The following is a 115343-nucleotide window of genomic DNA, read 5'->3' on the forward strand; positions in this document are numbered from 1 at the left end:
AAACTTTTCTAACTGCATAAGTGCATCTAAGTCATTCACCTAAAGGCTTGTTGCTCCAGAGTGCAAGGGCTGCTGTTACCCATAAGGAACATAAAAAGAGCTGATCGTATTACGGTCAGCTCTCAATCATAAATCTTTTGTTATTTAACTACTTCAAAAGTAAAGTCTTGATGCTCATGCAAATTCTCATCATCTTTGACATGAATGTTAATTGTATATGCTCCGGCTTCATCAAACGTATGTGCACCTGTGTATTCCCCTGCCTTCGTTTCAGATGCGTCAATCCACTTTCTTTCGTCTTCATTTTCCGTGTTCCATATTTCATAGCGAACAGTAGCATTCTCGAAGGGTACTTCATTCATTTGTAAATGGACAACAAAATCCACTTCCTCGGCAAGCTTAACTTCATTTAGCTCCATTAAATGGATGACAAAACCTTCTGCATGATGATTGTGATCATGTTCAGAAACATTGTTTGATTCTGCTTGTCCATCACCTACAGTAATGGACTTCTTCGGCATCGTGTGCAAATCTCGTGCTGTTGTATGGGCATAGATTTCATAAACACCATCTTCTTCAAATGTTACTTTTGCTGTATATGTACCGTCCTCATGATTGGTTGACTCCAACATTGTACTGTCGTCTTCATTTCCTGTTAACCAATGTTCAAATACGACTTCATCAGCGTCGGTAACCATTTCATTACCATATGTAACAGTAGCTTTTAATTCAACTGTTTCTCCAACTTCTGCCTGCTCTGGCAATTCAAATTCAACATCTAATGATAGTAGTTCTCCGTCACCTTCATCCACTTGATTATTTGATCCACAAGCTATTAATGTAAAAATACAAACAAGCCAAAAGCCTACTTTTAAATACTTTGGAATCATTAATTATCCAGCCCCATTTTTATTAGTTTTATAAAAATTCAACTTCTAACAACAATCTACCAAGGTTTAACTGCAGCGTCAACAAACAAAACTGTGAACAAATTAAGAATACACGACACCATTCCCGCAAATAAGACACCACCCAATGCCCGAGTACCTCTATCACGTCCGAAAACCACCCGCCACTAATTGACCATGTTCCATGGTTATAATATAATTAGACTGTTAATCAGAAAGAGGTGTACGTGAATGTTAGATCGTTTACAAACATTAGAAGATCGTTATAATAAATTGAATGAGATGCTAAGTGATCCGGATATTATTAGTGATACAAATAAGTTGCGTGAGTATTCCAAGGAACAATCAGGTCTAGAAGATGTTGTTCAAGCTTATCGTGAATATAAAGATGTGACGTCCCAACTCCAAGATGCCAAGGTAATGCTTGATGATAAATTGGATGAAGAAATGTATGAAATGGTAAAAATGGAAATTGATGAGCTAAGTGAATCAAAAGCAGATTTAGAGGGTAAAATGAAAATCCTCCTCCTGCCAAAAGATCCAAACGATGATAAAAACGTATTTATGGAAATTCGAGGTGCAGCAGGCGGGGATGAAGCTGCGTTATTTGCTGGAGATTTATATCGGATGTATTCTCGTTATGCAGAGAGCCAAGGCTGGAAAATTGAAGTAATGGAAGCGAGCTCTACTGGTGTCGGTGGTTATAAAGAAATAATCTTTATGATAAATGGGAACGATGTTTATTCCAAGCTGAAATATGAAAATGGAGCACATCGGGTGCAGCGTGTACCAGAGACGGAATCTGGAGGTCGAATTCATACATCTACCGCGACTGTTGCTGTACTTCCAGAGGCTGAAGAAGTAGAGGTTGAGATTCATGAAAAAGATATTCGTGTTGATACATTTGCATCCAGTGGACCTGGTGGACAAAGTGTAAACACAACAATGTCTGCTGTTCGATTGACGCATGAGCCGACAGGTATTGTTGTTTCCATTCAAGATGAAAAATCGCAAATTAAGAATAAAGAAAAAGCGATGAAAGTGCTTCGCGCCCGTGTTTATGATAAGTTCCAACAAGAAGCACAAGCAGAATATGATGAAAACAGAAAATCCGCAGTTGGAACGGGAGATCGTTCTGAGCGTATTCGTACGTACAATTTCCCGCAAAACCGTGTAACAGACCACCGTATCGGTTTGACGATCCAAAAACTTGATCAAATCATGCAAGGAAAGTTAGACGAATTCATCGATGCACTTGTAATGGAAGAACAAACTAAAAAACTAGAACAAATTGGTGAATAAGATGACACACGAACAAAAACAATTCGAAGTCCTGCGCTGGGCTTCTCTTTTTTTAGAAAAACATCACCGTGAATCTAGAGTTGCAGAGATACTTTTACAATATTATTTAGGAGTAGATCGGCAGCAATTTTACATGCTGATGCGAGATCCTGTTCCAATTGAAATTGTGGATAAATTCAAAGCAGCTGTTGAAAAACATGCAAAAACTGGTATCCCTGTCCAGCATTTAATAGGCCATGAAATATTCTATGGCAGAGAATTTATCGTGAATGAACATGTACTAATTCCAAGACCAGAGACAGAAGAGCTCGTTCAGCATATTATTCAATCTACTGACACATCGGGGGGAGACCCACTGACGATTATTGATATTGGTACAGGAAGTGGCATTATCGCAATTACACTAGCATTAGAAATACCGAATTCGATTGTGTACGCTACAGATATTTCAAAAAACGCGTTAGAAGTTGCTGAACAAAATGCCAAGCAGCTAGGAGCAGATGTTCATTTTCTGCAAGGGGATTTTTTACAGCCTGCAATTGAAAAAGACATCCAGGTAGACATCTTAGTGTCCAATCCACCGTATATTGCAAAATCAGAAGCTCCTGAGCTATCGGATACAGTGAAAAATTTTGACCCGGAACTAGCGCTGTTTGCTGATGCCGATGGACTAGCCGCTTATCAAACAATAATTGCTCAGGCACCACAGGCTACAAAAAGACCAGCACAATTAGCGTTTGAAATTGGGCATGAACAAAGTGAAGCAGTTTATGCACTTATTCAAGAAACCTTTTCAGAAAGCACCATTAATACAATTCAGGATATTAATGGCAAGAATCGGATTGTCTCAGCAAAGATAAAATAAATATAAGAATTTGCTAGAATACTAGTTTAAAATCATTTTGACCTGTCCATACTGGCAATTAAGGAGTTGGAGAGGAGAATTACGAAATGAAAAAGCTAGTATTTTTTGTACTTATATGTTTTGTATTATATTTTTCGTTGCCATTAAATGGAGTAAGCAAGGAACTAAAGAATGAAGAAGATTATCAAGTAATTCCAGATGAAGCAATTCGTTTGCGAATACTTGCAAATAGTGATAATGAGCAAGACCAAGCGCTAAAACTTGAAGTCCGCGACCGTGTTAATGAAGTGGTCACAGAATGGGTACAGCACATTACGGATATCGATGAAGCGCGTGCATTAATTGAATCTCGTATTCCAGAATTGGAACAAATAGTCAAAAGCACAATTGATGAACAAGGAACAGAGAATGATTACAGTGTCGAATATGGAAAAAATATAACATTTCCAGCGAAGCTTTACGGTTCCTTTTTATATCCAGCTGGTGAATACGAAGCAATTTTAATAACGTTAGGAGAAGGAAACGGCTCAAACTGGTGGTGTGTATTATTCCCGCCTCTCTGCTTTCTCGACTTTTCAGGAGGCACAACGGTAGCGGAGGCAGCAGACGCAGATACCGTAGTAGAGGAAGAGGTTGAAGAAGAAGAAACGGAAATTAAATTTTTCTTATTTGAATGGTTTGGCTGGTCATAGTCTCTCTAGTAAATGCATAGAATGGAAGAAAAGATAAATCATAATTCTATTAAAAATTTATTTGTAGAGGTGAGACTATTGAAACTCATTCTTGCGAGAAACGTGTCCTATGAACAATTGGAAGCATTTTTTAACAAGAATCCAGATGTGAATAAAAATAGGGTATTTGAAAATGGTTATGTGGTTGAATTGAATAATGCAATTGAAGGATGTTTTATTCTAGACCAAGTAGAAGAAGGCATTTACTGGCTGAAGCAGCTGTATATTACGCAATCAGAAGCTGGAAAGCTCCCGTTTTTATTGGAGGCCATCTTAGTACTTGCAAAGGATCGTAATGCAAAAAGTGTTTATGTTCATAGCCATCAGCCTGTAGTAGACTTGCTGTTAGAGGCCCTGCAGTTTTATCCACAAACTCAAAGTCTATCAGAGGAAAAATATCCTGTAAAAGGTGGAAGTTGGTGGGCATATAATGTTTCTTAATGATTATACACATTATCCACAGTCTCTTGTGAATAATGTGTTGGGAAATTGTTTATAAGTATGTGTATTTGTGGGTAACATTCATTTGGATGTGCATAAGTGTCACTTCCAAATTTACGTTATCCACATTTTGCGTTATGTGCCTCAATCCTCTAGAATAGAATTAAGAAATGAGGTAGCAAAATGATAGAAACAAAACGCTGGAATATACAAAATGATGAAAGCTATAATAAGCAGTCTATTGCTGAAGCTGCTACACTAATAAAAGAAGGTAATACCGTTGCGTTTCCTACAGAAACAGTTTATGGATTAGGGGCTGATGCAACCAATGAAGCAGCTGTTGCGGAAATTTTCAAGGCGAAAGGACGTCCGCAAGATAATCCATTAATTGCACATGTCGCAACTGTGGAACAATTGAGACGACTTGTGGATAACTTACCGACTTACGCTGAAAAACTAATCGATGCATTTACTCCTGGTCCACTTACATTTGTTCTTCCGAGTAATGGAGCATGTGCGGAAAATGTTACTGCGGGGTTATCCACAGTCGGAGTTCGGATACCTGATCACCCAGTAGCACAGCAGCTTTTACAGTTAGCTGACATACCAGTGGCAGCACCAAGTGCCAATCTCTCTGGTAAGCCAAGTCCGACAAACGCTGAACATGTGTGGGAAGATCTTCAAGGGAAAATTGCTGGGTTAATAGATGGTGGACCAACCGGTGTGGGTTTGGAATCGACAGTAATTGATTGCACACAGGATATTCCCATTATTTTACGTCCTGGCGGAGTGACGAAACAGCAGCTTGAAGCGGTTGTGGGGACTGTTATGATCGATCCTGGTCTTGCAAATGAAAAGGAAAAGCCGAAATCGCCAGGGATGAAATACAAGCATTATTCACCAGAGGTACCTTTATTGCTTGTAGCTGGTACGGCAGCACGAATGCAAGCAACGATTGATGAGCAGCAAATAAAAGGGAATCGGGTTGGAGTATTAGCTAGTGAGCAAATAGCAAGGCAACTGCACCGCGTAGAAATTCGCAACCTGGGAGCAAATTTACATGAGATTGCATCTAACTTGTATGATGGTCTGCGAGCTTTTAAACAAGGGGATGCAGATGTTATTATTTGTGAGGCATTTTCCGAAGAAGGAATCGGCCAAGCGGTTATGAATCGCCTGAAGAAAGCAGCTAGTGAAATCATACGTTAGATGTAGTCTAAAGCTCGTTGGTGACCATAGTTCTAACCTAATAAACCTTCATATAGAACAGGAATTTTAGTGAAAGACATTCATATCTTCTGTTGGACATGCATATAGTTAACAAGCATGTCCAAGGGGGATTTGTGAATGTTTTTTTCTGGTGAAATCGCATCATTACTCGTTGTTTCCATTGCGCTTGGTATGGATGCATTTTCGATTAGCCTGGGGATAGGTCTCGTAAAATTACGTTTAAAACGAATCGCTCTTGTTAGCATGACCATCGGTGTTTTCCATATCATCATGCCGTTTTTCGGAATAATGCTTGGAAAAGTGATTTCAGAACAAATTGGAAATTTAACAACTCTAGCAAGTGGTGCTTTATTGTTTGGTATAGGTGCGCAAATGTTTTTCTCCGCATTTAGCCATGAGGTGCAGAAGAGAATGCGTCCAATTGGGCTAAGTCTGCTTTTAATCGCATTTACGGTTAGTTTAGATAGCTTTACTGTAGGACTGGGTCTTGGGTTATCAGGTGTTCATGTAATTCTAACTTTAATCCTATTTGGCATTAGTAGTGCTTTTCTTGCGTGTCTCGGAATGCTGCTTGGCAGAAAAGTACAGAGCTATCTTGGTGTATACAGCGAACTACTTGGTGGCAGTATCTTATGTTGTTTTGGATTATATATGTTATTTAGCTAATAGAAGATTCCGGCTGGGTGCTGGAGTCTTTTTTTGACAAACAATCTTACTTGGATAAGTACAACTAAGCCATTCACTCAGGAAGCTTGTGCTCTAAAGTTAATAGTTAAGGGCTCTTAAGTAGGGTAAGAACGCTTTGGTAAGAATCCTTTTAACGAATACCCAGTATTCTAATGAAGAGCTTTAATTCGAAAGGAAAAGTAAATTATTTTATCTAACAAGTTAATTGGAAATATGGTATATTTGTCGTAGAGTTCCAAGATGGAGGGCGTTTCATGAATATATTATTTGTCTGTACTGGAAATACGTGCAGAAGTCCAATGGCGGAAGCTTTATTAAAGGAAAAAATGCCCGAAGCAAGCACGCAATCCGCTGGGGTTTTTGCGAGCAACAATCTACATGCCAATGGGTTTGCGATTCAATCCTTGCAAGAACGTGGAATCCAGTGCGAACACAAATCACAACCAGTGACGAAAGAATTACTTGCTTGGGCGGACGTTGTGTTAACAATGACTACCGGGCACAAACAATCATTGATTATTGACTTTCCCGATTATCAGAATAATTTTTATACGCTAAAAGAATATGTATCAGAAGCCGATAAACAAGTATGGCAGGAATTGCAAAAGGCGTATGCAGATCTAGAAGTAAAACGTGCCCTATTTATCCAACAAAATAAGGGTGAAATGGACAGAATAGAGCTTCAGCAACAACTTCAGGAGTATCTAAGGCATGAATTGGCAATGATTCGGGGGCTTGAAGCGAATTTGATCACGTATGATATTTCTGACCCATTTGGTGGAAGCTTGGAAATTTATCGGGAGACGTTGAAAGAACTAGAAAAATATATTGACCTGCTGATTAAAAAAATACAGTAGTAGTCGGAGGAGAACGGCATGGAGAAAAGCTATAAGTTTAGTTTGCGTTTGAAACTCGTAATCTTTACGACCATATTGGCCATTATAACATATACATTTAGTGCGCTATTCATTTATGTATTATATGATTATGTACAAGCCTATTGGTCTATTACAATCGAGTGGTATACGATTATTATTTTGCTGCTTGGAGTTATTTGGTCTGGTATTCTGGCATTCTTTGCAGCGCGAGTAATTACAAAGCCGATGGAAAGTTTAGAGAAGGTTGCGTCCGAAGCGGCGAAAGGAAACTTAAATCAAGAAGTACATATTCCGAAGTCACATGATGAAATTCGTGATCTTTCCATAGCTGTCGATACTATGCTAAATAACCTAAACGCAATGGTACATAACATTGATAAGCATTTTGAAAGTACGAATGAGACTGTTATTCAGATGAAAGAAGCATCTCATTCAGCGGCACAGCATTCCGCTGCTATAGGTACTTCGGTCTATGAAATTTCCAAAGGTGCGGAAAATTCCTCAGAAGCAATCCAGAATACGGCAGAGGCTGTAGAAGTTGCTACTGAGCTAGCCAAAAAAGTGCAGGAAAAAGCAGAGCAATCGAAAGTTAAATCAAGTGCAATGCTTGAGACACTCAATGAAAGTAAAATTGTCGTGAACCAGCTCGTAAAAGGTATTCAAAAATTAGCACAAGATCAAGAACTTTCTTTAAAAGACGTTGATCACTTAAAGCAAAATGCGATACAAGTTGAATCGATTATCACAATGGTTGGTGAAATCGCAGAACAAACGAATCTGTTAGCATTGAATGCATCCATTGAAGCAGCACGTGCCGGGGAGCATGGAAGGGGATTTGCTGTTGTTGCCGAGGAAATCCGCAAGTTAGCTGATCAAAGTGCTCAAGCAGTACAGCGCATTTCTAGTTTGATAGAAGCGATTCAAGAAGATGTGAATTTAGTTGTAAGAAAAATAAACGATAATGTTATGTACGCAAAAAAAGAAGCAGAAAATGGAGAAGGCACGAACAGAACAATTGAGCAAATGTCTGGTTCGGTAAATGATGTGGCATCGGAAATTGATATGATTACAAGTCTTGTCGATAAGCAATTAGAATCGATTCAGGATACGGTAAGGCAGTCACAAGAGGTTGCTGCGATCGCTGAGGAAACATCTGCAGGAACAGAGGAAGTGAATGCCGCTATTCAGGAGCAAGTTTCCACGATGGAACAAGTAGACCAGCTAGCTCAAAAGATGGAAGAGCAAGCTCAAAGTTTAAACAAGCAAATTAACCAATTTAAGGTTTTCTAACATCTATTCGCTTAACAATGGTCATACGGTACTATTCTTTGTACAATTAGAATTAGGTGTACATTTTTAGGACGTAAACTTGGGTCCTTTGATGCTTGACATAAATCAATGGAAGGTGAAGAATAAATGGCATATGAAAATATACAGCAAGATATGACCTCAATTGTTATGCAATGGATGAAAACGGGTTATTTGCGACGTGATGAATTATTTGTAGTTGGATGCTCTACAAGTGAAGTTGCCGGTAAGCATATTGGAACATCTGGAAGCGAACAGATTGCAGCAGTTATTTTTAAAGCGTTACAAGTATTACAGCAACAAACTGGCATTCATCTTGTATTTCAATGCTGTGAGCATTTGAATCGAGCACTTGTAGTTGAAAGAGAAGCTGCCACTGCCTATCAGTTGGAAGAAGTTTCCGTTATCCCAATTCCTGCAGCTGGTGGATCGATGGCTTCATATGCATATAAGCATATGGAAGATCCAGTTGTGGTTGAAACAGTACACGCGCATGCGGGAATAGATATTGGAGAAACGATGATTGGGATGCATTTAAAGCATGTAGCTGTTCCACTTCGATTTAACGAGAAATTCATTGGGAATGCGCGTATTACTGCCGCAAGAACTCGTCCAAAACTAATTGGTGGTCACCGAGCAAATTATGAGAATATAAGATTGAATGATAGCTGCAAATAAGTTATTAATGGGAGAATCTATCTCCTTATAATATAGTTTAAAAGGAGGATAAAAAGGACCAAGAAGTTCAAGCCAACGAGCTTCCACAGAATGTGGTGACTTCGACGTTCGACACAGGACGTGTCGGTAGTTAGTTGAAGGTCCCCTGCTCTCAACGTGTCATTTTTACCGGACTTTTTGAACAACTTTTATATAGCTTTAAAATATTCTTATACATAGGAGGCTTTACTTATGGAACATGTTAAACAAGCAGATGTAGAAATATATGAAGCAATTCAAGCGGAGAAAAAGCGTCAGCAGGATAAGATCGAACTGATCGCATCTGAAAACTTCGTGTCTGAAGCTGTAATGGAAGCAATGGGCTCTGTGTTAACGAATAAATATGCGGAAGGGTATCCAAATAAACGATATTATGGTGGTTGTGAGTATGTTGACGTTGCAGAAGATTTAGCTCGTGACCGTGCAAAAGAGCTTTTCGGTGCGGATCATGTTAATGTTCAGCCTCATTCTGGTGCACAGGCGAATATGGGTGTGTATTTCTCTATTTTAGAGCCTGGTGATACAGTACTTGGAATGAATTTGAATCATGGTGGACATTTGACACATGGAAGTCCTGTAAACTTCAGTGGAAAGCTTTACAATTTCGTTGACTATGGTGTCGATAAAGAAACCGAAAAAATAGATTATGATGCTGTTTTAGCAAAAGCAAAAGAAGTAAAGCCGAAGTTAATTGTAGCTGGTGCAAGTGCATATTCACGTCATATTGATTTTGCGAAATTCCGTGAAATCGCTGACGAGGTAGATGCTTATCTAATGGTGGATATGGCACATATTGCGGGCCTTGTAGCTGCTGGACTTCATCAAAATCCTGTTCCATATGCTGACTTTGTTACGACTACAACACATAAAACATTACGTGGACCGCGTGGTGGAATGATTTTATGTAAAGAAGAATATGCGAAGCAAATCGATAAATCTATCTTCCCGGGTATCCAAGGTGGACCATTGATGCATATTATCGCAGCAAAAGCGGTATCCTTTAAGGAAGCATTATCCGATGAATTTAAAGAATATGCGAATAACATTATTAACAATGCAAAAGTTCTTGGTGAAGCATTGACTGAAGAAGGAATTCGCATCGTTTCAGGCGGAACAGATAATCATTTGCTCTTATTGGATGTAACACCACTTAACCTGACTGGGAAAGTTGCTGAAAAGGCTCTAGATGATATTGGCATTACAACAAATAAAAATACAATTCCATTTGATACGGAGAGTCCATTTGTAACAAGTGGAGTCCGTATTGGTACCGCTGCTGTCACATCGAGAGGTTTTGGTGAAGAAGAGATGAAAGAAATTGCTGCCATTATTTCATTGACATTAAAAAATTATGAAGATGAAGCAGTATTAGAAGAGGCTGCAAAACGAGTGGCTGCTTTAACAGAGAAATTTCCATTATATACACAATATGCATAAGTAGTAGACGAGGATATTCCGGTTTTCGGAGTATCCTTTGTTACGTTTTTATAACAAGAATAAAACTAAACTTGAAAGCTCGCTTGTTTTTCAGTACAATTTTAGGGATATAACTAATTCTGAAGGAGTGATCTACAATGGGAAATGTTTTTGTATTTGATCATCCGTTAATTCAACATAAATTAACGTACATAAGAGATAAGAACACAGGAACAAAAGAATTCCGCGAACTTGTTGATGAAGTTGCGATGCTAATGGCTTTTGAAATTACAAGAGACCTGCCGTTACAAGAAGTAGAAGTGGAGACACCCGTAACTATTGCCAAATCGAAAACATTGGCAGGAAAGAAAATAGGACTTGTTCCAATTCTTCGTGCTGGAATCGGGATGGTTGATGGCGTACGTAAGCTTATTCCGGCAGCAAAAGTTGGACATGTTGGTCTATACCGTGATCCAGAAACATTAAAGCCTGTTGAATACTATATTAAATTACCTTCGGATATTAATGAGCGTGAGCTGATTGTAATTGACCCGATGCTGGCAACTGGTGGGTCAGCAAATGATGCCATCCATTCATTGAAGAAGCGTGGTGCAAAAAACATTCGTCTCATGTGTATAATTGCTGCACCAGAGGGCGTTGAGGTTATTAAGAGAGATCACCCAGACGTTGACATTTATTTAGCGGCTATGGATGAGAAATTGGACGACCATGGCTACATTGTCCCTGGACTTGGAGATGCTGGTGACCGTTTATTCGGTACAAAATAAGTACTGCTACAGTGTAATAAATAGACAACAAACGGAGAATGCAACTTTAACTTGCACTCTCCGTTTTTGAATTAATTTTCTAGCAGTTTTACCATATTCGCCATTTCAATAGCGGAAATAGCTGATTCAGCACCTTTATTTCCTGCCTTTGTCCCAGCACGTTCAATTGCCTGTTCAATTGATTCAGTTGTCAGGACGCCAAATATAATTGGCTTGCTCGTTTGAAACGATACATTCGCAACACCTTTCGCTACTTCATTACACACATAATCAAAATGTGGAGTAGAGCCGCGAATTACCGTTCCTAACGTGATAATGGCATCATATTTATTAAGAGCTGCCATTTTCTGAGCAATTAAGGGAATCTCAAACGCACCTGGGACCCATGCAATATCAATGTTATCTTCAGCAACACCATGTCTTTTCAGAGCATCACGTGCACCATCCAATAATTTAGACGTAATAAATTCGTTAAATCGGGCAACTACAATCCCGATTTTTAAATCTGTACCAACTACATTTCCTTCATATGTTTTTCCCATTTTTTCTGTCTCCTTTATGAATGAATAATCATTGTATTATTTGTTTTACGATAGGTAATTAAATCTGCTATTGAGATGACTTTTAAGTCAAATTTCCCAGCCATAATTTCAAGGTCTGCTAGTCGTGCCATTGTACCGTCATCTTTAATGATTTCACAGATGACACCTGATGGGAAGGCACCACTTAGAAGTGCTAAATCAACAGCTGCTTCTGTATGACCAGGGCGACTTAACACGCCGCCTTCCTTTGCGATAAGCGGAAACATATGACCTGGCTGTTTGAAATCACGAATATGTGCGTGAGGATCTGTTAAAGCCAGAATGGTGTTCGCTCTTTCTGCTGCACTAATTCCAGTAGTAGTATCTTTGTGGTCAACAGATACTGTAAAAGCAGTACCATATGGATCCGTATTCTGATTGACCATCGGTGATAGTCCGATATTCTCCACATGCTCTGCTGGAAGAGAAACACATACGAGACCTTTCCCATGTGTAATCATAAAATTAATCAATTCAGGTGTCGCTTTTTCAGATAAAGCAACAAGGTCACCTTCATTTTCCCGATCTTCGTCATCAACAACAATAATTGGTTTTCCAAGTTTCAAATCAGCAATTGCCTCTTCAATAGTATGCATTATGAATATTCCTCCTATATGAATCCGTTTTGTTCAAGAAAATCTTGGTTGATTTCTTCACCGTGCTTCTTATATTGATTATCGAGCATATTTCGTACATACTTCGCTAGCATGTCACACTCGATATTCACGATATCCCCTTTGCCTTTTTCGCCAAGAATTGTTTCGGAGGCGGTGTGGGGAATAAGGGAAATAGTGAATCGATTCTGATTTACTTGGAAAAGCGTCAAACTGATTCCATCAACTGTAATGGAACCTTTATGCATTAAAAATGGAATAAGAGATTCAGATATTTCGATGTCGTAATAAATAGCATTTTCTTTTCGGTACACCTGGACAATTTGACCTGTACCATCAACATGGCCAGATACAAAGTGCCCGCCAAACCTTCCATTTGCTGCCATTGCTCGTTCTAGATTTACCTCAGAACCAGTTTTTAAAGCTTGTAAAGAGGTGGATTTTATCGTTTCTGGCATAGCATCCACTTGGAAGCTATTGGAACTATAATTTGTCACTGTAAGGCAAATGCCATTAACAGCAATACTGTCACCAATAGAAACGTCCTTAATTACCTTGCTGGATCCTATAGTCATTTGGACAGCCTGATTGGAAATCTTCAGCATTTTCTTTACAACACCTTTTTCCTCGATTAAACCTGTAAACATATAACTCACTTCCTTTCATAAAGAGATCGCATCCTTTGTAAACAGCAAAAGGGGCAGCGCTCGGTCAGCGATGTATGGAGGCTAGCAAGTTTCGCCAGTCCTTTGCCGCTGGAGCTGCAGGAAATGAAAAAAGCCCCTGAGTTTCCTCAGAGGCTTGTGATTAGAATTTTAATAGTAAGCGATGGAAAAAATAATGTAATACAACGAAATCGCATCCTGTTAATTGTACAAAAAGTATACAAATAACAGCACTCGCCTAAAGCATTACAAATAGCGTGCCTACCTAAAATTCCTTCTCCCATCCAGACTTTAACTGTCGGTTCTGGTTTTGCACCAGATCCACCGCTTGGTTTATAGGTTAAAGGTAGTTCAAAAATTTCCGGTAAAAATGACATTTTGAGAACAGGGGGCCTTCAACTAACTACCAACACGTCCTGTGTCGAACGTTGAAGTCATCACATGTTGTGCAAGCCCGTTCCTCACGTATTAATTGCATACGTGAGGGTACGGGGGCTACGCCGCCTGGAAATTCTCGGTCCTTTTTACCCTCTTTTTTGATCAACTATCTTATAACAACCGCACGGGTCACGGACTTAGAAGCTATGCTTCATCACCGTCGGTTGGGAATTTCACCCGACCCCGAAGGAATATGCGTATTGAATTTTGATGGAAAACTTCCCTAGCTGCATAAGTACAACCAAGGTATTCATCCAAAGGCATGGTGAATTCCAAGTTTTCTAAAAAATAGTATACCATTAGTTCTTCTGAAAAAGCAAGGTAGAAAAATCCGGCGTAATCGAAACGAATGTATAAGAACGTAATTTATTTCAAAAGCTATTGTTAAAAAAAGGGAGTGGGCGCCTATGAGAATTTTTAGCACCTTTTTATTGCTTCTACTTCTATTTATTCCATACCCTCAAGAACTTCATGCGGAAAAAGAAATGGAATCGATCATCATCGAAGTAGAAGGGGATCCAGAGATACATAAAGAGTATTTGGAAATATATCATCCATTTATCGAGGTTATTGCAGTTTATCACCAATTGTTTAATGGCATTGCAATCCAAGGAGCTCCTGCAAATCTGCAGAAGATAGAATCGCTGCCTTTTGTTCAACGTATTCACTCGGTACAGCAATATAAAGCACTTCCTTGGGATGGAAATCGTGAAAAGGGTAATGGGGTAATCCCATCTGATCTAAATAAGACTTCATTTACCGGTAAAGGTGTAAAGGTTGGGGTTATAGATACTGGGATTGACCACAGCCACCCAGATTTGCAAAAAAATTATAGTGGGGGATATGACCTTGTTGACCTTGATGAAGACCCAATGGAGACAATTCCAGAACAAGGTATACCAACATCACACGGTACTCATGTTGCAGGGATTATTGCGGCCGACGGAGAATTGAAAGGAGTCGCTCCAGATGCAGAAATTTACGCATATCGAGCACTTGGTCCTGGGGGGGCAGGAACATCTGTGCAAGTAATAGCTGCAATGGAGAAGGCGATTGAAGATGGGGTAGATATTATCAATTTATCGCTTGGGAATAACGTTAATGTTCCTGACTTTCCAACGAGTGTAGCAGTTAACAGAGCTACAGAACTAGGTGTAGCGGTAGTTATAGCAAATGGTAATAGCGGCCCACAAGATTGGACTGTAGGATCACCAGCAACTGCAGACAAAGCTTTATCAGTCGGTGCATCAACTGCACCAACAGAAACCCCTCTACTCTATGAACCGATGGCCGATCGTACAATCCCGCTTACTGAAATGGTAGGTTCTTCTCCGTGGAATTTGACAAAAGACTATCCAATTGCTGATATGGCAGAAGAGAATGGAAAGTTGAATGGGCGAATCGCATTTATAAAACGTGGAGAAACACCGTTCTATGAAATGGCAAAACGTGCTGAAGAAAAAGGGGCAGTAGCGGTTGTAATCTATAATAAAGAGAAAGGAATGTTTCGAGGTTCTGTTCAAAATAAAGAAGATCCAATAAATATACCAGTCGTATCGATAGCCATGGAAGATGGTGTATGGCTGAAAGAGCAGAATGAAGGGGAAAGTATTTATTTGGAAACTGCATACGAACATGAAGAACGAACAATAGCTCCATTTAGCTCAAGAGGACCAGTTACAGTTAATTGGAATATCAAGCCAGACGTAGTTGCACCAGGGACGAATATTATGAGCACTGTTCCAGGAGGTTATGAGCCACTTGATGGCACTAGTATGGCTGCACCGCATGTTACTGGTGCTATTGCATTAATCAAAGAGGCGCACCCAGATTGGTCGACCCAGCAAATCTTCGGAGCACTTAAAACAACCGCGCATGTAATCGGTGAAGGTAATGTTTTAGCTCCCACGATTCAAGGAACGGGAGAAATCCAACCGGAAAAAGCAATTGAATCGACAACAATCATTCACAATCCACAACTCAACTTTGGACAAATAAATGGGTATAGAGAAACAAGTGAATTTTCATTAACAATTGAGAACATGGCAGATGTTGCACAGACATTTACCTTTGATTATCCAAAGCAACAGAATGGTGTTAATTGGAAGCTGCCAATGTCATTTAGGATCGAAGCCAATCAGAAAAAGACAATCCCAATTGAACTTAGTATAACAGCAGCTCGAATGGATCAAGGTGTACATCAAGGCTGGATCACACTGAGATCTCAAGATAACCAATACAACTTACCATATATTTTTGTGAACCAAGCTGCGAATCAACCCAAAACAGCAGGATTTGAGTTTGCGATGAAAACTCTCTCTGAAGAAGCATATGAATATCGGATATATCTAACAGAACCTGCGAGACGGGTAGAAGTTGACCTATACGATCCTGAAAGTCTTGTATTCAAGAGACGACTATTAGAAATGGAAAATGTAAAAACAGGAGAACATCAAGGTGAAATAAGTAAAAAAGATGCTGGTGATACAGGTTATTATTTAGCGGTAGTAACGGTATTTCTCAAGGACGGAACATATGAAAGCAGTCCATCTATTGTATATATAGAATAATTCATTGTTCACAAGAGACAAAAAAACTCAAATAAATCAAGTGAGTTCACAAAGATGTCACATTACACGACCCAACTTTCATTTATAATGAAAGTTGGGTCACTTAATTGTAAATTTATAGATAAGAAAATGTCACATATTGTTTCAACGACAGTATTTTATCGATGGTTTAAAAATTGCAATTTATCTTAGTGTCCTAATTGACAATGGTGGTCAAGCTGTTGTAAACTTGCTAACTGTGGGGGAAGGTGTATTTTTATATAAACTGCAACTATCTTGTTAGCTGATACGACGATTTTTAGTATCATTCGACATGAAAAATGGCAGACTTAATTTCCCTTAAAGCAACTTCTGTTACATAAGCATTTCCGTGTTTTTGGCTGTGAAACAGGACCAATATTTTAAAATAATGACTGAAAATAACAACCGTTTAATAGTAAACAATTATGTTTGGAAGCGGATGCACGTGTTTTTTCAGCCTTTATTTTGTAATGAGAACATCCACAATATCGTTTGATTGTTTAGGAGAGTAGAGTACATGATGTCTGAATATGATTTGATGGTAACGAGGCAGCGTAAATGGATGCTCTTTCTTCTTGCAATTATCGTAATTGGTGCAGGGTTCTCATCGTATCCTCGAATTTTTAACGGTTTATTGTTAGGAAGCGCTGTAAGCTTCTACAATTTATGGTTACTGCAGCATAAAACAAAAGCACTGGGAAAAGCGGTTATTGAAACTGGAAAGGTACGCGGAGGATTGGGAACATTCTCAAGGCTTGCTGCAACAATGCTTTCCGTTTTGATCGCACTTCGATTTAATGAAACCTTTCATATTATTGCCCTAGTTTTTGGTCTTGTATCTTCATACATCATAATAGGAATTGATGTTGCTTTTCGATTCATTTTTCAAAGAAAACATATTAAGTAAACTAGTTTAACAGGCATAGTATGAACGGATTTATAAGTATGTAGTGTAAAGGGGGGAGAATTTTGGATCATACAGCTCCAATAGTTAATGACGTCTTTGGGATTTCCTGGCTCGACTTTAACATGTCCAATGTCCTCATGATTGCAGTTGTATCGCTAATTGTGTTTGTTTTCTGTGTGTGGGCAAGTCGCAAACTGCAGATGAAGCCAACCGGGATGCAAAACTTTATGGAATGGGTAGTTGAATTTGTAAAAGGAATTATTAGTGACACAATGGACTGGAAAACAGGGAAGGTGTTTCTTCCATTAGGATTAACGCTGATTTTTTACATCCTTGTTAGTAACCTAGTAGGTGTAGCGACTGTCGGAGTGGTCGGTCATGACTTATGGTGGAAATCACCAACCGCAGATGCAACATTAACATTAACACTATCCGCTATGGTTATCGTATTAACCCATTTCTATGGCATTAAAACACAAGGAACAAAAGCATATTTCAAAGGGTATGTCAGCCCAGTACCTTTTATGCTGCCATTTAAGATTATAGAGGAATTTACTAACACATTAACATTAGGTCTTCGTCTATTTGGTAACATTTATGCAGGGGAAGTATTATTAACCTTACTTGTAGGTATGGCAATGTCAGGCTTCTTAGGAGCATTAGGAGCAGCAATACCAATGCTGGCATGGATGGGCTTTAGTGTGTTTATAGGTGCAATTCAATCTTATGTATTTGTTATGTTAACAATGGTGTATATGTCTCACAAAGTGAGCAGTGACCATTAAATAAAAAATAATATTAGGTTTAAATAAAAGGAGGAAATTTTCAATGGAAGCATTAGCAGCAGCAATCGCAATCGGCCTGGCAGCATTAGGTGCAGGTCTTGGTAACGGAATGATCGTTAGTAAAACAGTAGAGGGAATCGCACGTCAACCAGAACTTAGAGGTGCATTGCAAGGTACGATGTTTATCGGGGTAGCACTTGTTGAGGCGATTCCAATCATCGCAGCAGTTATCGCATTTATGGCTATCTTCATGTAATTGTATTTGTATTTTATTTAAAACATAATGGCGAAGTTCGTTACCATAGAATCTTCGCCATTCCTTTATGTAACTTTCAGGTGATATGAAAATAAAATGAATCACTATAGGTAAATAGATGTGAAGTCACATTGAAAGGAGTGAAATCAGTGCATTCATACATTGACTTTATGACAATTGGAGCTAGTGTTGGAGGACTAAGAGTAGGAGACATGTTTGTCCAATTATTCTTCTTCCTTGTGTTGCTAGCATTACTAAAAAAATTCGCTTGGGGACCCCTCATGAACAAAATGCAAGAGCGTGAGGAGTATGTAGCTGGAGAAATTGAAGCAGCAGAAAAAAGTCGTCTTGAGGCTGAAAAAGCTTCAAAGGATGCTGCGGCACAGCTAAACCAAGTAAGAGAAGAAGCTCAAAAATTGATTGAGGACGCAAAGGCAGCTGGAGCAAAGCAAGAACAGGATATTGTTGAAGCTGCACGTAAAGAGGCAGACCGCTTAATCCTAGCAGCTCAAGCTGATATTCAAAATGAGAAGGAAAAAGCATTACAAGCACTTCAAGATAAAGTTGCGCACCTTTCCGTACTTATTGCAAGTAAAGTGATTGAAAAGGAAATAAGTGCACAAGATCAAGAGAAATTGATCAATGATTACATTAAAGAGGTAGGAGAAGAGCGATGAGTGAAGTTGTTGTAGCTAAACGTTATGCAGACGCTCTTTACCAACTCGGACTTGAAAAGAATACACTGGATCAACTCGTGAAGGAATTCAGAGTCGTTCAAGAAGTATTTAACAAAAATAAACAATTGGAAACTTTCTTAATGCATCCCAAAATTGATAATGTGGAAAAGAAACAACTGATTACGAAAGTGTTTCAAGGTATACAAGCAGATATTATCAATACAATCAAACTGCTTGTTGAACGCCGACGCATTAAAGCTCTTTCCAACATTATCGTAAGTTTCATTCAATTAGTGAATGATGCTAAGGGTATCGCGGATGCAACGGTTTATTCTGTACGTGAATTAACAGATGTTGAAAAAACTGAGTTGCAGCAAACATTCGCAAAACGAATCGGTAAAACTGCAATCAATTTGAAAAACATTGTAGATCCTTCCATTATTGGTGGAATTAAAATTCGCGTTGGAAACACAATCTATGATGGAACAATTAGTGGAAAATTAGATCGTATTTTAAAACGCATTGTTTCTACTAATTAATGTGAACAGGCAACGTACAGACCAAAGTTAAGCATACATACTTGACATGGTCTTCTAACATGGAATTGAATTTTATACATGCTTATTATGAACAAAGATGATAGGGGTGAAATGGTATGAGCATAAATGCTGAAGAAATCAGTACACTAATTAAACAGCAAATTGAAAATTTCGATACAGATATCGAAGTTAGTGACGTTGGAACAGTTATTGAAATCGGGGACGGGATTGCACGTGCACACGGACTTGATAACGCAATGGCTGGAGAGTTGCTTGAATTCTCAAACGGTGTTATGGGACTAGCGCAGAACTTAGAAGAAAGCAACGTTGGTATCGTTATTCTAGGGCCTTACACAGGGATTAAAGAAGGCGATGAAGTTCGTCGAACAGGACGTATCATGCAAGTACCAGTTGGAGAAGAATTATTGGGACGTGTTGTAAACCCACTAGGACAGCCAATTGATGGGAAAGGTACACTTGAAACTTCTAAAACCCGTCCAATTGAAGCGCAGGCTCCAGGAGTAATGGATCGTAAATCAGTTGATGAGCCATTGCAAACGGGAATCAAAGCGATTGATGCATTGGTGCCAATCGGTCGTGGACAACGTGAGCTTATCATTGGTGACCGTCAGACAGGAAAAACAACAGTAGCCGTTGATACCATTTTGAACCAAAGCGACCAAGATATGATTTGTATTTATGTTGCAATTGGACAAAAGGAATCGACTGTTCGAAATACTGTAGAAACGTTCCGTAAGTACGGCGCATTAGATTACACAATCGTTGTAACAGCAGGAGCTTCTGATCCTGCACCATTATTATACCTTGCTCCATATGCAGGTGTAGCAATGGGTGAGGAATTTATGTACAACGGGAAACACGTACTTGTTGTATATGATGACTTGTCAAAACAAGCAGTAGCATACCGTGAGCTTTCCTTGCTGCTTCGTCGTCCTCCGGGTCGTGAAGCATTCCCAGGGGATGTATTCTACTTGCATTCACGTTTACTAGAGCGTGCTGCTAAATTAAGTGATGCACGTGGTGGCGGTTCTTTAACTGCATTACCATTCGTTGAGACGCAGGCAGGCGACATCGCTGCATACATTCCAACGAACGTAATTTCAATTACAGATGGACAAATTTTCTTGCAATCTGACTTGTTCTTCTCGGGTGTAAGACCAGCAATTAACGCCGGTTTATCTGTATCCCGTGTTGGTGGATCAGCACAAATTAAAGCAATGAAGAAAGTTGCTGGTACATTACGTCTTGATCTTGCGTCATTCCGTGAGCTAGAAGCCTTCTCACAATTTGGATCAGATCTGGATAAATCAACACAGGCTAAATTAAATCGTGGACAAAGAACGGTAGAAGTTCTGAAGCAAGGTTTGCATAAGCCAATGGTTGTTGAGAAACAAGTAATGATTCTTTATGCACTAACAAGAGGATTCTTAGATGATATTTCAGTAGAAGATGTACTTCGTTTCGAGAGTGAAATGAATGTATGGCTTGAAAGCAATCGCAATGAATTATTGACTACCATCCGTGAAACAGGTAACTTGCCAGATGATAGCGATATGAAATCTGCTATTGAAGCATTCAAGAAAACATTCTTACCAACGACAAATTAAGTAAACGAAGGTACAAACACCTGAAAAAGTGTTTCCCTTTGTCAATAGATTTCGAAAAGAGAATAATGGACCGGAAAGAGTTGACATGACACAGCCTTTTCCGGCTCAACCTCTGTCAGGAAAGTGTGGTGAAAAAGCTTGGCATCACTTAGAGATTTAAAAGCTCGAATAGATTCAACAAAGAAAACAAAGAAAATTACTGGTGCAATGCAAATGGTATCCGCTTCAAAAATGAGTAAAGCAGAGCAGAATGCAAAAGGGTTCGTTCCTTACGCAGATAAACTACAGGAAGTTGTAGCTAGTATCGCTAATAGCAATACAGATGTATCTCATCCGATGTTGATTAAACGTGAAGTGAAAAAAACAGCCTATTTAGTTATAACCTCTGACCGTGGATTGGTTGGTGCTTATAACAGTAATATACTGCGAAACTTGGTTCAAACAATTGAAAAGCGTCATGAAAGTAAAGACGAATATACAGTCATTGCTGTAGGGCGCAAAGGATACGACTTCTGTAAGAAACGTGATCTGCCCATGTCAAATAGTATTCTTGGAATGGCAGACCACCCTACATTCGCAGACATTAAAGAATTAGCTTCTGAGACAGTGCAAATGTATAGTGACGGAGAAATTGATGAACTTAACATTATTTACAATCATTATGTTAGTGCAATCTCTCAAAAGGTAACTGCAAAAAAATTGCTGCCAATCGAGAATTTGGACGCACACTCTGCCATTAACAATGATTATGAATATGATCCGGATCAAGAACAAATTCTGGAAGTTCTTTTACCACAGTATGCCGAAAGCTTAATATTCGGTGCTTTATTGGATGGAAAAGCAAGTGAACATGCGGCAAGTATGACTGCAATGAGAAGTGCAACAGATAATGCTGGTGACCTTATTGATGACTTATCATTGACATATAACCGTGCACGTCAAGCGGCGATTACACAGGAAATCACAGAAATCAGTGGTGGAGTAGCAGCGCTTGAATAAGCTTCTTTAACAGGCTTTAAGTAAGTTAGGAGGGAAAGCGATGAGTAAAGGACACGTTACACAAGTAATGGGACCGGTCGTTGACGTTAGATTTGAAGACGGCACACTCCCAGAAATATATAACGCTTTAGTTGTCCAAGATGAAAATACAGATCTTACATTAGAAGTAGCTCTTCATTTAGGAGATAACAGTGTTCGCACAATTGCAATGTCATCAACTGACGGTGTTAAACGTGGCGCAACAGTAGAAAACCTTGGAAGACCTATTTCCGTTCCAGTAGGAGATGTAACATTAGGACGTGTATTTAATGTTTTAGGTGAAAAAATTGACTTGGATGAACCGTTAGCAGACGGATTACGCTTAGACCCAATTCACCGTGAAGCACCTAAGTTTGAAAACCTGTCTACAGAAACTGAAATTCTAGAAACAGGTATCAAAGTAGTAGACTTATTAGCTCCATATATTAAAGGTGGAAAAATTGGTCTATTTGGTGGTGCCGGTGTAGGTAAAACCGTTTTAATCCAGGAATTAATTAATAACATTGCTCAAGAACATGGTGGTATTTCTGTATTCGCAGGAGTTGGAGAGCGTACTCGTGAAGGAAATGACCTCTACTATGAAATGAAAGACTCTGGTGTTATTGCTAAAACAGCGATGGTATTCGGACAAATGAACGAACCACCTGGTGCACGTATGCGTGTAGCATTAACAGGTCTTACAATGGCTGAATACTTCCGTGATGAGCAAGGACAAGATGTATTGCTATTCATTGATAACATCTTCCGTTTCACACAGGCAGGATCTGAGGTTTCAGCATTACTTGGACGTATGCCATCTGCTGTTGGTTACCAACCAACACTAGCAACGGAAATGGGACAATTGCAAGAACGTATTACATCAACAGATAAAGGTTCCGTAACATCGATTCAGGCGATCTATGTACCTGCCGATGACTACACGGATCCGGCTCCGGCAACAACGTTTGCACACTTGGATGCAACGACAAACCTAGACCGTGGTCTATCTGAACAAGGTATTTACCCTGCTGTGGATCCTTTAGCATCTACTTCACGTGCACTAGATCCAGAGATTGTTGGGGAAGAGCATTATCGCGTAGCAACAGAAGTACAACAAACACTACAGCGTTATCGTGAGCTGCAGGATATTATTGCGATTCTAGGTATGGATGAGCTTGGCGATGAAGATAAATTAGTCGTTTCAAGAGCACGTCGTATCCAATTCTTCCTTTCTCAAAACTTCCACGTTGCAGAACAATTTACAGGACAAAAAGGTTCTTATGTGCCTGTTAAAGAAACTGTAGCTGGATTCAGTGAGATCTTAGAAGGTAAGTATGATCACCTACCAGAGGATGCATTCCGTCTTGTGGGACGTATTGAAGAAGTACTTGAAAAAGCAAAAGGCATGGAATAATAGATAATAGGTAGGAGAATACTGTAGAAATGATATTTCTGAAGAAACTCTGATGAATTATCATAGCTTTCTTCTACCAAGTCTTAGGAGGGGTTACATTGAAAACACTGGAAGTGAGTGTTGTTACTCCTAGTGGTCCGGTTTTAGAGGGTAGTTTTGATATGGTTGTCTGTAAGGCAGAAACTGGAGAAATAGGTATCTTACCTGGACACATACCTCTTGTAGCTCCATTACAAATCAGCGCTGTTCGTCTCAAGACAGGATCAGAGACGAAACATTTAGCGGTAAATGGTGGATTTATGGAGGTCCAACCAGATAAAGTGACGATTCTTGCTCAATCTGCTGAAAAAGCTGCAGAAATTGATGTACAACGCGCAAAGGAAGCGAAAGAACGTGCGGAACGTCGTCTTCAAGCAAAAGCCGATAATATCGATAAAATACGGGCTGAATTAGCACTCAAACGCGCAACCAATCGCCTAAATGTAGGCAGTTAAATGTATGAGAATCTCTTATAACGAAATGTTGTAAGAGATTTTTTACGTGTGAACGATTCCAAAGAAACACGATATCCAATCCTCTATTTTACAGCGCAGATAAGTAAACAGGTCACGCTGTTCTTACTAATGCCCGATACAAAATCCATTCTATTATTTCCATTCACTCCTGTCGATATTTCCCGGGAAATGGCGGGATAAAGCATCGGAATAACTGAATTATCTCCAAAAAATGATATAGTAATTGAGCGTATAAAAGCATTGACATTTCTTTTTAATCATGGCAATGTAACAATTAGCAACTAAACAAAGGTGGTCAATATGTTTTCAATTGGACAAATGGCTTTATTTAGTATCATTTCACATCTGCTCTTCATTTATATTTCATGGCGAATCATTCTAGCAATGAATTTTGAACCAATAATTAAGAAGGGAAGAACAACGGAAGGAAGAATCTTTCTACTGTTCCTTGCAATTGTAATTGGAACTGGAGTAAGTCAATTTCTCCTTGATATTTTAAGATGGTCTAGCGATCTAATCTATCTTTTCTAATGCGTTTATATCTCTTTCAAGATTGTGTATGAAGTTCGTTGCATGATAATCTTTTTATAAGGGTATTAATCCATTATCAGATGTGTGCAAACTAAGATATTTGGTCAAAAACTTGTCGTTATTTGTAAGGTATGCGATGTAGTCTCTCTGTCTAAACTAATGCTATTCGTTTAATACAGGGGGATTTTATTATGAGAAAACTATCAATTTTATTAGTGCTATTTTTATTAATCACTGCTAAACCAGTAGTCCACGGGATGGAATCTGACGAAATGATTGATTTAGCAAACTTTACAATAAGCAATGGGATTCCAATTGAAAGCTGGCAGGTTACAATGAAAGAGAGTGTAACAGCAGAACAAGCAGAACGGCAATTAGATAAAATGAAAAATGGTAGTTTTGTCACTAGAAGCGAAGATGGAAATGCTATAAAATATTTGCTTAGGGAAGACGCTAAACACAATGCTTTGCAAGTATCCTATACAATTGTTATTCCCAAGGACACTACGATTAAATCAGAAATCATTGTAATAATAGAAGGCACGAAATGGAACGAGGAAATTGAGGGAAATTACCTTTCCAAAAAGCGTGAGATAGTGGAGAAATATTTAACAGAAACGTCAAAAACATTTGCTTGTCTGACTACAGATTTTAGTGGTATAATGGAGTCTGATGTTCTTGTAGAGGAAATCATAAGTTATTTTGATTTACGACATATTAAGACACAATTCGACACAGTAAAAAATTCAACACATAAAAAAATTGTATACGGGTATACAGACTTATGGAAAGAAAATTTCATCATTGATGATGCCCCGTTGAACTTACAATTAGCTATAGCAACGAACGAAAAAGAAGAACTGAAATATACGATAGGAACACCTATCCTAATACATGAATATTAATATAGTGAAATTGGATCTGAAGGAGATTTATAAACATGGAGAAAATCATCGTAAGAGGTGGACAGAAACTGAGTGGCGCTGTTCGCGTTGAAGGTGCTAAAAATGCAGTACTTCCTGTGATAGCAGCAAGTCTAATTGCTAGTGAAGGAAAAAGCGTTATTAAAGAAGTCCCCGTTTTAGCTGACGTATATACAATTAATGAAGTTTTAAGAAATATGAATGCCGATGTTGATTTTGATGCTGAGAGCAACACGGTATATGTGGATGCTTCAAAGCGTTTGGAAACAGAAGCACCATTTGAATATGTACGAAAAATGCGTGCTTCTGTACTTGTTTTGGGACCATTATTGGCCCGTTATGGACACGCGAAAGTTGCAATGCCAGGTGGATGTGCGATTGGTTCAAGACCAATTGATTTACATTTAAAGGGCTTTGAAGCTATGGGGGCCGAGATTCATGTTGGTAATGGCTTTGTAGAAGCAAAAGTAGACGGCCGTCTTCAAGGTGCAAAGATTTATTTAGATATGCCAAGTGTTGGAGCAACTGAGAACATTATGATGGCAGCTGCCCTCGCAGAAGGCAAAACAGTCCTTGAAAACTGTGCAAAAGAGCCAGAAATTGTAGATTTGGCAAATTACTTGAATAAAATGGGTGCACGAATTGTTGGTGCTGGTACGGAAACAATTCGTATTCATGGTGTGGAAAAGCTATGTGGAGTAGAACATTCCATTATTCCTGATCGTATTGAAGCAGGTACATTCATGGTTGCAGCTGCAATTACTGGTGGAAATGTTTTAATCGAAAATGCAGAAAGTGAACATTTACGTTCCGTTATTTCCAAATTGGAAGAAATGAATGTAAAAGTTATGGAAGAAGATGAAGGGATTCGCGTTATTGGATCTGATGATTTAAAAGCTACAGATATTAAAACATTGCCACATCCAGGGTTCCCAACAGACATGCAGTCACAAATGATGGCATTGATGCTTCGTGCAAAAGGCACAAGTGTCATTACGGAGACCGTTTTTGAAAACCGTTTTATGCATGTAGAAGAATTTAGACGGATGAATGCAAATATGAAGATTGAAGGACGCAGCGTAATTATTGAAGGATTGTCTGATCTTCAAGGTGCAGAGGTAGCTGCAACAGATCTTCGTGCAGCAGCAGCTCTAATTTTAGCTGGTTTAGTTGGAAATGGCCATACACGTGTAACAGAGCTAAAACATTTGGATAGAGGCTATGTAGATATCGTTGGAAAATTGGCAGCATTAGGTGCAGATATAGAGCGTATTGATGAAACTAAAGAATCTGTACAACCTGTACTTGATTTATCAAATGCAAAAATAGCAGCTGAATTTTAAGCGATACGTGTAATAATATTTATATATGTATGAAGTTTGTCTAATGACTAATAAGCAATTTTATAGTAATTTAAGGGAAAACAGGTGTAATCGAATGATACGCCTGTTTTTTTGCGTGCGCAGTAGAACGATAACTGAAATATTCATTCTCGGGTATATATAAAAGTTATAGAACGGAAAATTCAAACTTCTCTTTTTGTTAACGGTGTGTTAAAATTGAGAAAAAACAAATAATAAAATTCATAGCAAGGAGAAGAAGATATGAAATTATACCTATCTGTTGACATGGAAGGGATTACAGGTATACCTGATTATACTTTCCTAACTCCAAGCGAGCATAATTACGAACGTTCACGAAAAATAATGACCAAAGAAGTAAATAAAGTTGTTGAGACGGCGTTTACATATGGTTGTAAAGAAGTGCTGGTCAATGATAGTCATTCAAAAATGAACAATATACTTATTGATGAGCTTCATCCCGAAGCATCGCTAATTACGGGTGATGCAAAGCCTTTTTCAATGGTACAAGGTTTAGATGATACATATGATGGAGCAATGTTTATAGGCTATCATGCTCGCGCTAGTCAGTTTGGTGTGTTATCCCATTCCATGATTCATGCTGTACGGAATATTTTCATCAATGATCATGCAATTGGAGAAATGGGGCTCAATGCCTATGTTGCTGGCTATTACGGTATCCCGCTTTTATTTGTATCTGGTGATGATCAAGCAGTAAAGGAGGCGAAGGAGCTTAACCCCAATGTAACCACTGTCGCAGTTAAAGAAACCATTTCAAGATCCGCTGTCAAAAGCATGACACCAAAAAAAGCAGAGGCACTTTTAAAAGTAAAGGTAAATGAGGCACTAAAGAACCGTAACCAAGTAAAAGCCCTAGTCCCACCAGAGAAGCCATTACTTCGTATTGAATTTAATAACTACGGACAGGCTGAATGGGCAAATTTAATGCCCAAAACATGGATTGAACCCGGTACAACAATTGTAGGTTTCAAAGCAGATGATATTCTGGAAGCCTATCAAGCAATGCTGGTCATGATTGAGCTCGCTTTACAGTCAAAGTTTTCATAAAATGTAAGCGCTGTATTTTGTTCGGTTAACTAAGAAACGATAATTGAATAGATGATGCAACATGAAAAAAGAATCATACGGGGGTGCTAGGTCGTGCTGAAATACATATTAAAACGATTCCTAATAATGCTCGTAACTTTGTGGGTAATTATTACATTAACCTTTATTTTAATGGTCAGTATACCAGGCTCACCATTTAATAGTGATCAATCATCAAATGAAACAATTCGGGCTAATTTAGAAGCACATTATAATTTAGATGAGCCTTATCCCATTCAATATTTGCTTTACTTAAAGTCGATTGTGACGTTTGATTTTGGGCCATCCATAAAACAGCCAAATCAATCGGTTAATGATTTATTGGCTAGAGGGTTTCCAATCTCATTTGAGCTTGGAATTTTAACCATTATTGTTGCTGTTATATCTGGCATTATTTTAGGAATCCTTGCTGCTTTACGACATAATGGTGTGATTGATTATTTAGCGATGGGGATTGCCGTTCTCGGTATATCCATACCAAACTTTATTTTAGCAACGTTACTTATTCAACAGATAGCTGTAACTTGGGAATTGTTACCTACTGCAACTTGGTCAAGCCCAGCGCATATGATTCTGCCAATTACTGCACTTGCAACGGGGCCGATGGCAATTATTGCTAGACTTACCCGTTCGACAATGTTGGAAGTGTTAACTCAGGATTACATAAAAATGGCAAAGGCAAAAGGATTGTCTCCTTGGAAAATCGTATTTAAACACGCACTTCGTAATGCGTTAATGCCGGTTGTAACAATCATGGGAACTCTGCTGGCAGGAATTTTAACTGGAACCTTTGTTATTGAACAGATTTTTGCCATACCAGGGATGGGTAAGTATTTCGTTGAAAGTATTAACCAACGTGATTATCCCGTAATTATGGGGACAACTGTATTTTATAGTGCATTTTTAATCATTATGCTGTTCCTTGTGGATATCGCTTATGGAATATTAGATCCACGCATTAAGTTCCATCGAAAGGGAGGGGAGTAATATGAAGTCTGTGAATGAAGTAAAGTCAGCACACTCTCCTTCTCAAGTCCCGGATGAATGGTTTAAGTGGAAAGAAAAAGATGAAGGTGCCGCGGAGGTTGTTGCTAGACCATCGCTATCCTACTGGAAGGATGCATGGAGACGACTACTGAAGAATAAACTTGCAATGTTGGGACTTTTATTTTTAATATTGCTGGCAGTAATGGCTATATTTGGCCCAATACTATCACCTTATGAGGTCAATCAACAAGATCTGCCAAACCAGTATCAGCCACCTTCTGCAGAGCACTGGTTTGGGACGGATAATGCTGGAAGAGACGTTTTTACTAGAACATGGTATGGTGCACGAATCTCCTTGTTCGTTGGATTAATGGCTGCCCTCATCGATGTCACCATTGGCATTATTTGGGGAGGTATTTCTGGCTATAAAGGCGGACGTACAGATAATGTCATGATGCGCATCATTGAAATTTTATATGGATTACCGTATTTATTAGTCGTCATATTACTACTCGTCGTATTAGGCCCGAGTCTCTCGACAATTATTATTGCACTTACGGTAACCGGATGGGTTGGGATGGCCCGAATTGTGCGAGGGCAGGTTCTGCAAATCAAGAATTATGAATTTGTTCTCGCTTCCAAATCATTCGGTACGAAGTCTTCAAGAATCATTCGGAAAAATTTATTACCAAATACGATGGGGCCGATTATCGTACAGATGACATTAACAGTCCCTTCAGCGATCTTTGCGGAAGCATTTTTAAGTTTTATTGGACTTGGGATTCAGTCTCCATTTGCAAGCTGGGGGGTAATGGCAAACGACTCATTAGGAGCAATTTTATCTGGTAACTGGTGGACATTGTTCTTCCCGGCATTTTTTATATCCTTTACGATGTTTGCCTTTAATGTACTAGGGGATGGATTGCAGGATGCACTTGATCCGAAATTAAGAAAGTAGGGGACACCATGGGAAAAATTTTAGAAGTTAATAACCTCCACGTGACGTTTACTACTTATGGTGGAACCGTAAAAGCCGTCCGCGGAGTTGATTTTCATTTGAATAAAGGAGAAACACTGGCAATTGTAGGTGAGTCAGGCTGTGGGAAAAGTGTTACATCTAATGCAATCATGCGCTTGATCCCAAACCCGCCGGGGAAAATTACAGATGGTTCAATTAAATTTAAAGGAAAGAATCTTGTTAAATACTCGGAAAAACAAATGCGTTCTATTCGCGGTGTGGATATTTCTATGATATTTCAAGATCCTATGACCGCACTTAATCCAACCTTAACCATTGGCACACAGCTAATGGAAGGAGTGATTGCGCATCACGGAGTATCGAGTAACGAAGCAAAGAGGAAAGCTATTGAGATGATGGATCTTGTAGGTATCTCGAATCCAGAAGAACGCCTAAAGCAGTATCCGCATCAATTTAGCGGTGGAATGCGACAGCGAATTGTAATTGCAATTGCGTTAATTTGCGAGCCGGATCTTCTCATTGCAGATGAACCAACTACCGCACTTGATGTAACAATCCAAGCACAAATTCTTGAGCTTTTTGAAAAAATTCAAATTGCAACAGGTGTATCGATTATTTTAATAACACATGATCTTGGTGTTGTCGCAAAGATTGCAGATCGAATCGCAGTAATGTATGCCGGTAAGATCATTGAAACGGGAACGAAGCGGGAAATTTTCTACAAGCCACAGCATCCTTATACACGAGGTTTATTGAATTCTGTTCCACGTCTTGACTTAAAAGGAGAAAAGCTTACTCCAATCGATGGAACACCACCAGATTTATTCTCACCTCCTGCAGGGTGTCCATTCACTGCCAGGTGTCCATTTGCGATGGAGGTGTGTGATAAAGTTTATCCCGCGAGTAAGGAGCTATCAGAATCACATCATGTAAACTGCTGGCTACAGGATGAACGGGCTAAACAGCTATTAACTGCAGTAAGGCTCTAACTCGCAAGTGCTTCGGAAGACTCGATAGGGCTTTAGCGTTGTGGAGCTGGAAGGGGCTGTTATGGATGAAACGAAAGTCCATGCAGTCCAAATCACTATTATAAAAAGGGGGAAAAGGCATGAAGAGGTTACTATTATTTTTGCTTGCATTGACAACAGTTGTCGTCTTTGCAGCATGTACTGCAAACGAAGATGCAGGACAAGAACCAGAAGAGAGTGATACAGGAGAAACAGAAACAGATTCAAATGATGCTGAGGCAGTAGAAGAGAATCCGGGTGAGAAAATTCTTCGTTTGAATAATGGCGTAGAGCCTTCATCATTAGATCCGTCTATAGGCTTTGATGCAGTTTCATGGGATCCATTAAACAACCTGATGGAAGGCTTAACAAGGCTGAACGAGGAATCTGTAGCGGCAGAAGGTGTTGCAGAATCATGGGATATTTCTGAGGACGGGCTAACGTATACGTTCCATCTAAGAGAGGATGCGAACTGGTCGAATGGTGACCCAGTTGTAGCCGAAGACTTTGTATATGCGTGGAAGTATATGCTTGATCCGGAGAATGCTTCATCTGCAGCATTTCTTGGTTACTTTATTAAAGGTGGAGAAGCATTTAACACAGGTGAGGGTAGTGCAGACGATGTTGCTGTAACTGCAGCCGATGAAAAGACATTAGAAGTTGTACTTGAAGCACCGACTGGGTTCTTCCTTGACCTATTAACAAACCCAGCGTTTTTCCCGATCAATCATCGGGTCGCTGAAGAAAACCCAAGCTGGCATGCAGAAGCAGATACATTTGTAGCGAATGGTCCGTTCATGCTGGAGTCATGGACACACGGTACAGAAATGGTATTTGCTAAAAACCCAGAATATTGGGATGCAGAAGCAGTAAAATTAGATAAGGTTCATTTTGCAATGGTCAATGATACAAATACGCAATATCAAATGTTTGAAACGGGTGAATTGGATACTGCGACCATTCCACCAGAGCTATCGGATCAATTAATTGATGGGGACAATGTATATATTGGAAACTATGGGGGTCTAGAATTCTTCCGTTTTAATATTACTGAAGAGCCATTCCAAAACAAGAAAATTAGGCAAGCAATTGCCTATGCGATCAACAGACAGGATATTGCTGACTATGTTGTGAAAACTGGTGTTGATCCTGCATATGGATTTGTTTCACCAGGATTCACTACACCTTCTGGTGGGGACTTCCGTGAAGAAAATGGTGATCTTGTAACATTTGACCCAGATTTAGCAACACAGTTATTAGAGGAAGGTATGGCAGAGGAGGGCTATGAAGAGCTCCCGCCAATTGTATTATCGTATAACACAACTGATTTGAATAAAGCAGTAGCAGAAACCGTTCAAGGTATGCTTAGCGATAATCTTGGTATTGATGTGACATTAGAAAACCAAGAGTGGAACGTATTTGCCGAAGCACAGCAAAACCTGGAGCTGCAATTCTCACGTAGTTCCTTTATCAATGATTACAGTGACCCGGTTAACTTCCTGGAAAGCTTTATTACGGACTCCTATATGAACCGAACAGGTTGGTCTAATGCCGAATATGATGAATTGATTGCGAATGGTAAATCAGAAACAGATGAAGAAAAACGCTACGAATACCTATATGAGGCAGAAAGACTGCTTGCCGAGGAAATGATTGCAGTGCCGCTTCGTTATTACAATACGGTTGTATTACAAGCGGACGGGGTAGAAGGAATCCTTCGTCATCCAGTAGGATACTTTGATTTGAAATATGCAGATAAAAATTAAGGAACAATAGCGTAAGCGATCGGCTAGCGGCGTACGGAGGTGAGATAATTCTCACTGCAGCTTTAGCGCTGAATCTAGATGCGGGGAAGGTGACTCACTTACATTGTATGTGGGTCTCTCCCATTTTCATATAAGTATATAGTATGTTTCGTTTCAAATAGTACGTATACATAATGAAAGGTGGGATTCAATGATTCATCCAATACGGCTCCAAAAGGGCGATACAATTGGTGTTACTGCACCTGCAGGACCTCCAGATCAGGAAAAGTTACAACGAGCAATTGCATTTTTTAACGAGATGGGTCTTCGTGTAAAGCTAGGAAGAAATATTAAGCAAACACGAGGGTTTTTAGCTGGAACAGATGAAGAACGACTTAGCGATTTGCACGACATGATTATAGATACGGAAGTAAAGGCAATTATTTTTGCGCGCGGTGGCTACGGAACTGGTAGGCTAGCAGATTGCATTGATTATGAATTGATTAGGCAAAACCCCAAAATAATCTGGGGGTATAGCGATATTACGTATTTACATACAGCGATTTATCAACAAACAGGGCTCATCACTTTTCATGGTCCAATGCTTGCATCGGATATTGGAAAAAGCGATTTTGATCAATTTTCAGCACAGCTGTTCAGGCAATTATTTACCCCAACACAATTAGATTATTCAGAGGTTATTTCGCCGCTTAAGGTTTATGCAGCCGGAGAAACGGTTGGGCAGATGGTCGGAGGAAATCTGTCTTTACTCGTCAGTACACTTGGTACCCCGTATGAAGTGGAGACAACAGGCAAGCTTTTGCTATTAGAGGATATTGGCGAAGAGCCTTATCGTATTGATGGGATGCTGAATCAATTAAGGCTAGCTGGCAAGCTTTGTGGTGCGCATGGTATAGTGCTCGGAGATTTTTCGGAGGTGAATTCGAAGGTTAACCCGTCCCTGACACTGGATGAAGTATTTACAGATTATTTTTCAGATTTTCATGGACCTGTAATGAGTGGATTTAAGATTGGACACTGTTTCCCTCATTTTTCTGTACCACTAGGAGTATGGGCTAAACTTTCAACAATCGAAAAACGGTTACGAATCGAACCAGGAGTGAAATAAGCTTCGATTAACAGAACGAAGTGGAGGCGAGCGAATTGCAAATAAAATCAATCGAAACATACCGAGGAGCAATTCCATTACATACACCTTTTAAAACGGCGTTACGCACCGTAACAGTCGCTGAGACGATTATTGTGAAAGTAACTTGTGCAGATGGGATTGTCGGTTGGGGAGAAGCACCACCAACACATGTTATCACAGGTGAGAGTCTAGCAAGTATTGATTATGCGATACATTCTATTTTTAAACCATTACTCATCGACAACCCCCTTCAAATGCGAGAAATAATTTTTCGGAAAATAGAAAACAGTGTGTTACGTAATACGAGTGCAAAGGCCGCAATGGATATGGCACTTTATGACTGTATCGCAAAGCAGGCAAATCTTCCACTCTATCAATTTATTGGAGGCGTTCAAGAATCGATTGAAACAGACTATACGGTGAGCGTGAACACGCCAGAGGAAATGGCTCGGGATGCAAAAAAATATAGTCAAAATGGATTTTCCATTTTAAAAATTAAAGTAGGCAAAGATCAAATTGCAACAGATATTAAGCGAATTCAAACGATTCGAAATGAAATTGGTTCAGGCATCCAAATTCGTCTAGATGCAAACCAAGGCTGGCAAGCAAAAGAAGCTGTTCGAGCAATTAGACACATGGAGGAACTCGGGCTAGGAATTGACTTAATTGAACAGCCAGTTATCGCACGTGATTTAGAAGGATTGAAATATGTGACGGAAAATACAGATACGTTAATTATGGCGGATGAAAGTGTATTCTCAGTGGATGACGCAAAACGTGTTCTCGAAATGGGGGCAGCAGATTTAATCAATATTAAATTGATGAAGTCGGGGGGAATCCATCAAGCCATCAAAATTGCTACACTTGCTGAGGCTTATGGAGTAGAATGCATGGTCGGAAGCATGATTGAAACAAAAGTTGGTATTACAGCAGCAGCACATTTCGCGGCAAGCCATCCTAACGTAACACGCTATGACTTAGATGCTCCTCTAATGTTAGTAAGTGACATTGCAATTGGAGGAATCAGCTATAAAAATAACCAAATCATATTGGGAAATGCAATAGGTCTTGGGATCCAAGCGATTGATGAAAAATTTCTTGTAGAAAACGTGTAATATCGCGTGCAGATAAACATCCACTATGGTGATAGCTATTATAAATGGAAGAAACGTGACCTCGTCTCGTGACAGAGAGAACGAAGCATGAGAAAAGGGCCGAGCAACCACGCAGGGAATACCCACCCACAATTGTTCGCTTGTGCCATTCTCAAAAAGAAAGGAGTTTACTTATGGTTAATCAAACGTTTGAACAATTTTCTGATGAAATGTGGGTTATTGCTGTTCAAGTAGCTACTGTCTGGACAGAACCGCAATCTGCGAGAGCTGTCGATGAGACAGGTATATCAAACCCTACAGATATCGACGAATGGATCAATCAACTGTCCTATGAGGATAGCCTTGCGCTTTGTAATGAAGACCGTGTGCAAACGCAGGCTTTATACGGAGAGCCTGTACAAATTACAGCAGTTAAAGAAGAGTGGGCTCATGTGGTTATCCCCTCACAGCCGTCACATAAAGATGAACGTGGCTACCCAGGCTGGATACCATTTAGGCAATTGAAAAAAGTATCAAAAAATGAGTGGCTTACTGAGCATATGGCAGCTGTAAAACAAGATAAAGCTTGGCTTGAATCAGACGCTGGAACAAAAGTAATGAAGCTTAGCTATATGACAATGCTGCCTGTTAAATCAATGGATAATGTACGAACAAAAGTGATAACGCCACACGGGATTTTAGTTTTGCCAACAGGAGCACTACATATTTTTCCATCAGACAATGGAATCGCTAAAGGAAATGGTGATGATATTGTTAAAGCGGTCGAACCGTTCCAAACACTTGATTATTTCTGGGGAGGGATGAGTTCCTTCGGCTATGATTGCTCAGGTCTGGCATATACCGCTTATAAGGCGAATGGCTATCAAATAGCGCGTGATGCCGGAGATCAGGCAAATGCGGGTGTACCAGTTAAATATAATCAATTACAGGCTGGTGACTTACTGTTTTTTGCTTATGAAGAAGGAAAGGGAAGACTGCATCATGTCGGTATCTATTATGGACATGGTAAAATGCTGCACTCTCCACAAACAGGCAAAGGAATTGAAATCATTACCCTGGCTGGAACAAAATATGAAAAAGAACTATGTGCGGCAAGACGTTACTGGAAGGAGAGCAATTAACATGAAAGAAAAAATATTGGAAGTCAAAAACCTTAAAAAATATTTTGACATGGGTAAAGGTACAATGCTGCAGGCTGTAAATGATGTGAGCTTTCATGTAAATAAAGGAGAAACCTTTGGCTTAGTTGGGGAATCTGGCTGCGGAAAATCGACAATTGGCCGTACAATCCTTGGGCTATATAATAAAACAGCTGGAGACGTTATTTTTGATAATGAGAATGTCCATGCATTATCTGAAAAAGAGCGATTTCAATTTTACCGGAGAATGCAGATGATTTTTCAGGATCCTTATGCATCTTTAAATCCAAGGTCGACGGTAAGGGAAGTGATCTCAGAGCCAATGGAGGTTCATGGACTATACAAAAACAAAAAAGCGCAATTGGAGCGAGTGTACCAGCTATTAGAAGAGGTTGGTTTGAATCGGGATCATGCCAACCGCTATCCACATGAATTTAGTGGGGGACAACGTCAACGAATCGGAATTGCACGTGCCTTGGCACTGAACCCGGATTTTATTATTGCAGATGAACCGATTTCCGCTTTAGATGTATCTGTTCAAGCACAAGTAGTCAATTTGTTAAAGGAGCTTCAGCTGGAAAAGGGGCTTACCTTTTTATTTATTGCTCATGACCTGTCGATGGTAAAGCAGTTTTCAGACCGCATTGGAGTTATGTATTTAGGAAATATGGTAGAGCTGACAGAAAGCAATCAGCTCTATGAAAAACCGCTCCATCCATATACACAAGCATTGCTGTCAGCTATTCCAATTCCAGACCCTGATATTGAAGAGAAACGGGAACGCATCATTTTAGAAGGCGAGCTACCGAGCCCGACCAATCCACCAAGTGGGTGTGTCTTCAGAACGCGCTGTCCAGCGGCAATGGAAGTATGCTCACAAGTGAAACCAGTATGGCAGGAGATAGAACAGGAGCACTTCGTAGCCTGTCATTTGTATGATGAGACAATCGATCATAAAAAATCCATTAAAGTTAAACCCGAAACGTTACCTGTTCATTAATCCATTCATAGCTTTCTCCAGCATTATAAAATTAAAGGTCTATTTTAGCTTTGCAGTGTATAGATTTATTAGTAGAGGCTGCTCAGAAAAAGGGGAATTACTTTATTTTCCTTTTAGAACAAGCACTAGTAGAGCAACTAGAATAGAACTCTACTTTAATAATTGCAAAGGGGGAGAGCTGTGAACAAAAGAAAACACACATATTATTCCAATTCTGTAACAAAATCCTTGAAAAAAAAGAAATCGTCCTTGGAAAAGCAAATAATGAAAAAACAGCAACGGAAATTGGAGTATACGAAAACACAACCAGCACCACTCAAAAAAATTATTCCTTTAAAAAATCGAAAAACACGGTATTTCGATAATCGGAACCAATCGACATGGAAGATCCCTACTGCGATTGTATTATCCGGGCTATTGTTATTCATACTTGTTATCCCTGCGGTTATCGTAGCGATGTTTGGTGACGGAAAGCAGGAATCTATTGCGACACAGGAGAAAGAAACAGAAGCAACGGTGGAATTAGATCAATCACCAATTTCTGTAGCAGTAATGCGACAGGCGAAAGATACAGTGGAGGATCTGCCACTGGAAGATTATGTAGCTGGAGTTGTTGCTTCAGAGATGCCAGCTACATTTGAATTAGAGGCATTAAAAGCACAGGCTCTCGCTGCCCGAACATTTACAGTTAATCATCTATTACATGGTAATGCAGAAGGTAACTATGACGTAACCGATACGGTGAATCATCAAGTTTTTAAAAATGAGCAAGAGCTGAAGCAATTATGGGGTAAAAAATACGCTGATAATATGAACAAAATAAAACGAGCGGTTCAGGAAACAGAGGGCCAGATTTTAACTTATAATGATGCACCAATCAATGCAGCCTTTTTTTCTACGAGCAATGGGTATACAGAAAACTCTGAGGAATATTGGGAAAATGAGGTTTCCTACTTAAGAAGCGTTGAGAGTCCGTGGGACCTTGATTCACCAGAATACCTTGGTCGAGAAACATATACAATTGCACAAGTGGAAGAAGCACTTGCAATTGACCTTCCAGAGGGGGCTCCTTTATATATCGAAATGGAACGAACGGAAAGTGGGCGGGTCAGTAACATTGTAATTGAAGATAATAAGTTTACAGGCAGGGAAGTTAGAGAAGGACTTGACCTTAAATCGAGTGACTTTACGGTAACGCAAAACAACGGTCATCTTATTTTTACAACAGAAGGCTTTGGTCATGGTGTTGGAATGAGCCAATACGGTGCAGATGGAATGGCTAAAGAAGGCAAGACCTATGAAGAAATCGTCCAACATTATTATCAGGATGTTGATATTAGTACAATAAATGAAACAGCACCAACCCTCGTCTCGAAATAGACGAGGGTTTTTATTGTGAGGTAAATGAAATGTTTGATTCTGTATCTAAAATTCTATGAGCGTTCACCTTGATCAGTTGAACATATACTGGGGTTCAGATATCCATACCCATGATGAGTTACCGAATGAGCATGCATTTACACTTTTGGGTAACTCATCCTTCTTATGAGTTACCGAATGAGCATGCATTTACATTATTGGGTCACTCATCCTTCTTATGAGTTACCGAATGAGCATGCATTTACACTTTTGGGTCACTCATCCCTCCTATGAGTTACCGAATGAGCATGCATTTACACTTTTGGGTAACTCATCCTTCTTATGAGTTACCGAATGAGCATGCATTTACACTTTTGGGTCGCTCATCCTTCTTATGAGTTACCGAATGAGCATGCATTTACACTTTTGGGTCGCTCATCCTTCTTATGAGTTACCGAATGAGCATGCATTTACACTTTTGGGTCGCTCATCCTTCTTATGAGTTACCGAATGAGCATGCATTTACACTTTTGGGTCGCTCATCCTTCTTATGAGTTACCGAATGAGCATGCATTTACACTTTTGGGTCGCTCATCCTTCTTATGAGTTACCGAATGAGCATGCATTTACACTTTTGGGTAACTCATCCTTCTTATGAGTTACCGAATGAGCATGCATTTACATTATTGGGTAACTCATCCTTCTTATGAGTTACCGAATGAGCATGCATTTACACTTTTGGGTAACTCATCCCTCTTATGAGTTACCGAATGATCATACTCCCTCTTTCACCGGTCTCGCATAACCTCTGTACCGAACTCACATTTACCCGAGTAATTTCTTACCTTTCCTCAATTCTAAAAAAAAATCCATAAAATCTATAAATTTTTTTGGGAGTGATGTATATATTCTTACTTTTCTGCTCACAATGGTTGCTGAGGTGATAAATTATGAGTGAAGAATTTAAAGGCGGTCCAAAAAATAAATGGAGTCGCATTTATCGCAAGAAGTGGTTTTTCCCAGCTTTATACTTGACGATTGCAGCTGTTTTATTGTCGGTGGTTGTGTGGTATCAAAATTTAGATAATCAAATCACAGATACGACAGAAACCGAGAACCTAGGTGAGGAATACAGCCCAATCCCAAATGAGGAGGGTGCAGAGCCGGTAATTGAGCAGCAGGAACTGATTCAAATGCCATTAGAAAACTCAGATCAAGCAGAAATCGTAACTAAATTTTTTGATTACAGCGCAGAACAAGAAGATCGAGAGAATGCTCTGGTGCTCTACAATAACAGGTTCTATCAAAGTACGGGAGTTGATATCACATCAGCTGATGCAGAAACATTTGATGTTGTAGCAGCTTTATCTGGTACTGTTGAGGAAGTAAAAGAGGATCCACTCTTAGGGAACGTTGTTATTCTATTACATGGCGAGGATGTAAAAACGTATTATGCCAGTTTAGAAGAGGTTAGTGTTTCTGCTGGTGCAGAAGTAAAACAAGGTGAAAAACTTGGTACTGCTGGTAAAAATATTTTTGGTAAAGATAACGGAACGCACGTCCACTTTGAAATCAGAAAAGATGGAAAAGAAGTGAATCCAGAAAGCTTTTTCAATCAGCCTGTAAGCAGCCTTGAAAGTATTACAGAGGAAGCTAAAGAAGACGCTGCAGTAAATGAAGAAGATGCTACAGTAGAAGAAGATTCTACTGTGAATGAAGAAGAGCAAGCAGATGAATCGGATCAAGTAACAGATACGGATGGGGAAGTAGAAGAGAATCCTGAAGATACTCCAAGTGATGAAGCTGATGACTCTGAAGAAGGAACAGATGAACAATTAGAAACTGAAAATGAATAAGACGAAAATACTCCGGAAAAACGTTTCTGGAGTATTTTTTTCTTTAAAGATGAAAAATCGATTATTTAAAAGCTGTATATTTATGCGTAAATTGTCGAACGATATTATATTTTCAATACAATAAATTGTGATAAAATATTATTGTTTTTAGAAATAATTTTTTTGGGCAAAAAACTAATAAACGTTTTCCTGTTTTAGGAAAAGGAGGAATAAGGTTGGTTATTGCAAAGTTTATGACTCCGTATTCGGAGCTTACAATAACAGAAATGATGAATATATTAAACTTGGAAAAGGATGCAGCGTCAGCAAAAGAATCGATGAAAAATATTTGTTTGCATTCAAAATCACAGAATATCCAAAAAAAAGGCATGGAATATTTGTATATATACGGATTTATACAAGAGCTTGAATTATTAATCCAAAAAAACCTAGAGTCGGACAACCCGTCAAATCGACTATGGGGTGGGATTTATCGTATTATGGTTGATCAGCGTTGCTTTAAGATTAGTCCGATAGAAACGCTGGATCAATTGGCGTACTTTAGGGGTCGCTATTCTACCAAAGAGCCGGAGTTATTATTTTTAATTGAATTGATTCAAGAAAAAGCATACCAGCATCTCAATCAATTTGATAAAATCGGGAATTTAATGGTTACACATCAACAATACTTTTCAGAAATTGAGGAAAGGCTGCTAGTAGTCTTTTTTAAAATAAGATTATACAAAATCAATGTAGTGTACCATATTATGCGAAATGAATTAATCATGGCTAGGAAATACGCCTATCGTGCATTAAATATGCTTGATAGTCCACAACTTCACGCACATGTACATACGTATTTAGGATTATCCTATACGCATGACGCGTATGAAAGTGGAATATATCATTTGGATCAAGCACTAAAAATTTCCGAGGATAATAATTTATATTATATGATTAATATACTCGAAAATTATAATATTCCGTTTCTATCTGCACATTACAAGATGGTAGAGAACATTCGTACAGCAGATAAAGGAGAACAAGCCCATATCGAATTAGCAAAAGGCAACAATGAAAAAGCAATCGATATTTTAAGTGAAATACCAAGCAAAACACCGTTTCAGCTTTATTATTTAGGAAAAGCAAAGCGGGATAAAGGATTATTGATGAAATCCTACAATCATTTTATCGGAAAACGTAGTGATTATTTTTTCAGTAAGCTACCGTTAGATGCGATGAAAAAATTATAGTGCAGTATACTAGTGGCATGATACTTTGTTCTTTTGAGCGAGGTATCTTTTTTGTTCATAGTCATAGCAGTTGCAGTTATCACTTCGCTTCTAAGTAATTGCAGTTTATAGGGAATAACCTCAAATTTATTCGAGTGGATACCATTCTATATGCCTCATAAGAGCATAACAGCAAAATTTTTTCGAAAATACATCTTGTCCCTTTCATTTATCCTAATAATTTTAATCATAAAGCATGAACTCCGCTAATAAGATGTTACAAACCATGCAAACGAACTGTCTGAGGTGAGAGCTTGTGTGATTTAGAAATCTTCCTTTTACTACACGCTCCTCATGGAATATTATCTGATAACCGTTGTTTATTCATAAAATTGTTGGTACATACTCCATATTCTACTTAGTGTTATCTTTTCATTAATATCGATATCTCGTTGTAACGCCATGTCTCAGTACCTACACCTCGGAAGTAATCAACTTAGGGAGGCGAACGGTGTGCATGATTACATCAAAGAGAGAACGATCAGGATAGGAAGGCATGTCGTGGAGACAAGAAAAACAGTCCGAACGATTGCAAAGGAATTTGGTGTTTCCAAAAGCACAGTTCATAAAGATTTAACAGAACGATTGCCGGAGATAAATCCAGAGCTGGCAAATCAAGTAAAGGAAATTCTAGAATATCATAAAGCAATTCGACATTTACGGGGGGGAGAAGCGACAAGACAAAAGTATAAAATTGATGGGAAAAAAGTGCCAGAGGAAAAACCAGCCGGTTGAATGAGCGTAGGAAATTTGATGCACTTTTGTAAAACACGACATCAATAAATTTGTTTTAACTAGTATACGCCCGGATAATCCATCCGGGATCTTCTATTATTTGCTCTCTATTTACACCTCCTATCCCTTCTCTAAACAGTGGAAAAATCAACCATGACATGCACTTACAGCTTTTTCTGCATCCTTCTACAAACTTGCCTATTTTTATACACAAAAAAATTTCACAAAGAGCAGTTAATTGTTGAAATTTGTGGTAAAATATTATACTAGTAGCATTGTGTCAAAATGACCATGCAAGATAGTAACGCTAGGAGGATCTAGATTCATGTTTTCTAGAGATATTGGAATCGACCTTGGAACTGCCAATGTTTTGATTCATGTAAAAGGAAAAGGAATTGTATTAAATGAACCATCTGTTGTAGCAATGGACCGAAATACTGGAAAAGTATTAGAAGTTGGTGAAGAAGCACGACGTATGGTTGGACGTACACCAGGAAATATTGAAGCCACTCGTCCATTGAAAGATGGAGTTATTGCTGACTTTGATGTAACAGAAGCTATGTTAAAGCATTTTATAAATAAAATTAATGTGAAAGGATTGCTTTCGAAGCCAAGAATGCTTATTTGCTGCCCAACGAACATTACAAAAGTGGAGCAAAAGGCGATTAAGGAAGCGGCTGAGAAGTCTGGCGGGAAAAAAGTCTATTTGGAAGAAGAGCCGAAAGTAGCAGCGATTGGCGCTGGAATGGAAATCTTTCAACCGAGCGGTAATATGGTTGTAGACATTGGTGGTGGAACGACAGATGTAGCTGTTCTTTCCATGGGTGGAATTGTAACATCGGAATCCATCAAAATGGCCGGTGATAAGTTTGATATTGATATTCTTCAGTACATTAAAAAGAAATATAAGCTTTTAATTGGTGAACGTACGGCAGAGGATATTAAGATTAATGTTGCTACCGTCTTTAAAGGGTCACGTGATGAAGAAATGGAAATCAGGGGCCGTGATATGGTGACTGGATTACCACGTACGATTACAGTAGGTTCAGCAGAAATCCAGGAGGCACTAAGTGAGTCTGTATCCCTTATTGTACAAGCAGCGAAAACGGTGCTTGAACGTACTCCTCCTGAATTATCTGCAGATATTATTGATCGTGGAGTTATTCTAACCGGTGGTGGAGCATTATTACATGGTATCGATCAGCTCTTAGCGGAAGAATTGAAGGTCCCTGTATTTATTGCTGAAGACCCGATGGATTGTGTTGCCAAAGGAACGGGAATCATGCTTGAGAATATCGATAAAATAGAACGCAGCAAAATTGGTTAATTTGATATAAAGAGAAGGATTATTATCTCTTAGTACATATCTTACACGTGCGAGTTCAAAATGGAACTAGAAATTTGGTATGTCATTTTTACCGGACTTTTTGAACACCCTCTTGTAATTTACTCATATGGAAAAGCAGTGCCCTGTGGAGGAGGAATGAAACATGTTACGAGGCTTTTATACAGCAGCAAGTGGAATGATATCACAGCAAAGGCAACAGGAAGCTTTAGCGAATAATATTGCAAATGCGAATACACCAGGTTATAAAGCAGATCAGACAACCTTACGTGCCTTTCCTGAGTTATTGCTAAAGGAAATGGGATCGCAGGAACGTCTTTCTACGACACAGGGAGGATTGCAATTTCCTATTCAGAAACCGATTGGTTCAATTAACACTGGTGTTTATGTACAAGAAACAATCCCCAATTTTGTCCAAGGTGATATTAGAGAGACTGGTATAGCTACCGACATCGCGCTTGTAGATGGAACGATGCCCGATGATACGGGTTCCTTGTTTTTTACGGTGCAAAACGAGGCTGGAGAAGTTCGCTATACGCGCAATGGAAATTTTACCGTTGATGGCGAGGGTTTACTTGTAACGAATCAAGGATACTACGTACTTGACAATGCTGGTAATCCAATTGAAACGAATGGAATGGAATTTGAGGTTTCATCAGAAGGCGTCTTACAAACACCTGAGCAAGCAGTACAGCTTGGTATTTCATACACCGCAGATGTCAACGGAATGGCGAAGGAAGGAAATGATCTTTTCACTGGTGATGCAGAACAGATTCCAGAAGGAGCAACTTTTTCAATTCATCAAGGTTTTCTTGAGCAATCAAATGTAGATACACTGCAAACCATGACAGATATGATGAATGCTTACCGGATGTTCGAAACGAATCAGCGTGTACTAAGAGCTTATGATGAAAGTATGGGAAAAGCAGTTTCCGAAATCGGTCGAATTGGGTAGGGGTTAAGGAGGTATTAACATGTCTCAAATAATGAATCAAGCAGCTGTAACGATGAACCAGCTGCAGCAAAAACTAGATATTATCGGTAATAATATGGCAAATAGTCAAACAACAGGTTACAAAAGTCGCCAAGCTGAATTTTCTTCACTGCTTTTTAATCAAATCAATAATTTATCTGCAGCAGCCAATGCTGAAGGTCGTCTAACTCCAGATGGTATACGGATTGGTTCTGGAGCTAAAATTGGTACAGTGAGTAACAATTTAGCGCTGGGTTCCATTTTAGAAACAGGAAGAGCTCTTGATGCTGCATTAAAACGAGAAAACTACTTGTTTGAAATCCAAATGGATCAGAATGGTCAGAATGAGACTTATTATACCCGAGATGGTTCTTTCTTTCTCAGCCCGGTAAACAACAATCAGGCAGTCATGTTAACGACCGGTGACGGTCATCCAGTAATTGGTCAAGATGGTCCTATTGTTCTTGCAGAAGGATTTGATTCCATTGCAATTCGGGAGAACGGTCAAATTGTAGTAACAAGAGGCGGGCAAAATGCCGTTGAAGCACAGTTAGCAGTTGTAGAAGCGGTTCGACCAAGTGTACTCGAAGCAGTAGGCGAGAACATGTTTCGTCTTCCTGATCTTGATAATCTCGGATTTGAGATGGATGAAATAATCGTGGAAACAGGTGCAAATGAAGATATGATACAAGGTGGCGCACTCGAGCAGTCAAATGTGGATTTATCGAAGCAAATTACCGATTTGATGACGACACAGCGTTCCTACCAATTTAATGCTAGAACTATTTCAATGGGTGACCAGATGATGGGACTCGTTAATCAGCTAAGATCCTAAAATAAGATTAACCCTTTTACCACGCATTAAAGGGCTGTAATACCCAAATGAGAAAAATAAGATTTGAATGTGGGGAACAGCTCATAAATTTCTGATTCTGTTCAACTAACAATCAGTGGAGAAAGAAAGGAACCTCCCACTGATTGAAGTTTCACTTTATTAGGTGATCATACCTGATTATGTTACACTTTAAATAAGAAAAAGCGTTTAGATATGTAGGGGAATAAGGAGCAACAAACTATGTCAACAAATCAATCTGAAAAAACGTCTAGAAGAGCTCTGAAAGAAGAAAACCATGCAACCAAGAAGACGAAAGCACCGAAAGAGTCTCCTAAGGCTAGTTCAGCTTCAGATAAACAGTCTAGAAAACAGCAAAAGCTAAAACAAAAGGCAGAAAGATTGGAGAATAGAAGACCGCGTCGTCGTATTTTTCCAATTTGGCTACGGATTATCATTGTTTTAATTCTTGCTGCTGCTGCATTAGTTGCTGGATTGATGATTGGCTATGGAATTATTGGTGATGGTGTTCCCACGGATGCACTAAAAAAAGAAACGTGGCAGCATATCATTGATATCGTTACAAAGGCAGAATAATTAACTAGTACCTATATATGTAAGAACAAAGGCTATCGCATAAAGGTTTGCGGTAGCCTTTGTTTCATGTTAGGTGATTTTCCTACCTGTCACAAGTCTAAAAATTAAAAGAATCAACGCTATAACGAGCAGTATATGAACAAGTCCGCCTGCTATTTCAAATGAAAATCCAAGTAACCAAAAGATGATAAGCAAGCCAATAATAGTCCAAAGCACAGCTTATTCTCCTTTCTGAAAGTGATTATTTAAGAATTCTTATATATTCTAAGTACCTTTTATCGCTTTGTTTCAAACATATCAACTGTTATAATGAAATAATATAAAGCCTATAAGTGATGAAGGAGCAAGATAGCATGTTGAACATAGAACAAATTAAAGAAATTATCCCGCATCGATATCCGTTTTTATTGGTTGATAAAGTAACTGAAATGGAAGAAGGGAAACGCGTTGTTGGTCTTAAAAATGTGAGTATTAATGAGCCATTTTTTCAAGGTCATTTCCCGGATTACCCGGTCATGCCAGGGGTTTTAATTGTCGAGGCGCTAGCACAGGTTGGTGCAATTGCAGTATTAAACATTGAAGGAAACAAAGGCAAGATTGGCTTCCTTGCAGGAGTTGATAAATGCCGATTTAAACGCCAAGTAAAACCAGGTGATCAGTTAAAACTGGACGTAGAAATTCTACGAATGAAAGGCCCAGTTGGTAAAGGAAAAGGCATCGCCACCGTGGATGGCGAGCTGGCTTGTGAAGCAGAAATTACCTTTGCAATTAAATAAAGAGAGCACCCTTTTCATTTGTTTGAAAAAAAATATAACAGTAAAACCATAACTGATTCGTCTGCACCATGAAAATGGGATTTTTATCAATAATTTCATCATTAATTCGTATGTCTTCTTTAAAAATGGTTAAGCTAATGGCGATAGTGAACATCTCAAAGGAGGAATTAATGATGAAAAGCAAATTGCTTATCAGATTAGGTGCACCTGTTTTAGCATTATCCTTAGTCACAGCATGTGGCATGGGGAATGACGATCAGGATCCTGTTAATGAAGAAGCTCCACTAAATGAAGAGGGAGATATGAATGAAATGGATCCTGCACAAGAAGAAAACACTGATCAACAGGATGGCATGATGGAAGATGGTAATCAGAATGAAGCACCGAATGACAATTTACGTGATGAGGATAGATAAAGAAAGAATCTTGAGCTAGGTTCTGAGAAAAGCCAATTTTGCTTACCCCTTTTATGAATTTTGTGATAATTGGGTAGCTGAATTACAAAACAACCTCGTTACTTAAGCAATTAAAAAGCAGAACTAACCACAAAGGAGTTCTGCTTTTTTAGTTTATTTCAATTGAAGCTGATGACCAGTTTAGGCTTATTGAGCAAATTGTTCGATTCTATTTCTGAGAAACAGCGTGTAATAAATTTAAATCCTGGTCGTTCACTTTAAAGCTTTACATCAATCTGGTTTCCTAATGTTGGATGTGGAGGAGTGGAATCCTGTAACATTTCCATAAGCTGTAAACCTTGCTGTTCAGCAACATTCTTAATGTTATCCATAATTGCTAAGCTTGCATCTGTACGAACTTGATGATTATTCATTGCCATAGACATAGCTGCGATATCCATTTAAAATCCCTCGCTTTAACGTATAAAATAAAGTGTTCGCTACAGCGAGTATATCATACATGTTCTACAGTTGTTCAGCATTGGCGAATTTTTTATTTTTCTTTATTATCTTCTTTCTTTTCATTCCCTTGCGCTTCTTTCATATCATTCGATTGCAATTGCGAGCCTTTTTCTGTTTCACGATCATCAAGTTGTATTTTTTGTTTCTTTTTGTTGTTGGTCATTTATTTGCCTCCTTCTTTCACTTTATACTTAACAATACCCTTTCAATTAAGATTAAAAACAAAAACAGAGGACGCAAGTAATTTTAATTATGGTGAAAGCGTTTCGTTTTTAGTGAAATCTTTTGATATTTCTAGTAAAATAGCCTTAGTCCATACTATATAGTTATATTATGGTAAATAAGTTAAAAATAGGCGGTGGAAGGATGGAAAGGCTATATATTATATCTTCTGACACAAAAGCAATTATGCGTACTGCATCTTCATATTACCGATCGAAAGTATTAGAAGGCAACGAAGATAAGTTTTCCATTAAAAGTCCAGAGCAGATCATTGACAATAGTTGTCTTCTTTATGGTGCCGATTTAAAAGGGAGAAAACAAGCAGTAAGGAAAATCCTGTCCACAACCTCCAAATTACCAGTCCCCATTTCTCCAACACGAGGCGTATTTATGTTTCCAACATCATCGACTAAAAATAAAGATTGTGTCTGGATAGCTTTCCATCAGGTTAAATTTTATGAACAACGGGCTGATAGGACCTATATTGGATTTTTTGATGATACAGGAATTTATGTAAATGCCTCAGAAAATTCAATTGATGCACAGTATAAACGAACGAGTCAAGTTATCGTACATTACAATAGGCGAATTTTGTTTGGTTTTGGAAGTGACATGTATTAACGAGAAATGTACCATGGCTGCTTATAGAATGAGTAAAGCTAGAAGCGATAAAAAGTGAAACGTTTGCTGTGTTAAAACGTATATAAAAATGAAGTTATTTATAATCGGCACACGATTAGATTCTGATGCACAGCGATGATGTGTCAATTTTATAAAAACGGGAAATATAGTAAGAGCTTTTTATATTATAAACTGATTGTATGATAAGGAGGTGGTAATCCATATGTCGATATCACGTATTTTTAAATGGATTACTGGAATATTTGAAGCACTATTAGGAATTCCTATACTTGGAGGATTGTACATTCTTTCAAATGCATGGACACCACTATTTGTCATGCTGATTCTCCATATTATTACATTAATCCTTGCGAAAAAGGATAATGGATCTGGATTTGGTAGCGTATTTGGAATTATCACATCAATCTTCGGCTGGATTCCGATTGTTGGAATGATTATGCATATCATTACAGCTTTAGTCCTTATTCTTTCGGCATCAAGACCGGAGGGTAGACAATACGTTTAATTTCAGAAAAGAATCTTCAGGGCTTTTGAGTATGAGCGATAGTTTGGGGATATAGAGTTAATAGCGAGCTTGATAGAGCAATTAAATTGAAATATAAAAAATACTGCTATTGCGATAGCAGTATTTTTTATACTTAGTTAAATAGACCACCAATGAAAGCCGTCTTTTGCAAGTAACTCATCTGCTGCTTCAGGCCCCATGGAACCTGAGCGGTAGTTAGGGAAATCAGCAGTCTTGTTTGACCATTCATTAATAATCGTGTCAACGAACTTCCAAGATAGTGCAACCTCATCCCAATGTGTAAAGTTTGTCGCATCACCAATCATGCAATCATAAAGCAGCTTTTCGTAAGCTTCTGGTGTGTTAATTCCTGGAACTGGATTATGATTATAGGCAAGTTGAATTGGCTCTGCAAGGGAACCGGATCCTGATTTCTTCGCATTTAAACAAAGCGTAATCCCTTCGTTAGGCTGAATATTAATAATCAGCAGGTTAGGGTGTCTATCTTTGTCCTTTTTATAATATAAATTCATTGGGATGTCGTTGAATTCAATTACAATTTTCGTTGACTTTTCCGCTAAACGTTTACCAGTACGAATATAGAATGGTACACCAGCCCAACGGTAGTTATCAATGAGCAGCTTTCCAGCTACAAAAGTCTCTGTATTGGAATTTTCCAGCTCATCAGCCTCATCAACATATGCTGGAACTGTCTCCCCACCGATTTTTCCAACGCCATATTGTCCACGTACAAAGAAATTGTCTATTTCTTTTGGATTGATTGGACGAAGTGCACGAAGTACTTTTATTTTTTCAGACCGAATTTCATCCGTTGTTAGCTTAATTGGAGGCTCCATTGCTAGTAAAGCAACCATTTGCAGCATATGATTCTGGACCATATCTCTAGTAGCTCCAGAAGTGTCATAGTAGCGTGCTCTTTCTTCTACGCCTAATGTCTCACTTGAGGTAACTTGGACGTTTGAAATAAAGCGGTTGTTCCATAAATGTTCAAAAATTCCATTAGCAAAACGGATAACTTCAATATTTTGAACCATTTCTTTACCTAAATAGTGGTCAATCCGATAAATCTGATCTTCATCGAAAGCTGCGCGTAACTGCTTATTTAACTTTCTGGCAGATTTTATATCTATTCCAAATGGTTTTTCAATCACAAGTCGTGACCAACCAGCAGAATCCTTTAATCCGTATTCTTGTAATTTATTAGCAATTGTTCCAAAGAACTCTGGTGCCATTGCTAGATAAAAGATACGGTTCTCCTCTGTTTCATATGCACCTTCTAATTCCTTTATTAATGCATTTAATCCACTGTAGGAAGAATCATCAGTCACATCGAATGATTGATAATAGAAGTGGGATACAAATTCCTCAAGATCTTCCTTTGGAGAAACTGCCTCTTTAATGGAATTCGATACATTTTCGCGTAAAACTTCATCTGTCCAAGGCCGGCGGGCCAATCCAACAACAGCGAAATTTTCACTAATTTTGCCACTCTGATAAAGGCGATATATCGAAGGGAACAATTTTCGTTTCGCTAGATCACCTGTTGCTCCAAATATTACGATAACCGATTTTGGCTGCAATTCATTACTCATGTTTTCGTTCCCTCGCTTTTACTATATATATACATCTATTTTATAGGAAATAAAATATTAATCAAATAATGGATACTTAAATCGAGAACTTCTTAAATGCCATACACTGCTATTATTTGAATAGCATCCGAGATTTATTTACTAACTGATTGATAACGCCTGAAAACATCAGACCAATTGCTATTCCTCCCGAAAGCAGCATGACCTGAGCAGAAAGCTGAACACCTGTATAATAATCATTTTCCACAAAGTTGCGCATCGCATTATAGGCGATACCACCGGGAACGAGCGGGATAACCCCAGATACGGTAAAGATAATAATCGGCTTTTTAAAAATCTTAGCACATGTATGGCTTAAAACAGCAACAAGCATTGCGGCAAAAGTCGTAGCTGGTACGGCATCCATTCCTGCCTCAACCAAAACATAATAAAGAATCCAGCCAAACATACCGACTAGCCCGCATTGGACGAGCGCATTCCGTGGAGCATTAAACAATATCCCAAAACCGGCAGAGGCTATAAAGCTTGTAATAAGCTGCTGCATAATAATCATGTTTCAACCTCCAAAATGAATACTCTGTTTTAAACAAATGCAATAATAAGTGCAACACCTGCGCCGATAGCAAATGCTGTCAGTAAAGCCTCCACACCTTTAGAAAGGCCAGAAACAAGATGGCCAGCCATCAAGTCACGGATTGCATTCGTTATATGTAAACCTGGCACAAGCGGCATGACGGCACCGATAATGGTCTTATCTAGAGCATTCCCGAAGCCGCAGTATAGAAATAATAGGGCAGATAAGCCAATTAAAAAAGCACCGAAAAATTCAGCAAGGAAACGAATTTCTATTACTCGCTCAAACCCAAGCATTCCTGCAAAGCCGAATGCCCCAGCTATACTGCTAGGAATAAAATCATTCCAAGTACCGCCGAACATAATGGCGAAGCATCCACTCACAAGTGCTGCAGCAAGGATTTGTGCCCAGGCAGGGAATGTTAATTTTGCCTGATCAATTTTTTCCAGCTGTTCATATGCTTCCTTAATATCTAATTCTCCTGCTGTAATCTTTCGTGAAATATTATTTACCTCTGCAATTTTATGTAAATCAGTAGACCGATTCGTCACACGAAGGAAATTAGAAGTTCCTGCTATATCTAATGAAAAGCTAATACCAGTTGGTGTTGCATAGCTCTGTGGATTTTTAACACCAAAGGCAGTGGAAATACGGTCCATAGTATCCTCGACACGATATGTTTCGGCTCCGCTGACTAACATGATTTTTCCTGCTAATATGCACACTTTTTCAATGGTAATTTGTTCAAACATAAAACCACCTGCCTCAAAAGCAATCGATTTGTTTATATTATAAAGTTTTGCCTGTGGGAATGAAAGAAAAAAAGCTCCTCGTGTTAGGAGCTTAAGCAACATTTATAAACATCAGAACTAAAGCAATGATTGGAACCGCATTGATAAGTGCAATAGCAATTATAGAAAACTGGTTCACTGCTTGTCTTCGATCTTCTTCAACATCTACTTTTCGCTGCAGGAAAATAAAGAACATCGCAAATGCCATCAAGATAATAATAATGAATGCTGGAACATAAAGGTCTTCAATAGATAATGGTACTGCATGAATGATGGCATAAATAATCATAATAAGAGGAACACTCTCGCTGATAGCAGCTCCAATGAAAAAATTTGTCTGCGCCTTAGCTACTTGCTCTGGATCTGCTTTAATCTTATCCAGGTTAATTTTGAAGACAATTAAGATACCGATGACAGCAATAATCGCAGCAGCAGTAAACAAATACGGACTCAAAATTAGAACACCACCTTTAATTGTAACCTTTTAATCAGAGTATTTTGAAATACCCAATAATAGTAGCACAAATTGCAATGTATGTCACCGAGAAGTGCACCAATTGTCGGATTAACGAGAAATCTGCTTGCAAATCTCATTATAATTTGCTAATTGCTACCAACTTTCGATATAATTTAAAGCAATTAAAGGTATTTAAAGGGGAAAAATTCACGTACTACATCAAGAACTGGCAACAAAGAACAGTAGGAGAATTCTATGTTTAATTATATTGATTTATTAATTGCATTTCTTATCGCATTCACTGCAGCTTTATTACTTACATATCCAGTAAAAATGTTTGCAATTAAAATCGGTGCGATGGATAAACCGAACAGCCGTAAAATACACATCAATGAAACGCCTAGGCTAGGTGGTTTGGCGATATTTATTGGTGCTCTTTTGGGGACACTTTATTTACAGCCATATCACCAGCACTTACCTGAAATTCTAATTGGTTCCATTATTATTCTTATTACAGGTGCGCTCGATGACCGGTTCACGATTAAGCCCATTTTAAAATTGACAGGGCAATTGGCTGCGGCATTCCTTTTAGTGTCTTCCGGGCTAATTATCGAACGAATTACAATCCCGATATTTGGAGTTGTCGAGTTCGGATTTTTAAGTGTGCTTATTACAATACTATGGGTTGTAGGTATTGCAAATGCGATAAATCTGATTGATGGCTTGGATGGTTTAGCTACAGGTGTTACAACAATTGCCATGACAAGTATATTTGTAATGGCATTAATTGATACACAGATAATCGTTGCATTTTTAAGTATCGCATTAATAGGGGCCAACTTAGGATTTCTATATCATAATTTTTATCCAGCGAAAATTTATATGGGTGACACCGGTTCGAATTTTCTTGGATATATGATTGCGGTTCTTTCAATGCTTGGATTGTTTAAAAATGTTACATTTTTCAGTTTTATAATTCCAGTTATCATATTGGCAGTGCCAATTTTTGATACATTGGTAGCGATTGTACGGCGAGCTTATAACAAAGAAAGTATTATGGCTGCGGATAACAAACATCTTCATTATCAGCTTATTCAAGCCGGATACAGTCACCGGAAGGCAGTCATCATTATTTATATTTTCAGTGCGTTATTTGGGGTAATGGGAATCTTGTTTTCCAATGCCAGTCCAACCTTATCCCTTATTATATCGCTCTTCGTTATTTTACTGCTCTATATTTTTGCCGAGCTTGCAGGAATTGTTATGGGTGGGAAACGTCCGATCGTTAGCATTTTAAGGAAAATTTTACGGAAAATAGAACGGTCACAATAAAGAGGCTTCCTAATTAGGAAGCCTCTTTATATGTGGTGTTTCTAGTCAAAGCATTGATTTTCTTTTTCTTCTGTGCTGCACATAGATTGCTACAAAGCCAATGATAATTAATATCGCTCCAATTACAAGATAATTGTAAGTCGTTGTAGCAGTACTTGGAAGTTGTTTACCATCACCTGAGTCGCCCTTTGCATAACCGATATTCTTAGTCGTTCCTCCGTTAGACTTGTTTCCGGTGTTTTTACCGACATCTGAACGATTGTCGTCAATTGGGTCTTTATCTTTTGGTTCTTCCTTATCGTCATCTTTATCCACTGGATTCGGATCTACAGGGTCTTTGCCTTTATCATCGTCTGTATCTTCAAAAACAGCAAATTGACTAAAGTGATCTACACCAACGGATACCTTGCCATCTTGGTATACAGAACCAGGAATTATTTCCCATTGCCTTGTGTCCTCATTCAAGAAGTATACATTTAATTTATCGACGTTATTAACTTTGTCTGGATTAATCTTGAATAGAAGCGCTATTGGTTCCTTAAATGTATTGATTGCATCTTCGTTTGCTTCGATTGTTAGGTCATATACAGGACTAACTGCTTTTTCAACATCATCCTGTTTTTCAAGATTAAATGAAATATCTTTCTCATCCGGTAAATTTACCAATGGACTCTGCATTTCAATATGATGGTTCTGAATAATCAATGTTGCTTCTTTTGCTTTCAAAGCAGCAATTTGTTCTTTTGTTATTTCGATGCGTACGGATTCCGTTTTGCCTAGGTCAATAACAAGTGTACCACCATCCGCTAATTGATCGATAGCTTCATTAGAAATAGTAGCTATTCCATCCGCGATTTGAGGAGCTGCGACAACAGTCTCTTCTTTAGGTTCAGGATCTGTAATATTCTCCACCTGGATGGTCTTGACAGCTTCAATATCATTACGGTTCTTTGCATAAACGGTGTATGTTCCATTTTCACTAACTTCAAAAGCTTTCGTATTAAGGTCAATTGCATGGCCGTTCTTGGCAAAATCCTCCGTTGTCTTTTCACCGGCATGCCATTTTAATGCCGTTATATCTGACTCGCTATCTGTTGCAACTGAAATTGTAACAGGACCTTCCGTTGGTTCTGTAGTAGAAGGTGAAAGCGTAATTGTAAATTCCTCATCAACAGGTTCTGTAATATTTTTCACCGTAATCGTTTGAACAGCTTCGGCTCCGTTACTATTTTTCACATAAACGGTGTATGTCCCGTTTTTCGTAATATCAAATGCTTTTTTGGTTAAATCAATCGCATTTCCTGATTTTGTGAAATCTTCAATAGAACGTTCACCCTCAAGCCATTTCAATACTGCTAAATCTGCTGCACTGTCTGTATCAATCGAAATCGTAACTGGCCCTTCTGTTAACGCAGTTGTTGAAGGCTTTAATGAAATCGTAATGACTTCATCACCAGGCTGTATTATATTTTCGATTACAATGGTTTGTACAGTTTCTAATTCATCACTATTTTTTGCATATACTGTGTACGTCCCATTTTCTGCAATATCGAAAGTCTTCGTGTTCAGGTCAATTGCGTTTCCAGCTTCCGCAAAGTTTTCTTCTGTAAGTTCGCCTGGAAGCCATTTTAATGCAGTAAGGTCTGTTTCACTGTTTGTCATAACGGAAATGGACATTGGCCCTTCCGTTGGTTCCGTTGTAGAAGGGATTAACGTAATGCTAAGCTCACCTTGTACAATAATATTCCCAACAACAATGGTTTGAACAGCTTCAGCCCCGTTACGATTCTGTACATAAACGGTGTAAATACCGTTTTCATGAACATCAAAAGCCTTTGTATTCAAATCGATGGGATTCCCAGCATCAGCAAAATCTTCCACGGTTTTGTCACCTTGTAACCATTTTATTGCATCCAGTTCTGTTTCACTGTCAGTCTCCACAGCAATAGAGATCGGTCCTTCTGTCGGTTCTGTAGTAGAAGGGGAGAGGGTGATTGAAAATTCCTCAACCGGATCTGCAATATTTTCTACTGTAATCGTTTGAACAGCTTCAACTCCATTACTATTTTTTACATAAACGGTATAGATATCATTTTCATGAACATCAAAAGCTTTTGTATTTAAATCGATAGGATTGCCAGCTTCAGCGAAATCTTCCACGACTTTGTCACCTTGCAGCCACTTCATTGTAACGAGATCTGCTTCACTATCCGTAGCCACAGCAATAGAAATCGGTCCTTCTGTCGGTTCTGCAGTAGAAGGAGAAAGGGTAATTGTAATTACTTCTTCAATCGGCTCTGTAATATTCTCTATCGTAATGGATTCAACAGCTTCAACACCCTCACTATTTTTAACGTAAACCGTGTAAGTTCCATTTTCCTCAACGTCAAAAGCCTTTGTATTTAAATCGATCGTATTTCCTGATTCAGCAAAATCTTCCGCAGTCTTATCACCTTGCAGCCATTTCATCGCAACCAATTCTGCTTCACTATCGGTATCTACAGAAATCGTAACCGGTTCTTCTGTTGGCTCATTAGTAGAAGGTGTTAAGGAAATCATGATTTCCTTTGCTTCTTCTGTAACGTCCAGTTCGAGTTGTTGCTGAGTACTATTTGCAACAATGTCAGTAACCGTTAATGCTAGTGTGTTTTTACCACTTGTTAGGCTCGTTAACTGGACTTTAAATGTGCCATCTTGTTCAAGTATTACATCATTGCTTTCTAAAACGTGACCATCCTCATCAGTTAGCTCATACTCAGCAGATAATTTTTCATTTACATCATAAGGTAATCCAAAAATTCTCTCAACAGTCCTCTTGAAATCAATAAATTTATCATCAATTGATCCTGTTACAACAAATTCATTTCCATCAATTGCTTCATCTACAGAATCGAAATCAATCTCAGGAGCAGCTGTCTTCACAAAAAGTGGTCCATCGTCTGCAAGGAGTGTGATATTTTGATTTGCTATATCCCATGAATTGAAATCAACGGTGTATACGCCATCCGGGATGGTCGTTTCTTGCTCAGTCTCCCAATCATAATATGTTTCACTTATTGGAAGCTGCCATTCACCAGCTGGTAATGCTTGCATGGCCAAATAACCGATATAACCATCTCCGTAAATGCCGCCATTTGGATCGGCTGCATCCCATAGCTCGATGGACATGAGCTCTTCATCAGCTGATAATCCGAATTCTAAGACGGTTTCATCATGCTGACCATCACCATTTGGTGAAATTGCGTAATCGATGAGTTCGAAGTATGATAGTCCACTTGGAATTTCTGTCGAAAATTCAACAGCAAAAGGTAATCCTAAATTTGTTGTCCCATTCGTAATATGGATATATCCAAGCAGCTCATTTCCAGGAGATTCTTCGCCTGCTGGGACTGATAACGTAACATCAAGTGTTTCCGTGCCATTTAAAGTAAAAGATGGTTTGTTTACGGTAACGCTCGCATCAGCTAATTCACCAGTTGCTGCTTTCGTTACGTCAACACTTACATCATAATCACTGGATTTGCCAATTAAGTCACGTACTTCAATCTGTTTTGTTATCGTTAACTCTTTTTCTTGATCTGGTGCTACTCTTCCAAATGTGATGGTTCCTTTTTCGTAATCAAGCGATTGTTCATCGAAGGCAGTAGTGTCTAATGCATATGCTAATGCTTCTGCATTTGCAGCGGCTAAAGGTTGTACACGGCCAGGCCCTTGTGCAAAGACATCGTATTGCTCTGTATCCAATTGCTTCGCTGTATTTGATAACGCAACTTTAATATCATATGGTGTCCAATCGGGATTTTTTGATAAAAGTAATGCTGCTATCCCTGCAATCTGAGGTGCAGCCATACTCGTTCCCGTTTTCCGGTCATATGCTTGTGTGTACGCTGCATCTGGATAATCCTTTCCGTAAGCAGGGACTGTAGCCATAATATTTGTTCCTGGTGCGGAAACATCTGGCTTGATATCAAACACTGGCGTGGATGGTCCACGTGAACTGGATGAATTTATTTGGTCGCCTTCAGTAGAGTTAACCTGGTAATCACTAAACGTAACCTTGCCAATATTGTCCGCTGATGCTGCGATTGCTTCTCTTAACGCTTGGCCATCTGCAGTTGAAATATCAAATGCTGGAATATAACCAAATGAACTTCCCAGCAATACATTAGCAGGTCCTTCACCATCGATATTGTTATGAATTAGGATACCGATAGCTCCAAGACTTTTGGCTACATCTATCTTATCTACAAATGGAATCTCCCCACGCGCAACCAACGCAACTTTTCCTTCCACGTCAATTCCTTCATAGTCAGATGCTGCACCAACTCCTGGAACAGGTACTACATCATATGTACCCGATAATGCATCTGCAGGATCCTCAGCAAAATTCCAACCCATTAATGCTGCATCATATTGTTGCTCATAATCACCAGCACTGGTATCTACGTTTGCTTGAATCGTTTCTTCTGGTAATGTGGAGTTTCCTACAGAAATTGCGAGCGCAGCAGATGCAGGATTTCCAACTGAACCACGACCTGGACCACTATTTCCTGTTGCGATAATTGCTGTAACCCCAGCTAATGTGGCATTGTTAATAGCAATTGCATCTGGAGCAGTTTGACTATTGCTGCCACCACCTAATGATAGATTGATAATATCCATGTTTTCTTCGACGGATTTATCAATTGCAGCAATGATACCAGACGTAAATCCACTTCCATATGCACCTAGTACACGATATGCATACAGGTCAATTTTTGGCGCGATTCCTTTTATGCCATATTCATTGTTTCCTGTTCCTGCAATGATACCCGCAACATGTGTCCCGTGTGATGTATAAAAGGAACTGCCATTTGCACTGAATTCTGGCATGTGATCTGGACGGTCTTCAGGAGTAGTCTCATATGGATCATCATCGTCACGTGGACGAGCATAATCTTCCGTGTGTTCGATGAAGTTATGGCCACCTTTATAAATTTCTTGAAAGTCAGGGTGGTTATAATCAATACCAGTATCCAGAACGGCAACTTTCACACCTTGTCCTTCATGACCTGAATCCCAAAGTTCAGGAACTTCAAGGTGGGGAACAGTATCAACCATCATCGGACCTATCTTATTATCCCCGGCAAGTTCAAGAGCGTGAACTTCTTCATCAGGATTAACACTGACAACGCCATCTATTGTTAATAGTTTATCAATATCATCTGCTTTCAATTTCAGTGACATCCCATTAAAAGCTTGGGTATACGTAAATCCTTTCTCATAGTCAATGTTGTCTGCTTTTAATAGTTTTTCAAATCTAGCTTGTTCATTAATAACTTTATTTTTTACAGTTGTTGCCTGTGCTCCGCTAAGCGTTTTTCCTTCTACTGTTTTCTTTCCTTGTTCTAGTGCAACAGGAGCTTCAGATAATTGAACAATAACAGCTGTTTCTTTATCACTAGATAAATTTTGTAAAGCTTGGTGTAAAACAGGTTCCTGATTTAAGATTGCTTGTTGCTCTGAAACAGCCTTTTTTAGCTGCGATATTCTATCATCAACGTTTAGTTGTTTTGTCGCATTGCTATTTGTTTCAGCTGATACAAGTAATGGATTAAATAATGAAAGAATAAGTGTAAAGATTAATAAACTACTAAATAATTTTTTAACATATCTCTGTTTCAATCATACTTCCTCCCATTCCCGTTTTAATCATATTTTCTATATAACCGACTAATTCCTCATATGAATCAATCCCCTCTATAAAATATTTAATTTTTTGACAATAATACAATTTTATAGTAGCACAGCTCTATTACAATAGGAACAAAATTTTCCAATATAATAGCAATATAAATAATATTTAGTTAATTAAGACCATTGTTCGACATTGTACGACAGGTGAGGGTTAGGTCTTTTTCTCTAAATTATTGAACTGCAATTACACAGAGCTAATCGAAAATTGGGATAGACAGCGAACTATGTATAGTGATGTAGAATGGTGGAAGGAGCTTCTTTAGCGCCCTAAAATTAGACAAATTTAATTAAAATATTAACCTCAAAATAAATATAACACCTCCATGAAATCTGATGAGAAAGTATTGCGTTTTTTACTTAATTGCATTTTTCCCGTTTTTGATTAGGGAGTAATAATAAATAATGGTAAAATAAAACCCATAATAAAAATTTAAATCGAATAAAGGAGAAAAAGTATGAATGAAAGAACCACATTAGAGAAATCATTAAAACCACATTGGGTATGGGCCATTGCTTTAGGGTCAGCAATCGGCTGGGGGGCATTCGTTCAGCCTGCAACGTGGATGTCTACAGCTGGTCCACTTGGAGTAATCATCGGTTTCGGTATTGGTGGTTTATTAATGATGCTGATAGCTGTCAGCTACGGTTTCTTAATCAAAAGCTTTCCTGTTTCAGGAGGAGCGTTTGCATATACATATGTTAGTCTGGGACGTACACATGCATTTATATGTGGCTGGTTTTTAACGTTTGGGTACCTTTGTATTGTGGCACTCAATGCTTCAGCATTTGCATTAATGATTAAGTTTACGTTGCCGAAGCTTATTGAAAATATATATCTTTACGATGTTGCAGGCTGGAGTGTGTATGGGACAGAAATTATAATTGCAACGATTGCGCTTATCGTATTTGGCTATTTCAATATAAAAGGAACAGGGATGTCTGGCAGAATCCAGTTTATCTTTTGTTGTGTGATGGTTATAAGTATTGTTGTTTTAACACTATTAGTTGGGATACAGCCAGGTACTGGAATAGCTAATATGCAACCATTTTTCCCAGCAGAAACAACTGCATTCGCAGCTGTTATTTCAATTGTAGCAATTGCACCATGGGCATATGTTGGATTTGACACAGTACCACAAACAGCAGAGGAGTTTAATTTTTCCTCTAAAAAAGCATTTAGTTTAATTATTTATGCGATATTCTTTGCTTTCTTACTATATAGCTTGATGATAATTGCGACATCCATGGCAGAGCCGTGGCAAGGTTTAGTTGCCGGCAATTACATTTGGGGAACCGGGACAGCTGTTCAAAGTCTATTAGGAATAGGTGGTTTGGCTATTTTAGTCGTAGCATTGACGATGGGAATATTTACAGGGTTAATTGGTTTTATTCTTTCTTCGAGTCGCTTATTATTTGCTATGTCACGAGCGAAGATATTACCAGAAACCTTTTCGAAATTGCATCCTAAATATAAAACACCGTATATTGGTATTATATTTGTTGTGATTTTGGCGATGTTTGCACCATGGTTTGGCAGAGAGGCATTGCTTTGGGTGGTCGATATGTCATCAGTAGGGGTAACGATAGCTTATTTTTACACTTGTTTCACTGCATTTAAATTATTTAAATGGAAAAAAGATGCTAATTTCAATGAACAATTAAACACAGTTTCACCATTCAAAAAAGTTGTTTCCTTTATTGGATCGCTTACGAGTCTTGTGTTTCTGGGGCTTTTACTGGTTCCGGGTTCACCTGCATATTTAGGTATTGAATCAAGGATCGCCCTGGCAGCATGGATTTTTCTTGGGATTATATTTTATTTGATGAAACGAAAGCAATTTAATAAAGTACCTGAAAAGGAATTAAATTACTTAATCTTAGGTCAGGAAGAAGTTAATGTGAAAAATAGATAATAATACAATCGAAATTAAAAAATCGGGAACCTTGTTCATTGCAAAGGTTCCCGATTTTCTTAATATCAAATTATAAACTCCAGTAATGATATCCTCTTGCTTCTGATTCTTTTCTGTCAAAGATGCTTTTAATATCAATTAACACTTTTGAATCATTTTTGTAAAGCTCTTCCACGTTATCTAAACTATAAGATTCCTGGAATTCTTTGTGAGGAACAGCAAATACTACACAATCCAACTCTGTTAATTCCTCTTGCTCTACTAAGCGAATGTTAAATTCATTATAAACCTCTTCGTTCTCAGCAACAGGATCATAAACGAGTGTCTCCACACCGTATTCCTCTAATTCGGTAATAATATCAATGATCTTTGTATTGCGTACATCTGGTACATTTTCTTTAAAGGTAAGCCCGAAAATAGCTACGCGTGCACCATCGATTTCTTGTTTTGCTTTAATCATTTTTTTAATGATATTGCTTGCAATGTATTTACCCATATCATCATTAATTTTTCTTCCAGAAAGAATGATTTGCGAATGATATCCTAGTTGTTCGGCTTTATAGGTGAAATAATATGGATCGACACCGATGCAATGCCCGCCAACTAATCCAGGTGTGAAATTAAGGAAATTCCACTTTGTTCCTGCAGCTTCTAAGACAGCTTTTGTATTAATATCCATTTTATTGAACACCATTGAAAGCTCGTTCATAAATGCAATATTGATATCTCGCTGAGAATTCTCAATTACTTTAGCTGCCTCAGCAACTTTAATGGATTCTGCTTCAAATACACCGGCTTCAATAATAGATCCGTAAAGGTTAGCTATTTCACGAAGTGCAGACTCATCCGAACCAGAAACAATTTTCGTGATTTTTGTTAATGTATTTACTCTATCACCAGGATTAATTCGTTCTGGAGAATAACCAACTTTAAAATCAGTTCCAAATTCCAGACCAGAAACTTCTTCAAGGATTGGAATACAAACTTCTTCTGTTGTTCCAGGGTATACCGTTGACTCATAAACGACGATGGAACCTTTGGTTAAATTTCTTCCAACGGTTTCACTTGCACCAATCACCGGATTTAAATTAGGGGTCTTGTCGGTATTGATTGGAGTTGGTACAGCGACAATGTGAAATTTACAAGATTGTAATTCTTCCTCTTCACTCGTGAATTTTAGGCTTGTTTTTTTGAGCGCTTCATCGCCAACTTCGTCTGTTACATCAATTCCGCTTAAATATTTATCCAATTTAGCCTTATTTACATCAAAGCCAACAACATCAAATTTCTTAGCTAGTTCTATTGCCAGTGGTAGACCAACGTATCCTAAACCAATAACTGCAATTTTCTCTTCTTTTGCTTGTAATTTCTTAAACAATTCCATGGTATCGTTGCCTTCCTTTATCTGTTTGGTTTAATTCATATGAAGCTTTAAAATAAGTAGTGATTTCTGGTTAATAAACTGGGGAATGTTTTTATTCTCAATTCATCCATTGCACTACTATCTTTCAATATGCTTATCAAAATTACTATACATCTATATATTGAACTTGTATAGCAATTACTATTATACAGATTTTGACTATTTATTGCATTTTTTTATTGAAAAATTGGATAGTAAGTGGCGATATGATAAACTAACAATAGCAAATGAAAAACTAATATGAACCTTAATATACGGCTATTTAATCTAATAGAAGGAGCGCATAAGATGAAAGTAACCAAGGCTATAATTCCGGCGGCGGGATTGGGAACTCGTTTTCTTCCGGCAACAAAAGCTCAACCAAAGGAAATGCTTCCAATTGTGGATAAACCGACGATTCAATATATTGTAGAAGAAGCAGTTGCATCTGGAATAGAAGACATTATTATTATTTCTGGTAGAGGAAAGCGTGCAATAGAGGATCATTTTGATAAGTCTTATGAGCTTGAAGAAAAGTTGGCACATAAAGGGAACTACGAAATGCTTGAAATGGTCAAGTCTATTTCGAATTTAGCCAATATCCATTATATCCGACAAAAAGAACCAAGAGGCTTAGGTCATGCGATTGGATGTGCACACAGCTTTGTAGGAAATGAACCATTTGCTGTTTTGCTTGGAGATGACATTGTGGAATCAGAAGTACCATGTTTAAAGCAGCTTATCGATGTGTTTGATAAAAATCAATCTTCCGTAATCGGTGTACACGATGTACCAATGGAGGATGTATCAAAATACGGCATTGTTAAGCCTTTAACGACAGATGATAATAGTTCTTCCGTCCGAGCGATTGAATCATTAATTGAAAAGCCAAGCCAAGATGAAGCTCCATCTAATTTGGCAATTATGGGAAGATACATACTTTCACCTGAAATTTTTGATATTCTTGCAAAACAAGAGCCAGGGAAAAATAACGAAATTCAGTTAACTGACGCCTTAAATAAGTTAAACGAAAAGGAACAAGTACTTGCATATAACTTTACTGGTGAACGTTATGATATTGGTGGGAAATTAGGATTTGTACAGGCGACCATTGATTTTGCCTTAAATCGACCAGATTTACATAATGAAATTAAGGCATATATGGAGCAAAAACTGAAAAGTTTAGATCATTAATAAATAACAGCTACAAAAAGGGATCTGCGTTTATCAAACCAGATCCTTTTTGTAATAAACTTTATAACATCAATTTCCATTATATTAAAATACCTTTACAAGAAAAGGGCAATGTAACATGAAATCGTACATAAGATACCTCAATTGTAATGATTTCGACAATTTATTTATTGTTGCGGCTATGGTATAATTCGTTCAGTGTATTTTCGGTTTATTAATGAAGTAAGCCGGGCGTAGCTGTTCTTAAGTAAAGCCAAAACTTAGACTTTCTTTACTAAAAAAGGATGACGATTTCGTGGAGAAGAAACGTGTTTTATTTTTTATTTACCAAATGGGTGGCGGTGGAGCTGCTCGAACATTATTGAACATTATAAATAATATCGATAGATCGAAATTCATTCCAATACTTGTTACGTTACAATACGATGGAAGCTATGAAAAATATTTAGATCAAGATGTGAAATTTATTAAATTGAAGACGAAACGATTAAGATCAGCGGTTCTTCCGTTAGCAAAAGTAATTCGGGAAGAAAAAGCAGCTATCGTATTCAGTACGATACCGAATTATAACACGATAGCCATTTTAGGAAACCTTCTTTCTTTTTCTGGTGCGAAAAATATCGTGCGGGAAGCAGCTTTCTTGGGAGGTAGTCCTGCTGCTGATTTTAAATTAAGATTATACGGGCTTTTATATAAGCTTTCCAGTCGCGTGATCGCACTCTCACACGGTGTAAAAGAGAATATTGTAAAACGTTATAAGGTAAAACGGGAAAAAATAAATGTTATTTACAACCCAGTTGATATCGAACGTATTCGAATTAATATGAAAGAGGGAATACTTCCACAGGAACATGAAACCATTTTTACTGGGAGTGAAAAAGTAATCATCACTGCAGGAAGGCTGGTTCAGGATAAGGATCAACAGACATTGATTAAAGCGGTTGCCGATGTAAGTCGGCGCTTGGATGTGAAGCTTGTTATTCTTGGTGAAGGTGAACTGGAGGATGAACTAAAGCGACTTGCTGATAGAATGGATGTTGCTGATAAAGTGTTCTTCCTTGGTTTTCAACAGAATCCATATGTTTATTTCGCACATGCTGATGTTTTCGTACTATCCTCCAAGCGAGAAGGCTTTGGGCATGTTCTTTCAGAGGCACTAGCAACAGGGACACCTGTCGTTTCAACGAAGGCTTATCCTGGAGCTGAAGAAGTATTAAATGATGGGGAATACGGGCTAATGTGTGAAATTGGGAATGCAGAACAACTGGCAGAAAAAATTTATGAAACATTAACCTGGACAGTGAATAGGCGTGAGCAGGCTATCCAAAAAGGACTGGAGCGTGTGAATACATTCCGCGCACAGACGATTGTTAAACAATATGAAGACGTATTTATGAAAACACTAAATAAAACGTATTAAAAGTTGAACAGGAGTTGAAGGAGTATGCATACTCCAAAACGTGTTGTTCAGTTAACAACTGTACACCACCCATATGATCCAAGGATCTATCATAAAGAATGTAAATCATTGCAAAAAGCCGGCTTTGATGTGACGTTAATCGCTCAATCAGGCGACCAGGATTCAAATACAGATAAACCGATAAAACATATACCATTAAAAAAATATAAAAGCAGATTAAAAAGAATGACAGTTGGGGCATTCGCAGCATATAAGGAAGCAAAAAAATTAAATGCAGATGTCTATCATTTTCATGATCCAGAGCTTTTGCCAATAGCATGGCTATTAAAAAATAAAAACAATGTCGTCATTTATGATATTCATGAAGATTATATTACAAGCATTCTGCAAAAAGATTATATGTCAATGCCGATCAGAAAAATGTTTGCGACAGTTTATAGATTAATGGAACGCTTTTTTGCTCGTAACTTTGAATTATGTCTTGCGGAAAAATACTATAAGGATATTTATCCGACGGGGACGTGTGTGCTAAATTACCCGACAGTTAATGCAAAGTTTTTAAATAGCAAACGTGAAACCCCCGCAGAGAATAAAGTCCTGTATACTGGAAATGTGTCCATTGTACGAGGGGCAATGTTTCACGCTCGCATACCGGTAATTGATGAAGAGATTGAGATGCATTTCGTAGGTAAATGTCCAAGTGACCTGGCAGAAAAAATGTACGAAGCAGCCGGAGATAAGAAAGCAAACTTAAAAATTGAAGGAATCGATCAGTTTATCGAAAAAGAAGTTATTGAGGATCGCTACCTTCAGACAAATTGGCTTGCAGGGATAGCTCTTTTTCCTCCAACAGAGCATTATATGAAAAAAGAACTGACCAAGTTTTTTGAGTATATGAATGCAGGGCTGCCGATAATTTGCTCAAACTTTCCTGTTTGGGAAAAATTTATGGAAACCTATCAGTGTGGAATAGCTGTTGACCCATATGATGATGAAGCGATAAAAAAGGCAATTTCTTATCTTAAAAATAACCCTGAAGAAGCAAAACGTATGGGGGAAAATGGGAAAAGAGCTGTTGCAGAGGAACTAAACTGGTATACAGAAGAGCAAAAATTAATCTCCTGGTACCATGAATTACTTGATTTAGAAAAGAAAAGTATGCAGGAAGAAGGAATCGGTGATTAGATGAAACAAGATCCACTTATATCGGTAATTACCCCTGCTTATAATGCAGAGCGGTTTATCGGAGATACGATTGATTCTGTTTTGGATCAGACGTACGCTAATTGGGAAATGGTGATTGTGGATGATCGTTCCACTGATAATACAACGACGATTGTGGAAGAATATAGAAAGCGTGATAATCGAATCAAGTTAATTGTTCTGGAGGAGAATAGCGGTTCAGCTGTAGCACGTAATACAGCAATGGAGAATGCTAAAGGACGCTATATTGCTTTTCTTGATAGTGATGATCGTTGGTTACCAGAAAAATTAGAAAAACAGCTTCATTTTATGCAAGAGAAAGATATCGCTTTTTCTTTCACAACGTATGTTCGAATCCTGGAGGATGGAACGAAGACAAATGCGGTCAGCAGTACACCAGAGTCCGTTAATTATGATGACTTAATGAAACGATGTGTTATTGGCTGTTTAACTGTTATGCTTGACAGAGATAAAGTTGGTCATTTGAAAATGGTCAATATCCGAACAAGGCAGGATTATGTTTATTGGTTAACCATTACGAAAAAGGGTTTCCTTGCTTATGGACTTCCCGAAATATTAGCCGAATACCGCCTTGTCGGCAATTCAATCTCAAGTAATAAGTGGAAAGCTGCAAAACGAAACTGGTATGTTTTCAGGAAAATTGAAAAACAAAGCTTGCCGAAAAGTATATGGTACTTTTCGCATTATGTAGTGAGGTCTATTATGGATCTTATTAAATGGAGAACGAAGCGGTAGCCTTTCGTTTATTCAAATATAATTATAATAAATTTATAATGCGTTAAATCAAATTATAATAAAATTTTTCACTGAAAAAGAAAATAAATATAATTATAATAAATAGAGAAATGAACCGAAGCTTTTAGGTTTTAAATATTAGGCGGTGTCATGAATAATGAAAAATTATATGCAAGAAATGCTGAAAAGAAAAGATTTATTATTTTACTTAGTCAAATCCGGTTTGAAAGCAGAACACCGGAATAGTTACTTGGGATATTTTTGGTGGTTGCTGGATCCGCTATTGAATGTATTGGTGTACTACTTCTTAGTAGTAATCGTACTAGAACGTGGGGGAGACGTTCCAAACTATCCACTCTTCTTAGTTATCGGGTTAGTCGCTTGGCGCTGGATTAGTACAAGTATTAATTCATCATCCAAATCCATATTAAGATACAGCTCGATTATTAATCAAGTGTCTTTGCCAAAAGCGCTATTTCCATTATCGTTTACATTAACCCAATTATTTAACTTTGCATTTGGTTTAATTGTAATAGCGTTATTCCTAGCAATTTATGGTGTCATACCTACATGGCATATTGCATACCTGCCACTGATTATTTTTATCCAATTAACGGTACATTTGGCGTTGGGCCTTGTTCTTGGGTTTATTACGATTTTTGTTCGAGATATTGAGAATCTAATGACATATATTACGCGTATTTTCTTCTATGCTTCCCCGATTATCTGGGAAGGTGGACGTTTGTTAAGCAGTGGAAAAATTCCTAGTTGGCTTGAGCCGCTAATCGTGTACAATCCGGTAGCGATTATTGTTACTGCTTATCGTGATATACTAATGAACCATCAAACACCAAACATTATTGGACTAGGAGTTCTTTTTCTGATTGCTATCCTAGTAGGGATTTTCATGATCTATTATTACAGTAAAAATGAACATAAAATTATTAAGGCATTATAACTGCCATATTTATAATAAATGAGGGGTAAACATGCAGGATCAAATGAAACATAATACGCACGAATCGCCAGAAAATGTTATCGTTGCTAAAGATATAGGTGTTTCCTTTAATGACCGTGGCTATCAGGATGATATAAAATCACGTGTTTTTGGCATGTTCGCTAAAAAAGAGAAAAAGAAGAAAGAAAAAGTTTGGCCATTGAAGGATATAGACTTTACAGGTCACCAAGGGGAAATCCTTGGTATCATCGGTTCAAATGGAGCTGGGAAGACGACGTTAAGTAAAATCATTGCAGGAATTTTGCAGCAGGATAAAGGGACAATGCAAGTTGACGGCAAGGTAACTGCATTGTTCTCATTTGGAATGGGCTTCAATAAAGAGCTGACTGGAAGAGAGAATGTTTATTTAAATGGCATGATGCTCGGAGTCAGTAAAGAATTGATCAATCATTATATTGACGATATCCATGAATTCTCAGATATCGGTGATTTTATTGACCAGCCAATGAAATATTATTCCAGTGGTATGAAAGCAAGACTCGGATTCAGTGTAGCTGCTCATTTGGAGCCAGAGGTGCTTATCCTTGACGAGGCGTTGAATACAGGGGATGCACGCTTTAGTAAAAAAGCGGCTCTAAAAATGAAAGAGCTTGTTAAACAAGCGAAGATGGTAATTATTGTTACCCATAGTCTCAGATACGCGCAGCGAAACTGTGATCGATTAATGTGGATCAATCAGGGCGTGGTAAAAGAAATTGGCGATCCGAAAGAGATTATTGCACATTATAAAGCAACGGTTCCTATGCCACCTAAACGCAAACGAAGCCTGGAATTAAACAAAACACAAAGCTCGATTAAGGATAAAACAATTGTTCGGGCTACAAATGTGGGTATTTCCTATGAACTTAATACAGGCACATTCTGGGCGTTAAAGGATGTTAATTTTGAAATAAAAGAAGGCGAAGTAGTTGGGATTATCGGTCATAATGGCGCTGGAAAAAGCACACTTTGCAAAGTGCTGACAAATATCTTGAAGCCAGACCGGGGCGATATTCAACTAGAAGGGGAAACCTCTTCCCTTTTAGGGTATGGAACAGGATTTAATGCACAATTATCTGGAAGAGACAATATCTTCTTGAATGCGATGCTTCTTGGAATACCCAAAAAAAGAGTACAAGCGAAGTATGACGAAATAGTAGAATTTTCAGGGCTGAAAAAATCTATAGATAAACCGGTCAAACAATATTCATCTGGTATGAAATCAAGGCTTGGTTTTAGCATAGCTGCTATATTGAAGCCTGATATATTTATTATTGATGAAGCACTCTCAACTGGTGACATGGCATTTCAGCAAAAGGCAAGTGAACGAATCCAAGACATGATGTCTCATGCAAAAGCGGTTATTATCGTTTCGCACAGTATGAACTTTGTGGAAAAAGTATGCACTAGAGGGATCTGGATGGAGCGTGGACAGGTTCGTTTTGACGGAACAGCGGAAGAGGCTGTCGCTGCATATCGGGAATCACTTGGAATAAGTAAAACTGGAAACGCAAATAAAAAAGTTGTAAAACAAATAAGAAAGCAAGTTTTTAAACAGGATTCTTCAAAGAAGCCTGTAGAAAATAAAGAATAATGGTACCGTTTGGTGGTGACAAGAAGTGATTCGTGTAATGAAAAAGGTAGTCTTAGCCCCTGTTGACTGGGTTGTATATACCGTTTTAAATGAAAAGCAGCGAAAGGCTCTGACGGACATTTTTACAGAGGAACAGAAGAAGCAAATAAAACGAATAATAACTGGAAGAAAACAGGCCGAGAGACAAAAGCTCAAACAAATTAAGTATCATCTGTACAATCTAGGGTTTACAGAAAAAGCGCTTGGCGCATTAGAAGATTATTATACCAACATAAAAGATCCACAGCTAAAACGCCTAGCCGCTTGGGAGCTAACATTGTGGCACGCAAATCAATATACAAAAGAAGGTGCTGGAAAAGCACTAGAATATATTGCAGCAGCTAAAAATGGCGAGAATGATGCGGACCAATTACGGCGAATTGCTATTGTCCAAGCTGAATGTCATGAAATGTGCAATGAATTAGAAAAAGGCAAAGAAGTTATTAACGGCATGCTTTCGACTCAGAGACATGCAGACCTTTATCTTGCAGCTGCTAATTTAGAAGACGCTCTTGATAAACGGATGGAATGGGTCAACAAAGTAATGGAGTTATATAAGTTACAACCGATTGGATTTACACAAACAGATCGCTCGCCAGTATATGATGACCTGCAAACCATAGCTTTGGATCGGAAAATTGAGGATGGGCCAAAGGTGTCTGTCATACTGCCAGCATTTAAGGCTGAGGAAGGTATACGGGTTGCTATTGAATCGATACTTTCGCAAACATGGCAAAATATTGAGCTTCTAGCTGTTGACGACTGCAGTCCGGACAATACAGCGAAAGTTATCGCTGAATATGCAGAAAAGGATTCACGCGTAAAAGCTCTTTCAACCCCGGTAAACAGTGGACCATATGTTGCTCGAAATATTGCGTTAGACCATGCAACTGGAGATTTTGTCACCATTAATGATGCAGATGATTGGTCACATGCGGAAAAAATAGAGATACAGGTTAAACATTTGCTTGACCATGAGCATATCATTGCAAATACATCTGAGCATTCAAGGTTAACGGAAGAAGAGCTGAAATTATATCGTCGAGGTACACCAGGCAAGTATATTTTCCCAAATATGTCTTCTATTATGTTCAGACGCAAGCAAGTTCTTGAAAAAGTTGGCTACTGGGACAGTGTACGATTCGCGGCAGATGGTGAATTTAAGCGAAGACTGATTAAAGTATTTGGAAAAAATAGCTATGTTGATTTGAAAACAGGTCCACTATCATTACCAAGACAGTCCGTTACATCGCTTACAGGGAGCTCTGCATTTGGATATAACGGCTTTTTCATGGGTGTAAGAAAAGAATATGTAGAAGCTTTGGAGTATTATCATCATACAGCAGAGACACTGCGTTATCCTTTTCCAATGACAACCAGAGTTTTTCCAGTTCCAGAGCCAATGTGGCCGAAACGAGAGGAAAAAACGGACGGCAAACGCTTCTTTCATCTTGTAATTGCGACGGATTTCCGAATAATTAATGAGGAGCAAATCAGCTACATTAAGGAAATTTATGCGAGAAATGACGGACGAATTGGTCTCGTGCAAATCAATCAATACAATGTTGCTCCATCTAAAACAATAAATGATTCCATTCGCAATATGCTTGATGAAGATAGATTGCAAATGCTTGTATATGGTGAACAGATACAAACAGATAAGCTAATGATTTTGAATCCGATTGTTTTAGAAGCATATCAAAGGTACGTACCCACTGTTTTTGCAAAGTCATTAGATGTTATTGTGGACGAATTACCAAGCCATGAAGGCTATCATATTTCTAATTGTTTAAAACACTTAAAGCAATACTTTGACCAATCGGGAACCTGGTATCCCGCAACACTTGAAATCAAGAATGCCTTGATAGAACATCATACAGAAGCGTCAGGTGAAATCAACTTCAGTGAACATGCATGGGAGAAGAGCTGGGTATATGATGAAAAAACAAACTGAAATGAATAAGCCCGAAGAACAGAATACGGCATTAGCTGATCAATTGGCTGAATTAGAAGCAGACTTAGAAAAAAAATTAGCCAAAAAGAAAGCAAAGCAGCAGAGTTTAATGGAATATAAGCGCGAATTTATGCAGGCACAGCACCTGATAAAAAAACTGGCAAAGTATAAACGTGAAGGGAAATCCCTTATTAGATCGATTCCAGCCTATGCATTAGGCAGAAGGAATATCAAGCAGGTCTACAGCAAAGCATATAAAAGAAAACATGCCGAAAATCAACTGAAAAAATACAAAAAGCATCTATACGATTTAGGGTTTATTGAAAAAGCTTTAGCCGATTTACAACAATTGCTCGTAACTACCGATAATAATTATTTGAAAAAAGCAATCGCTTGGGAGCTAGCCTTATGGTATGCGAATAAGCTTACGAAAGATAGTGCAAGCATGGCTCTTAAATATATTGCTATTTCAATGGATAAAGAGAATAACCAAGAGACTCTCAGAAAAGCGGCGATACTAAAGGCTGAGAGCTATGAACTCCTAGGTGAACAAGAAAAGGGAATGAGACTTATTACAAATCTGCTCGTTTCAGATAAACATGCAGATTTGTATGTAGCCGCAGCGAATTTAGAAAGAACGATTGAAGGTAGAATTGAGTGGATCAATAAGTGCTTAGCTCTATACGAATTACAGGAGATTACATTGTCACCTGATGCTGGCACGGGTGCTTATTATAGATTAAGAACCAACCCGATTCAAAGGAAGCATGCAGCAGATGGGCCGAAAGTGTCGATTATCATTCCTGCTTATAATTCTGAATCGGGAATTCGTGTAGCGGTTGAATCCATGCTGGCCCAAACGTGGGACAACCTTGAAATATTGGTTGTAGATGATTGCAGTACAGATGATACAGCAAAAGTGATTGCGGAATATGCCACAATGGACGAAAGAGTAAAACAGCTCACTACACCAAAGAATAGCGGGCCCTATATAGCTCGTAACATTGCTTTACAACAGGCAACAGGCGAATTTGTAACGATTAATGATGCGGATGATTGGTCGCATCCAGAAAAGATTGAAAGACAAATGAATCACTTAATGGAACAGAAAGATATCATTGCAAACACCTCTGAGCATGCACGACTGACAGAAGAACTTAAGCCCTATCGAAGAGGTATGCCAGGGAGATATATTTTCTCAAACATGTCATCGATTATGTTTAGGAGGGAACCTGTGCTTGAAAAGGTTGGTTATTGGGACAGAGTCCGATTCGCGGCAGACAGTGAATTTAAAAATCGTTTAATTGCTGTCTTCGGTAAAGAAGCTGTAGTGGATTTAAAAACAGGACCATTATCATTTCCAATGCAATCATCTGGTTCACTAACTGCAAGCTCTGCTTTTGGGTACAATGGATTTTTAATGGGGGCACGCAAAGAGTATGCTGAAAGTTATCGGTTTTACCATAATCAAACAGACACATTCTACATGCCTATCCAACCCGAAATAAAACGGTATCCCGTGCCAGAGCCGATGTGGCCAGAGAGGGAAGAAAAACAACTCGGAAAGCGACATTTCGATATCGTCTTCATCTCGGACTTACGATCAAAGCCAAATCAATATATCGTTCTACAAATAAAGGCATTACAAGAAATGGGTATGCGAACAGGGCTGATTCAAATGGGGCAATATGATTTGAAAATGCCAAAAGCAATAGATCATTCTATCAGAGAACTGCTTGATGGCGATTCTGTACAAATGCTCGTATATGGAGAACGGATTTCCTGTGACATTTTAATTGTGAACGATCCTGCTATCTTTGAGGAAAAGCAACGATATGTACCGAATCTAGATGCAAAAGTTGTTCGAATTATTATTAACCAGCCTCCTGGAAATAGGGGGGATAAAAATTACGATCTTCGAAGGTGCTCCAGGCATATCGAAGAATATACGCACACAAAAGCAAAGTGGTACCCAATTAGTGAGGAAGTCCGCTATAACTTGTTGGAAAACCATCGTAAAGAATTAAAATCGATTCCATTATCCACTGAAAACTGGATGAGTGAAAAATCATGGAATCAAATGTCATTTGCATCCTTTATAGAAAATTGGTTGGTGGATGAGAATCCATTTAAACTGGAATAAGGCAAAGGTGGATGGTTGGATGATCGAAGGTAATGATAATCAGCTTGATATGGAAAAAAACGCTGTTTCGATAGAAAAGCAACATAACAATGAGGAATTAATCAAACGATTGATTAAAACAGAAGCAGCGATTAAAAAGGCAGAAGCTGATATTAAAAATAGTGAAAAACAGATACAGCATATAAAAAAAAGCAAGACATGGAAACAAACAGCTTCGATTCGTAACGTATTGCAAGCAAGCCAAGATCCACAAATAATGGATTTAGAAAACGAGGTTGAATCTATTCGTCATGAATTATATGCTGCCAAGGAAATAATAAACACGCTTAAATTAGAATCTGAGAAGCTAGATTATAATCGTCTATGGAGAATGGCAAAGGAAAAGAAGGACGAAGGCACATTAATAGCGTTAATGGAAGAGGTCATGGAGCGAAAGCAAACGTATGATGAAAATTACAATTATCTGTTAAAGGCAGCCGCTCGTTTATTTATGCATGAGAAGAAGGCATACAAACAGCTTGTTTATCCAAAGCTTCTTTCCGGGCTAAAAGTAGAAGATATTCCAGAGTTCATGATCAGGTCAGGGCTTTCAGAGGAAGAGATTTCATTAAAACCGGCTTCCTCTTACCGTGCCAGTCTAAATATGCGCATGCGGGAGCATCAGCTGCTGGGAACATTACCAGAAATGCTGCTGGATGATAAAAAGGTTGCATACCGATTTATGAATCGATTAAAAATAAGAACACCAGAGATTTCAGAGCGCACGTACACATTAGAAGAAATACCTGAAAAGAATGGGATAGCAATCAAACCTAATGATGGAGCAGGTGCTCGCGGTGTATATCTCGTTTATAATAATAATGATATAATAGATATCAAACAATCAAAGACAATTGCTAATTGGCAAGTTTTAAGGAAAAATATGGAGAGAGACATAGAATCCGGTCGAGTTAGCAATAATGAATGGTTCTTCGAGGAACTAATATTGGAAGACAAAGATAAAAAAATACCTGCCCGCGATATTAAGTTTTATTGTTTTTATGGAAAAGTAGCGCTCATCTTAGAAATTGTACGCTACCCGGAAATAAAGCATTGCTGGTGGACAGCATCAGGTGAACGAATTGGAACTGGAAAATATGATGAAAGCTTATTTAAAGGCAAAGGTGTAACAAATGCTGAAATTGAGATGGCTACAGCGATTAGTGCTGAAATACCTTCTCCTTTTATAAGAATCGATTTTCTAAGGTCTGATGAAGGATTGGTGTTTGGAGAATTCACACCAAAACCAGGCAATTACGATGAGTTTGATATTCCGACAGATAAATGGCTAGGAGATTATTTTATTGAAGCACAAGGTCGATTAACCAATGATTTGATAAATGGCAAGGAATTTATTCATTATACGAATTTAAAAACAGATGTTCGTTCAAAAGATTGAAATGGTGGAATGTAGGAGGAAATCAGATGGAAGAGAATCGTGCAGAATGGTTGTCACACCTTTCCAATGAAATTGTTTCAGATGCACATGGAAACTTATTAGATGCATATGTTGTTGCGCTTGAAGGTTGGAGAAGAGGTTTAACACTTAGATGGCATGTAAAAGACTCTGAAAAATTTAAAGAGATGAGAACATGGTTTGTAGATAAACCTGGGCAATTATTTTCTTTAACTTCGAAAGATAGAACACATTACTTCTTTCGCACACGAGGTGACAAAGTGACCAATGAAGCTGTAGATATTGGACGAGATAAAGAAAAGACGAAGCAAGCCTTACTCAAAAAGGGGGTATCTGTGCCAGAAGGCAAGCAGTTTACAGAAGAAGCTTCAAATGAGGAAATAGTAGATTACACATCCCATCTAGGTTTTCCAGTTGTAATAAAACCTACTGATGGCAGCTTCGGCAGAGGTGTTATCTCTAATATTACTAGCAGTGGTGAATTTGAGCACTCATTGGAATATGTACGTGGAAATCTTGGTTACCAAGACGTAATTGTAGAACAATACATACCTGGAAAAGAGTACCGCATATATGTTGTTGGTGATAAGGTAGTTGGAGCGATGAATCGGATTCCACCAAATGTTACGGCTGATGGAATAAATTCTATTAAAGCATTAATTGAAATTAAAAATGAGGAAAGAGGACTTAACCCTCGGTTGGTAAGTTGTCCAATTCTTGTGAATGAAGAAGTGGAAGATTTTATCGGGCGAAAAGGATACACCCTCGATACAATCCCGGAAAAAGGATTACATGTTGCACTTAGTGAAAAAACGAACATTTCAATAGGTGGCGACCCAATCGATGCATTGGATGAGTTACCTGAATATGTGAAAGAGGCCTCAGTTAAGGCACTGCATGCTGTTCCGGGTCTTGAACATGGTGCGGTTGATCTGATTGTACATCAGGATAATTCAAATGTCTATATTATTGAGCTAAATCCAACTGCGCAACTAGGTGGTTTGCTCTATCCAATTCAAGGTAAATCAAGAGACATTCCAAAAGCAATCATTGATTATTATTTTCCAGAAACTAAAGGAATAAATACTGCTGAAGTAAATACATTTTTTGATTTCCATGATGTGCTTGATCCGTTGCAATCAAGAGATGCATTTGTTACTACGGTAACTCCATGTCCCCAAGAAAAGCTATTTACAAAAAAATATATTGTGAGTGGAGATGTCCTCGATATTGGGTACCATCGTGGATTGAGAAAACAAGCCTTCGAGCGTTTTCTCCACGGGTATATCATGACACTTGAAGAAGGCGATATTGAGGTTGTCGTGGGTGGCACTGATCCAGAAATGGTAGATGATTTTAAAAATGGATTTTGGGAAGACGAAGAACGCGGACAAGTCATTGAAATACAGGTAGAAGACTATTACGAACCGATTAAAGTCGGCTTTGAAATAAAAACAGATTTAAAAACACAAATTGAAGATTTGAAGATGTATAAGCAAGAGCTTGAAGCCACAGAACGTGAACTCAAAAAAGCAGAATTGAAACGGAGGAAGTACTATAGTAGTTTATCTTGGAAAGCAACGATGCCGATTCGACTCGTAGGATCAATCACAAAAAAATTCAAAAACTAACAGGATGCTACTTAGGAGGAAATGGAAATGAAAGAGAAGCAGCTGGGAATTAGTTTGCCACAGCTTACAAATGATATTGTGAGAAATGCTCGAAAAACTCGATTAGATGCTTTTGCGGTTGCCCTGGAAGGCTGGCGAAGGGGGTTGAAGCTCAAGTGGTATACAAAAGACTCCGAGCATTTCAAAGATATGATTATTTTTGGGGTTAACCCTCCAGGTAGATTGTTTTCATTAAGCTCGGATACAAAAACACATTACTTTTTTAGAACACGAGGAGACCTCGTTTCTAATGAAGCAGTTGAAATAGGATCGGAAAAAGATGATACAAAGATTTACCTTGAAAAAGCCGGCGTGCCTGTTCCCAAAGGAAAAGGATTTGCACCAGATGCAACAAATGAGGAAATAATTGCTTACAGTAAGGAATTAGGCTACCCACTAGTATTAAAACCAACCAATGCAAGTTTAGGTAATGGGGTTGTTACAAATATTAGAAATGATGAACAGCTATTAAAAGCAATTCACTATGTGCGTCATGAATTAGATTATGATGAAGTCATTGTTGAACAATATGTAATTGGTAAGGAATATCGTGTATATGTTGTGGAGGATAAGGTAGTTGCGGCTTACAATCGAGTTCCAGCAAACATTACTGGCGATGGGGAACATACGATTGAAGAGTTAATTGATCTGAAAAATCTCGTAAGAAAGCAAAATGCACGTTTAAATAGTTGTTTAATTTATCTTGATAATGAGATTTTAGACTTTATTATGGATGCTGGTTATACTCTGGAAAGTATACCTGAAAAAGGTGAATTAATCTATTTAAGGGAAAAGACGAATGTATCATCTGGGGGGGACCCGGTTGATGTTACTGATACATTGGCAGAGGAGTATAAGCAGATCGCGATCGATGCGTTAAAAGCTATTCCTGGCTTTCCACATGCTGGTGTCGATATTATTGTGAACGAAGGTGACGATGTTACCGCATCCGCAGTTGTGATTGAATTGAATCCAACAGCACAAATTGGTGGTGCGCTATTCCCAATTGAAGGGAAATCAAGAAATATTCCAGGAGCTATTATCGATTACTACTTTCCAGAAACTAAAGGAACAAATACAGAGAAATCAAGGATTTATTTTGATTTAATAACCGTTTTAGAGCCCTTAGAAAATAGAGCTGCACTTGAAGTAGAGGTAGCGCCTGCGCCGTTAGGTAGACTTTACTCTAGGAAGTATACGGTTTATGGGGATGTACAACGATATAAATTCCATAATTGGTTAAAACAGCAAGCACTTGACCGGAATTTACATGGTTATGTGAAAAGTAAAGTATTCGATGAAATAGAGATTGTTGTTGCAGGAACAGATAAAGATTCAGTAAATGCATTCAGAAAAACTATTGATCAGTATCCACAAGGGTCTAAAATATTGAAAATAAATGAAGAGAACCATGAGCATCCTGTAACAGTTGGTTTTGAAATAACAGAGCAATACAATAGCTACAACATAAAGTCTGTACAACATGCCTTAAGAAGTATGAATAAGGACTTGCAACGTTTGACGAAACAAAAAAATAGAGTGGAGAAAGATATTCAACATATCTTGAATAGTAGTTCGTGGAAGTGGACGGAACCAATAAGAGAAGTTAAATCATTGGTTAAGGAGAAAAAGTAAATTCAATTATCTAGCCCCGTGTTGACTCTATTTTAAGGATGGATATTCTTAGAGAAAAATATCAAAATAAAGGTAAATATATTCGAAGAGTGACGTAAGGAAGATAATAATATTATAATTAAGGATGGAAACTTTTAGTAAAGAGTGAAATTCTTATAAGAAGAATATCCCGATCTTCAAATAAATTTAAGTGTGAGTAATATTTATTTACTCGAAAGGTGAGAACTATGACGCAAAAAGTAATTGGCATACTTGGAGGGATGGGACCGGCAGCGACATTGGAATTATTTACAAGAATAATTGATAATACAGCAGCTGAAGCGGATCAGGAACATGTAAATATGATAATAATTAACGACCCTCAGATACCTGATCGATCGAAATATATTTTAGAGGATGGAGCTAGTCCTATTCCAAAGCTAATTGAAAACTTGAACAAGCTTTTCTATGCTGGGGCAGATGTAGCTGTCATACCTTGTATGACAGCTCACAGTTTTATAAATGAACTAAATAAAACCTCTCCTATCCCCATTATTAATGCAATAAGTTTAGTTGAAGAGCACATTCAAACTGAATATCCAAGTTTTAATAAAGTTGGTTTATTAGCAACAAATGGCTCTGTTCATTCAGGTGTATATCAACGGTATATTTCAAAAGAAATAGTTGTTCCTGAAAAGGCAGGACAAATGGAAGTTATGGATATTATATATGGAAATGAAGGAATAAAATCAGGAAATACTTCTAGTGAAGTAACGGATCGAATAAGAGATGTAACAGATAAATTGAAAAAAGAAGACATAGAAGCTGTAATTGCTGGATGTACAGAATTAAGTTTAGTTATGGATGAAAAAAGTATTGATATTCCAGTCATTGATCCGATAACGCTGCTTGCAAAAAAAGTAGTAATGCTTGGAAATAACTATGCTACGAAATTGAATAATCGATAATAGTACGAATTGAAATAAACAAGCGAATGTAGAGTTCAAAAATCAGCTTGATTTAATAGCAAGAAGGAGTAGATTAGATGAATTATGAACACAACTGGCTCCCGGAATTAGAAGGAACAGTGCCAAAAGAAGCTTATGGTTATGCTCTAAGCAATTATACAATAGCTTATGAAGCATGGCGCAGGGGTCTGAGTATTACCTTTGAAAATCTTTATCATAATAAAGGAATGTACTATCCGATATATTCTATTTATAACAACGATAATAAGGTACAATTTACTCATACAAGACCTCATCTTGTTTCAAAAGATGCTGTTGATATATGTGTGAACAAGCAACGCACTAGAGAAACGTTGGATGCCCATAATGTTCCAGTACCTAAAGGAAGACTATTAAAAAGTTTGGCTTTCGACCAAGTCAAGAAACAAATTAGTGATCTAAGTTTTCCTTTAGTGATAAAGCCTCTGGCTGGTGCAGGTGGAAGAGGAGTTATTACTGGAATTGACAGCTTTGATGAGCTGATGGAGAATATACAATACTTGACTGAAAAGTTGAACTATCATCAAATCATTGTTGAGGAGTACATTACGGGAGAAGATTACCGGGCTTTTGTTATTGGAGACAAAGTAGTTGGAGCCTTCCGCAGACTTCCGCCACATGTCATTGGAGATGGAAAAAGTACAATAAGGGAATTATTGAAAAAGAAGAATAAATTTAGAGTTAATATTCCAGGTACTTATGATATGAAAGTACTCATCAATGAAGAAATCAAAAGGGAATTAAACAAACAGAACTTAACGCTAAAATCTATACCAGAAAAAGATCAATTTGTAAGATTAAAGACCAAAAATAATGTATCTTCAGGTGGTGATCCAATCGACGCCACCCATGAACTGTCAGAGGATTTAAAGGAAAATCTAGTCAAGGCTGTACAAGCTATTCCTGGTTTAATTCAAGGTGGAGTAGATGTAATTTATGATAAAGAATCAGGAAGATACGCCATATTGGAAATTAACACAAAGCCTTCGATTAGAAATCACCTGTATCCAATAAAAGGAAATGCACATGAGATACCAAAATCAATAATAGATTACTATTTCCCTGAGACGAAGGGTAAATACTTGAGTGAAACAACGCCGAAATATTACTTTGACTATTCATTTGTTAAAGAGTACTTGCAAAATAATAGGTTGAAGAAATTTACGCTTCCAACCCATCCTTATGAGCCTAACTTAATTTCAAAACTGATTACATTCCAATCAGATCACGAATTGGCCAAACTGAAGCAGATGATAAGAACCAATTTCCATAAGTTAAAATTCAATGGAGAAATGAACTTAATTAGTACAGACCAATACGAAATAATTCTTGCTGGTAATTACCAAGATGTTGAGCAATTTATTGACTTTTTAAAATCCAAGAAGTTTATTAGCAATGTCCAGAATGAACATTATCAGGGTGGAGTAAGAGTCGGATACTCCTTTAATTATAAGCCATCTGAAGAAGAAACCGTAACAGATGCAGAGGGAACTAGCTCTTTATCACCCATCGAAGAAAAAGATATTTTAGCTTCCATCGAGGAAAAAGATAAGCGAATAAAGGAACTGGAAAACGAAATTATTCAACTGAAGAACAGCAAGTCTTGGACCGTTACTGCTCCTCTAAGAAAGCTTAGCAAAAAACTTAATAAGTGATTTATTATCAATAATTGGACTAAAGGAAGGGATTCTGAAATAAAATGCAGACAACTCTATATTTAAATATCCCAACAATAGGGATTACAGGAAGTTTTGGAAAAACAACGGTTAAAGAAATTACAGCAGCAATCTTGTCAGTAAAATATGAAACATATAAGTCACCTAAGAATTTTAACTTGGTGGATCAGACGAAGAAACATGTTAAAAACATTAATGATGAGCACGAAGTCGTTGTTATAGAGATGGCAATGAGTAAAAAAAATAGAGGGAAACGCCAGTGTACTGTTATCCAACCCAATATTGGAGTAATAACAGCAGTAGGACATGCTCACTTTGAGCGTTTTTCTTCTATAAAGGATGTAGCATTGTCGAAGTCAGAAATGATGAAGTACATGAAACCAGAAGGAACGCTATATTTAAGTAATGATGATGAAAATTCTAAGTTAGTCGATACACAGTATTTTCCTGGTGAAATTATAAAGGTAGGATTGTCAGAAGGGTCGGATTACAGGGCCACTAACATTAGGTTCAATAAAAAGGGTATGGAATTTGAGGTTGTTCTGAATGGTAAGAGTGAAGCCATGTTTGTACCGCTTCTAGGTGAGCACAGTGTAGTGAATTCCTTATTTGCTATTGGAATAGCTGATAAGCTGGGTCTTACTCCAGATGAAATAAGAGAAGGTCTGGGAAGGGTAGAACTTCCACGTGGTAGATTAACATTAGATTATTTAGAAGGAAATCGTACGCTTATTGATGATTCTTATAATGCCAACCCTGTTTCAATGGTTTCCGGATTAAAGGTACTCAATGAGTATATTGACAGTCCTAATAAAATTGCGTTATTAGGTGATATGGCAGAAATGGGGTCCTACACCCGAGAAGGCCATGAAAAAGTTGGTAAGTCATTGATAGACTTCACTTTAGATAAAGTTTTCTTATATGGTGACAGCAGTAAATGGATATTAAAAAAAGCAGAAGAAACAGGATTCCCGAAAGAGAAATTATTCCACTTTGATGACATAGAGAGTTTAATTGAGGAAATCGAGAAGTCATACAGTGCAGATACTGCATTACTAGTTAAAGCCTCTAGAGCTACAAAGCTTGATCAAGTAGTTAAGCACTTATTGTCTAAGTATAGTATTTAATTTAAATTGTTTGCAGCATTTTTCCAACACACAGCTCTTTATAATCAAGCTTCTTTTTATCGCAGTTCATCCATTGTATAGAAGTGTTCCAGTTAGCAATAAAATTGAGGGTTGAAAGCCTCATGCCCTCATTATATCGCTAAACAGGCGGTACCAGAGGGATTCACCACTAAATTAGTGATGATCACCAAACATTCATTGTAGTAATTACCGAAAAAAGTCATGTGGTATACAACAAGCAGGTAATAAATTTGAAGTTTATTAAATTACAAGAGGTAGGTTAGACGTATGAAAGTATTAGTTATATATGGTGGAGAATCAAGTGAGCGAGAAGTATCTTTAAAGACAGGACAAGGTGTACATGACGCTTTAAAGAGAAAAGGATATAACACGGAGCTGTTTGATTATAGCAGAGAGCGGATTCTAGGATTAGTAGATGAAATAAATAAGACGGATGTTATCTATATAGCACTCCATGGTAAGGACGGAGAGGATGGAAAACTCCAGGCACTCATTCACTTATTGAATAAACCATATGTAGGATCAGATTTATCAGCTTCAAGTTTGGCTATGAATAAGTTTCTTACAAAACAAGTGGTGAGTACGGTTGGTATACCTACCGCGAAAAGTATAAAAATCTCAAATGATGATAATATCACTGAAAAGATAAGTGGTATCGTTCATGATTTTACTTTCCCTTTGATTGTCAAACCAAATAGAGAAGGCTCGAGCTTTGGCTTTTCGCTGGTAAAGCATTCATCGGAATTGGAAGAGGCAATTGGTACTGCACTTCGTTATGATAATGAAATCTTAGTAGAAGATTACCTCAAAGGCAGAGAGTTTACTGTTTCTGTTATTGAGAAAGATGGGGAAACTGTGGCGCTCCCAGTCATAGAAATTATCCCGAAGAATGAGTATTATGATTATGAATCTAAATATTCAAAAGGCGGAAGTCTTCACGTTTGTCCTGCAGAAATAAGTGAAACGCTGGAACAAGAAATGAAAGATTATGCTGTACGTGCCTATCGTTTAATTGGTTGTAAGGACTATTCTAGAGTTGACTTTATTGTTGATGAAACTAGAGGTGCTTTCTTACTGGAAGTAAATACCTTGCCAGGTATGACTCCAACAAGTCTCCTTCCAGATTCGGCCAAAGAATTTGGATATGATTATGACACCTTAGTAGAGCATTTGATAAAATTAGCGATGAGTAATCAAACAAAATAATAAAGACAAAGACAGTATTAGGGAGTCGGAAAATGAAAAAGTATATACATGCAGCAGCATTGCTTCTTTTGTTTCTTGCCATTCCAGTTGAAGGTATAAATGCCGAAACTTCGAATGAGCCGGCGGGAACTCAAGAGAATGCATTAGTGGGAAAGGAAGCGTTGCATAAGCTTGGGTTCTATCATGTAAATATAGACGATGCTTCTGGGGGAGAACTGCAATCTGCAATCAAAGAGTTTCAATTGTATCACGGGTTATCGAATTCCGGAATGGTAGATGAGGAAACAGAGATGAAGATTGAGTCCGAATTACAGGAATCTTACTTTTTCGGTGATAGTGATCCAGAAATTTTAGAACTTCAACAAACTCTAATTACGTTAGGTTATGGAGAGTGGGAACCGTCTACTGAATTTGAACTTTCCACAGAGGGAGCCGTTCTCGCATTTCAAGAGGACCATACAGATTTAATAGTGACTGGGGTACTCGATACAAAAACACAATTAAAAATTAAGTTAGAAATTGAAAAAATAAAAGAGGCTGCAGCGCCATCAGAACCTGAAGTAGAGGGTGAATCAGCTGCAGACTCGGTAGAATCAGCAGAAGAAACAACTGCAAATAAAGATTCCAAAAAACAGGAAGAAACTTCAGGAGCAGCTGTAGAAGAAACAAGAGCAACTGCAGCTTCTGAGTTAATGGCAGAACCGGAAAACACACTACAGAGAGGTATGCGTTCCCAGGCAGTTAAGGAACTTCAAGAAAACTTAGTGCGTCTAGGGTTCGGAGATTGGGATACAACTACCTATTTCGGATCAACAACTGAAGGTGCAGTTAAAGACTTCCAAAGCTATCATGGTTTAACTGTAAATGGAATCTATGATACTAATACGCAGGAAAAGCTAGAGTTCGAATTATTGAATACCTACTTTTACGGTAACAGGAGTACAGAAATCTTAGACCTCCAAGACCGTTTAATCATGTTAGGTTATGGAAATTGGAATCCGACCGTCCGATTCGGTCCGACCACAGAAAATGCTGTTCTCGCATTTCAAGAATCTTACTCCGACTTAAAAGTTACTGGAGTGCTTGACACAAAAACACAGGCTAAATTGAAACTGGAAACAGAAGTACTGAAAAAGGGTTTGCGCTCTGATGAAGTAAAAGAACTCCAAGAGAATTTAATTCGTCTAGGATTTGGAAACTGGAATCCTACAACCTATTTTGGCTCCACCACAGAAAGTGCACTCAAGGACTTCCAGGAGTATCACGTACTGTCTGTGACCGGTACTTTCGATGAAGCCACAGAGAACAAACTAGAGTCCGAATTACAAGACTCCTATTTTTACGGTGATAGAGACAATGAAATCATCGAAATTCAAAATCGTTTAATCATGCTGGGCTTTGGAAATTGGGATCCGACCGTTCGGTTTGGGCCAACTACTGAAAGAGCAATCCTAACGTTTCAAGAGTATTACGCAGACTTAAAAGTCACCGGTGTAATAGACACAAAAACACAAGCAAAATTGAAGCAAGAAACAGAAGACTTACTACATAAAGGTGTACGTTCAGATGCGGTGAAAGAACTTCAACAGGAGTTGATTCGTTTAGGTTTTGGAAATTGGAACCCAACAACTTACTTTGGTTCTACAACCGAAAAGGCTGTTAAAGCATTTCAAAAATATTATGGCTTAAACGTAAATGGAATCTTCAATAGGATAACGCAAGACAGATTAGAGGAAATTGGAAGTTTGCCTTTAGGTCCGGGTCTAAAGAGGCCGGATGTTAAAAATTATCAGGAAACATTGATGCAGCTGGGCTTTGCTACCTGGACAAATGCGACAGAGTGCTTTTGCGCAAAAACGGAAAAAGCGACTAAAGAATTTCAGAAATATCATGGTCTGCCGGTTACTGGAATTGTAGATGAAAATACAGAGAAAAAGCTAGAGTCCGAGTTACGAGATTCCTATTTTTACGATGATCGGGATGCGGAAATCGTTGAGCTTCAAAACCGTCTAATTGCTTTAGGGTTCGGAAGTTGGAATCCAACTGTTCGATTTGGACCTACGACTGAGAGAGCAGTGATAGCATTTCAAAAGTACTATTCCGGTTTAAAGGTTACTGGAGTACTTGATACAAAAACGCAAGAAAGAATAAAGTTTGAAACAGAAAATGTTTTACACAAAGGCGTCCGTTCAAATGCAGTTAAAGAACTGCAAGAGAATTTAATACGTTTAGGATTTGGAAGTTGGAATCCAACTAATTATTATGGATCTACGACTGAAGGTGCCGTAGAACGATTCCAAAAGCATTACAGTTTAAATGTAAATGGAATCTATGATACTATAACAGAAGAAAAGCTAGAGGGAGTTTTAAACAGTCCTTATCAATACGGTAAAACTAGCAGCAACATTCGTGTTCTTCAAGAACAATTAATTAATCTCGGCTTTGGCAATTGGAATCCAACGAATTTTTTTGGAACTATAACTGAAGGGGCAGTAAAATCATTTCAAAAACAACATGGCCTGCCTGTCAGTGGTATAGCAGATGAAATTACGTTAAGAGAAATCGAAAAGGCAGTCAAAAATAAGGTAGTAAAAATATTTCTAGACCCAGGACACGGTGGTTCGGATCCAGGGGGATCTGCATATGGTCTTCAAGAAAAGACAGTTGTGCTTGATATAGCATTAAAAACGAGAGCTATATTAACGAATAACTATCGGGGAATAGAAGTGAAATTATCCAGAACCAATGATAGATTCATTCCATTGAATGAAAGAACGGATATGGCAAACGAATGGGGTGCAGACTACTTCGTGAGTTTCCATACTAATGCCTTCAACGGAAGTGCAAGAGGGTTTGAAACGTTTATTTACAATGGAAGTGTATCGAATGAAACAAAACAAAGACAAAGAGATATTCACAATTACTTAATTAATAGAATTAATGTGAGTGATAGGGGAATACAAAGAGCTAATTTCCATGTATTAAGGGAAACTAACATGCCGTCCATATTATTAGAATATATGTTTATAGATAATATTGCAGAAAACCATCTATTAAAAAGTGCTAGTTACCGAACATCACTTGCACAATATACTGCTGATGCCATAGCACGTTCATATGGTTTAAAACGAAAGTAAATAGTATAAATTTAGCCGTATCCCTTCAAAGGTGATACGGCTGTTTGTTTGCTAAGTATTTTGACTAAAAGAATAGACTTTTCAAAGGCGATGATAATTTTTCATATTTTTCCTTGAAACCAAGTAGTCGACGGCCGATAATATTAATGTGAAAGAAATAATAAAATAAGGAGATGGAAAATGGGGAAATATGCAAGTGTAGTGCTGTCTTTTCTATTGTTTTTATTAATTCCAGTTGGAGCTATGAATGCTGAGTCTACGAATGAACCAGCTAAAGCACTAGAAGATGTATTAATATTAAAAGACGAATTACATAAGCTAGGGTTCTATCATGGTAATCTAGACGATGTTCTTGAAGAAGATTTACAAACTGCTATAGAGCTATTTCAAGAGTATCATAGATTACCAGCTACTGGAATTGTAGATGAGGATACAGCGAAGAGATTAGAGTCCGAATTACAAGAATCCTACTTTTATGGTGACCGGGATGCAGAAATTGTAGAAATCCAACAAGATCTAATGAGCTTAGGGTTTGGAGAGTGGGTCCCTTCTGATGAATTTGAATCTTCCACAGAGGAAGCAGTTCTTGCATTTCAGGAGTACCATTCTGATTTAAAAGTTACTGGGGTACTTGATACAAAAACTCAAGCTAAAATTAAATTAGAAACAGAGAAGGCAGAGCAAACAGACGTGGGAGAAACAAAGCCGGAGGAACAGGAAGAACCAGTAGAAACTCCCGAATTAGATGAGCAGGAAGAATCAGTAGAAACTTCAGGAGCAGCTGTACAAGAAGCAAGAGCAACTGCAGATTTTGTGTTAATGGCAGAAACGGAAGACACACTACAAAGAGGTATGCGTTCCGATGCAGTTAAGGAACTTCAAGAAAATTTAATACGTCTAGGGTTTGGAAATTGGAAAACAACTACCTATTTCGGTTCTACAACTGAAGATGCGGTTGAAGACTTCCAAAGCTATCATGGTTTAAATGTAAATGGAACCTATGATACCAATACGCAGGAAAAGCTAGAGTCTGAATTACAGAATACCTACTTTTACGGTAATAGGAGTTCAGAAATTTTAGAACTTCAAAACCATTTAATCATGTTAGGTTATGGAAATTGGAATCCGACCGTCCGATTCGGTCCGACCACAGAGAGTGCTGTTCTAGCATTTCAAGAAACTTACTCCGATTTAAAAGTTACTGGAGTGCTTGATACGAAGACACAAGCAAAACTGAAACAGGAAACAGAAGTACTGAAAAAAGGTTTGCGTTCTGATGAAGTGAAAGAACTTCAAGAGAATTTAATTCGTTTAGGATTCGGAAATTGGAATCCAACAACCTATTTTGGCTCCACGACAGAAGGTGCACTCATGGACTTCCAGGAGTATCATGGACTGTCTGTGAACGGAACTTTCGATAAAAATACGGAGAGAAAGCTAGAGTCTGAATTACAAGTATCTTATTTTTACGGTGATAGAGATTCAGAGATTGTAGAACTACAATATCATTTAATCATGCTAGGTTTTGGAAACTGGGATCCGACCGTCCGATTTGGACCAACCACCGAAAAAGCAGTTATTGCATTTCAGAATACCTACTCTGGCTTGAAAGTTACTGGAGTGCTTGACTCAAAAACGCAAGCAAAATTAAGACTTGAAACAGAGGGGTTACTACAAAAGGGTATGCGTTCAGATGCCGTTAAAGAACTTCAACAGGAGTTAATCCGTCTAGGATTTGGAAACTGGAACCCAACAACCTACTATGGTTCTACAACGGAACGTGCAGTTAAAGACTTCCAGAAATATTATGATTTAAACGTAAATGGAGTCTATAACAAGAGAACGAAGGAGAAGCTAGAGGAAGTTGGGAAGTTACCTTTAGGCCCAGGTTTAAAGAGACCAGATGTCAAAACCTATCAGGAAAAACTGATGCGTTTAGGCTTTGCGACATGGACAAATGCTACAGATTGTTTCTGTACACAGACGACAAATGCAACTAGAGAATTTCAAGTGTATCACGGGCTGCCGGATACCGGTGTTGTAGACGAAAGTACAGAGAAAAAGCTAGAGTTGGAATTACAGCAGTCCTACTTTTACGATGATCGGAATACAAAAATCCTAGAACTCCAACATCATTTAATTACGTTAGGTTTTGGAAATTGGGATCCGACCGTCCGATTTGGGCCTACGACTGAGAGAGCAGTTCAAGCATTCCAAGAGTACTACCCAGGCCTAAAAGTTACTGGAGTACTAGATACAAAAACACAAGCAAGATTAAAGTCTGAAGTTAAAAATTCATTGCAAAAAGAAATGCGTTCTGAAGCGGTGAAAGAACTTCAACAGAATTTAATACGTCTAGGTTTCGGAAGTTGGAGCCCCACGACTTATTATGGACCTACAACTGAGAATGCGGTCAAAGACTTTCAAAAATATTTTAGCTTAAATGTAAATGGAATTTTTGACACGAGAACCCAGGAGAAACTGGAGGAAGTTCTAACTAGCCCATATCAATATGGAAATACTAGTAATGAAATCCGTGTTCTTCAAGAAGACTTAATTGAACTAGGCTTTGGAAATTGGAATCCAACCACATTTTTTGGCAGCAAGACGGAAGAGGCTGTAAGATCATTTCAAGAACATTTTGGTCTTCCTGTCAGTGGAATAGCTGAAGAGGTTACGTTATCCAGAATAGCTAGTGCAATTAATGGAATTGATTACACAAGTTATGACATATCACTTAACCAAGCAGTACAACTCCAGCTTCAATTGACAAATCCGCCACCTCAAACAGACAAGCATTATGCGTATGTTTCTAAAGCATATATCGAAAATAATAAGGTCACTGCAGATGTTTTAAATGTAAGAACAGGTGCCGGGACTGCTTATAAGGTAATAGGACAGCTTAGCGGCGGAACGAGTGTAAAGATATTAGAAGAAGTAAATGGCTGGTATCGAATTGAATTTAGAAGTTCAGAATTTGTTAATGCTAGTAAAGAAGATGTTCTGTACTACCTGGATCCAACAAACTTCTTGGATGACGCTCAACAGAGGTTTCAATTCCTTAATCTTGCAAGAGTAAGCGGTGCCTCAGCTACATTGCTGAATGACTACCTTCGAGGCAAAGGCATTCTTAGAGGACATGGACAAACTTTCATTGAAGCTAGTCTTCTGCATGGTGTAAACGATATTTACTTGCTATCCCATGCGCTATTGGAAACGGGCCATGGACAATCTGAATTAGCTAATGGTGTGGAAGTTGGTAAGGATAAAAATGGTAAACTAGTCCTTGTCACATCTAGTAACAGAAAAAACTTAACAGATATTAAAACCACATACAATATGTTTGGTATAGGGGCTAATGATGGAGTAGCTCTTCGAAACGGAGCAATTCGTGCATATGAAGAGGGATGGTTCTCTCCAAGAGAAGCAATAATTGGCGGAGCCGGATTCATAGGCAATAATTATGTAAAAGCGGGACAGAATACATTATACAAAATGCGTTGGAATCCAGCAGCGATGGCACTGAATAATAAAGCGAGTCATCAATATGCAACCGATGTTGGCTGGGCGTCGAAGCAGACAAGAATTATGTATAATTTATATCAAGAAATAGGGATTAACACTTTTTATTTGGATATTCCGGAATATAAATAATTTGAAATAAGAAAGTATCTAATCTCATCAATAATAGATTAGATGCTTTTTTTTGCGTGCGTCCACGATGGTCTATAACTAGCTTGATAACATCTTCTTTTTATGCGGTGGTACTTGATGTTTATAAATACTATTAAACTCAACCATCAGTATTGTGATAAATAATCACTTATTCTATTAGATGTTCCAAAATGAATCATAGCTGCTTCAATTGCAAGGCTTTTATAACAAGTTGTTTAGATTGAATCCGTAAATATGGTTTGAGAGTGTTTTTTCGTAAACTGGAACTTTTTTAAGGACCTTCCAGTTGTGATTGTTACATTTCTGTTATTCATAATTGGGCTATCATTTCATGTTTGTACGAGAAACCATTTTATAGATTACTTATAATTATAGATCTCTTATTAAAACTATATATGTAAATTTTTTGCTTTTTCGCCGTTGAGTTTTTAGTTTAAAAACTCATATAGCTGTCACTACTAGGTAAAAACTATTAATATACCTAGGATCTTATTGCTCCTTTACGTAAATTTCCAAGAAAAATATAATGTGTTTCGATCTGCTTTAGAAATACCTGAACCATGGTATGTTTTTCATCATGAATCAGATAAAGAAGAAAAACCTTTACACATTTATATCGAATATAGAAAAGGGGCAGAATTTTCATGCTCTAATTGCGGATCTCCAGGATGTAAGGTACACGATATTCAGGATCAGGACCGTACATGGAGACACCTTGACTTTTGGCAATATTTGACGACACTACACGCAAGAATGCCTAGAGTAAAACTAGTCAATGACGCTTTGGACAAAGTTCGGTGCCAAGAACAGGCTACACAGCCCGAATTAAAGCACTCACGATACATATGGTTAAAAAACTAGGAAAACCTTATCGTGAAACAAAAGAAGAAATGTGCCGAATTAAAGAATATGGATTTGGCAAATGGCCGTGCATACCATATGAAACTGTCTCTACATGAGATGTTTCGTAGATCACCAATAATCTCTGAAATGTATTTTGACGAATGGTATGGCTGAGCTATTCGCTCCTAACTGGAAAAACTAATGATCAAGCTGATACAATCGCTTAATAACCACAAAGACGGTATTCTAAGATGGTTCAAAACCAACATGACCAAATAGGCTGCTTGAAGAAGTAAACAGCTTAGTTCAGGCCGCTAAAAAAAGGCACGCGGATATCGTACGGCAGAGTTTCATAGCTATAATTTAAGGAACCGTGAACAAAATCAACTTGGAACATGACGATGGTATCCTTTTGTTGTCAAAAAAAAATGAGTAACTGTACGGAACCATGTATCGCTCGCAACCGAACTCATTCCCTTGCCCGGTTTTTGGTTTAGTTTTTAAGCTTTCTTATAGCTGAATCTCTCATTTGTTGAGTGACCAAATGCTAGACTCGAATAGAGTCTAGCAAATTACTTTTTCAATACTAGAAGAGCTCTTTTTAATATTTTATGTTAAAATAAATAAGAATATATCAAACTACTAAGTAGGTGCACACTTATGTGGAACATAAGCGAATTGCTTATAGCATTTCTAATTTCCTGCGGGACAGCATTACTTGTAACACCTTTAATTATAAAACTATCCTTTAAATTTAATATCGTTGATAAGCCAGACAATAATCGTAAAATGCATAAAGGTCCTAAACCGAGTATGGGTGGGCTTGGTATTTTTATCGGTACAGCCGCAGGTTTTTGGTATTTACAGCCTGCAAGCCCAGAGATGAATGCAATTATACTTGGTGCGTTTATTATGCTGATAACAGGAATAATTGATGACATGTTTGAAATAAGAGCGGCCTATAAATTATGTGGTCAGATTGCAGCTGCTGTAGTAGTTGTCTCATCTGGATTAATTATTGATAAGGTGACCTTGCCATTTACTGGAACTGTGTTTTTAAATGAATATGTCGGAATTGCTTTGACGATCTTTTGGATTTTGGCAGCCTCTAATGCGATTAACTTAATTGATGGTTTAGATGGACTGGCTGCTGGGGTTTCTATAATTGCTTTAATCAGCATACTCATAATGGCTGTAACAGATTTCAGATTTATCGTAGTGGCTTTATGTGTTATTTTGATTGGAAGCTCTTTAGGTTTTCTTTTCTTCAACTTCCATCCGTCTAAGATTTTTATGGGGGACACAGGAGCATTGTTTCTTGGGTATTCGATCGCAGTTGTATCGATGCTTGGGTTATTTAAAAATGTAGCGTTCTTTAGTTTTATCATACCGATAATTGTTATTGCCATTCCGGTCTTTGATACATTGCTGGCTATTATAAGAAGGATGATGAATCATCAGGGAATTGCTAAACCAGATAATAAACATATCCATTATCAGTTGATGAAAAGAGGGTATTCACATCGTGCTTCCGTTCTAATCATCTATGGTTTTAGCGTATTCTTTGGAATCATGGCTGTAATCTTTAATAGTGCGACACTATTATCATCATTAGCTGTATTGGCATGTATAGTAATAGGATTCCAGCTGTTTTCTGAAATAGCTGGGATAACCATTCATAATCGCCAACCAATACTACGGGGGATTCGTCAGCTTACAAAACTGCGAAAGCCTAACAGAATGAAATAAAAGAAGCATCTAATCTACTAACACTAGATTAGATGCTTCTTTTTTAATAGGACTCTGAAGTACTTTCAATCGTTGAATCTTGATTATTTACAACGGATGAATTAATTTCTAGATGATCCTGTAATAAAGCTTTTGTTTCCTCTAAAGATGGTTGATCAAGTGCCCAATAATATTTATTTGCAGGCTGATAATCGTATCCTTCTAATGATAAAGTATTAATCTCGATGTTCTTTCCTTTTGTACCGTACGTAATAAATGTTTTCATATCGCTAAACGTCATATTTGTCGTCATATTATCGCCAACAGCTTCTAACAAATCATCATAATTTAAAATAGAATTAAGTGACGTTGCTTTATTGATTACTGCTTTCATAATTTCCTGTTGTCTCTTACCACGCTCAATGTCATTATCGAGCTTTCTTGTTCTTGCAAGTGCAAGTGCTTCTTCTCCACCAACGTCTTGAACACCCGGCATGAGGTGAATTGAATCACGCTTATCCATTGAATCGGATTCTTTGAATTCGTATGGCACGTCTACGGATATCCCGCCTAAAGCATCGACAACATCTACAAATGCATGGAAGTTAACTTTTACATAATAATCGACAGGAATATCGAGTAAGTTTTCAACCGTTTCAATCGCACCAGTAGTTCCGCCGAAATAATGTGCATGATTGATTTTATCCTCATAACCAACTTCTGGAATGTAAACTAATGAATCACGCGGGATACTTAGAAGATTAACGCTCTTTTCATCTTTATTGAAAGTGGCAAGCATTAAAGCATCTGTTCTTGCACTGTCAGCATTCCCCCGATGATCATTTGAGTCGATACCCATGATTAGCACCGAAACATTATCAATATTTGGATCAACAAGTGCATCCCTTAATGGGGATTTTTCTCTTTCTGTCTCTACATAGGAGTCTGACATTACGGTATCCGCTTTTATATACAAATAAGTACCATAGCCTAGTACACTAAGAAAGGCAATTAAAATTGGTAGCAAGATAAAATAAACTTTTTTACGTATTTTTCGTTTATGTCTTTTAACGATTCGAGTCTGGGTAATTCGATTATTACTCATTATGTTTTCTCCTTAAATAACAATTCTATTAACTACTCATCCAAAAACATACTACAATTTATTTTACTATGAAAGTAGCAATTCGTAAATTAAATTTTAATTACAATGTGAAGGATAAATAGTTTCCATATGTATTAGACGTTCAACATCTGAAAAGGATACATTATTTCTTATATTTCTATTGGTTGTTATTCATATTTCTTTTAATCTCTGATGTTGAGATACCTTCAGTTCTTGGGAAATATACAACCTCACAATATTCCTGTAAAAAATCAAACTGTCCTTTCCAGTCATCTCCCATTACAAAAATATCAATATGATAACGTTTCACATCATCGATTTTTTGATCCCATGAATACTCTGGAATAACCTTATCAACGAAACGAATCGATTCTAAAATCATTTTCCGATTGTCAAAAGTATGATAAGCCTGTTTATTTTTTACTTTATTAAATTCATCTGTAGAAATTCCTACAACTAAATAATCCCCTAGATCCTTTGCGCGGCGTAGTAAATTGATATGACCAGCATGAATCAAATCGAAAGTTCCATATGTTAGTATTTTTTTAATGGGTTACGCCTCCATTTTTTACTGATGATTTTAATAATTATCATATCATAAATGTGAAACTAAAACTTACATAAATCGACTTTTTTAGTACAAATAGGACAGACGAAGCTACAAGTCTGTAATCAAATGGTTGAAGTCCTGATATTAGGATTCACGTCAATAGTTGTTCAAAAATATTTCTGTAAATAAACTTAGGATATTATTAGTAACAATTTCCTTATTTTTCTTTTAAAAAATAAGGAAAGATTCTTACCGCCATTTCTATTAAACTCTAAATTCCCTGCACATTATTAGTTTCGCTCAGGCTGATAGGCTGTTAAATCTAAATCAACATCTTTTCCTTCAGCTATTGAAGCAGCTAATGATCCAACATAAGGTCCCATCGTTAAGCCGGATGCACCTAGCCCGGTTGCAATTACAATGCCTTTTACCTTATCAAGCATTCCTAACAAAGGTAAGCCGTCTGGACTCATGGGGCGAAATCCGATTCTCGTTTCCTGAACAGTACCACTGGAAAGACCAGGTGCCACGTCTAAAGCATTTGATAGAACCTCATGAATTCCGCCAGCTGTCGTTTTATAATCAAATCCAGAGCCTGTTTCTCTTGTTGCACCGGCAACAACTCTAGCATCATCAAATGCTAACATATAATGACTCGACTTTGGTAATACAACTGGCCAATTGGATGTATCCTCATTTGGTAACGTAATATGAGCAATTTGCCCACGCTGGGCATCAACTTTCAAATCAATACCAATTGGATCTAATAATTGTGGTGTCCACGCACCTGCTGCAGCAATTACAACATCAGCCTGAATTGTTTGGTTTTGATACTTTACTCCAGTAATGACGTCTTGTTCTTTCACAAGGGTTGCTTCCCCTTGAAGGACTTCTGCTCCATGTATTTTAGCTGCACGTACCATCGCATCTCGTAGTAACTTTCCGTCAACCCGTGCTGCACCAGAAATAAAGACAGCCTCTAACTGTTCGTTTAAAGGTGGGAATAATTCACGTGCTTCTTGAGCGGACAAGCGCTTAATGTCTCCAATTTCTGGAGCGTTTTCATATTTAGCTTTAACTTCTTTTTCAATTGCATCTAACTCATGTAAGTCTGAACGCACACAAAGGGCTCCAATTCTTTTATAGCTCACATTATCTTCTCCATCGTTCTTTAATTGATCGATAAGGTGCGAATAAAATGATGCTCCTCTTCTTGCAATCTGATACCAATCTTCGTCCTGCACATGTGAAGAAACCCAAGGACAGACAATTCCTGCACCTGCAGCCGTTGCCGCTCCTTGATGCTTTTTATCAATCAAAATGACATCATGATTATTTTTTACTAATTGATATGCCGCACTTGCCCCTACAATACCACTGCCTACAACAATAATTTTCATAATAGAATTCTCTCCTGTGCGATCTGGATTTTAAAAAATTCAATGTATTCTATAAAAATTATACATCACATGTTAATTGATTGTGAAATAATTAAATATTAATCCATTTAGTCTGAATTTTCCCCCTACCAGGGTGTTTGCTACTATGGTATTTTAAATGTATAGATAAAATGACAGGAATAAAAAAGGAAAGTTTGAAAGGTTGTTAATAGATGACGAGGGTGAACATAGAACAAATTGAAATATTAAATACAACAAAAAAAGACTTCTTACATTATCATTTATATCCCCGATTGAACAGAAAACAACAAACTTTTGTTGTGTTAGCTGACACGGCAACACTTATGCATGCGGAAAAGGATAGAATTTATAAACAAATCGTTCAGTCAGCAGACTATGTTGTTGCCGGTGGAGAAGGAATTATCAGTGCTGCAAAATATAAGAAAGAGCCGTTCAAAGAACGAATTGAAGCTTATGATGTCATGCTTGATTTAATCAAATTTGCTCAAGTGCAGGGTTTAAGCTGTTACTTTTTAGGTGGGAAAGATTATATAAATGAAAAGGCTGTGTTAGAAGTAGAGAAAATGTTTCCTGAGATAAGTATTGCTGGCCATCATCATGGTTCAATTTCGATTGAAGATTCACAAATCGCAACAAATATGAAACAGGCAAACCCCGATCTTATTTTTGTATCATTAAAGAAAGCCAAACAAGAACAATGGATTGCTACATATAAAAATCAGTTTCAAAAAGGTATGTTTATCGGAGTAGGAGACAGCCTTGAGCTATTAGCTGGTGAAAGGGAGCAAACACCACGTAATTGGAAAAAGCTAAATTTGGAATGGCTGTATCGATTGCTAAAAAAACCTTCTCGGTTCAGTCAAACAATGAGGAAAATTGGATTTCTCTTGCGTCTGGTTTTGAATACTACTAAACTTGGCTAGATTTCAAGGTTGTTTTTACATCTAATCCCAATAGTAAATAGTGTTTATTTTTAATTAAACTGATTTTCATTAACTTACTATTACGTATGTAAATGATTCGTTAATCATTTGTTAGAAATCAGTAAAAATGCATTTTTCTGTATCTATTTATGATTAAATAAATATTGTCATAACGAATAGGGATTATGAAAACGGTATAGTTGATTTAGTTGATATTTCAAAGTCAGGATAAGAAAAAATGTAATGATTTGACTTTTGAGTAGTTTGCAAAATACTGGAATAAGGTATTTATTGGCAGAGTGCAGATAAAGTGTAGGAAACTGCAGTAACGCAATTTAATGCAGTAATTCAACAAGCTAATACGGTAAAGGGTCAAGGTAAGGTAACAATAGAGGATGAGTATAGGGAGAGAGAAGATACGCTCTTGCTCCATTATTTAATAATTTAGTAAAGGAAGTGTTTCTATGTGTGAGACAAAGATTTACGGTCATCGTGGTTGTATGGGTATGTTTCCAGAAAACACACTGCTTGGATTTAGGAAGGCAATTGAGCTTGGTGTCGATGGATTGGAAATTGATGTCCATATGACAAAAGATGGTGAAATTGTTGTCATTCATGATGAAACATTAGATCGAACAACAAATGGATCTGGATTTATAAAGGATTTAACCTTAGATGAGATTAAACAGTTTAGTGCTGGGGTGAAGTATACGCACTTTCAGGATTATGATCCAGCGAACTGGGAAATGGAACGTGTACCAACGTTAAAAGAACTATTAGAGCTGCTTGAGCCTTATCCAATTGATTTGAATATCGAATTAAAGACATATCAATTTCATTATGAGGGTATAGAAGAAAAGGTTCTTTCAATAGTAGAACAATATGGGAATAGAAGAAATGTAATTTATTCTTCTTTTCATTTACCTACATTATTACGTATGAAAAGTCGTGATAAGGAAACGAACATTGCATGGCTATTAGACCAGCCAATTACACATCCACTCGATTACATGAATGTATTTGATTTAGAGGCATTACATCTATCAAAAAGGATGACATTATCCGATCCGTATGAATGGAAAGGAATGCTTGATAAAATTCGAGTTTGGACAGTAAATGAAAAAGATGAATTGAAGCAGTTATTAGACCTCCGGGTAAATGCGATTATTACAGATTTTCCGGAAAAAGCTCTCTTTTATCGAAGTGAAAGATTGACATTTTCATAGAAGTTTCTTACTCGAAAAGATACAATAAGACGTTTCGTTATACTGATTTTCTAGAAATAAAACTTGGATTTAAGGATAAATATGCCAAATCGGAAGATAGGAACTGCTGAATGATTCAGGGCTCCTATCTTTGTGTGAATACCTGTCGAAATGGGTTATACATAATTTTTAGGAATTAAGGGCGATATCCAACATTTTTTATCCTAATTTTATAAATTTATAATTTCATAGATGCTTAGCTCCTTTATCTCAGCGATTTCAGCAATAGGCATTCCTTTCGCTAAAAGTTTCCTTGCTACTTTTCTCCAGTAAATCTTTTTCTTTATAACGTTCTACCTAGGAAGAGATACTTACAATTAAGAACATTATCCCCAAATAAAACTGCTTGATTCAACATTCGCTTAAATTTCAATGGAGTTGTCCAATTATCTTTACCAATATAAAGAATGATTGGAATAATCACTGATAGACGGAATGTTTTTCGAGTTACTTCCTTTGCATCACTGCTTTTGATTACTTCTCGCCATATTTCAACCAAAAAGTTATGGTTATAAGCAAAATTCTGTTTAATGTTTTTATTTTAGCCTGATTTGAGGTAAGTTGATACTAAGAAAAATCGAGTCTAATAGTTATTTCCCGGGAAATATCGACAAAATCATAGTGATAGACTAGTTAGTTTCTTGAGAAAACAGGGTTAATATATCCACTATAATTTAATTGCGCTACCTCTAGAAAAACATCTATGGGAGCATGGAAATAGTGTTTGTTGTTGAAATTTATAAGGCTTATCCTAATCAATGGCAGTTCTTATCCCAGATCGAAAAAACTGTGGCGAAGAGATTGAGGATATTGTTAAAAATAACTCTCTAAATAAAGGAGTCGTTTCTAAGGTAAAGGAACAAACTAATATTGTGAAGATGCCTAAAAGATTAAAAGTTATCAACAGTAATGGGAACCATATACCTAAAAGTAGCTTGCCACCAGTATTGATAAATAAAACAATACAATTAGCAACATTTACTAACCCTGAATTCTTTAAAGCCAAGTCGAAGAGATTATCAACATATAAGATACCAAGAATAATTGATTGTACAGAAAATTACACAGACTACATCATCTTACCAAGAGGGTGTTTGGATCGTTTAAAAGCATTAATGCTGGAAAATGGTACTGAGCTATTAGTGAAAGGAAGATTCAGACCTGTTTTTGGAATCCTCTTTACTAGCTGTTTTAAAATATTCCTGTTCGAAACCGATTTTTATGGTATAGTATACATAGAAGAATAAATTATTCATAAAATAATAAGGACCGAAGATACTGCTAATATCTCCGGTCAGCAATGAGTCGCTCCTCTTCAAGAGAGGCAGCGCAGTAAGGATAGACCTCGCCGGACTGGTAATCTCAGAGAGGTCTATTTTTTATGGTCGATGATTACTACAACGAGTGTTGCGAACGCAATCATGATAACCATTGTCTCGAAAACAGACATAGGCAACACCTCCCTTCGTTATAGCATATCGCATGACACTATAACGGCAAAAAGTGCGCCGACCTCCCATGAGAAAAAGCAACTATTGCATGTAATCATTATACCTTTAAGTATCAAAAAGAAAAAGAACAAATGTTCTTTTGTGACCTGCCGCTATTGCCTTGTAATCCAATACTAAAAGAAGAGCTACTAAATTCAGCACTCCTCTCTTTAATCTTTCTACATCCTCTTCACAGAAATAGCCTGAGAATAACTCGTTACTCTACACCCATCTAAATCTGCTTCATTAAGCAGTCCGAGTTCGATTGCAGCGTTTACCTTTCCATCATCAGGTTTTTTAACTACTTGAATGAGGTCATGCATTTGTAATTCTTCTAGTCGTTCAACTGTATCCATCTCTTTAAACTTTTCTGTTTTTCGAATCTGTCGCAGAAGTCTGTAGTCTCCTTCGGTAAACTCTCCCTTTTTATTAGGTCCACTATATTTATCCATATGTGTATGGAAAGAAGCTTTCAATTGACTCATTTCAGATTCGATTTCTTTCTTTAACTTGTTCAAATCATAATAACGGGCTAGCATATCCTCTGTTAAGAGCAAATTATCTGTGTTCATTATACCCCTCCAAAAAATATTGTTTGTAGAGTTTATTGATGGGATAGATGAATTATTCATTATTTTTGGAAGGTGTTTTGAAGCTTTCGATGGCATGAATTACGAAATTTGCAGATGGAAAAGGATTGGGTTAAAACAGAGATATAGTGATATTAAGTAAAGAAAAATTCATTTATGAGTCAGAATGCTAGTGCTCAATTTCGGCACTAGCATTCTGATTAACTATATTTGTGAATTGCATCTAATGTTTTTTGCCGCGCATGCATTAGGTCTTCATTGTTAAGCAGTTTGTAGGTTAATAAATCCAGCAGGAAGAGACCGGGTATCTGAGAATTAATGAACTTAGGATCATCAATGTATTTATAGCTTGATATAAGTATAACTTCGTCAGCAAGCTCACTTAATACAGTTTGCTCGAAATTCGTTACAACGATAATTGTAACGTTATTATTTTTTGCTATTTTTGCTGAGTCGATAACTGGTTTCGTTTTACCAGAATTAGAAAAGCAAATGAGCAAGTCGTTTTCCTGTAGCAGGCTGCTTTTCATTAATAAATCATGTGCATCCGTCACAGATTCAGAAGCAATCCCCATTCGATATATTCTACTGTTGAATTCATGTGCGATCAAACCAGAGTTTCCAATCCCACAAAATAACACCTTATTTTTGTTTAAAATGAGTTTTACGATTCTACTTGTTTGTTCTTCGCTAAAGAACTCCTGTGTTGATTTAATAATTGTTTGGTAATAATTGTAAACTTTTTCAAATGTGTGATCGCTTTTTCTGTTTTCCGTACTGTTTCCAATTAAGGAAAATTTCATTTGCTGGAACGTATTGAAATCAATTTTTTTGCAAAATCTGGTTATACTAGCTGGAGATACTTGAATTTCTTCAGATAAGTCGATAATGGTTTTATCACGTATGGAAGCTTTATTGGCGAGTAAATATCTGGTGATTTTTTTATCATTATCAGTTAATGAAGAATTGTATTTTTGAATCCTATTCTCAAAATTCAACAGATTCATCTCCTTTCTTAACTCTAAGTAATTTTATCATACCATCAAATATTATATTGACATAGATGAAAGCGTTTGTTAATATTTTTTGTGAAAATAATTTTCTGGAGGTGTAATATTTATGAAAAAGTTTTTCGGTAAAGCGCAGCAATTTGGGAAATCATTTATGTTACCGATTGCTATCCTACCTGCAGCAGGTCTATTACTAGGAATAGGGGGTGCTTTATCCAATCCAAATACAGTTAATGCATATCCAATCTTGGACCAATTCTTGCTCCAAGCGATTTTTACAATAATGAGTTCCGCGGGTAATATTGTGTTTGCAAATTTACCGGTTATATTTGCAGTAGGGGTTGCCATTGGACTGGCAAGATCAGATAAAGGTACAGCTGGCTTAGCTGCTTTAATTGGTTATTTAGTTATGAATGCAACGATAAATGCTATCCTAATTATTTCTGATAAATTAGCTACAGATAGCCTTTCAGCAGTTGGACAAGGTGTAACACTAGGGATTCAAACATTAGAATCAGGTGTGTTCGGCGGGATTATTGTTGGTATTATGGCAGGATTATTGCACAATCGATTTAATAAAATTGAACTTCCACAATTCTTAGGTTTCTTTGGAGGATCGCGGTTTGTTCCAATCATAACTTCCTTTTCTGCAATCATTCTTGGAACGGTCATGTATTATGTATGGCCAATGATTCAAAATGTCATCTTTAATTTTGGAGATATAGTTAATGCGACCGGTTATATCGGTACATTTTTCTATGGTTTTATACTAAGAATGTTAGGGCCATTCGGGTTGCATCACATTTTCTATCTACCTTTCTGGCAAACCGGTTTAGGTGGTGCGTTAGAAATTGGAGGGCAATTAATCCAGGGAACGCAAAATATATTCTTCGCACAATTGGGTGATCCGACAACGACAAAATTCTTTGAAGGTACATCACGTTTTATGTCTGGACGATTTATTACAATGATGTTTGGTTTATTAGGTGCAGCATATGCGATTTATCGTACTGCAAAGCCTGAACATAAAAAAGTTGTTGGTGGGTTAATGCTTTCAGCTGCATTGACATCCTTCTTAACAGGGATTACAGAGCCATTAGAATTTTCATTCTTGTTTATCGCTCCATTACTTTATGTGATGCATGCAATTTTTGATGGTCTAGCATTTATGCTGGCTCATATTTTCCAAATAACAATCGGGCAAACATTCTCTGGAGGATTTATTGACTTCATTTTATTTGGAGTATTACAAGGACAAGCACTAACGAACTGGATGTACGTTATTCCAATCGGAATCATTTGGTTCTTCTTATATTTCTTTACGTTCACATTCTTAATTAAGAAGTTTAACTTTAAAACGCCTGGACGCGAAGACAAGAAAGCAGAAGACGATACTACTGTTCAAACAGTTCAAGGTTCTGGAGAAGAACGACCACTAGCAATCATCCAAGCATTGGGTGGAAGAGATAACCTAGTTGATGTCGATAATTGTGCAACGAGATTGCGTGTCACTGTTAAAGATGGGGAAATGGTAAATGAAGCAGCTTTACAACAAACAGGAAGTAAAGGTGTTATTGTTAAAGGTGAAGGAGTACAGGTAATCTACGGACCACAGGTATCAGTTATAAAAAATGAAATCGAAGAAGAACTAGAGAAATAATAGGAGTTGAACGTTTTGAAATTACCAAGTAATTTAATTGTATCGTGTCAAGCATTGGAAGATGAACCACTTCATTCATCCTTTATCATGAGCAAGATGGCGCTTGCTGCTGCTCAAGGTGGAGCAAAAGGAATTCGAGCTAATTCAAAAGAAGATATTATTGAGATAAAGAAAGAAGTCTCCCTTCCTATTATCGGAATTGTAAAGCGGAATTATCAGGGATCAGATGTCTATATTACTGCCACGAGTAAAGAAGTAGACGAATTAATTGAAAGTGGCTGTGAAGTTATTGCGATGGACGCGACCATTAGCGAAAGACCGAAAGAGTCATTAGAAGAATTAATTAACTATGCGAGAGAACAGGCACCACATGTTGAATTAATGGCGGATATATCAACCATTGAGGAAGCAATTATTGCTGAAAAACTAGGCTTTGATTACGTTGGAACAACATTGCATGGCTATACGAAGCATACAAAAGGGAAGAAATTATATGATCAGGATTTTGCCTTTTTAAAAGAAGTATTGCAAGCAGTGGAAAAACCAGTAATTGCGGAAGGAAATATTATAACACCAGATATGTTGAAGAAATCCTTTGAACTTGGAGTATATGCAACCGTTGTTGGTGGAGCAATTACAAGACCGAAAGACATTACAAGTCGATTTGTTCATGAAATCAAAGATATGCTTTAATAGAAGATAGTGATTAATTTATAATAGGAAGGAATTCACACTATGTTTAAAAAACTGTTTAAGCAAAAAAAAGAAGAAAATATAGTTGCACCATTAAACGGAAAAATTGTACCTATGGAAGAAGTTCCTGATCCAGTCTTTAATCAGAAAATGATGGGAGAAGGAATTGCAATTGTTCCGGAAGAAGGAATGGTTTATTCCCCAGTTAACGGAAAGATCATTCAGCTTGCTGAGACGAAACATGCGATTGGACTTATTACGGAAGGTGGGGTAGAGATTCTTATCCATATCGGACTGGAAACGGTTGGATTAAAAGGAGAGGGATTTACCACAAAAGTAAATGTAGGAGATGAAGTAATCGCTGGGCAGCTGTTAATGGAAGTAGACCTGGAATATATTGGTGAACATGCATCGGACACTATCACACCTATTGTAATTACAAATAGTGCAGAAGGTAATAAAACGTATCGCTTTACATCGGAAAAACTTGCAAAAGCAAAAGAGACGGTTATCATTACAGCTGAAGATAAATAGTTGTTATTAGAAATATGTGGAGGGGAAACACATGGTAGAAGGCAATCGGTCGATATTTATAAAGAATGCAAGGCTCTATTTGGAGGATAAAGTGATTCCAAATGGCGGAATTTATATCGAAAATAATCGCATTCAGTCCATTCATGAAGGTAAGGATCTACCACATAAACTTGATCAACATGTTCACATTATTGATGCAACTGACCTAAATGCTATCCCGGGATTTATCGATGGACATATCCACGGTGCGAATGGAGCGGACACCATGGATGCAACAGAAGAAGCGTTAGATAAAATTGCATCGCTTTTACCAATGGAAGGGACGACAAGCTTTCTCGCAACGACGATAACGCAGTCACCTGAGCATATCTCTAAGGCATTGGAAAATGCTGCACGTTATCCAAACAAACCAGGCCAAGCAGAGATGATAGGGGTCCATTTAGAAGGGCCTTTTGTAGAAAAAACAAAGGCTGGCGCGCAACCAAGAGAGTATATTATTAAACCAGATTTGGAACAATTTAAGAAATGGCAACAGCAATCTGGAGGGAAAATAAAAACGATCACGATGGCCCCAGAGCATGATGAAGAAGGTCTGTTTATTAAACACCTAGTACAGTCTGGTGTGAATGTTTCAGCAGGACATACAGATGCTGGATTTGCTGGAATAAAAAAAGCAACAGTACATGGTGTTAGCCAGTTAACCCATCTTTGTAATGCAATGAATGGAATCCATCACCGTGATATTGGTGCGGTCGGTGCGGCATTTCAACTGAATGAATTACGAGCAGAATTAATTGCAGATGGCATTCATGTTGCTCCAGAAATGCTGCAATTAATTTATAATAACATGGGTAGTGAGCGGATTATTTTAATCACGGATGCGATGCGTGCTAAAGGACTACCAGATGGCGATTATGAGCTTGGCGGTCAACCGGTTAAAGTAGAAAACGGGAAAGCTGTATTAGAAGATGGAACACTAGCGGGAAGTATTTTGAAGATGCATGATGGTGCGAAGCAAATGCTGAAGCTAACCGATGTTTCGATTCGTAATATTGTAGAAATGGCATCCGTTAACCCGGCAAAGCAAATTGGAATTTACGATCAAAAAGGCAGTATTTCACTTGGGAAAGACGCTGATATTCTATTGGTAGATGATGAACTTAATATAAAATTTACCATTTGCCGTGGGGAAATTTCATTCGAATAAACACTTTGTTGATATTCCATGTTATTATCAAAGTGTATACAAAATTTGACAAGAACTGCTAAGTTCTGCAGAAGTATTTCATTTGGAGGAGATTGGAAAGTGAACGTTATCAAAGTAAAAAACTACGATGAGATGAGTGAAAAGGCAACCGAACTTATTGTAAATCGTATCAATACCTTAGAGAACCCAGTACTTGGTTTAGCAACTGGTTCAACACCAGAAGGTCTCTATCAACGAACAATTAAAAAGTTTGAGCAAAAAGAAGTATCGTTTAAAAATGTAACTACTTTTAATTTAGATGAGTATGTCGGATTAGATAAAGATGATTCAAATAGCTATTATTATTTTATGAATGAAAAGCTATTTCGTCATGTAGATATTGCAATGGATCGTGTTCACGTTCCAAATGGTGTTGCTCAGGATTTGGAAAAAGAATGTATGGAACATGAACGAGCAATTGAACAAGCAGGTGGGATTGATGTTCAGGTTTTGGGGATTGGCGGAAATGGACATATTGGTTTTAATGAACCAGGAACTTCCTTTTCTAGCAGGACACATGTTGTTGACTTAGATGAGTCCACGATTCAGGCCAATGCGCGATTCTTCAATTCAATTGACGACGTACCAACACAAGCAGTTTCTATGGGAATCGAGACAATCATGAACAGTAAAGAGATTCTGTTACTCGTTTCTGGTGAAGCAAAAGCAGATGCAATGGCAAAATTGCTGAATGGCGAAGTGTCTGAAGACTTCCCGGCTTCTATTTTGAAACAGCATGAAAACGTAACAGTCATTGTTGACGAAGCAGCATTGACTGTTGCAGAAAGTAAATAATTATTTCAACGAGCGCTCGCATTGAGCGCTTTTACTTTTCCATTAGCACCATACCAGGCGAAATAGCAGCAGTTAGGACACCATTCTTGGCAGCGAAGGCACCATCCCATGCAGTTAAGACACCATTCACAAAAATAAGGCAACATCCCGCGCAGCTAGGACACCATCCGCAAAAATAAGGCACCATCCCGCACAGCTAGGACACCATCCGCAAAAATAAGGCACCATCCCATGCAGTTAGGACACCATTCTTGGCGGCGAAGGCACCATCCCATGCGGTTAAGACACCATTCCTCGCAGCAAAGACACCACCAATCGCATTTGAATTCCTAACTTAATTCGTGATTAAGATAGAAATAAACAGGGTACAGTAAGAAAAGAAAATACAAGCTTGAATTCAATCCCTTACCTTAACCGTAGACAAGTTTTACATTTCCCACCCTCCTTATTAAATTATGTCAACAATAATAATGCCAATTTGCCACTTTCTTTTAATTGAATAACCTACCATACTCGCTTACGATTAATAATGATGCAATTTTGAAAGGAGAATATTAAATGGCTGAACAAAAAGGAATTCGTGCCAAAGTACAACGTTTCGGAAGCTATTTGAGCGGTATGATTATGCCGAATATTGGTGCTTTTATTGCATGGGGAATTATTACAGCTTTATTTATACCGGATGGCTGGTGGCCAAATGAAGATTTGGCAGCATTAGTCGATCCAATGCTTTATTACTTATTGCCACTTTTAATTGGTTTTACTGGTGGGCGTATGGTTTATGATTTACGTGGTGGAGTTGTCGGTGCTACTGCGACAATGGGTGTTATTGCAGGAGCAGACATCCCAATGTTCTTAGGAGCAATGGTTGTTGGACCACTCGCTGGGTATTTAATGAAGAAAATTGACCAGGTGCTCCAGCATCGAATTCGTCAAGGTTTTGAGATGCTTTATAACAACTTCTCAGCAGGGATTCTTGCTGCGCTTTTAGCAATTGTTGCTTTACTTGGAATTGGACCATTAGTAGGCGCATTGAATAAAGCCTTAGCTGCTGGAGTTGAAGTTATTGTCAATGCAGGTTTATTGCCTCTTGCCAATATCATCATTGAACCTGCAAAGATACTATTTTTAAATAATGCAATCAATCATGGAATTTTAAGTCCGATTGGAGCGGATCAAGCCTCACAATTTGGAAAATCAATTCTATTCTTATTGGAAGCGAATCCAGGACCTGGTTTAGGTATCCTGCTTGCCTTTATGATCTTTGGAAAAGGTGCCTCCAAAAGCTCTGCTTCTGGTGCGGCAATTATCCAATTCTTTGGTGGGATTCATGAAATTTACTTCCCGTATGTATTAATGAAACCAGCATTAATTTTAGCAGCTATCGCTGGTGGGGTTAGTGGTGTGTTTACCTTCCAATTGTTTGATGTAGGACTAAGAGCTCCTGCTTCACCTGGTAGTATTTTTGCCGTATTGGCGATGACAGCACAAGATAGCTACGTCGGTGTTATCCTTGGTGTGCTCATTGCAGCTGCTGTTTCATTTGCTGTAGCAGCAATTATATTGAAAACAGGCAAAGCTACTAATGATGATCTTTCTGAAGCTACCAGTAAAATGGAAACAATGAAAGGGAAGAAAAGTTCAGTTGCTGGATCATTAAACCAAGCTACTGAAGAGCAAGTTGAAGGAGCAGCAGTGGAAAGCAAGCAAGCTTCCGATGTAGATAAAATTATCTTTGCTTGTGATGCTGGAATGGGCTCCAGTGCAATGGGTGCTTCCTTATTAAAAAATAAATTTAAAAAAGCAGATATTGATATATTTGTGACGAATAAAGCGATTAATGAAATTCCAGATGATGCGGATATCGTGGTCACGCATAAGGATCTAACGGATCGTGCAAAAGCAAAGGTACCAGCAGCTGAACATATTTCCGTAGAAAATTTCTTAAATAGCCCAAGATATGATGAGCTAGTAGAACGTCTTAAAAAATAAGAGAAGTTTCGAATAGCAAGGTTGAGGTGGTGAAGGCTTCTGAACATTTCTAATCGTGAGCGTAAAATCCTTGAAATTTTATTGGGAAATCCTGAGGGTATAACTGTAAAAGATATTGCCAAGGAATTAGAAGTTAGTGCTCGAACCATTCATCGTGATTTAAAAAACACAGAAGATATTACAAATCACTACAACCTAATATTAGAAAAAAAATCCGGTGTTGGCCTTCGGTTAGTTGGCATGGAGCAGGATCGAAGGCAATTTCTCTCAGCATTAGCGAATGTTACTGTCTTTGACTTTACACCAGAAGAAAGACAATCGATTATTTTGGCTACCCTTCTTGAAATGAAGGAACCAATAAAGCTGTTTACGCTAAGCACAGAATTAAAAGTAACGGAAGCAACAATCAGTCATGATCTTGATCAATTAGAAAAAGAAATAGCATCCTATCGTCTTATTTTGATTCGAAAAAGAGGGTACGGAGTGGAAATTGCCGGTGACGAGGCGAATAAACGTGCAGCATTAAGCAGCTTGATTTCAAAGCATATTGATCCATTTGAGTTCGTGTCATTGATAAAGGATAATATTCAAAAGAAATCACAGGATCAATTTTCTGCGATTTCCAATAGGCTATTAGGTTTAGTAAATCCAGAGCATCTAATTGTGATTCGACAACGGGTGGAACAGGCAAGAGAAGAATTACCGTACGAATTAGCAGATAGTGCATTGATTGGGTTGGTTGTTCATTTAGCGTTAGCGATTGAGCGACTGCAGAAGGGTGATTCGATTCAATTTGACCAAGCACAGCTAATGCAAATGGAAGGTACAAAAGAATATCGTGTTGCTGAAAAAATGATACGTGATATAGAAGGCCCCCTTGGGATGGCCATCCCCGATGATGAAATTGGCTACATCACGATGCATTTAATGGGAGCTAAATTGCGGTCTGATTCGAACTATATTGACATGTATCCTGATGAGGATATCGTTTTTTCAGCTAATCAATTAATTCGTTCCGTCAGTAAGCAAATCAATGTACCGCAGATGAACAATAAACAGCTGCTAAATGATTTAGTTGCCCATCTGAAGCCAGCTATTTATCGATTAAAACAAGGGATGACAATAAAAAATCCATTGATTAGGGAAATCAAGCAGGATTACGATGAGTTATTTCATATGATTACGGCAGCTGTTAAGGATACGTTTCCAAATATGGAATTCCCGGATGATGAAATAGGATACCTTGTTCTTCATTTTGCAGCGGCATTGTTAAACAATGAAAAAGCAGTAGATTTACAAGCGTTAGTCATCTGTTCGAGTGGAATTGGTACTTCAAAAATGCTAGCGACAAAGCTCGTTCAGCGTATACCAGAGATTAAGCATGTTGAAAATGCATCTATTTTTGACTTAAATAAATTAAACGTGGAAGCTTATGATGTCATTGTGTCGACGATTCCGTTAAAAGAATTTGACCACGATTATTTACTCATTTCTCCGATGCTTACTCAAAACGAGATTCATCAGGTGAAAAAGGAGATAAAGAAAAGAAAGCTTACGGTTCATATGAATAATAAAGAACCACGAGTAACGACAGATAGCAGTAATTTTACTGTTCGCATGGAAGCACTGCAAAATTATTCACGAGCAACTCTGGATCTTCTAGATTCATTCCAAGTTTATGACGTTACGGATAATTTAACAATAGACTCGGTATTACGTTTGGTTTGTAAGACGTTAGCAGAAAATAAAATCATACAAAGTGAAAAAATTGTATTTAAAAAACTGCAATTAAGGGAACAGATAAGTGGATTAGGAATTCCAGCTACGTCCATTGCACTTTACCATACACGTTCCAATGCAATCCACAAGCCGACGTTTTCCATTTATAAATTAAACCACCCGCTTGCTATCCGCGGAATGGATAACAACCAAATGGAAATGGATACGGTAATCGTTATGCTGGCACCTGAGATAACCCATCAAGAAGTCCTGGAGATCTTAAGCTTTCTAAGCAGTTTGATTATCCAGGATCAGACAAGTATTTCTTTATTTGAATCCGGAGATGAACCAAAGATAAAACAGTATCTTTCCGAACAACTAGAGCTATTTATACATGAAAAAGAATTAATTTAAGGAGTGAGTTTTATCATGGCAAAAGAAATTTTAAGCAAAGATAACATTCAGTTAGATACAAAATTAGCTAACAAAGAGGAAGCAATTCGTTTCACAGGTAAGATCCTAGTCGATAATGGGTACGTTGAGCCAACTTACGTGGAAAAAATGCTTGAACGTGAAGAGCTAACTTCTACATTTATGGGAAATAGCGTTGCTATCCCACATGGTACAGAGGATGCAAAGGAATTAGTAAAGGAAACAGGGATTTCAGTTGTTATCGTACCAGAGGGTGTGGATTTTGGTGACGGAAACACGGTGAAAATCTTGATTGGTATTGCTGGTAAAGGTGATGACCATTTGGAAGTTCTATCAAAAATTGCGATTGTACTTTCTGAGGAAGAAAATATCCAAACAATTGTTAACGCAACGACAAAAGAGGAAATCATAAGCATTTTTGATGAGGTGAACTAAATGCTAGCAGTACATTTTGGAGCTGGAAACATCGGCAGAGGCTTTATCGGGGCTCTGCTCTATCAAGCGAATTATCATACAACGTTTGTCGATGTTAATGAAGGCATTATTAACGAAATAAACGAGAAGCAGCAATACAATGTTGTGTTAGCAGCAGAAGAAAGTGAAACATTAACGGTAAAAAATGTTTCCGGAATCAATAGCATTACAGATCCAGATAAAGTAATCGAAGCAATTGGGAAAGCAGATCTCATTACAACTGCTGTCGGACCAAACATTTTGGCCATTATCGCAAAGTTAATTGCAGAAGGATTACAGAAACGAATCAAGACAAATAATAAGGCCTTAAATATCATTGCTTGTGAAAATATGGTTGGTGGAAGTTCACTGCTTAAAGAACATATTTACAAACAAGTAACAGCAGACGAGCAACAACAATTTGATGAAGTGTTTGGATTTCCAAATGCTGCAGTAGACCGAATTGTTCCAAACCAAGTGAATGAAGATCCATTATTAGTCTCTGTTGAACCATACTTTGAGTGGGTTGTTGAAAAACCAGCATTCAAAGGTGAGGTACCTGTAATTGATGGTGTCACATATGTGGAAGATTTAACGCCATACATTGAACGGAAATTATTTACGGTGAATACCGGTCATGTCGTGCCTGCATATATTGGGCGCTCCCTTGAATATGCAACCATCAATGAAGCAATGCATGATGAAAAAGTACAGGAGATCATTAAGGGAGCTTTAAATGAGTCTGGTGAAGCACTGATTCAGACCTATCATTTTGACCGCACCGAACATCAAAACTATATTGATACGATTATCGGTCGCTTTATGAATCCATATATCTCAGACGAAGTAACACGAGTTGGACGTGGACCAATTCGTAAGCTAGGTCCACGAGATCGTATCATTCGTCCCGCAAGTTTATATATGGATGTAACAGGAAACGTGCCAACTTATCTCGTTCAGGTGATTGTAGCTGCATTACAATACAAAAATGCTCAGGATGAAGAAGCAGTAAAATTACAGCAAATGATCGCTGAACAAGGTTATGAAAAAACGTTGCAAACTATTTCAGAACTGGATGCTAATCACCCATTGATTGCAGCAGTGATGAAGGAAGTATAAGCTTAAGAGACACGTGGGTGCACGTGTCTCTTTTCTATTTTTAATCCCATAAGCGTCCACCCCCCGCAGCCTCCGCAGCTAAGACACCATTCACAAAAATAAGACACCATCCTCCGCAACTAAGGCACCAATCGTAAAAATAAGACACCATCCTCCGCAACTAAGACACCATTCGTAAAAATAAGACGCCATCCCCCGCAGCTAAGACACCACCCCTCTCAGCTAAGGCACATCAGCCCCACCCGTCGGCTAACACATTCTGATTTTAAATTAGTACACCTATTTAATTTTTGCTATACTAATGAACATAAAAGGATAAGAACAGGAGAAGTTGACATGGCAACCACATTACTAGCTAGAATAAACGAACGGCTTCACCAATTTTCCAAAACGGAGAAGAAAATTTCTGCGTACATATTAAATCACGCAGAGCTAATTCCAAACATGACAACGAAGGAACTGGCGAATAAGGCAGATGTAAGTGAAGCAAGCGTTATTCGATTTGCGAAAACAATTGGCATAGGGAGCTTTAAGACATTTAAAATTTCCTTAGCACAGGAATTAGCTGTAAAAGAAGGATATATCACGGACTTTTCAATTTTGCAGAAAAAGGATTCCCCATACGAAATGTTCCAGAAAGTTGTCCATGTAAACAAGAATGCGATTGAGCTGATAATGGAATCCTTAGATAAAAAAGAGCTCGATGATGCGGTCACGTACCTAAAAAATGCGCGAAAAATTATTTTTTATGGTGTCGGAGGATCTTCGATTGCTGCAATGGATGCACTATACAAATTTACGAAACTCGGATATCAAGTGGAGTTTAATTTAGACTTTCATTACATGCTATCAAAAGTGCCGCATTTTAATAGTGAGGATGTTTTTGTTGCGATTAGTATGTCCGGCAGAACGAAAGATGTTCTGGACTTAGCGCGACTGTCGCAAAAAAAAGGAGCAAAGGTGATAGCAATTACAAATATAAACAAGTCACCACTGTATAAAGAAGCAGATATTCGATTAGCAACCCCGAATGTAGAGCAGGATTTTCGGATTGGCAGCATCACATCAAGAATGACCCAGCTGACAATTATAGATAGCTTATATATTAGTATTTTTAATAGTATTGGTGAGAATGTGCTGGACGAATATCAAGAAGCGAGAGATCATGTTGTGAAATTAAGAAGATAGCTTCTTTTTTTACTTGAAATGAAATTTAATTTCATAAAATTCATTATTTATATTGACTTTTAATTTCATAAATAGGTAAAATAGAGGTGAAAGAAAGTAGAGGAGGCAAAAATTATGCTTGAAAAATTAACAACGGAAGCGCGAAATCAACATACGATGCATTTAGATGAAATGACTACGTTGGATATTTTGCGCACGATGAATAAAGAAGATCAACAGGTTTTAACGGCGATTAAGGAGCAACTTCCACAAATTGAGAAGGCTACGAAATATGCAATTGAATCATTCAACAAAAACGGAAGACTTATTTACGTTGGGGCAGGAACAAGTGGTAGATTGGGAGTTTTAGATGCTGTAGAATGTGTTCCTACATTTGGTACGTCCCCAGAGATGGTACAAGGAATTATTGCGGGTGGAATGAAAGCGCTTTATGAAGCGGCTGAGGGGGCTGAGGACGATCCAGAACTTGGAGCAAACGATTTAAAGAGCATTCAACTGTCAGAAAATGATACGGTCATTGGAATTGCTGCAAGCGGGCGTACCCCTTACGTTATCGGAGCATTACAATATGCGAATTCGAAAAAAGCGAGTACAGTAAGTATATCCTGTAATAAAGACGCAGTAATGAGTCAATACGCTTCGGTGGCGATTGAACTTCTAACGGGATCTGAGGTACTAACTGGTTCTACCAGATTAAAGGCTGGCACTTCTCAGAAGATGGTCTTAAATATGATTTCTACTGCATCGATGGTAGGGATTGGTAAGGTTTACCAAAACTTTATGGTAGATTTAAAGCCGACAAATGAGAAATTAGAAGAAAGGTCCAAACGAAATATTATGGAAGTTACTGGAGTCGATTATGAAACTGCAGCCTCTTATTTTGAGAAATCGAAGCATCAGGTGAAGATAGCAATCGTTATGATTTTATTGCAATGCTCCTATGAAGATGCTATTAACAAGCTTAAGAACTCTGACGGATTTGTGCGACGCGCATTAGCAAAGTAAGAAAAAGGAGGGGTCAATTATGAAGAAAGAACAAAGAATGGCTACAGATATATTAGAACATGTTGGTGGAAAAGACAATATTCAGCGAGTCGCTCATTGTATGACAAGGTTGCGTTTGTCATTAAAGGACGATTCGAAAGTGAATATGACTGACTTAAAGCGTGTAGAAGGTGTGATGGGAGTTGTTGAGGATGAAACGTTACAGGTCGTTATTGGACCTGGAACCGTAAATAAAGTTGCTGCTGAGATGAGTCAACTAACCGGGTTTGGTATCGGTGAAGATGCAACACCAGATGATTTAACATTTGAAGAAAAAGCAGCCCTTGATAAACAAAAACTCAAAGCAAAAAATCGAACACCATTTAAAAATTTTCTGCGTAAGCTTGGAAATATTTTTATTCCACTTATTCCAGGTTTGGTTGCTTCAGGGATTCTTAATGGAGCAGCTAACTTTGCAGTGAATGCAGGAGTAGACAGAGAACAAACATGGATGCAAATTTTACTTTTGCTTGGAAGCGTTGTCTTTGCATCATTAGGAATATTGGTTGGTTGGAATACGGCAAAAGAATTTGGCGGGACACCGGTATTAGGCGCCATTGCAGGAATGTTCTTATTTAGCCCGCTGCTCGCAGATATTACGATTTATGGTGAAGCCCTAACTCCTGGTAGAGGCGGTTTGTTTGGTGTTATTTTCGCCGCCTGGTTAATGACATTTGTTGAGAAAAATGTTCGTAAAGTGATGTGGGATGCAGTAGATATTATCTTTACACCTTTGATCACATTACTTGTTGTCGGATTTGCTTCATTATACGCCGTTATGCCAGTAGCTGGTATTTTGTCAGATGGTATCACGATGGGGCTAACTGCTTTAATTGATACAGG

General features: G+C 37.9%; 100 protein-coding genes and 1 pseudogene (1 of these 101 running past the window's edge). 81 read left to right on the plus strand and 20 right to left on the minus strand.

What is annotated here, in order from left to right; genetic code table 11:
- Positions 1-140: 140 nt before the first annotated feature.
- Positions 141-890: a FixH family protein gene (locus D1B32_RS02120; RefSeq protein ID WP_118888500.1), complete on the minus strand. Its 750-nt coding sequence runs from the start codon at positions 888-890 to the stop codon at positions 141-143.
- A 249-nt stretch (positions 891-1139) separates the two neighbouring features.
- Between D1B32_RS02120 and prfA the strand changes: the two genes are divergently transcribed.
- From prfA to upp, 11 genes are all read left to right on the plus strand, one after another.
- On the plus strand, positions 1140-2210 hold the full coding sequence (prfA, locus tag D1B32_RS02125; RefSeq protein ID WP_095307820.1) for a peptide chain release factor 1: 1071 nt from the start codon (positions 1140-1142) through the stop codon (positions 2208-2210).
- Position 2211: 1 nt separating this feature from the next.
- Positions 2212-3075: a peptide chain release factor N(5)-glutamine methyltransferase gene (gene prmC, locus D1B32_RS02130; RefSeq protein WP_118888501.1), complete on the plus strand. Its 864-nt coding sequence runs from the start codon at positions 2212-2214 to the stop codon at positions 3073-3075.
- 86 nt (positions 3076-3161) lie between these two features.
- Positions 3162-3767 carry a stage II sporulation protein R gene (gene spoIIR, locus D1B32_RS02135; protein WP_095307822.1) on the plus strand — a complete coding sequence of 202 codons (606 nt, stop codon included), beginning with the start codon at positions 3162-3164 and terminating at the stop codon, positions 3765-3767.
- A gap of 69 nt (positions 3768-3836) precedes the next feature.
- Positions 3837-4247 carry a GNAT family N-acetyltransferase gene (locus D1B32_RS02140; protein WP_240033714.1) on the plus strand — a complete coding sequence of 137 codons (411 nt, stop codon included), beginning with the start codon at positions 3837-3839 and terminating at the stop codon, positions 4245-4247.
- A 183-nt stretch (positions 4248-4430) separates the two neighbouring features.
- Positions 4431-5456 (plus strand): L-threonylcarbamoyladenylate synthase, encoded by a 1026-nt coding sequence (locus D1B32_RS02145; RefSeq protein WP_095307824.1) that lies wholly within the window; start codon positions 4431-4433, stop codon positions 5454-5456.
- A 138-nt stretch (positions 5457-5594) separates the two neighbouring features.
- Positions 5595-6143, plus strand: a complete 549-nt coding sequence (locus D1B32_RS02150; RefSeq protein ID WP_095307825.1) for a manganese efflux pump MntP — start codon at positions 5595-5597, stop codon at positions 6141-6143.
- A 275-nt stretch (positions 6144-6418) separates the two neighbouring features.
- Positions 6419-7021, plus strand: a complete 603-nt coding sequence (locus D1B32_RS02155) for a low molecular weight protein arginine phosphatase (RefSeq protein ID WP_095307826.1) — start codon at positions 6419-6421, stop codon at positions 7019-7021.
- Positions 7022-7039: 18 nt separating this feature from the next.
- The gene (locus D1B32_RS02160) at positions 7040-8332 is read left to right on the plus strand and encodes a methyl-accepting chemotaxis protein (protein ID WP_095307827.1); all 1293 of its coding nucleotides are present in this window, start codon (positions 7040-7042) and stop codon (positions 8330-8332) included.
- 126 nt (positions 8333-8458) lie between these two features.
- Positions 8459-9028: a TIGR01440 family protein gene (locus D1B32_RS02165; protein WP_118888503.1), complete on the plus strand. Its 570-nt coding sequence runs from the start codon at positions 8459-8461 to the stop codon at positions 9026-9028.
- Between the two features lie 231 nt (positions 9029-9259).
- Positions 9260-10504: a serine hydroxymethyltransferase gene (locus D1B32_RS02170; RefSeq protein ID WP_095307829.1), complete on the plus strand. Its 1245-nt coding sequence runs from the start codon at positions 9260-9262 to the stop codon at positions 10502-10504.
- Positions 10505-10641: 137 nt separating this feature from the next.
- The gene (gene upp / locus D1B32_RS02175) at positions 10642-11271 is read left to right on the plus strand and encodes a uracil phosphoribosyltransferase (RefSeq protein ID WP_095307830.1); all 630 of its coding nucleotides are present in this window, start codon (positions 10642-10644) and stop codon (positions 11269-11271) included.
- A 71-nt stretch (positions 11272-11342) separates the two neighbouring features.
- On the opposite strand, the gene ribH is transcribed toward upp, so the two are convergent.
- The 3 genes and pseudogenes from ribH to ribE form a co-directional block, all read right to left on the minus strand.
- A complete protein-coding gene (gene ribH / locus D1B32_RS02180) occupies positions 11343-11813 on the minus strand; it encodes a 6,7-dimethyl-8-ribityllumazine synthase (protein WP_095307831.1) in 471 nt (156 codons plus the stop codon).
- Positions 11814-11839: 26 nt separating this feature from the next.
- Positions 11840-12451 (minus strand): annotated as a pseudogene (gene ribB / locus D1B32_RS02185) (3,4-dihydroxy-2-butanone-4-phosphate synthase); the annotation flags it as partial.
- 11 nt (positions 12452-12462) lie between these two features.
- Positions 12463-13113, minus strand: a complete 651-nt coding sequence (ribE, locus tag D1B32_RS02190) for a riboflavin synthase (RefSeq protein ID WP_118888504.1) — start codon at positions 13111-13113, stop codon at positions 12463-12465.
- An 863-nt stretch (positions 13114-13976) separates the two neighbouring features.
- Here ribE and D1B32_RS24410 point away from each other — a divergent pair.
- The 30 genes from D1B32_RS24410 (at position 13977) to D1B32_RS02340 (ending at position 45910) form a co-directional block, all read left to right on the plus strand.
- Complete coding sequence (locus D1B32_RS24410; RefSeq protein WP_118888505.1) at positions 13977-16139, plus strand: S8 family serine peptidase; 2163 nt, start codon at positions 13977-13979, stop codon at positions 16137-16139.
- Between the two features lie 538 nt (positions 16140-16677).
- On the plus strand, positions 16678-17067 hold the full coding sequence (locus D1B32_RS02200) for an ATP synthase subunit I (protein WP_095307835.1): 390 nt from the start codon (positions 16678-16680) through the stop codon (positions 17065-17067).
- A 62-nt stretch (positions 17068-17129) separates the two neighbouring features.
- On the plus strand, positions 17130-17852 hold the full coding sequence (gene atpB / locus D1B32_RS02205; RefSeq protein ID WP_118888506.1) for a F0F1 ATP synthase subunit A: 723 nt from the start codon (positions 17130-17132) through the stop codon (positions 17850-17852).
- A 43-nt stretch (positions 17853-17895) separates the two neighbouring features.
- A complete protein-coding gene (atpE, locus tag D1B32_RS02210) occupies positions 17896-18108 on the plus strand; it encodes a F0F1 ATP synthase subunit C (protein WP_010648360.1) in 213 nt (70 codons plus the stop codon).
- Positions 18109-18257: 149 nt separating this feature from the next.
- Positions 18258-18785, plus strand: a complete 528-nt coding sequence (gene atpF, locus D1B32_RS02215; RefSeq protein WP_118888507.1) for a F0F1 ATP synthase subunit B — start codon at positions 18258-18260, stop codon at positions 18783-18785.
- Complete coding sequence (locus tag D1B32_RS02220; protein ID WP_118888508.1) at positions 18782-19324, plus strand: F0F1 ATP synthase subunit delta; 543 nt, start codon at positions 18782-18784, stop codon at positions 19322-19324. Before atpF ends, D1B32_RS02220 begins: the two co-directional genes overlap by 4 nt.
- Positions 19325-19440: 116 nt before the next feature.
- Positions 19441-20952, plus strand: coding sequence for a F0F1 ATP synthase subunit alpha (gene atpA / locus D1B32_RS02225; RefSeq protein WP_095307840.1), 1512 nt, complete (start codon positions 19441-19443; stop codon positions 20950-20952).
- A gap of 138 nt (positions 20953-21090) precedes the next feature.
- A complete protein-coding gene (atpG, locus tag D1B32_RS02230; RefSeq protein ID WP_095307841.1) occupies positions 21091-21951 on the plus strand; it encodes an ATP synthase F1 subunit gamma in 861 nt (286 codons plus the stop codon).
- Positions 21952-21991: 40 nt separating this feature from the next.
- Positions 21992-23383, plus strand: a complete 1392-nt coding sequence (atpD, locus tag D1B32_RS02235; RefSeq protein WP_095307842.1) for a F0F1 ATP synthase subunit beta — start codon at positions 21992-21994, stop codon at positions 23381-23383.
- 98 nt (positions 23384-23481) lie between these two features.
- Entirely contained in the window at positions 23482-23877 is a 396-nt protein-coding gene (locus tag D1B32_RS02240; protein WP_095307843.1) for a F0F1 ATP synthase subunit epsilon, read from the plus strand.
- A gap of 321 nt (positions 23878-24198) precedes the next feature.
- Positions 24199-24429 carry a DUF1146 family protein gene (locus D1B32_RS02245; protein WP_095307844.1) on the plus strand — a complete coding sequence of 77 codons (231 nt, stop codon included), beginning with the start codon at positions 24199-24201 and terminating at the stop codon, positions 24427-24429.
- 191 nt (positions 24430-24620) lie between these two features.
- A complete protein-coding gene (locus D1B32_RS02250) occupies positions 24621-25334 on the plus strand; it encodes a YwmB family TATA-box binding protein (RefSeq protein WP_095307845.1) in 714 nt (237 codons plus the stop codon).
- Positions 25335-25369: 35 nt separating this feature from the next.
- Complete coding sequence (murA, locus tag D1B32_RS02255; protein WP_095307846.1) at positions 25370-26695, plus strand: UDP-N-acetylglucosamine 1-carboxyvinyltransferase; 1326 nt, start codon at positions 25370-25372, stop codon at positions 26693-26695.
- Between the two features lie 261 nt (positions 26696-26956).
- Entirely contained in the window at positions 26957-27781 is an 825-nt protein-coding gene (locus D1B32_RS02260; protein ID WP_118888509.1) for a D-aminopeptidase DppA, read from the plus strand.
- 93 nt (positions 27782-27874) lie between these two features.
- Positions 27875-28807 (plus strand): ABC transporter permease, encoded by a 933-nt coding sequence (locus tag D1B32_RS02265; protein ID WP_118888510.1) that lies wholly within the window; start codon positions 27875-27877, stop codon positions 28805-28807.
- Position 28808: 1 nt separating this feature from the next.
- The gene (locus D1B32_RS02270) at positions 28809-29765 is read left to right on the plus strand and encodes an ABC transporter permease (RefSeq protein WP_095307849.1); all 957 of its coding nucleotides are present in this window, start codon (positions 28809-28811) and stop codon (positions 29763-29765) included.
- A gap of 8 nt (positions 29766-29773) precedes the next feature.
- On the plus strand, positions 29774-30775 hold the full coding sequence (locus D1B32_RS02275; RefSeq protein ID WP_118888511.1) for an ABC transporter ATP-binding protein: 1002 nt from the start codon (positions 29774-29776) through the stop codon (positions 30773-30775).
- A 119-nt stretch (positions 30776-30894) separates the two neighbouring features.
- Positions 30895-32559, plus strand: a complete 1665-nt coding sequence (locus D1B32_RS02280; protein ID WP_095307851.1) for a peptide ABC transporter substrate-binding protein — start codon at positions 30895-30897, stop codon at positions 32557-32559.
- A 190-nt stretch (positions 32560-32749) separates the two neighbouring features.
- The gene (locus tag D1B32_RS02285) at positions 32750-33667 is read left to right on the plus strand and encodes a S66 peptidase family protein (protein ID WP_118888512.1); all 918 of its coding nucleotides are present in this window, start codon (positions 32750-32752) and stop codon (positions 33665-33667) included.
- 35 nt (positions 33668-33702) lie between these two features.
- Positions 33703-34803 (plus strand): dipeptide epimerase, encoded by a 1101-nt coding sequence (locus D1B32_RS02290; RefSeq protein ID WP_095307853.1) that lies wholly within the window; start codon positions 33703-33705, stop codon positions 34801-34803.
- Between the two features lie 173 nt (positions 34804-34976).
- Positions 34977-35924 (plus strand): C40 family peptidase, encoded by a 948-nt coding sequence (locus D1B32_RS02295; RefSeq protein ID WP_118888513.1) that lies wholly within the window; start codon positions 34977-34979, stop codon positions 35922-35924.
- Position 35925: 1 nt separating this feature from the next.
- On the plus strand, positions 35926-36942 hold the full coding sequence (locus D1B32_RS02300) for an ABC transporter ATP-binding protein (protein WP_095307855.1): 1017 nt from the start codon (positions 35926-35928) through the stop codon (positions 36940-36942).
- Between the two features lie 180 nt (positions 36943-37122).
- Positions 37123-38322, plus strand: coding sequence for a stage II sporulation protein D (spoIID, locus tag D1B32_RS02305; RefSeq protein ID WP_240033702.1), 1200 nt, complete (start codon positions 37123-37125; stop codon positions 38320-38322).
- Positions 38323-39251: 929 nt separating this feature from the next.
- Positions 39252-40157, plus strand: coding sequence for a stage II sporulation protein SpoIIQ (locus D1B32_RS02310; RefSeq protein WP_095307856.1), 906 nt, complete (start codon positions 39252-39254; stop codon positions 40155-40157).
- Positions 40158-40372: 215 nt separating this feature from the next.
- Positions 40373-41389: an AimR family lysis-lysogeny pheromone receptor gene (locus tag D1B32_RS02315; RefSeq protein ID WP_095307857.1), complete on the plus strand. Its 1017-nt coding sequence runs from the start codon at positions 40373-40375 to the stop codon at positions 41387-41389.
- A 492-nt stretch (positions 41390-41881) separates the two neighbouring features.
- A complete protein-coding gene (spoIIID, locus tag D1B32_RS02320; RefSeq protein WP_095307858.1) occupies positions 41882-42163 on the plus strand; it encodes a sporulation transcriptional regulator SpoIIID in 282 nt (93 codons plus the stop codon).
- 325 nt (positions 42164-42488) lie between these two features.
- Positions 42489-43490 (plus strand): cell shape-determining protein Mbl, encoded by a 1002-nt coding sequence (gene mreB / locus D1B32_RS02325; RefSeq protein WP_095307859.1) that lies wholly within the window; start codon positions 42489-42491, stop codon positions 43488-43490.
- A gap of 163 nt (positions 43491-43653) precedes the next feature.
- Positions 43654-44463: a flagellar hook-basal body protein gene (locus D1B32_RS02330; RefSeq protein WP_118888514.1), complete on the plus strand. Its 810-nt coding sequence runs from the start codon at positions 43654-43656 to the stop codon at positions 44461-44463.
- A 19-nt stretch (positions 44464-44482) separates the two neighbouring features.
- Positions 44483-45316: a flagellar hook-basal body protein gene (locus D1B32_RS02335; RefSeq protein ID WP_095307861.1), complete on the plus strand. Its 834-nt coding sequence runs from the start codon at positions 44483-44485 to the stop codon at positions 45314-45316.
- A 240-nt stretch (positions 45317-45556) separates the two neighbouring features.
- Entirely contained in the window at positions 45557-45910 is a 354-nt protein-coding gene (locus D1B32_RS02340; protein WP_118888515.1) for a DNA-directed RNA polymerase subunit beta, read from the plus strand.
- A 69-nt stretch (positions 45911-45979) separates the two neighbouring features.
- On the opposite strand, the gene D1B32_RS02345 is transcribed toward D1B32_RS02340, so the two are convergent.
- Positions 45980-46126 (minus strand): lmo0937 family membrane protein, encoded by a 147-nt coding sequence (locus D1B32_RS02345; RefSeq protein WP_118888516.1) that lies wholly within the window; start codon positions 46124-46126, stop codon positions 45980-45982.
- Between the two features lie 137 nt (positions 46127-46263).
- Between D1B32_RS02345 and fabZ the strand changes: the two genes are divergently transcribed.
- Positions 46264-46686 (plus strand): 3-hydroxyacyl-ACP dehydratase FabZ, encoded by a 423-nt coding sequence (gene fabZ / locus D1B32_RS02350; RefSeq protein WP_095307863.1) that lies wholly within the window; start codon positions 46264-46266, stop codon positions 46684-46686.
- 173 nt (positions 46687-46859) lie between these two features.
- Entirely contained in the window at positions 46860-47102 is a 243-nt protein-coding gene (locus D1B32_RS02360) for a hypothetical protein (protein ID WP_095307864.1), read from the plus strand.
- A 257-nt stretch (positions 47103-47359) separates the two neighbouring features.
- Here the strand turns inward: D1B32_RS02360 and D1B32_RS02365 are convergent, their stop codons facing one another.
- Together D1B32_RS02365 and D1B32_RS24415 are read right to left on the minus strand one after the other, a co-directional pair.
- Positions 47360-47542: a YjfB family protein gene (locus tag D1B32_RS02365; RefSeq protein WP_095307865.1), complete on the minus strand. Its 183-nt coding sequence runs from the start codon at positions 47540-47542 to the stop codon at positions 47360-47362.
- 92 nt (positions 47543-47634) lie between these two features.
- Positions 47635-47766, minus strand: a complete 132-nt coding sequence (locus D1B32_RS24415) for a hypothetical protein (protein ID WP_262366375.1) — start codon at positions 47764-47766, stop codon at positions 47635-47637.
- Positions 47767-47969: 203 nt separating this feature from the next.
- On the opposite strand from D1B32_RS24415, the gene D1B32_RS02370 reads away from it, so the two are divergent.
- Together D1B32_RS02370 and D1B32_RS02375 are read left to right on the plus strand one after the other, a co-directional pair.
- Positions 47970-48446, plus strand: coding sequence for a competence protein ComK (locus D1B32_RS02370; RefSeq protein WP_095307866.1), 477 nt, complete (start codon positions 47970-47972; stop codon positions 48444-48446).
- 223 nt (positions 48447-48669) lie between these two features.
- On the plus strand, positions 48670-48972 hold the full coding sequence (locus D1B32_RS02375) for a hypothetical protein (RefSeq protein ID WP_095307867.1): 303 nt from the start codon (positions 48670-48672) through the stop codon (positions 48970-48972).
- Between the two features lie 137 nt (positions 48973-49109).
- Here the strand turns inward: D1B32_RS02375 and zwf are convergent, their stop codons facing one another.
- The 4 genes from zwf to D1B32_RS02395 form a co-directional block, all read right to left on the minus strand.
- On the minus strand, positions 49110-50585 hold the full coding sequence (gene zwf, locus D1B32_RS02380) for a glucose-6-phosphate dehydrogenase (RefSeq protein ID WP_118888518.1): 1476 nt from the start codon (positions 50583-50585) through the stop codon (positions 49110-49112).
- A 112-nt stretch (positions 50586-50697) separates the two neighbouring features.
- Positions 50698-51138 carry a threonine/serine exporter family protein gene (locus tag D1B32_RS02385; RefSeq protein WP_095307869.1) on the minus strand — a complete coding sequence of 147 codons (441 nt, stop codon included), beginning with the start codon at positions 51136-51138 and terminating at the stop codon, positions 50698-50700.
- 29 nt (positions 51139-51167) lie between these two features.
- Entirely contained in the window at positions 51168-51911 is a 744-nt protein-coding gene (locus D1B32_RS02390) for a threonine/serine exporter family protein (protein ID WP_118888605.1), read from the minus strand.
- A gap of 91 nt (positions 51912-52002) precedes the next feature.
- A complete protein-coding gene (locus D1B32_RS02395; protein WP_095307870.1) occupies positions 52003-52404 on the minus strand; it encodes a hypothetical protein in 402 nt (133 codons plus the stop codon).
- Positions 52405-52662: 258 nt separating this feature from the next.
- Here D1B32_RS02395 and D1B32_RS02400 point away from each other — a divergent pair, with 258 nt between their 5' ends.
- Positions 52663-53739 (plus strand): glycosyltransferase family 4 protein, encoded by a 1077-nt coding sequence (locus D1B32_RS02400; RefSeq protein WP_095307871.1) that lies wholly within the window; start codon positions 52663-52665, stop codon positions 53737-53739.
- 45 nt (positions 53740-53784) lie between these two features.
- Here the strand turns inward: D1B32_RS02400 and D1B32_RS02405 are convergent, their stop codons facing one another.
- The gene (locus D1B32_RS02405) at positions 53785-59403 is read right to left on the minus strand and encodes a S8 family serine peptidase (RefSeq protein WP_118888519.1); all 5619 of its coding nucleotides are present in this window, start codon (positions 59401-59403) and stop codon (positions 53785-53787) included.
- Positions 59404-59930: 527 nt separating this feature from the next.
- Between D1B32_RS02405 and D1B32_RS02410 the strand changes: the two genes are divergently transcribed.
- Positions 59931-61388, plus strand: coding sequence for an APC family permease (locus D1B32_RS02410; RefSeq protein ID WP_118888520.1), 1458 nt, complete (start codon positions 59931-59933; stop codon positions 61386-61388).
- Positions 61389-61458: 70 nt separating this feature from the next.
- Here D1B32_RS02410 and D1B32_RS02415 read toward each other — a convergent pair whose 3' ends face one another.
- The gene (locus D1B32_RS02415; protein ID WP_118888521.1) at positions 61459-62772 is read right to left on the minus strand and encodes a nucleotide sugar dehydrogenase; all 1314 of its coding nucleotides are present in this window, start codon (positions 62770-62772) and stop codon (positions 61459-61461) included.
- A gap of 327 nt (positions 62773-63099) precedes the next feature.
- Between D1B32_RS02415 and galU the strand changes: the two genes are divergently transcribed.
- The 19 genes from galU (at position 63100) to D1B32_RS02510 (ending at position 93271) form a co-directional block, all read left to right on the plus strand.
- Positions 63100-63984, plus strand: coding sequence for a UTP--glucose-1-phosphate uridylyltransferase GalU (galU, locus tag D1B32_RS02420; protein WP_118888522.1), 885 nt, complete (start codon positions 63100-63102; stop codon positions 63982-63984).
- 295 nt (positions 63985-64279) lie between these two features.
- Complete coding sequence (locus tag D1B32_RS02425) at positions 64280-65404, plus strand: glycosyltransferase (protein WP_118888523.1); 1125 nt, start codon at positions 64280-64282, stop codon at positions 65402-65404.
- A 24-nt stretch (positions 65405-65428) separates the two neighbouring features.
- A complete protein-coding gene (locus tag D1B32_RS02430; protein ID WP_118888524.1) occupies positions 65429-66589 on the plus strand; it encodes a glycosyltransferase in 1161 nt (386 codons plus the stop codon).
- On the plus strand, positions 66590-67363 hold the full coding sequence (locus D1B32_RS02435) for a glycosyltransferase family 2 protein (protein ID WP_118888525.1): 774 nt from the start codon (positions 66590-66592) through the stop codon (positions 67361-67363).
- Between the two features lie 157 nt (positions 67364-67520).
- On the plus strand, positions 67521-68321 hold the full coding sequence (locus tag D1B32_RS02440) for an ABC transporter permease (RefSeq protein WP_118888526.1): 801 nt from the start codon (positions 67521-67523) through the stop codon (positions 68319-68321).
- A gap of 31 nt (positions 68322-68352) precedes the next feature.
- Positions 68353-69954, plus strand: a complete 1602-nt coding sequence (locus D1B32_RS02445) for an ABC transporter ATP-binding protein (RefSeq protein WP_118888527.1) — start codon at positions 68353-68355, stop codon at positions 69952-69954.
- A gap of 25 nt (positions 69955-69979) precedes the next feature.
- Positions 69980-71947 carry a glycosyltransferase family 2 protein gene (locus D1B32_RS02450; RefSeq protein WP_118888528.1) on the plus strand — a complete coding sequence of 656 codons (1968 nt, stop codon included), beginning with the start codon at positions 69980-69982 and terminating at the stop codon, positions 71945-71947.
- Positions 71928-74090, plus strand: a complete 2163-nt coding sequence (locus D1B32_RS02455; RefSeq protein ID WP_187393115.1) for a glycosyltransferase family 2 protein — start codon at positions 71928-71930, stop codon at positions 74088-74090. Before D1B32_RS02450 ends, D1B32_RS02455 begins: the two co-directional genes overlap by 20 nt.
- A 19-nt stretch (positions 74091-74109) precedes the next feature.
- Entirely contained in the window at positions 74110-75528 is a 1419-nt protein-coding gene (locus tag D1B32_RS02460; protein ID WP_240033703.1) for an ATP-grasp fold amidoligase family protein, read from the plus strand.
- 26 nt (positions 75529-75554) lie between these two features.
- Positions 75555-77177, plus strand: coding sequence for an acylphosphatase (locus tag D1B32_RS02465; RefSeq protein WP_118888530.1), 1623 nt, complete (start codon positions 75555-75557; stop codon positions 77175-77177).
- A gap of 27 nt (positions 77178-77204) precedes the next feature.
- Positions 77205-78851: an acylphosphatase gene (locus D1B32_RS02470; protein WP_118888531.1), complete on the plus strand. Its 1647-nt coding sequence runs from the start codon at positions 77205-77207 to the stop codon at positions 78849-78851.
- A gap of 227 nt (positions 78852-79078) precedes the next feature.
- Positions 79079-79798, plus strand: a complete 720-nt coding sequence (gene cuyB, locus D1B32_RS02475) for a cysteate racemase (RefSeq protein ID WP_118888532.1) — start codon at positions 79079-79081, stop codon at positions 79796-79798.
- A gap of 77 nt (positions 79799-79875) precedes the next feature.
- The gene (locus tag D1B32_RS02480) at positions 79876-81492 is read left to right on the plus strand and encodes an ATP-grasp domain-containing protein (protein ID WP_118888533.1); all 1617 of its coding nucleotides are present in this window, start codon (positions 79876-79878) and stop codon (positions 81490-81492) included.
- 44 nt (positions 81493-81536) lie between these two features.
- Entirely contained in the window at positions 81537-82640 is a 1104-nt protein-coding gene (locus D1B32_RS02485) for a UDP-N-acetylmuramoyl-tripeptide--D-alanyl-D-alanine ligase (RefSeq protein ID WP_118888534.1), read from the plus strand.
- A gap of 288 nt (positions 82641-82928) precedes the next feature.
- A complete protein-coding gene (locus D1B32_RS02490; RefSeq protein WP_118888535.1) occupies positions 82929-83867 on the plus strand; it encodes a D-alanine--D-alanine ligase family protein in 939 nt (312 codons plus the stop codon).
- A gap of 32 nt (positions 83868-83899) precedes the next feature.
- Positions 83900-87004, plus strand: coding sequence for a peptidoglycan-binding protein (locus D1B32_RS02495; protein ID WP_118888536.1), 3105 nt, complete (start codon positions 83900-83902; stop codon positions 87002-87004).
- A 180-nt stretch (positions 87005-87184) separates the two neighbouring features.
- Positions 87185-90658, plus strand: coding sequence for a peptidoglycan-binding protein (locus D1B32_RS02500; protein WP_118888537.1), 3474 nt, complete (start codon positions 87185-87187; stop codon positions 90656-90658).
- A 549-nt stretch (positions 90659-91207) separates the two neighbouring features.
- The gene (locus D1B32_RS24555; RefSeq protein ID WP_158586187.1) at positions 91208-91540 is read left to right on the plus strand and encodes a transposase family protein; all 333 of its coding nucleotides are present in this window, start codon (positions 91208-91210) and stop codon (positions 91538-91540) included.
- Positions 91541-92182: 642 nt separating this feature from the next.
- Positions 92183-93271: a glycosyltransferase family 4 protein gene (locus tag D1B32_RS02510; RefSeq protein ID WP_118888539.1), complete on the plus strand. Its 1089-nt coding sequence runs from the start codon at positions 92183-92185 to the stop codon at positions 93269-93271.
- Positions 93272-93314: 43 nt separating this feature from the next.
- On the opposite strand, the gene D1B32_RS02515 is transcribed toward D1B32_RS02510, so the two are convergent.
- The 3 genes from D1B32_RS02515 to D1B32_RS02525 form a co-directional block, all read right to left on the minus strand.
- Entirely contained in the window at positions 93315-94355 is a 1041-nt protein-coding gene (locus tag D1B32_RS02515; protein WP_118888540.1) for an LCP family protein, read from the minus strand.
- A 178-nt stretch (positions 94356-94533) separates the two neighbouring features.
- Positions 94534-94926 (minus strand): glycerol-3-phosphate cytidylyltransferase, encoded by a 393-nt coding sequence (tagD, locus tag D1B32_RS02520; RefSeq protein WP_095307956.1) that lies wholly within the window; start codon positions 94924-94926, stop codon positions 94534-94536.
- Between the two features lie 290 nt (positions 94927-95216).
- Positions 95217-96329: an NAD(P)/FAD-dependent oxidoreductase gene (locus tag D1B32_RS02525; protein ID WP_205126974.1), complete on the minus strand. Its 1113-nt coding sequence runs from the start codon at positions 96327-96329 to the stop codon at positions 95217-95219.
- 209 nt (positions 96330-96538) lie between these two features.
- Between D1B32_RS02525 and D1B32_RS02530 the strand changes: the two genes are divergently transcribed.
- Together D1B32_RS02530 and D1B32_RS02535 are read left to right on the plus strand one after the other, a co-directional pair.
- Positions 96539-97270 (plus strand): WecB/TagA/CpsF family glycosyltransferase, encoded by a 732-nt coding sequence (locus D1B32_RS02530; RefSeq protein ID WP_118888542.1) that lies wholly within the window; start codon positions 96539-96541, stop codon positions 97268-97270.
- A gap of 464 nt (positions 97271-97734) precedes the next feature.
- A complete protein-coding gene (locus tag D1B32_RS02535) occupies positions 97735-98496 on the plus strand; it encodes a glycerophosphodiester phosphodiesterase (protein ID WP_118888543.1) in 762 nt (253 codons plus the stop codon).
- A gap of 322 nt (positions 98497-98818) precedes the next feature.
- On the opposite strand, the gene D1B32_RS24560 is transcribed toward D1B32_RS02535, so the two are convergent.
- A complete protein-coding gene (locus D1B32_RS24560; RefSeq protein ID WP_158586188.1) occupies positions 98819-99034 on the minus strand; it encodes an Rpn family recombination-promoting nuclease/putative transposase in 216 nt (71 codons plus the stop codon).
- A 259-nt stretch (positions 99035-99293) separates the two neighbouring features.
- Between D1B32_RS24560 and D1B32_RS02545 the strand changes: the two genes are divergently transcribed.
- The gene (locus tag D1B32_RS02545) at positions 99294-99782 is read left to right on the plus strand and encodes a hypothetical protein (protein ID WP_118888545.1); all 489 of its coding nucleotides are present in this window, start codon (positions 99294-99296) and stop codon (positions 99780-99782) included.
- Positions 99783-99907: 125 nt separating this feature from the next.
- Here the strand turns inward: D1B32_RS02545 and D1B32_RS24565 are convergent, their stop codons facing one another.
- The 3 genes from D1B32_RS24565 to D1B32_RS02555 all read right to left on the minus strand — a co-directional run bounded on the left by D1B32_RS24565 (position 99908) and on the right by D1B32_RS02555 (position 101613).
- The gene (locus D1B32_RS24565) at positions 99908-99985 is read right to left on the minus strand and encodes a putative holin-like toxin (protein WP_222863048.1); all 78 of its coding nucleotides are present in this window, start codon (positions 99983-99985) and stop codon (positions 99908-99910) included.
- Between the two features lie 219 nt (positions 99986-100204).
- A complete protein-coding gene (locus D1B32_RS02550) occupies positions 100205-100597 on the minus strand; it encodes a hypothetical protein (RefSeq protein ID WP_118888546.1) in 393 nt (130 codons plus the stop codon).
- 218 nt (positions 100598-100815) lie between these two features.
- On the minus strand, positions 100816-101613 hold the full coding sequence (locus D1B32_RS02555) for a MurR/RpiR family transcriptional regulator (RefSeq protein WP_158586189.1): 798 nt from the start codon (positions 101611-101613) through the stop codon (positions 100816-100818).
- 121 nt (positions 101614-101734) lie between these two features.
- Between D1B32_RS02555 and ptsG the strand changes: the two genes are divergently transcribed.
- The 12 genes from ptsG to D1B32_RS02615 all read left to right on the plus strand — a co-directional run.
- On the plus strand, positions 101735-103285 hold the full coding sequence (gene ptsG / locus D1B32_RS02560) for a glucose-specific PTS transporter subunit IIBC (protein WP_118888548.1): 1551 nt from the start codon (positions 101735-101737) through the stop codon (positions 103283-103285).
- Positions 103286-103300: 15 nt separating this feature from the next.
- On the plus strand, positions 103301-103978 hold the full coding sequence (locus D1B32_RS02565; protein WP_118888549.1) for an N-acetylmannosamine-6-phosphate 2-epimerase: 678 nt from the start codon (positions 103301-103303) through the stop codon (positions 103976-103978).
- A 42-nt stretch (positions 103979-104020) separates the two neighbouring features.
- Positions 104021-104512, plus strand: a complete 492-nt coding sequence (locus tag D1B32_RS02570) for a PTS sugar transporter subunit IIA (protein ID WP_118888550.1) — start codon at positions 104021-104023, stop codon at positions 104510-104512.
- A 31-nt stretch (positions 104513-104543) separates the two neighbouring features.
- Positions 104544-105719 (plus strand): N-acetylglucosamine-6-phosphate deacetylase, encoded by a 1176-nt coding sequence (nagA, locus tag D1B32_RS02575; RefSeq protein WP_118888551.1) that lies wholly within the window; start codon positions 104544-104546, stop codon positions 105717-105719.
- Between the two features lie 99 nt (positions 105720-105818).
- Positions 105819-106553 carry a glucosamine-6-phosphate deaminase gene (gene nagB, locus D1B32_RS02580; RefSeq protein ID WP_118888552.1) on the plus strand — a complete coding sequence of 245 codons (735 nt, stop codon included), beginning with the start codon at positions 105819-105821 and terminating at the stop codon, positions 106551-106553.
- A 558-nt stretch (positions 106554-107111) separates the two neighbouring features.
- Positions 107112-108545, plus strand: coding sequence for a PTS mannitol transporter subunit IIBC (locus D1B32_RS02585; RefSeq protein ID WP_095307983.1), 1434 nt, complete (start codon positions 107112-107114; stop codon positions 108543-108545).
- A 66-nt stretch (positions 108546-108611) separates the two neighbouring features.
- Complete coding sequence (locus D1B32_RS02590) at positions 108612-110678, plus strand: BglG family transcription antiterminator (RefSeq protein WP_275669466.1); 2067 nt, start codon at positions 108612-108614, stop codon at positions 110676-110678.
- Between the two features lie 15 nt (positions 110679-110693).
- Positions 110694-111131, plus strand: a complete 438-nt coding sequence (locus tag D1B32_RS02595) for a PTS mannitol transporter subunit IIA (protein ID WP_095307987.1) — start codon at positions 110694-110696, stop codon at positions 111129-111131.
- Positions 111132-112268, plus strand: coding sequence for a mannitol-1-phosphate 5-dehydrogenase (locus D1B32_RS02600; protein ID WP_095307989.1), 1137 nt, complete (start codon positions 111132-111134; stop codon positions 112266-112268).
- Positions 112269-112604: 336 nt separating this feature from the next.
- Positions 112605-113456 (plus strand): MurR/RpiR family transcriptional regulator, encoded by an 852-nt coding sequence (locus D1B32_RS02605; protein WP_095307991.1) that lies wholly within the window; start codon positions 112605-112607, stop codon positions 113454-113456.
- A gap of 114 nt (positions 113457-113570) precedes the next feature.
- Positions 113571-114461: an N-acetylmuramic acid 6-phosphate etherase gene (gene murQ, locus D1B32_RS02610; RefSeq protein ID WP_118888554.1), complete on the plus strand. Its 891-nt coding sequence runs from the start codon at positions 113571-113573 to the stop codon at positions 114459-114461.
- A 19-nt stretch (positions 114462-114480) separates the two neighbouring features.
- On the plus strand, positions 114481-115343 hold the 5' portion of the coding sequence (locus D1B32_RS02615; protein ID WP_118888555.1) for a PTS transporter subunit EIIC. It continues 511 nt past the right edge of the window; only the first 863 of its 1374 coding nucleotides appear in the window; its start codon is at positions 114481-114483; its stop codon lies off the right edge, out of view.

The organism is Oceanobacillus profundus (assembly GCF_003515705.1).
GTDB classification, from domain to species: Bacteria; Bacillota; Bacilli; order Bacillales; family Amphibacillaceae; genus Oceanobacillus; species Oceanobacillus profundus.

Bases quoted from the DNA above. Each gene is read 5' to 3' on its own strand.
- D1B32_RS02160 (WP_095307827.1), top strand. From the start codon at position 7,040: ATGGAGAAAAGCTATAAGTTTAGTTTGCGTTTGAAACTCGTAATCTTT.
- zwf (WP_118888518.1), bottom strand. From the start codon at position 50,585: ATGAGTAATGAATTGCAGCCAAAATCGGTTATCGTAATATTTGGAGCA.
- atpA (WP_095307840.1), top strand. From the start codon at position 19,441: ATGAGCATAAATGCTGAAGAAATCAGTACACTAATTAAACAGCAAATT.
- D1B32_RS02285 (WP_118888512.1), top strand. From the start codon at position 32,750: ATGATTCATCCAATACGGCTCCAAAAGGGCGATACAATTGGTGTTACT.
- D1B32_RS24415 (WP_262366375.1), bottom strand. From the start codon at position 47,766: ATGACCAACAACAAAAAGAAACAAAAAATACAACTTGATGATCGTGAA.
- D1B32_RS02480 (WP_118888533.1), top strand. From the start codon at position 79,876: ATGAATTATGAACACAACTGGCTCCCGGAATTAGAAGGAACAGTGCCA.
- mreB (WP_095307859.1), top strand. From the start codon at position 42,489: ATGTTTTCTAGAGATATTGGAATCGACCTTGGAACTGCCAATGTTTTG.
- prfA (WP_095307820.1), top strand. From the start codon at position 1,140: ATGTTAGATCGTTTACAAACATTAGAAGATCGTTATAATAAATTGAAT.
- D1B32_RS02335 (WP_095307861.1), top strand. From the start codon at position 44,483: ATGTCTCAAATAATGAATCAAGCAGCTGTAACGATGAACCAGCTGCAG.
- D1B32_RS02385 (WP_095307869.1), bottom strand. From the start codon at position 51,138: ATGATTATTATGCAGCAGCTTATTACAAGCTTTATAGCCTCTGCCGGT.
- D1B32_RS02445 (WP_118888527.1), top strand. From the start codon at position 68,353: ATGCAGGATCAAATGAAACATAATACGCACGAATCGCCAGAAAATGTT.
- D1B32_RS02535 (WP_118888543.1), top strand. From the start codon at position 97,735: ATGTGTGAGACAAAGATTTACGGTCATCGTGGTTGTATGGGTATGTTT.
- D1B32_RS02495 (WP_118888536.1), top strand. From the start codon at position 83,900: ATGAAAAAGTATATACATGCAGCAGCATTGCTTCTTTTGTTTCTTGCC.
- D1B32_RS02585 (WP_095307983.1), top strand. From the start codon at position 107,112: ATGGCTGAACAAAAAGGAATTCGTGCCAAAGTACAACGTTTCGGAAGC.
- D1B32_RS02340 (WP_118888515.1), top strand. From the start codon at position 45,557: ATGTCAACAAATCAATCTGAAAAAACGTCTAGAAGAGCTCTGAAAGAA.
- D1B32_RS02455 (WP_187393115.1), top strand. From the start codon at position 71,928: ATGATGAAAAAACAAACTGAAATGAATAAGCCCGAAGAACAGAATACG.
- D1B32_RS02510 (WP_118888539.1), top strand. From the start codon at position 92,183: ATGTGGAACATAAGCGAATTGCTTATAGCATTTCTAATTTCCTGCGGG.
- D1B32_RS02595 (WP_095307987.1), top strand. From the start codon at position 110,694: ATGGCAAAAGAAATTTTAAGCAAAGATAACATTCAGTTAGATACAAAA.
- D1B32_RS02280 (WP_095307851.1), top strand. From the start codon at position 30,895: ATGAAGAGGTTACTATTATTTTTGCTTGCATTGACAACAGTTGTCGTC.
- D1B32_RS02600 (WP_095307989.1), top strand. From the start codon at position 111,132: ATGCTAGCAGTACATTTTGGAGCTGGAAACATCGGCAGAGGCTTTATC.
- D1B32_RS02145 (WP_095307824.1), top strand. From the start codon at position 4,431: ATGATAGAAACAAAACGCTGGAATATACAAAATGATGAAAGCTATAAT.
- D1B32_RS02275 (WP_118888511.1), top strand. From the start codon at position 29,774: ATGGGAAAAATTTTAGAAGTTAATAACCTCCACGTGACGTTTACTACT.
- D1B32_RS02170 (WP_095307829.1), top strand. From the start codon at position 9,260: ATGGAACATGTTAAACAAGCAGATGTAGAAATATATGAAGCAATTCAA.
- D1B32_RS02120 (WP_118888500.1), bottom strand. From the start codon at position 890: ATGATTCCAAAGTATTTAAAAGTAGGCTTTTGGCTTGTTTGTATTTTT.
- fabZ (WP_095307863.1), top strand. From the start codon at position 46,264: ATGTTGAACATAGAACAAATTAAAGAAATTATCCCGCATCGATATCCG.
- D1B32_RS02390 (WP_118888605.1), bottom strand. From the start codon at position 51,911: ATGTTTGAACAAATTACCATTGAAAAAGTGTGCATATTAGCAGGAAAA.
- D1B32_RS24410 (WP_118888505.1), top strand. From the start codon at position 13,977: ATGAGAATTTTTAGCACCTTTTTATTGCTTCTACTTCTATTTATTCCA.
- D1B32_RS02155 (WP_095307826.1), top strand. From the start codon at position 6,419: ATGAATATATTATTTGTCTGTACTGGAAATACGTGCAGAAGTCCAATG.
- D1B32_RS24565 (WP_222863048.1), bottom strand. From the start codon at position 99,985: ATGTCTGTTTTCGAGACAATGGTTATCATGATTGCGTTCGCAACACTC.
- D1B32_RS02375 (WP_095307867.1), top strand. From the start codon at position 48,670: ATGTCGATATCACGTATTTTTAAATGGATTACTGGAATATTTGAAGCA.
- D1B32_RS02440 (WP_118888526.1), top strand. From the start codon at position 67,521: ATGAAAAATTATATGCAAGAAATGCTGAAAAGAAAAGATTTATTATTT.
- D1B32_RS02530 (WP_118888542.1), top strand. From the start codon at position 96,539: ATGACGAGGGTGAACATAGAACAAATTGAAATATTAAATACAACAAAA.
- D1B32_RS02360 (WP_095307864.1), top strand. From the start codon at position 46,860: ATGAAAAGCAAATTGCTTATCAGATTAGGTGCACCTGTTTTAGCATTA.
- ribE (WP_118888504.1), bottom strand. From the start codon at position 13,113: ATGTTTACAGGTTTAATCGAGGAAAAAGGTGTTGTAAAGAAAATGCTG.
- cuyB (WP_118888532.1), top strand. From the start codon at position 79,079: ATGACGCAAAAAGTAATTGGCATACTTGGAGGGATGGGACCGGCAGCG.
- D1B32_RS02605 (WP_095307991.1), top strand. From the start codon at position 112,605: ATGGCAACCACATTACTAGCTAGAATAAACGAACGGCTTCACCAATTT.
- D1B32_RS02550 (WP_118888546.1), bottom strand. From the start codon at position 100,597: ATGAACACAGATAATTTGCTCTTAACAGAGGATATGCTAGCCCGTTAT.
- D1B32_RS02250 (WP_095307845.1), top strand. From the start codon at position 24,621: ATGAGAAAACTATCAATTTTATTAGTGCTATTTTTATTAATCACTGCT.
- D1B32_RS02430 (WP_118888524.1), top strand. From the start codon at position 65,429: ATGCATACTCCAAAACGTGTTGTTCAGTTAACAACTGTACACCACCCA.
- D1B32_RS02490 (WP_118888535.1), top strand. From the start codon at position 82,929: ATGAAAGTATTAGTTATATATGGTGGAGAATCAAGTGAGCGAGAAGTA.
- D1B32_RS02300 (WP_095307855.1), top strand. From the start codon at position 35,926: ATGAAAGAAAAAATATTGGAAGTCAAAAACCTTAAAAAATATTTTGAC.
- D1B32_RS02310 (WP_095307856.1), top strand. From the start codon at position 39,252: ATGAGTGAAGAATTTAAAGGCGGTCCAAAAAATAAATGGAGTCGCATT.
- D1B32_RS02365 (WP_095307865.1), bottom strand. From the start codon at position 47,542: ATGGATATCGCAGCTATGTCTATGGCAATGAATAATCATCAAGTTCGT.
- D1B32_RS02500 (WP_118888537.1), top strand. From the start codon at position 87,185: ATGGGGAAATATGCAAGTGTAGTGCTGTCTTTTCTATTGTTTTTATTA.
- D1B32_RS02470 (WP_118888531.1), top strand. From the start codon at position 77,205: ATGAAAGAGAAGCAGCTGGGAATTAGTTTGCCACAGCTTACAAATGAT.
- D1B32_RS02415 (WP_118888521.1), bottom strand. From the start codon at position 62,772: ATGGAATTGTTTAAGAAATTACAAGCAAAAGAAGAGAAAATTGCAGTT.
- prmC (WP_118888501.1), top strand. From the start codon at position 2,212: ATGACACACGAACAAAAACAATTCGAAGTCCTGCGCTGGGCTTCTCTT.
- D1B32_RS02260 (WP_118888509.1), top strand. From the start codon at position 26,957: ATGAAATTATACCTATCTGTTGACATGGAAGGGATTACAGGTATACCT.
- ptsG (WP_118888548.1), top strand. From the start codon at position 101,735: ATGAAAAAGTTTTTCGGTAAAGCGCAGCAATTTGGGAAATCATTTATG.
- D1B32_RS02200 (WP_095307835.1), top strand. From the start codon at position 16,678: ATGATGTCTGAATATGATTTGATGGTAACGAGGCAGCGTAAATGGATG.
- D1B32_RS02270 (WP_095307849.1), top strand. From the start codon at position 28,809: ATGAAGTCTGTGAATGAAGTAAAGTCAGCACACTCTCCTTCTCAAGTC.
- D1B32_RS02150 (WP_095307825.1), top strand. From the start codon at position 5,595: ATGTTTTTTTCTGGTGAAATCGCATCATTACTCGTTGTTTCCATTGCG.
- murQ (WP_118888554.1), top strand. From the start codon at position 113,571: ATGCTTGAAAAATTAACAACGGAAGCGCGAAATCAACATACGATGCAT.
- murA (WP_095307846.1), top strand. From the start codon at position 25,370: ATGGAGAAAATCATCGTAAGAGGTGGACAGAAACTGAGTGGCGCTGTT.
- galU (WP_118888522.1), top strand. From the start codon at position 63,100: ATGAAAGTAACCAAGGCTATAATTCCGGCGGCGGGATTGGGAACTCGT.
- D1B32_RS02245 (WP_095307844.1), top strand. From the start codon at position 24,199: ATGTTTTCAATTGGACAAATGGCTTTATTTAGTATCATTTCACATCTG.
- D1B32_RS02220 (WP_118888508.1), top strand. From the start codon at position 18,782: ATGAGTGAAGTTGTTGTAGCTAAACGTTATGCAGACGCTCTTTACCAA.
- D1B32_RS02330 (WP_118888514.1), top strand. From the start codon at position 43,654: ATGTTACGAGGCTTTTATACAGCAGCAAGTGGAATGATATCACAGCAA.
- atpE (WP_010648360.1), top strand. From the start codon at position 17,896: ATGGAAGCATTAGCAGCAGCAATCGCAATCGGCCTGGCAGCATTAGGT.
- D1B32_RS02410 (WP_118888520.1), top strand. From the start codon at position 59,931: ATGAATGAAAGAACCACATTAGAGAAATCATTAAAACCACATTGGGTA.
- D1B32_RS02400 (WP_095307871.1), top strand. From the start codon at position 52,663: ATGTTTAATTATATTGATTTATTAATTGCATTTCTTATCGCATTCACT.
- D1B32_RS02485 (WP_118888534.1), top strand. From the start codon at position 81,537: ATGCAGACAACTCTATATTTAAATATCCCAACAATAGGGATTACAGGA.
- D1B32_RS02465 (WP_118888530.1), top strand. From the start codon at position 75,555: ATGGAAGAGAATCGTGCAGAATGGTTGTCACACCTTTCCAATGAAATT.
- D1B32_RS02370 (WP_095307866.1), top strand. From the start codon at position 47,970: ATGGAAAGGCTATATATTATATCTTCTGACACAAAAGCAATTATGCGT.
- D1B32_RS02295 (WP_118888513.1), top strand. From the start codon at position 34,977: ATGGTTAATCAAACGTTTGAACAATTTTCTGATGAAATGTGGGTTATT.
- D1B32_RS02460 (WP_240033703.1), top strand. From the start codon at position 74,110: ATGATCGAAGGTAATGATAATCAGCTTGATATGGAAAAAAACGCTGTT.
- D1B32_RS02165 (WP_118888503.1), top strand. From the start codon at position 8,459: ATGGCATATGAAAATATACAGCAAGATATGACCTCAATTGTTATGCAA.
- D1B32_RS02515 (WP_118888540.1), bottom strand. From the start codon at position 94,355: ATGAGTAATAATCGAATTACCCAGACTCGAATCGTTAAAAGACATAAA.
- nagA (WP_118888551.1), top strand. From the start codon at position 104,544: ATGGTAGAAGGCAATCGGTCGATATTTATAAAGAATGCAAGGCTCTAT.
- D1B32_RS02570 (WP_118888550.1), top strand. From the start codon at position 104,021: ATGTTTAAAAAACTGTTTAAGCAAAAAAAAGAAGAAAATATAGTTGCA.
- ribH (WP_095307831.1), bottom strand. From the start codon at position 11,813: ATGGGAAAAACATATGAAGGAAATGTAGTTGGTACAGATTTAAAAATC.
- atpD (WP_095307842.1), top strand. From the start codon at position 21,992: ATGAGTAAAGGACACGTTACACAAGTAATGGGACCGGTCGTTGACGTT.
- spoIIR (WP_095307822.1), top strand. From the start codon at position 3,162: ATGAAAAAGCTAGTATTTTTTGTACTTATATGTTTTGTATTATATTTT.
- D1B32_RS02435 (WP_118888525.1), top strand. From the start codon at position 66,590: ATGAAACAAGATCCACTTATATCGGTAATTACCCCTGCTTATAATGCA.
- D1B32_RS02545 (WP_118888545.1), top strand. From the start codon at position 99,294: ATGGCAGTTCTTATCCCAGATCGAAAAAACTGTGGCGAAGAGATTGAG.
- upp (WP_095307830.1), top strand. From the start codon at position 10,642: ATGGGAAATGTTTTTGTATTTGATCATCCGTTAATTCAACATAAATTA.